Source organism: Glycomyces halotolerans (assembly GCF_054779575.1).
The window spans coordinates 278,595-359,880 of the sequence record NZ_BAAGXZ010000001.1 but is presented as its reverse complement, the minus strand read 5'-3'; the positions used below and the strand labels follow the sequence as shown (position 1 = coordinate 359,880).

The 81,286-nt window shown below is 69.3% G+C and carries 77 protein-coding genes and 1 pseudogene; 53 read left to right on the top strand and 25 right to left on the bottom strand.

The window, feature by feature from the left end:
* Positions 1 to 420: 420 nt before the first annotated feature.
* Together ACYVL2_RS01825 and ACYVL2_RS01820 are read right to left on the bottom strand one after the other, a co-directional pair.
* The gene (locus ACYVL2_RS01825) at positions 421 to 1,845 is read right to left on the bottom strand and encodes a glycoside hydrolase family 6 protein (RefSeq protein ID WP_460539584.1); all 1,425 of its coding nucleotides are present in this window, start codon (positions 1,843 to 1,845) and stop codon (positions 421 to 423) included.
* Between the two features lie 530 nt (positions 1,846 to 2,375).
* The gene (locus tag ACYVL2_RS01820) at positions 2,376 to 2,594 is read right to left on the bottom strand and encodes a BldC family transcriptional regulator (RefSeq protein WP_460539582.1); all 219 of its coding nucleotides are present in this window, start codon (positions 2,592 to 2,594) and stop codon (positions 2,376 to 2,378) included.
* A 227-nt stretch (positions 2,595 to 2,821) separates the two neighbouring features.
* Here ACYVL2_RS01820 and ACYVL2_RS01815 point away from each other — a divergent pair, with 227 nt between their 5' ends.
* The 3 genes from ACYVL2_RS01815 (at position 2,822) to ACYVL2_RS01805 (ending at position 8,273) form a co-directional block, all read left to right on the top strand.
* A complete protein-coding gene (locus ACYVL2_RS01815; protein WP_460539580.1) occupies positions 2,822 to 3,295 on the top strand; it encodes an Lrp/AsnC family transcriptional regulator in 474 nt (157 codons plus the stop codon).
* On the top strand, positions 3,282 to 4,352 hold the full coding sequence (locus tag ACYVL2_RS01810; RefSeq protein ID WP_460539578.1) for a PLP-dependent cysteine synthase family protein: 1,071 nt from the start codon (positions 3,282 to 3,284) through the stop codon (positions 4,350 to 4,352). The genes ACYVL2_RS01815 and ACYVL2_RS01810 overlap by 14 nt, the downstream gene beginning before the upstream one ends.
* 207 nt (positions 4,353 to 4,559) lie before the next feature.
* On the top strand, positions 4,560 to 8,273 hold the full coding sequence (locus tag ACYVL2_RS01805) for a rhamnogalacturonan lyase family protein (protein ID WP_460539576.1): 3,714 nt from the start codon (positions 4,560 to 4,562) through the stop codon (positions 8,271 to 8,273).
* 69 nt (positions 8,274 to 8,342) lie between these two features.
* Here ACYVL2_RS01805 and ACYVL2_RS01800 read toward each other — a convergent pair whose 3' ends face one another.
* Positions 8,343 to 9,263, bottom strand: a complete 921-nt coding sequence (locus tag ACYVL2_RS01800) for a YihY/virulence factor BrkB family protein (RefSeq protein ID WP_460539574.1) — start codon at positions 9,261 to 9,263, stop codon at positions 8,343 to 8,345.
* 78 nt (positions 9,264 to 9,341) lie between these two features.
* Here ACYVL2_RS01800 and ACYVL2_RS01795 point away from each other — a divergent pair, with 78 nt between their 5' ends.
* Together ACYVL2_RS01795 and ACYVL2_RS01790 are read left to right on the top strand one after the other, a co-directional pair.
* Complete coding sequence (locus ACYVL2_RS01795; RefSeq protein ID WP_460539572.1) at positions 9,342 to 9,578, top strand: ribbon-helix-helix domain-containing protein; 237 nt, start codon at positions 9,342 to 9,344, stop codon at positions 9,576 to 9,578.
* A complete protein-coding gene (locus tag ACYVL2_RS01790) occupies positions 9,575 to 10,033 on the top strand; it encodes a type II toxin-antitoxin system VapC family toxin (RefSeq protein ID WP_460539570.1) in 459 nt (152 codons plus the stop codon). Before ACYVL2_RS01795 ends, ACYVL2_RS01790 begins: the two co-directional genes overlap by 4 nt.
* Positions 10,034 to 10,048: 15 nt before the next feature.
* On the opposite strand, the gene ACYVL2_RS01785 is transcribed toward ACYVL2_RS01790, so the two are convergent.
* Complete coding sequence (locus ACYVL2_RS01785) at positions 10,049 to 10,510, bottom strand: RrF2 family transcriptional regulator (RefSeq protein WP_460539568.1); 462 nt, start codon at positions 10,508 to 10,510, stop codon at positions 10,049 to 10,051.
* A 69-nt stretch (positions 10,511 to 10,579) separates the two neighbouring features.
* On the bottom strand, positions 10,580 to 11,248 hold the full coding sequence (locus tag ACYVL2_RS01780; protein ID WP_460539566.1) for a FadR/GntR family transcriptional regulator: 669 nt from the start codon (positions 11,246 to 11,248) through the stop codon (positions 10,580 to 10,582).
* 211 nt (positions 11,249 to 11,459) lie between these two features.
* On the opposite strand from ACYVL2_RS01780, the gene ACYVL2_RS01775 reads away from it, so the two are divergent.
* From ACYVL2_RS01775 to ACYVL2_RS01725, 11 genes are all read left to right on the top strand, one after another.
* Complete coding sequence (locus ACYVL2_RS01775) at positions 11,460 to 12,686, top strand: MFS transporter (RefSeq protein ID WP_460539564.1); 1,227 nt, start codon at positions 11,460 to 11,462, stop codon at positions 12,684 to 12,686.
* Positions 12,687 to 12,754: 68 nt separating this feature from the next.
* Entirely contained in the window at positions 12,755 to 14,674 is a 1,920-nt protein-coding gene (locus ACYVL2_RS01770; RefSeq protein ID WP_460539562.1) for an acetoacetate--CoA ligase, read from the top strand.
* 43 nt (positions 14,675 to 14,717) lie between these two features.
* The gene (locus ACYVL2_RS01765; RefSeq protein ID WP_460539560.1) at positions 14,718 to 15,176 is read left to right on the top strand and encodes a GNAT family N-acetyltransferase; all 459 of its coding nucleotides are present in this window, start codon (positions 14,718 to 14,720) and stop codon (positions 15,174 to 15,176) included.
* Positions 15,177 to 15,220: 44 nt separating this feature from the next.
* Entirely contained in the window at positions 15,221 to 17,497 is a 2,277-nt protein-coding gene (locus ACYVL2_RS01760) for a heavy metal translocating P-type ATPase (protein ID WP_460539558.1), read from the top strand.
* A 171-nt stretch (positions 17,498 to 17,668) separates the two neighbouring features.
* Positions 17,669 to 18,346, top strand: coding sequence for a TrmH family RNA methyltransferase (locus ACYVL2_RS01755; RefSeq protein WP_460539601.1), 678 nt, complete (start codon positions 17,669 to 17,671; stop codon positions 18,344 to 18,346).
* A 319-nt stretch (positions 18,347 to 18,665) separates the two neighbouring features.
* Positions 18,666 to 18,824 (top strand): hypothetical protein, encoded by a 159-nt coding sequence (locus ACYVL2_RS01750; protein WP_460539556.1) that lies wholly within the window; start codon positions 18,666 to 18,668, stop codon positions 18,822 to 18,824.
* 13 nt (positions 18,825 to 18,837) lie between these two features.
* Positions 18,838 to 19,653, top strand: coding sequence for a YdbT family protein (locus ACYVL2_RS01745; protein WP_460539554.1), 816 nt, complete (start codon positions 18,838 to 18,840; stop codon positions 19,651 to 19,653).
* Between the two features lie 155 nt (positions 19,654 to 19,808).
* Positions 19,809 to 20,354: a SigE family RNA polymerase sigma factor gene (locus ACYVL2_RS01740; protein WP_460539552.1), complete on the top strand. Its 546-nt coding sequence runs from the start codon at positions 19,809 to 19,811 to the stop codon at positions 20,352 to 20,354.
* Entirely contained in the window at positions 20,351 to 21,520 is a 1,170-nt protein-coding gene (locus ACYVL2_RS01735) for a hypothetical protein (protein WP_460539550.1), read from the top strand. The genes ACYVL2_RS01740 and ACYVL2_RS01735 overlap by 4 nt, the downstream gene beginning before the upstream one ends.
* 53 nt (positions 21,521 to 21,573) lie before the next feature.
* Entirely contained in the window at positions 21,574 to 22,188 is a 615-nt protein-coding gene (locus ACYVL2_RS01730) for a MarC family protein (RefSeq protein ID WP_460539548.1), read from the top strand.
* A gap of 116 nt (positions 22,189 to 22,304) precedes the next feature.
* Complete coding sequence (locus ACYVL2_RS01725; protein ID WP_460539547.1) at positions 22,305 to 22,850, top strand: flagellar basal body-associated FliL family protein; 546 nt, start codon at positions 22,305 to 22,307, stop codon at positions 22,848 to 22,850.
* A gap of 42 nt (positions 22,851 to 22,892) precedes the next feature.
* Here ACYVL2_RS01725 and ACYVL2_RS01720 read toward each other — a convergent pair whose 3' ends face one another.
* Together ACYVL2_RS01720 and ACYVL2_RS01715 are read right to left on the bottom strand one after the other, a co-directional pair.
* Positions 22,893 to 23,117 carry a hypothetical protein gene (locus ACYVL2_RS01720; protein ID WP_460539545.1) on the bottom strand — a complete coding sequence of 75 codons (225 nt, stop codon included), beginning with the start codon at positions 23,115 to 23,117 and terminating at the stop codon, positions 22,893 to 22,895.
* Between the two features lie 10 nt (positions 23,118 to 23,127).
* A complete protein-coding gene (locus ACYVL2_RS01715; protein ID WP_460539543.1) occupies positions 23,128 to 24,738 on the bottom strand; it encodes a DEAD/DEAH box helicase in 1,611 nt (536 codons plus the stop codon).
* Positions 24,739 to 25,081: 343 nt separating this feature from the next.
* Here ACYVL2_RS01715 and ACYVL2_RS01710 point away from each other — a divergent pair, with 343 nt between their 5' ends.
* From ACYVL2_RS01710 to hpf, 3 genes are all read left to right on the top strand, one after another.
* Complete coding sequence (locus tag ACYVL2_RS01710) at positions 25,082 to 25,777, top strand: ferritin family protein (protein ID WP_460539541.1); 696 nt, start codon at positions 25,082 to 25,084, stop codon at positions 25,775 to 25,777.
* 53 nt (positions 25,778 to 25,830) lie between these two features.
* Complete coding sequence (locus ACYVL2_RS01705) at positions 25,831 to 26,472, top strand: ComF family protein (RefSeq protein ID WP_460539539.1); 642 nt, start codon at positions 25,831 to 25,833, stop codon at positions 26,470 to 26,472.
* Between the two features lie 425 nt (positions 26,473 to 26,897).
* On the top strand, positions 26,898 to 27,629 hold the full coding sequence (hpf, locus tag ACYVL2_RS01700) for a ribosome hibernation promotion factor (protein ID WP_460539537.1): 732 nt from the start codon (positions 26,898 to 26,900) through the stop codon (positions 27,627 to 27,629).
* A gap of 136 nt (positions 27,630 to 27,765) precedes the next feature.
* Here the strand turns inward: hpf and ACYVL2_RS01695 are convergent, their stop codons facing one another.
* The 3 genes from ACYVL2_RS01695 to ACYVL2_RS01685 all read right to left on the bottom strand — a co-directional run bounded on the left by ACYVL2_RS01695 (position 27,766) and on the right by ACYVL2_RS01685 (position 31,089).
* On the bottom strand, positions 27,766 to 28,920 hold the full coding sequence (locus ACYVL2_RS01695) for an Ig-like domain-containing protein (RefSeq protein WP_460539535.1): 1,155 nt from the start codon (positions 28,918 to 28,920) through the stop codon (positions 27,766 to 27,768).
* 76 nt (positions 28,921 to 28,996) lie between these two features.
* Positions 28,997 to 29,968, bottom strand: a complete 972-nt coding sequence (locus tag ACYVL2_RS01690; protein ID WP_460539533.1) for a GNAT family N-acetyltransferase — start codon at positions 29,966 to 29,968, stop codon at positions 28,997 to 28,999.
* A gap of 5 nt (positions 29,969 to 29,973) precedes the next feature.
* Positions 29,974 to 31,089 (bottom strand): GNAT family N-acetyltransferase, encoded by a 1,116-nt coding sequence (locus ACYVL2_RS01685; protein WP_460539531.1) that lies wholly within the window; start codon positions 31,087 to 31,089, stop codon positions 29,974 to 29,976.
* 116 nt (positions 31,090 to 31,205) lie between these two features.
* On the opposite strand from ACYVL2_RS01685, the gene secA reads away from it, so the two are divergent.
* Together secA and ACYVL2_RS01675 are read left to right on the top strand one after the other, a co-directional pair.
* A complete protein-coding gene (gene secA, locus ACYVL2_RS01680) occupies positions 31,206 to 34,127 on the top strand; it encodes a preprotein translocase subunit SecA (RefSeq protein WP_460539529.1) in 2,922 nt (973 codons plus the stop codon).
* A gap of 4 nt (positions 34,128 to 34,131) precedes the next feature.
* Positions 34,132 to 34,635 carry a DUF6912 family protein gene (locus ACYVL2_RS01675; protein WP_460539527.1) on the top strand — a complete coding sequence of 168 codons (504 nt, stop codon included), beginning with the start codon at positions 34,132 to 34,134 and terminating at the stop codon, positions 34,633 to 34,635.
* Here the strand turns inward: ACYVL2_RS01675 and ACYVL2_RS01670 are convergent.
* On the bottom strand, positions 34,563 to 35,498 hold the full coding sequence (locus ACYVL2_RS01670; RefSeq protein ID WP_460539525.1) for a hypothetical protein: 936 nt from the start codon (positions 35,496 to 35,498) through the stop codon (positions 34,563 to 34,565). The genes ACYVL2_RS01675 and ACYVL2_RS01670 overlap by 73 nt on opposite strands.
* 178 nt (positions 35,499 to 35,676) lie before the next feature.
* Here ACYVL2_RS01670 and pruA point away from each other — a divergent pair, with 178 nt between their 5' ends.
* From pruA to ACYVL2_RS01630, 8 genes are all read left to right on the top strand, one after another.
* Complete coding sequence (gene pruA, locus ACYVL2_RS01665) at positions 35,677 to 37,305, top strand: aldehyde dehydrogenase family protein (RefSeq protein ID WP_460539523.1); 1,629 nt, start codon at positions 35,677 to 35,679, stop codon at positions 37,303 to 37,305.
* A gap of 58 nt (positions 37,306 to 37,363) precedes the next feature.
* Positions 37,364 to 37,645 carry a DUF397 domain-containing protein gene (locus ACYVL2_RS01660; RefSeq protein ID WP_460539521.1) on the top strand — a complete coding sequence of 94 codons (282 nt, stop codon included), beginning with the start codon at positions 37,364 to 37,366 and terminating at the stop codon, positions 37,643 to 37,645.
* A gap of 108 nt (positions 37,646 to 37,753) precedes the next feature.
* Positions 37,754 to 38,341, top strand: a complete 588-nt coding sequence (locus ACYVL2_RS01655) for a TetR/AcrR family transcriptional regulator (protein WP_460539519.1) — start codon at positions 37,754 to 37,756, stop codon at positions 38,339 to 38,341.
* On the top strand, positions 38,338 to 39,504 hold the full coding sequence (locus ACYVL2_RS01650; RefSeq protein WP_460539517.1) for a Rossmann-fold NAD(P)-binding domain-containing protein: 1,167 nt from the start codon (positions 38,338 to 38,340) through the stop codon (positions 39,502 to 39,504). Before ACYVL2_RS01655 ends, ACYVL2_RS01650 begins: the two co-directional genes overlap by 4 nt.
* Positions 39,505 to 40,043: 539 nt before the next feature.
* Positions 40,044 to 41,429, top strand: a complete 1,386-nt coding sequence (locus ACYVL2_RS01645) for a S8 family peptidase (RefSeq protein WP_460539515.1) — start codon at positions 40,044 to 40,046, stop codon at positions 41,427 to 41,429.
* A gap of 9 nt (positions 41,430 to 41,438) precedes the next feature.
* Positions 41,439 to 42,053 carry an RNA polymerase sigma factor gene (locus tag ACYVL2_RS01640; protein WP_460539513.1) on the top strand — a complete coding sequence of 205 codons (615 nt, stop codon included), beginning with the start codon at positions 41,439 to 41,441 and terminating at the stop codon, positions 42,051 to 42,053.
* Positions 42,040 to 42,573: a carboxypeptidase regulatory-like domain-containing protein gene (locus tag ACYVL2_RS01635; protein ID WP_460539511.1), complete on the top strand. Its 534-nt coding sequence runs from the start codon at positions 42,040 to 42,042 to the stop codon at positions 42,571 to 42,573. The genes ACYVL2_RS01640 and ACYVL2_RS01635 overlap by 14 nt, the downstream gene beginning before the upstream one ends.
* A gap of 10 nt (positions 42,574 to 42,583) precedes the next feature.
* A complete protein-coding gene (locus ACYVL2_RS01630) occupies positions 42,584 to 45,097 on the top strand; it encodes a CHAT domain-containing protein (RefSeq protein ID WP_460539509.1) in 2,514 nt (837 codons plus the stop codon).
* 100 nt (positions 45,098 to 45,197) lie between these two features.
* Here the strand turns inward: ACYVL2_RS01630 and ACYVL2_RS01625 are convergent, their stop codons facing one another.
* A complete protein-coding gene (locus ACYVL2_RS01625; protein WP_460539507.1) occupies positions 45,198 to 46,121 on the bottom strand; it encodes an aminoglycoside phosphotransferase family protein in 924 nt (307 codons plus the stop codon).
* Positions 46,122 to 46,435: 314 nt separating this feature from the next.
* Between ACYVL2_RS01625 and ACYVL2_RS01620 the strand changes: the two genes are divergently transcribed.
* Positions 46,436 to 47,332 (top strand): hypothetical protein, encoded by an 897-nt coding sequence (locus tag ACYVL2_RS01620; RefSeq protein WP_460539505.1) that lies wholly within the window; start codon positions 46,436 to 46,438, stop codon positions 47,330 to 47,332.
* A 100-nt stretch (positions 47,333 to 47,432) separates the two neighbouring features.
* On the opposite strand, the gene ACYVL2_RS01615 is transcribed toward ACYVL2_RS01620, so the two are convergent.
* Together ACYVL2_RS01615 and ACYVL2_RS01610 are read right to left on the bottom strand one after the other, a co-directional pair.
* Entirely contained in the window at positions 47,433 to 47,684 is a 252-nt protein-coding gene (locus ACYVL2_RS01615; protein ID WP_460539503.1) for a hypothetical protein, read from the bottom strand.
* Entirely contained in the window at positions 47,677 to 48,033 is a 357-nt protein-coding gene (locus ACYVL2_RS01610; protein ID WP_460539501.1) for a hypothetical protein, read from the bottom strand. The genes ACYVL2_RS01615 and ACYVL2_RS01610 overlap by 8 nt, the downstream gene beginning before the upstream one ends.
* 230 nt (positions 48,034 to 48,263) lie before the next feature.
* Between ACYVL2_RS01610 and ACYVL2_RS01605 the strand changes: the two genes are divergently transcribed.
* The 11 genes from ACYVL2_RS01605 (at position 48,264) to ACYVL2_RS01555 (ending at position 59,217) form a co-directional block, all read left to right on the top strand.
* Complete coding sequence (locus ACYVL2_RS01605) at positions 48,264 to 49,121, top strand: helix-turn-helix domain-containing protein (RefSeq protein WP_460539499.1); 858 nt, start codon at positions 48,264 to 48,266, stop codon at positions 49,119 to 49,121.
* On the top strand, positions 49,121 to 49,363 hold the full coding sequence (locus ACYVL2_RS01600; RefSeq protein WP_460539497.1) for a DUF397 domain-containing protein: 243 nt from the start codon (positions 49,121 to 49,123) through the stop codon (positions 49,361 to 49,363). Before ACYVL2_RS01605 ends, ACYVL2_RS01600 begins: the two co-directional genes overlap by 1 nt.
* A gap of 171 nt (positions 49,364 to 49,534) precedes the next feature.
* Entirely contained in the window at positions 49,535 to 50,236 is a 702-nt protein-coding gene (locus tag ACYVL2_RS01595; protein WP_460539495.1) for a DUF4129 domain-containing protein, read from the top strand.
* Positions 50,233 to 50,745 (top strand): hypothetical protein, encoded by a 513-nt coding sequence (locus tag ACYVL2_RS01590; RefSeq protein WP_460539493.1) that lies wholly within the window; start codon positions 50,233 to 50,235, stop codon positions 50,743 to 50,745. Before ACYVL2_RS01595 ends, ACYVL2_RS01590 begins: the two co-directional genes overlap by 4 nt.
* Positions 50,700 to 51,752, top strand: coding sequence for an AAA family ATPase (locus ACYVL2_RS01585; protein WP_460539491.1), 1,053 nt, complete (start codon positions 50,700 to 50,702; stop codon positions 51,750 to 51,752). Before ACYVL2_RS01590 ends, ACYVL2_RS01585 begins: the two co-directional genes overlap by 46 nt.
* Positions 51,749 to 53,104 (top strand): DUF58 domain-containing protein, encoded by a 1,356-nt coding sequence (locus ACYVL2_RS01580; protein ID WP_460539489.1) that lies wholly within the window; start codon positions 51,749 to 51,751, stop codon positions 53,102 to 53,104. Before ACYVL2_RS01585 ends, ACYVL2_RS01580 begins: the two co-directional genes overlap by 4 nt.
* Positions 53,101 to 53,724: a hypothetical protein gene (locus ACYVL2_RS01575; RefSeq protein WP_460539487.1), complete on the top strand. Its 624-nt coding sequence runs from the start codon at positions 53,101 to 53,103 to the stop codon at positions 53,722 to 53,724. Before ACYVL2_RS01580 ends, ACYVL2_RS01575 begins: the two co-directional genes overlap by 4 nt.
* Positions 53,725 to 53,738: 14 nt before the next feature.
* The gene (locus tag ACYVL2_RS01570; RefSeq protein ID WP_460539485.1) at positions 53,739 to 55,115 is read left to right on the top strand and encodes an NAD(P)/FAD-dependent oxidoreductase; all 1,377 of its coding nucleotides are present in this window, start codon (positions 53,739 to 53,741) and stop codon (positions 55,113 to 55,115) included.
* A 73-nt stretch (positions 55,116 to 55,188) separates the two neighbouring features.
* The gene (gene mtrA, locus ACYVL2_RS01565) at positions 55,189 to 55,878 is read left to right on the top strand and encodes an MtrAB system response regulator MtrA (RefSeq protein ID WP_026924637.1); all 690 of its coding nucleotides are present in this window, start codon (positions 55,189 to 55,191) and stop codon (positions 55,876 to 55,878) included.
* Positions 55,878 to 57,476, top strand: a complete 1,599-nt coding sequence (gene mtrB, locus ACYVL2_RS01560; protein WP_460539483.1) for an MtrAB system histidine kinase MtrB — start codon at positions 55,878 to 55,880, stop codon at positions 57,474 to 57,476. The genes mtrA and mtrB overlap by 1 nt, the downstream gene beginning before the upstream one ends.
* The gene (locus ACYVL2_RS01555) at positions 57,463 to 59,217 is read left to right on the top strand and encodes an LpqB family beta-propeller domain-containing protein (protein ID WP_460539481.1); all 1,755 of its coding nucleotides are present in this window, start codon (positions 57,463 to 57,465) and stop codon (positions 59,215 to 59,217) included. Before mtrB ends, ACYVL2_RS01555 begins: the two co-directional genes overlap by 14 nt.
* Before the next feature lie 44 nt (positions 59,218 to 59,261).
* Here the strand turns inward: ACYVL2_RS01555 and ACYVL2_RS01550 are convergent, their stop codons facing one another.
* The gene (locus ACYVL2_RS01550) at positions 59,262 to 59,489 is read right to left on the bottom strand and encodes a DUF3107 domain-containing protein (protein WP_460539479.1); all 228 of its coding nucleotides are present in this window, start codon (positions 59,487 to 59,489) and stop codon (positions 59,262 to 59,264) included.
* Between the two features lie 47 nt (positions 59,490 to 59,536).
* Positions 59,537 to 60,226 carry a TetR/AcrR family transcriptional regulator gene (locus ACYVL2_RS01545; protein ID WP_460539477.1) on the bottom strand — a complete coding sequence of 230 codons (690 nt, stop codon included), beginning with the start codon at positions 60,224 to 60,226 and terminating at the stop codon, positions 59,537 to 59,539.
* 179 nt (positions 60,227 to 60,405) lie between these two features.
* Here ACYVL2_RS01545 and ACYVL2_RS01540 point away from each other — a divergent pair, with 179 nt between their 5' ends.
* From ACYVL2_RS01540 to moeZ, 4 genes are all read left to right on the top strand, one after another.
* Positions 60,406 to 61,851, top strand: a complete 1,446-nt coding sequence (locus tag ACYVL2_RS01540; RefSeq protein WP_460539475.1) for a hypothetical protein — start codon at positions 60,406 to 60,408, stop codon at positions 61,849 to 61,851.
* A 5-nt stretch (positions 61,852 to 61,856) separates the two neighbouring features.
* A complete protein-coding gene (locus ACYVL2_RS01535) occupies positions 61,857 to 62,858 on the top strand; it encodes an alpha/beta fold hydrolase (RefSeq protein WP_460539473.1) in 1,002 nt (333 codons plus the stop codon).
* On the top strand, positions 62,855 to 63,700 hold the full coding sequence (locus ACYVL2_RS01530) for a DUF3152 domain-containing protein (protein WP_460539471.1): 846 nt from the start codon (positions 62,855 to 62,857) through the stop codon (positions 63,698 to 63,700). The genes ACYVL2_RS01535 and ACYVL2_RS01530 overlap by 4 nt, the downstream gene beginning before the upstream one ends.
* Positions 63,701 to 63,771: 71 nt before the next feature.
* Positions 63,772 to 64,950 carry an adenylyltransferase/sulfurtransferase MoeZ gene (moeZ, locus tag ACYVL2_RS01525; RefSeq protein WP_460539469.1) on the top strand — a complete coding sequence of 393 codons (1,179 nt, stop codon included), beginning with the start codon at positions 63,772 to 63,774 and terminating at the stop codon, positions 64,948 to 64,950.
* 167 nt (positions 64,951 to 65,117) lie between these two features.
* Here the strand turns inward: moeZ and ahcY are convergent, their stop codons facing one another.
* Positions 65,118 to 66,590 (bottom strand): adenosylhomocysteinase, encoded by a 1,473-nt coding sequence (ahcY, locus tag ACYVL2_RS01520; RefSeq protein WP_460539467.1) that lies wholly within the window; start codon positions 66,588 to 66,590, stop codon positions 65,118 to 65,120.
* Between the two features lie 573 nt (positions 66,591 to 67,163).
* On the opposite strand from ahcY, the gene mbhE reads away from it, so the two are divergent.
* From mbhE to ACYVL2_RS01485, 7 genes are read left to right on the top strand one after another with little or no spacing between them, the layout of a single operon-like run.
* On the top strand, positions 67,164 to 69,866 hold the full coding sequence (mbhE, locus tag ACYVL2_RS01515) for a hydrogen gas-evolving membrane-bound hydrogenase subunit E (RefSeq protein WP_460539465.1): 2,703 nt from the start codon (positions 67,164 to 67,166) through the stop codon (positions 69,864 to 69,866).
* Positions 69,863 to 70,171, top strand: a complete 309-nt coding sequence (locus ACYVL2_RS01510; RefSeq protein ID WP_460539463.1) for a sodium:proton antiporter — start codon at positions 69,863 to 69,865, stop codon at positions 70,169 to 70,171. The genes mbhE and ACYVL2_RS01510 overlap by 4 nt, the downstream gene beginning before the upstream one ends.
* Positions 70,168 to 71,628, top strand: coding sequence for a proton-conducting transporter membrane subunit (locus ACYVL2_RS01505; RefSeq protein ID WP_460539461.1), 1,461 nt, complete (start codon positions 70,168 to 70,170; stop codon positions 71,626 to 71,628). Before ACYVL2_RS01510 ends, ACYVL2_RS01505 begins: the two co-directional genes overlap by 4 nt.
* A complete protein-coding gene (locus ACYVL2_RS01500) occupies positions 71,625 to 72,023 on the top strand; it encodes a Na+/H+ antiporter subunit E (RefSeq protein WP_460539459.1) in 399 nt (132 codons plus the stop codon). The genes ACYVL2_RS01505 and ACYVL2_RS01500 overlap by 4 nt, the downstream gene beginning before the upstream one ends.
* Positions 72,010 to 72,270 carry a monovalent cation/H+ antiporter complex subunit F gene (locus tag ACYVL2_RS01495; RefSeq protein ID WP_460539457.1) on the top strand — a complete coding sequence of 87 codons (261 nt, stop codon included), beginning with the start codon at positions 72,010 to 72,012 and terminating at the stop codon, positions 72,268 to 72,270. Before ACYVL2_RS01500 ends, ACYVL2_RS01495 begins: the two co-directional genes overlap by 14 nt.
* The gene (gene mnhG / locus ACYVL2_RS01490) at positions 72,267 to 72,677 is read left to right on the top strand and encodes a cation:proton antiporter (protein ID WP_460539455.1); all 411 of its coding nucleotides are present in this window, start codon (positions 72,267 to 72,269) and stop codon (positions 72,675 to 72,677) included. The genes ACYVL2_RS01495 and mnhG overlap by 4 nt, the downstream gene beginning before the upstream one ends.
* 41 nt (positions 72,678 to 72,718) lie before the next feature.
* Positions 72,719 to 73,750, top strand: coding sequence for a GNAT family N-acetyltransferase (locus tag ACYVL2_RS01485; RefSeq protein WP_460539453.1), 1,032 nt, complete (start codon positions 72,719 to 72,721; stop codon positions 73,748 to 73,750).
* 8 nt (positions 73,751 to 73,758) lie between these two features.
* On the opposite strand, the gene manA is transcribed toward ACYVL2_RS01485, so the two are convergent.
* The 5 genes from manA to ACYVL2_RS01460 all read right to left on the bottom strand — a co-directional run bounded on the left by manA (position 73,759) and on the right by ACYVL2_RS01460 (position 78,193).
* The gene (manA, locus tag ACYVL2_RS01480) at positions 73,759 to 74,907 is read right to left on the bottom strand and encodes a class I mannose-6-phosphate isomerase (RefSeq protein WP_460539451.1); all 1,149 of its coding nucleotides are present in this window, start codon (positions 74,905 to 74,907) and stop codon (positions 73,759 to 73,761) included.
* 65 nt (positions 74,908 to 74,972) lie between these two features.
* On the bottom strand, positions 74,973 to 76,166 hold the full coding sequence (locus tag ACYVL2_RS01475; protein ID WP_460539449.1) for a phosphoheptose isomerase family protein: 1,194 nt from the start codon (positions 76,164 to 76,166) through the stop codon (positions 74,973 to 74,975).
* A 2-nt stretch (positions 76,167 to 76,168) separates the two neighbouring features.
* Complete coding sequence (locus ACYVL2_RS01470) at positions 76,169 to 76,348, bottom strand: Trm112 family protein (protein ID WP_460539447.1); 180 nt, start codon at positions 76,346 to 76,348, stop codon at positions 76,169 to 76,171.
* 1 nt (position 76,349) lies between these two features.
* Positions 76,350 to 77,729, bottom strand: a complete 1,380-nt coding sequence (locus ACYVL2_RS01465) for a phosphohexomutase domain-containing protein (RefSeq protein ID WP_460539445.1) — start codon at positions 77,727 to 77,729, stop codon at positions 76,350 to 76,352.
* A gap of 59 nt (positions 77,730 to 77,788) precedes the next feature.
* On the bottom strand, positions 77,789 to 78,193 hold the full coding sequence (locus ACYVL2_RS01460) for a DUF3499 domain-containing protein (RefSeq protein ID WP_460539443.1): 405 nt from the start codon (positions 78,191 to 78,193) through the stop codon (positions 77,789 to 77,791).
* A 141-nt stretch (positions 78,194 to 78,334) separates the two neighbouring features.
* On the opposite strand from ACYVL2_RS01460, the gene ACYVL2_RS01455 reads away from it, so the two are divergent.
* Positions 78,335 to 78,757, top strand: coding sequence for a metallopeptidase family protein (locus ACYVL2_RS01455; protein WP_460539441.1), 423 nt, complete (start codon positions 78,335 to 78,337; stop codon positions 78,755 to 78,757).
* A 251-nt stretch (positions 78,758 to 79,008) separates the two neighbouring features.
* Here the strand turns inward: ACYVL2_RS01455 and ACYVL2_RS01450 are convergent.
* From ACYVL2_RS01450 to ACYVL2_RS01440, 3 genes and pseudogenes are all read right to left on the bottom strand, one after another.
* Positions 79,009 to 79,260: pseudogene (locus ACYVL2_RS01450) on the bottom strand (WhiB family transcriptional regulator); the annotation flags it as partial.
* Positions 79,261 to 79,565: 305 nt separating this feature from the next.
* The gene (locus ACYVL2_RS01445; protein ID WP_460539439.1) at positions 79,566 to 80,075 is read right to left on the bottom strand and encodes a hypothetical protein; all 510 of its coding nucleotides are present in this window, start codon (positions 80,073 to 80,075) and stop codon (positions 79,566 to 79,568) included.
* An 8-nt stretch (positions 80,076 to 80,083) separates the two neighbouring features.
* Positions 80,084 to 81,172: a mannose-1-phosphate guanylyltransferase gene (locus tag ACYVL2_RS01440; RefSeq protein ID WP_460539437.1), complete on the bottom strand. Its 1,089-nt coding sequence runs from the start codon at positions 81,170 to 81,172 to the stop codon at positions 80,084 to 80,086.
* Positions 81,173 to 81,286: the final 114 nt, after the last annotated feature.

Genomic DNA, 81,286 nt, shown 5'->3' with positions numbered 1-81,286 from the left:
CGACGGCCATGCCGGTGACCGCCAGTCTCCTACGCCTTCGATGTACTTGCATAATTCGATGTCCTTCGTTCTTCGTGGCCCCGGCCGCTCCAGCGGCGCTCGAAGGGGTTTTGTCGGGTGTCTTGGCTCGTGCGAAATCGGGTTGATGATCGTTTCGACAAGGGAAGCGCTCCCAAGCGATGTATCGATACTCTCCGATGTTTAGATGGCCTGTCAAGGTTTTGGCGGCAATATTTCCAGAAGGTTTCCACTGGCAAGCGCTTGATGTAGTGAAACCGCTCCCGCGCAAGGGGATTCGGAACACCGTCCGAAACGGACCCGGTGCGGCCGCGAGCTGCGGGAACACTCCGAAGCGAACGGCGGCGGGCCGCCTGAGCGGCCCGCCGCCGGAAACGTGGGGCGGGTGGTTCTCCTGTGTCGCTAGTTGATCGGCGGGTGCGCGTTCGCCAGCAGCTCCTGGAACTGCTCGGAGGACCAGTGGCCGGAGATCGGCATGTCCGGCCTCGCGCCCGACGGGTTGTTGCCGTTGCGCGGGTTGCCGCCGTAGTCGGGGTCGCACATCTCGTCGAAGCCCTTGCCCTCGTCGTTCTCGATGTACTCCGACGAACCGTCGGACTCACCCGGGGGCTTGATCCACACGTAGGCGTCGATGCCGGAGGCCGGCGTGGCCTGCGGGCGCTCGCCGAGGCCGGCGCCGGCCTGGTTGCACCAGTTGCCCTTCTGGATGCGGCGGTCGATGCGCGACTCGTCGACGAAGGTGTCGACGTCAGAGGAGCTCGAGGCCCCGCTCGGCCGGTCCGGTCCGCCCCAGCCGTTGCGCGAGGTGTCGATGAGCATGCCCACGCCCGAGTCGAAGCCGTTGGACACCAGTTCCTCGCGGAATGCCTGGGCGAAGTCCAGCTCGCCGTTGAAGTCGTTCCAGTCGACCCAGGACGAGTTCTCCTTGATCAGCTCGCCGCCGACCGTGTCGTCCACGCTCCAGTAGGGCTCCTCGAGGACCGAGTAGTTCGCGGTGTTGGTGATGAAGCCGTGCACGTCGTCGGCGGTGGCGCCCTCGCGGCCGATGATCGAGGCGATCATCTCGGCCGAGGCGTGGAAGTTGTCGTACTCGGGGTTGTCGTCGCCCCAGCCGATCCAGCCGTGGTGGGCGGCGTCGATGTAGTTGTAGGTGTTCGGGAGCGCTCCAAGTTCGGCGACCGCGTAGGCGACGCCGTTCTGGTAGTTCTCGTTCGCCGCCATCTCGTCGCAGTTGTCGGTCGCCGTCTCGCGCGGCGAGACGTTGGTGACCAGGTTCGGCAGCGAGTCGATCTCGATGACGTTGACGATCCGCAGATCGGCGTACGCAGGATCCGACTGGATCTCCACGATCGGGTCGATGTACTCGTTCTTGTACCGGTCGATCTCGTCCGGGCCGAGCTCACCGTTGGAGGCCAGCGCCGCGCAGTCGCGCCCGGGGAGGTTGTAGATGACGACCTGGATGAGGTCGGCGCCCTGGGCGACGGCCTCGTCGAGGTGGTCGCGCAGGCCCATGCTGCCGGTGGTGGGGGAGTCGTTGCCCTCGATGGCGCCGATGCGGTCCATCCAGACGCCGGTCGGCTGGTCGGCGATGGCCTCGCCGCCCGGCTCGGCGGCGGCGTTGTCCGACCAGATCGGGTTGACGTAGACCTGGGCGCCCTCGTACGGGTTGTCGACCCTCTGCTGCTGCGCCTCGATCGCTTCGGGGTTCTCCTGGGCGCCGGCGGTGCCCGCCGCGACGGCGCCGATGGTTCCGGCCGCCAGTGCGCCGGCGGCGATCGCGCTGACCGCGAGGCGCCTCTGCTTGCTTCGACGGTGTGTCATTTGCATCCCTGATTCCATCGCTGTGACTGGTTTCGCGGGAGCGGTTCGGCGTCTGACCGGTCGAAAACGGAAGCGCTCCCAGCTAGTACATCGAAGTTTGCCGATGTATGGCTGTGAAGTCAAGAGGCTGGCTCCGGATTTCCGGCAAATTTCCGTTTCGTCGCTTCTGTGGTCACTCACGGCATTCATAAGCTTTCATAACGTAGCAATACGCCGCATAGGAGACAGTTTCCTATGAAAGCCGTGAACAGCCTGATACGGCGATGAAGCGGTCGGGCGGCGGGCATGAGAAAAACGCCGGCGACCGCGCGCCTCGCTCCGAGTCGGTCCCTGTGGGGGAGGGCCCGGGAGAGCGGCGCGGTCGCCGGCGTTCGCAGTGTCGGGCGCCACAGGGCGCCAAGTCTGCAATGGAGGCGGAGCTATGGCTCCGCGGTGACGTTCAATAGCCGCGATGCGTCAAATCGGCGATGCCCGGAGAATGGTCCGTCCCGGCGTCGGCACTGATCGAGTCGCGGCGTACCTGGCCTACCCGACTTCTATCGCTGCTGGCTCGAACCGGATTCAAATGCGGCCTGCGCGCCCGCTTCGCCTTCGAGCAGCGCGCGCACCTCCGACTCGCGGAATCGCCGGTGACCGCCCGGTGTACGGATGCTGCCGATCCGACCGGCCGCGGCCCAGCGCGTCACAGTCTTCGGATCGACGCGGAACAGCGAGGCAACTTCGCCAGGTGTGAGTAGGCGGTCCTCGGTCTCCATGATTCCATCCTCCCCGTGATGAATACTCACTTCGTGCGGTTAAACCCATTACATCACTATTCAGTCAAACCTGCCATGAGTTCTTGGACATACTTTCGGTTGGTAGGTTTTGCCTGAAAGTACCAGGCGTATGAGCGGGACGCTCAAAGTCGATTTCTCCCCTCGCGCCTTAAGCGGGCATCGGCCGGGCAGAAGGCTCGGGCGGCGTCTTTGGTTATCCTCGACGAGTGGACGAGATCGACCAGACAATCGTGAACCTGCTGCGCACCGACGGGCGAACCTCCTACGCCGAATTGGCGCGGCGGGTCGGTCTCACCGCCCCGTCGGTCCAGGACCGCGTGACCAAGCTGGAGAAGAACGGCGTCATCACCGGCTATCAGGCCGTGATCGACCCGGAGGCCATCGGACTGGGCATAACGGCCCTCATCGGTATCATCCCCGACTCCAGCGCCGATCACATCGAAATCTGCGACCGGCTCCGCTCGATCCCCCAGATCGAGTCCTGCTACTTCCTCGCCGGCGTCGAGTGCTACCAGCTCAAAGTGCGCGTCCCGAAGATGGCCGATCTCGAGACCCTCATCCACCGCGTCTCGGCGATCCCCGGCGTGGCCCAGACGCGCACCACCATCACCCTCTCGACCAAGTGGGAGGACCGCCCCCAGCCGGTCCCGCCGGCAGAGGTCGACCATGGAGTCGATTGACCGGTCCCGCGACCGCGGCTGGGCCCACTGGGCGGTCACCGCGCTCGCCGCCGACGCCAACCGCTCGGCCGACACCCACCTGCTGCACTTCCCGCTGCCCGAGACGTGGGGCGTCGACCTCTACCTCAAGGACGAATCGGTCCACCCCACCGGTTCGCTCAAGCACCGCCTGGCCCGGTCGCTGTTCCTCTACGCCATCTGCAACGGGTGGATCGACCAGGGCACCCCGGTCATCGAGGCCTCCAGCGGCTCGACCGCGGTCAGCGAGGCCTACTTCGCGCTCATGCTCGGCCTGCCGTTCACCGCCGTCATGCCCGCCACCACCAGTCGCGCCAAGATCGGCCAGATCGAGTTCTACGGCGGCAAGGCGCACCTCGTCGACGACCCCGCCGCCGCGGTGGAGGCCGCCAGGGATCTGGCCGCCGACGTCGGCGGCCACTTCATGGACCAGTTCACCTACGCCGAGCGCGCCACCGACTGGCGGGGCAACAACAACATCGCCGAGTCCGTCTTCGACCAGATGCGGCTGGAGCGCCACCCGGTGCCGGCCTGGATCGTCGTCGGCGCCGGCACCGGCGGGACCTCGGCGACCATCGGCCGCTACGTGCGCTACCGCCGCCACGCCACGCGGCTGTGCGTGGCCGACCCGGAGCACTCGGCGTTCTTCGCCGGCTGGCGGGACGGCGACCCGGCGGCCGAGGCCGACCGCGGCTCGCGCATCGAGGGCATCGGACGGCCCCGCGTGGAGGCCTCCTTCATCCCCGACCTCGTCGACCGCATGGTCAAAGTAGACGACGCCGAGTCGATCGCGTGCATGCGGTGGGCCTCCGAGCGGCTCGGCAGGCGCCTGGGCGGATCCACCGGCACCAACCTGGTCGCCGCGCTCGCCGTCATCGACCAGATGCGCGAGGCCGGGCGGCGCGGCAGCATCGTGACGCTGCTGTGCGACTCCGGCGGGCGCTACGGATCGACCTATTTCGACGACGAGTGGATCGCCGAGCAGGGGATCGATCTGCGCGCGGCCCGCGAGCGGCTGGCGCATCTGCTGCCCGGATAGGGCCGGCGCCTTCATGAATCGATTCATTCCCGATTGCCCGTTGTGGAGCGCTACCAGCGCTCCCGTGTCGCCCAAAGCATCGACATGTGTTGACATTTCAGGGAGCTGCAGGTAGCCTCCCCACGGTAGTAAGCGTTTGCTCTGCAACTCGCTCTTGACATTGAAACGATTCAGAGAAACGCCCGCTCCCTCACTATGGAAGTGAATATGACACCCAGTACTCCTCGACGGGGCCGCCGAGCCCTCGCGGGGCTCGCGGCGGCGGCCACCGCCGGCGGGCTCATGGCCGCGGGCGCGCCGGCGCAAGCCCAAGACGACGGGATCACCGTCTACCTCGCCTCCGACTCCACCGTCCAGACCTACGACCCCTACTGGGAGCCCCAGGCCGGCTGGGGCCAGATGTTCGACCAGTACTTCGACGAGGAGGTGACCGTCGAGAACCACGCGATCGGCGGGCGCTCCTCGCGCTCGTTCATCGAGGAAGGGCGCCTCGACGCCATCCTGGACGAGATCCAGCCCGGCGACTACCTGTTCGTCCAGTTCGGACACAATGACGCGACGCAGAGCCGTCCCGAGCGGTACACCCCGCCCGAGGACTACAAGACCTACCTGCGCGACCACTACATCGCCGGAGCGGTCGAGAAGGGCGCCATCCCGGTCCTCGTGACCCCGGTGCAGCGCCGCGACTTCGATCCCGACACCGGCGAGTTCAACGTCTCCTTCCCCGAGTACGTCCAGAAGGTCTACGAACTGCGCGACGAGACCGGAGTGGCGACGGTCGACCTGTCGGCCTCCTCGCGCGCCTACCTCAACGAGATCGGACCCGAAGAGGCCAAGTCGGTGTTCCTGCACGTCCCGCCGGGCGTCTACCCGAACCGGCCCGACGGCACCACCGACGACACCCACTTCCAGGAGTACGGCGCCATCCAGATGGCCCGCCTGGTCGCCGAGGAGACGGCCACGCTCGGCCTGTCGCTCTCGCCGCACGTGGTCGACATCGAGCCGCCGGCCGACGTCCCGGCCGCGCCCACCGACCTGCGGACCGAGGCGGTCTCCAACGCCAGCGTCACCCTGCTGTGGGACGAGGTCGAGGCCGACATCTACCGGGTCTACGTGCGCGAGGCCGGCGGCGAATGGCGGCTCGGCACCACCTCCACGGTCGGCAAGGGCAAGGTCGGCGCCCTGGCCGAGGACGCCGAATACGACTTCGCCGTCGCCGCGGTCAACGGCAAGGGCGAAGGCGCGCGCTCGGAGGTCCTGAGCGTCACCACCGCCACCGCCGGATGGAAGTACGACTTCGGCCCCGCCGGCCAGACCATGGCCGAGGGCTACACCGAGGTCCACCGCGGCACCGCCTACTCCGCCGAGGCCGGCTACGGCTTCGTCACCGACATGTCCACCGCGATCGACCGCGACCGCGGCCACGCCGACGACCCGGTCGGGACCGACTTCGTGGCCTGGTTCGGCGGCGAGTACACCTTCGCTGCCGACGTGCCGGACGGCAACTACACCGCCAGGGTCTGGGTCGGCGACTACCTCGGCACCGCCCGCTCCGACTTCGCGTTCGAAGGCTACGGCTACGGGGCCGGCAACTCCGGCTCCCGCTCGATCACCACGCACGACTTCGAAGGCATCTTCGTGACCGACGGACGGCTCGACATGACCGTCAGCGGCCAGACCGGCCACCTCAACGGCCTCGAGCTGACCCGCGTCGGCGACGTCCCCGGCGGCAGCGACGAGCCCGACGAACCGTGCACCGACTGCGCGGCACAGGTCGAGAGCATCGACCGCGCGCCCGTGGCCGTCAGCACCGACGACGGGGTCTACCTGTCCTGGCGCGTCCTGCCCGGCGACGCCGAAGGCACCGCCTTCAACGTCTACCGCGACGGCGAGCCGGTCACCGACGAGCCGACGACCGCGACCAACCTGACCGACGCCGAAGGCACCGTCGACTCGACCTACTGGATCGCCACCGTCGAAGACGGCGTCGAGACCGGCTACACCGACGCGGTCGAGGTCTGGTCCGAGCAGTACGTCGACATCGACATGGACCGCCCCGAAGGCGGCACCACCGAAAGCGGCGACTACACCTACCAGCCGAACGACGCCACGGTGGCCGACCTCGACGGCGACGGGACCTACGAACTGATCCAGAAGTGGGACCCGACCAACGCCCAGGACAACTCCCGCAGCGGCTTCACCGGCAACGTCTACATCGACGCCTACACCCTCAGCGGTGAGCAGCTCTGGCGCATCGACCTGGGCGTCAACATCCGAGCCGGGGCGCACTACACCTCGCTGAGCGCCTACGACTTCGACGGCGACGGCAAGGCCGAGGTCGCGCTCAAGACCGCCGACGGCACCGTCGACGGGGCCGGGAACGTCATCGGCGACGCCGACGCCGACCACCGCAACGACGGCGGCTACATCCTCACCGGACCGGAGTACCTCACCGTCTTCGACGGCGAGACCGGCGCGGCGCTGGACACCGTCGACTACCAGCCCGACCGCGACGACATCTGCGACTGGGGCGACTGCTACGGCAACCGCGGCGACCGCATGATGGCCGCCGTGGCGTACCTGGACGGCGACTCGCCGAGCCTGGTCACCAGCCGCGGCATCTACACCAAGTCCGAACTGGCCGCCTGGGACTGGGACGGCGAGAACCTGACCCAGCGCTGGCACTTCCTGTCGACCGACTTCGGTCCGCAGTACGCCGGCCAGGGCAACCACCAGATGTCCGTAGCCGACGTCGACCTCGACGGCCGCGACGAGATCGTATACGGCGCCATGACCCTCAACGACGACGGCACGCCGCTGTACAGCTCCGAGCTGGGCCACGGCGACGCGCTGCACGTGTCCGACCTGGACCCGTCCAATGAGGGCCAGGAGATCTTCTCCCCGTTCGAGTGCATGAGCTGCTCGGGCGGCATCGGCGCCGCGATGCGCGACGGCGAGACCGGCGAGGTCATCTGGTCGATGCCCGGCGACAGCGACATCGGCCGCGCCACCTGCGGCGACATCGACCCCGGCTACGCCGGCGCCGAATGCTGGGCCGTGAGCGCCGACGGCGCCTGGAACTCCAAGGAAGGGGAGCTGCGCGCCGCCGACGGCACGCTGATCTCGAACTCGATCCCCTCGGCCAACCACATGATCTGGTGGGACGGGGACCTGGGCCGCGAGATCTTCGACCACGAGTTCAACGAGCCGGACTACGTCCCGGTCTACCCGTACATCGCCGAATGGGACTACGAGACCCACTCGCAAGAGGAGGTCTTCACTCCCGAGGGCGTGCACACCAACAACGGCACCAAGGGCAACCCGGTGCTGACCGCCGACCTGCTGGGCGACTGGCGCGAGGAGCTGATCCTGCGCAAGGAGTCCAATGACGGCGTGCGGCTGTACACGACCGTGATCGAGACCGAGCACTCGATCCCGACGATGATGCAGGACCCGCAGTACCGCCTGGCGATCGCCTGGCAGAACGAGTCCTACAACCAGCCGCCGTGGCCGAGCTTCTTCGTCGGCTGGGACATGGCCGAGCCGGAGTGGAAGCCCATCGCCGGGGCCGACGCCCGCGAACGGGCCGAAGCGCCGTACGCGTTCGCATCCTGCCAGGTCGAGTACAACGTGCTGGCGGACAACAACGGCGGCTTCACCGTCCGGGTGGAGGTCACCAACACCGGTGATGCGGCCATCGAGGACTGGCAGCTGGTGTGGAAGGACTCCGGGATCGAGACCACCTCGATCTCCTGGGGCGGCTCGGTGACCGCCGAGGGCGGCACGCTGACGGCCGACCCGGCGTTCTGGAACGGGACGATCGGAGCCGGGAAGACCAAGCAGTTCGGCTTCCGCGGCACCGGCGAGCCGGACGACCCGGGCATGTTCCTGCTGAACGGCGGGATCTGCTCGGCGGCCTGACCCTCACACTCCAATTGAACAGTGGATGACGCGGCGGCCCGGACTCGGCGAGTCCGGGCCGCCCGGCGTTCAGGGCATCGGCTCCTCGGTCCGGAAGCCGTCGGCGCCGCGGATGCGGGTCCGCTCGTAGAGGTCGATCGCGGTCCCGCGAGAGGAGGTCGCGGTCCAGGCCGCGGCGACCATCAACAGGAGATTGAAGATGTAGAGGAACAGGAGCAGACCGACGGCGGTGGTGACCGCCTGGTAGGCCGGCCGGTCGGAGACGTTGAGGATGTAGATCCTCCCGACGGTCTTGAGCAGCTCCAGGCCCACCGCGACGAACAGCGAGGCGGCGAAGACCCGCTTGAACGGCATCGCCAGGCGCGGGAGCGCCTGCAGCAGCACCGCCGCCAGCAGCCCGTTGGCCAGCAGGCCCAGCAGGATCGAACCGGCGTGGATCACCGGCCGCAGCGGTCCGCCGGTGTCGTCGAGATCGAACCACGCGAACACGGCCTCGGCGCCGGCGGTCGTGCCGATCGTGAGCAGCAGCAGGACCGAGACGCCGACGAGGACGAACAGGTCGATCACCCAGCGCAGGATCGGGTTGCCGGGCTGGGCGTCCAGGCCCCAGACCGTGCGGATCGCCGTCCGCACCGACTGGACCCACGCGACTCCGGCGACGACCAGCACGATGCCGGCGAAGATCGTGACCGACTCGCGCGACTCCTCCAGGACGCCGATGTCGATGACCGGGAGGTTCGTCTCGAGCCAGGATTCGACGGTCGCGTACACCTCGGGCACGTTGAGCAGGTAGCCGAAGATCGCCAAGGCCAGCAGCGACATCGAGAAGGCCGCGAAGAACGCGTAGTAGGAGATCGCCGCGGCCAGCTGCCCGGCGTGGACCTCGCCGAACCGCTCCTGGGCGCGCCAGCCGTGGTCGACGAAGCGCCAGCGCCTGCGGGAGGAGGCCACGACACGGTCCCACCACGCGCCCAGATCAGGGAATTTCACGGCCCGATTCTGTCAAACCCGCGTCTGCGATGGTGTCGTGTCTGGCAGCGCAATGTGGTAGTTGGTACCATACATACTATGAAGCAGGCCTCTACGTATCTCACGGCGGAAGAGCTCGCGCAGCTCGATCGATTCGCGCGAGCGCGCGGTATTTCTCGCGCGGCGATGATTCACGAGCTGATCAGCGATTACCTGAAGTCTCACGGTGTGCGGCCCCGGCGAGTCTCGACGTTCGATTTCGGCGAGCCCGTCTCGTCTGAGGAACGTCGCCGTATCGTCGATGAGGCATACGAAGAGCGGGCGCGACGCCGGTGATCATCGTCGCAGACACCTCGGCTCTGCTGGCGGTCTTCAATCCGCGTGATCCCGACCATGAGCGGTGCAGCGGCCTGTTCAACTCCACGGGCGGATTCGTGTACTCGCCGCTCGTCTTCACTGAACTGGATCATCTCATCCGGCGGCGTGTGAACTACCAGGCGGCGCGGCAGGCATATGAAGATCTGCTGGAGCGCGTTGCGGGCCCGGAGGCGACCGACTATGTCGGTCAACTTTCGGTCGAGGACTACCTGGCGGTCCGCGAGTTGCGGGACAAGTACGACGACATGGAGCTCGATCTGGCCGACTGCTTCGCGGTGGCGCTTGCCCGAGACTGGGGTACCAACCTGATCTTCACACTCGACGAGACGGATTTCCGGCGATTGACTCCGCTGTCGGATGGGCGGCCCGGCTTTGATTGCTTCAGGATCCTTCCCGCGGATCCTCAGAGCTGAACTCCGCCTGAGGTGCTATGCACCGCGGATGGCCCAGGCGTCGGGGTCTTCGAGGAGCTTGGTGACCGGGTCGGGGAGGCGGTCGGTGGCCACGTCGGTCAGTGACACCGACTCCAGGATGTTGCGTTCGTTGACCCGCAGGGCCACCCAGACGTTGGTCAGCGCCCGGGCCGAACCCGTGTAGGGCACCGCTTCGGGCCGTTCGCCGCGTACGCCGACCAGCGGGCCGTCGACGGCGCGGATGACGTCGGCGAGGCTGATGTCGGTGCCGGGGCGCGCCAGCTGGTGGCCGCCTTCGGGGCCGCGTTTGGAGGCGGCGATGCCGCCGCGCCGCAGCTGCAGCAGGATCGATTCGAGGAACTTGCGCGGGATGCCCTGGTCCTCGGCGATCTGCTCGGCCGAGACCCACCGGTCGCCGTATCCGGCGAGCGCCACGGCGGCCCGGAGGGCGTAGTCGACGCGGGCGGACAGGCGCATGCGGGACTCCTCTCGGCGGTACTGCGGTCAGGGCGCGTTAAGACTGTATCTCTGCGGGCCGGGATCCGGTCAGTCCTCGATCAGCTCGCGCAGGTAGGCGGCGGTCTCGGCGGCGGCGAGGTCGGGGTCGCCGGCGATGATGGCCTCGATCGCGCGGGTGTGGTCGATGTGCGGGTCGCCGCCGAGGCTGTCGCCGACGCCGGCTTTGACGATCTCGCGCAGTGACTCCGACAGGTCGATGTAGAGCTCGTGGAGCAGCTTGTTGTGGCTGGCCTCGGCCACGGCCTGGTGGAGGGCGATGTCGGCTTCGATGAAGGCCTCGGTGTCGCGGACTTCGAAGGTGGCCTCGCGTTCGGCCAGGAGGATGCGGAGCCGTTTGACGTCGCCGTCGTCGCGGCGGGCGGCGGCGAGCCTGGCGGCTTCGATCTCGAGGCCCCGGCGGACCTCCATGGCGTCGGCGGCGCTGCTGGAGGCGATGCGGCGCCGCACGGCGGCGGTGACTTCGGAGCGGCCGACGACGAAGGTGCCGGCGCCTTGGCGGATCTCGAGGAGTCCGGCGTGGGCGAGGGCGCGGACTCCCTCGCGGATGGTGTTGCGGCCGACGCCGAGGAGCTCGGCCAGTTCGCTCTCGGTGGGGATGCGGGAGCCGACGGGCCATTCGCCGTCGCTGATCTGCCGCCTGAGCTGGTCGATCACTTGATCGACCAGCGCGGACTTGCGTGTCGACTGCAATGCCACTGACGGTCCCGACCTCTCCAGAAAGGGGTTCGCGTGTTTCCCAACACTAGGAGGATTAAAGCAGACGGCCGCCGGGATACGGTTGACAGCCTGTTAATTCATCCTATGAATCAGCTCGACTGTAACCGCCTGCCCGCGGCGGCCCCCGCCTCGTTCCGGCAGGTGGGACCGCGCTTGCACCACTCGGCCGCGTTAGGAGGGGGACGCCCGCGTGAGAGCCGCCGTCGAACGCCCGCCCGGCACCCGGGCGGCGATCCTGGGCATCTGGATGCTCGCCGCCGGCGTCGTCCTCGCGGCCTTCAACTTCCGCACGGCCGTCACCAGCGTCGGAGCGCTCCTCGGCGAGATCAGGGGCGGCCTGGGCATGTCCGAGACCGTCGCCGGCCTGCTGACGACACTGCCGGTCCTGGTCTTCGCCTCGCTCGGCGCGCTCGCTCCGCGGCTCACCCGGCGCTTCGGCGCTCGCGGCGTCATCACCGTCTCGCTGCTGGCCATGAGCATCGGGCTCGTCGCCCGCGCGTACTCCGGCCACCAGGCCCTGTTCCTGCTGTTCAGCCTGCTCGCGCTGGCGGGAGGCGCGATCGGGAACGTCGCCGTGCCGGTCATCGTCAAGGAGTACTTCCCCAACTCGATCGGCCGCATGACGACCGCGTACTCGGCGATGCTGGCGATCGGCACGAGCGTGCCGGCGTTCACGGCCGTGCCGCTGGCGGGCCTGATGGGGGACTGGCGTGCGGCCCTGGCGGTCTGGGCCGTCCCCGCGCTGCTGTCGATCGTGCCGTGGCTGCTGTGGCGCGACGGCGACGGCGCCGTCGCCGCGTCGGAGCGCCCGCACCTGCGCGGCGTCTGGCGGTCGCCGCTGGCGTGGTCGATGCTGGTGGCCTTCGGCACGCAGTCGGCGCTCGCCTACATCATCATCGGCTGGGTCGCGGAGTTCCTGCGGGCCCGCGGCATGGACGCCGCGGCGGCCGGCGCGATGCTCGGCCTGTTCACGTTCGTCCAGATCCCGATGTTCATGCTCGTGCCGATCCTCGGAGCCCGCCCCGGCGCGCCGCGCCGGGTCTTCTTCGCGCTGGTGGCCTGCTATCCGGTGGGCATAGCGGGGCTGTGGTTCCTCGGCGGCGGCTGGTCGACGTGGATCTGGGTGACGCTGGCGGGCATCGCCTCGGCGGTGTTCCCGCTCCTGCTGACCCTGTTCGGGCTGCGGGCGCGCACCTCGGCGGGCACCGCCGCGCTGTCGGGATTCACGCAGTCCGGCGGCTACCTGCTGGCCGGGATCGGTCCGCTCGCGGTCGGCTGGCTCCACGGGCTGACCGGCGGCTGGACGCTGCCGTTCGCTCTGCTGGTCGTACTCATAGGAGCGCTGGCGGCGGTGGGGCTCTATGTCACCGAGGAACGGTACATAGAAGACCAATTGCCGCATAGCAACCCCCGGTAACTCCCTTTCCCCGCGCCGTGCCACGATGGTGCCGTGGGCCACAAGGGTGTGGAGGTTGGGAGGCGACCGTGACGAACGAGGTCCTGTGGCTGCCGCGCCCCGACGCGGTGGAGACGACGAACATCGGGCGGTTCAGCCAGTGGCTGTCGCGCCGAGAGGAACGCGACCTCACCTCGTATCCGGCGCTGTGGCAGTACTCCGTGGAGCACCTGAGGCCCTTCTGGGGCTCGGTCTGGGAGTACTTCGGCCTCGGCAAGACCGTGCCCGAGCACCGCGTGCTCGCCGACGAGACGATGCCGGAGACGGTGTGGTTCCCCGATGAGCCGTTCAACTACGCCCGCGCGGTGCTGACCGCCCCGGGCGTCGACGGCGACGAGATCCTCGTGCGCGGCTACTCCGACACCCGAGCCCCGGTCGAATGGACCGTCGAGGACCTGCGCGAGGCGGTCGCCCGCGCCAGGGCCGGCCTGGTCGGCCACGGCGTCGGCCGCGGCGACCGCGTCGCCGCCTGGATGCCGAACATCCCCGAGACGTTCGCGCTCATGCTCGCCTCGGCGAGCCTGGGCGCGGTGTTCTCCAGCTGCGCGCCCGAGTTCGGGTCCAAGGCCGTGCTCGACCGGTTCTCGCAGATCGAGCCGAAGGTCCTGGTCGCGGTCGACGGCTACCGCTACGGCAAGAAGGAGATCGACCGGACCGCCGAGGTCCGGCGCGTCGCCGCCGGGCTGCCGGGCCTGGAGAAGGTCGTGACCCTGCAGTACCTGGGAGCCTCCGACCCCGACGGGGAGACCTGGGACCGCTTCTGCGCCTATGACGACGGCATCGAGTTCGAGCCGGTCAACTTCGACCACCCGCTGTACGTCCTGTACTCCTCGGGCACGACCGGGCTGCCGAAGGCGATCGTCCACGGCCACGGCGGCATGGCGCTCGAGCACGCCAAGATGCACTCGCTGCACCACGACCTCGGGCCCGGCGACCGGTTCTTCTGGTACTCGACGACCGGCTGGATGATGTGGAACTACCTGGTCTCGGCCCCGATCGTGGGGGCCGGGGTGGTGCTGTTCGACGGCGCGCCCGACCCGGTGGGCATGTGGCGCCTGGCCGAGGAGTCGGGGACCACGTACTTCGGCACCTCCGCGCCGTTCCTCATGGCCTGCCGCGGCCGCGGCATCACGCCCTCGCGCGAGGCCGACCTGTCCAAGGTCCGCGGCATCGGCTCGACCGGCGCGCCGCTGCCGGCGGTCGGCTTCGACTACGTCTACGAGCACGTCGCTCCGGAGGCGCAGCTCCAGTCCCTGTCGGGCGGCACCGACGTGTGCACCGGGTTCCTCGGCGGGGCGCCGACGGTCCCGGTCTGGCGCGGCGAGCTGTCCTGCCGGTGCCTGGGCGCCAACGTGCAGTCCTTCGACTCCCAGGGCAATCACGAGATCGGCCGCGAGGGCGAGCTGGTGATCGTCTCGCCGATGCCGTCGATGCCGGTCGGGCTGTGGGGCGACCCGCTGCGCCAGCGCTACCGCGACACCTATCTGACGGACTTCCCGGGGATCTGGCGCCACGGCGACTGGATCACCATCACCGACCGCGGCTCGGCGGTCATCTCCGGGCGCAGCGACGCGACGCTGAACCGCGGCGGGGTCCGCATGGGCACCGCGGAGTTCTACGCGGTGGTCGAGGCGATCGAGGGCGTGGCCGATTCGCTGGTGGTGCACCTCGACGACGAGGACGAGGACCGGCTGCTGCTGTACGTGGCCTGCCAGGACGGGGTCGCGTTGGACGAGGAGCTGCGGGGCCGGATCCTGCGGACGCTTCGCGAGCAGCTCTCGCCCCGGCACCTGCCGGACTCGGTCATAGAGGTCCCGGCCGTGCCGAGGACGCTCAGCGGCAAGAAGGTCGAGATCCCGGTCAAGAAGATCCTCAAGGGCGCCAAGCCCGAGGAGGCCATTTCCAAGGACGCGCTGGCCAATCCGGAGGCGCTGCGCGCCTTCATGTGATCGCGCGGGCCGGAACGTCGCAGGCGGTCGGTACGTTTCGGGGATGACCGAAGCTCTCCGACTCGAGGCCATCACTCCCGACAACGTCGACGCGGCATGCCGCATCGAGGTCGCTCCCGCGCAGAAGGCGTTCGTGGCCCCGGTCGCCGTCTCGCTGGCCGAGGCCTACGCCTCGCCCGATACCGCCTGGCCGCGACTGGTGTACGCCGGCGGCGATCCGGTGGCGTTCGTCATGGGCGGATTCGACCCGGACGCGCGGATCGAGTACTTCCGGTGCGGGATCTGGCGGCTCAACGTCAGCGCCTCCCGTCAAGGAGCCGGTTACGGGCGCTTCGCCGCCGAGGCCGTCCTCGAGGAGGCGCGGCGGCGGGGCGCGGACCGGGCCACGGTCATGTGGAAGCGCGGCGAAGGCGGGCCCGAGGGCTTCTACCGCAGGCTGGGGTTCGAGCCGACCGGTGCGGAGTTCGCCGACCAGACGGTGGGGGCGATGGCGCTGGACTGACGCCGGCCTTGCGATTGATACCCCTAGGGGGTATGATTCGGGGCATGGCGAACATCATCGACCTCGATATCACCGGGATGACCTGCTCCTCGTGCGCCGCCCGGATCGAGAAGAAACTCAACCGCGTCGACGGCGCCGAGGCCACGGTCAACTTCGCGACCGAGCGCGCCCGCGTGACCGTCGCCGACGGCCTCACCCCCGCCGACCTGGTCGCGGTCGTCGAGAAGACCGGCTACGGCGCCACCCCGGTCGAACCCGAGGAGTCCGGCGCCGAGGCCGAGACCGACCACGACGACGAGGACCCCGAACTCGCGTCCCTCCGGCAGCGCGCCATCGGCTCCCTCCTCCTCGCCGCCCCCGTCATCGTCCTGGCCATGGTCCCGGCCCTCCAGTTCGACTACTGGCAGTGGCTGTCGCTGACCCTCGCCGCGCCCGTGGTCGTCTGGGGCGGCTGGCCGTTCCACCGGGTGGCCGCGATCAACCTGCGGCACCGCGCCGCGAACATGGACACCCTGGTGTCGATGGGCACCCTGGCGGCGTTCCTGTGGTCGGTGTGGGCCCTGTTCCTCGGCGACGCCGGCATGCCGGGCATGACCCACCCGTTCAGCCTCACCGGCTCGGCCGGCGAGGCCGCGTCGAACATCTACCTCGAGGCGGCCGCGGGCGTCACCGCGTTCGTGCTGCTGGGCCGGTACCTCGAACACCGCTCCAAGCGCCAGGCCGGCGCGGCCCTGCGGGCGCTGATGGAACTGGGCGCCAAGGACGTGGCCGTCCTGCGCGACGGGCGCGAAGTCCGCGTCCCCGTCAAGGACCTGGCCGTCGGCGACGAGTTCGTCGTGCGCCCCGGCGAGAAGATCGCGACCGACGGCGAGGTCGTCTCCGGAGCATCGGCCGTTGACGAGTCCATGCTCACCGGTGAATCGGTCCCCGTCGAGGTCGGCGAGGGCGACACCGTCACCGGCGCCACCGTCAACGCCTCCGGGCGCCTGGTCGTCCGCGCCACCAGGGTCGGCGGCGACACCCAGCTGGCTCAAATGGCCCGCATGGTCGAGGACGCCCAAGCCTCCAAGGCCGCCGTCCAGCGCCTTGCCGACCGCATCTCGGCGGTCTTCGTTCCGGTCGTCGTCGGCATCGCCGTGGTCGTGCTGGCGGCCTGGGCCGCGCTCGGGTCGCTCGGCGTGGCCGTCACCGCCGCCGTGGCCGTCCTGGTCATCGCCTGCCCGTGCGCGCTCGGCCTGGCCACGCCCATGGCACTGATGATCGGCACGTCCCGCGCCGCGAAGGAGGGCATCCTCATCTCCGGCCCGGAGGTGCTCGAATCGACCCGTCGGATCGACACCATCGTCCTGGACAAGACCGGGACCGTCACCACCGGCGAGATGAGCGTCGTGGACTACTCCAGTGAGGAGGTCCTGCGCCTCGCCGGCGCGGTCGAGGACGCCTCCGAGCACCCGATCGCCCGCGCCGTCACCGCCGCCGCGCGCGAGCGGCTCGGCGAGCTGCCGGCGGTCACCGATTTCGTGAATCGACCCGGCGTCGGCGTCACCGGGACCGTCGAAGGACGGCGCGTCGAGATCGGGCGCGCCGGCGGCCCCGGCCGCGAGGGCCGGACCGCCACGGTCGTCGAGGTCATCGCCGACGGCGAGCAACTCGGCACCGTCGCGGTGGCCGACACCGTCAAGCCCACCAGCCGGCGCGCCGTGGCCGAACTGCGCCGCCTCGGCCTCACCCCGGTCCTGCTGACCGGCGACTCCGCCTCGGTCGCCGAGGCCGTCGCCGCCGAAGTCGGCATCGATCAGGTCATCGCCGAAGTCAGCCCCGAGGACAAGCTCGAGCGCATCGGCCGCCTCCAGGCCGAAGGCAAGGTCGTGGCCATGGTCGGCGACGGGGTCAACGACGCCGCGGCACTGGCCGCCGCCGACCTCGGCATCGCGATGGGCACCGGCACGGACGTGGCCATCGCGGCCGGCGACATGACGCTCGTGCGCGGCGATCTGCTCGTCGCGGTCGACGCGATCCGCCTGTCGAGGCGCACCCTGCGCACCATCCGCCAGAACCTGGTGTGGGCCTTCGGGTACAACACCGCCGCGATCCCGTTGGCGGCCTTCGGCATGCTCGCGCCGATGGTGGCCGGACTGGCGATGGCGTTCTCGAGCGTGTCGGTGGTCGCCAACTCGCAGCGGCTGCGGTCGTTCCGCGCCGAATCGGCGACTGCCGGGGCCGGTGTGGCCGCAGGGGGGCATGGTGCTCGTATGACCCCGACTTCCTTACGTTGCAAGGGAATTCAATTAGGTGTGTGCCTGGTCGCAGGCACCCGGTAGTTAGTATGTTTCGTGTCGCCCCGGTCGGTTTCCCCCGTAGCCGCCGGGGCGGCGCTATTCGCGTCCACCGGCGAGCGGACGACGCAAATCGGCCGGCTTTATCGCTGCCCGGTGTCGAGTGCGCAATTGCGACCGCGAACGCCACGGCTGCGATTACACCGTTGTGCTCCAATAGTCGTCGTGAATGTTGAGGACACACGCCCGGCCGAGCCCGGGGTCGGCGTCGGCCCCTGGGACGGCCCCTGGCCCGAGGACCCCCGCTACGACCCTGAGCTGCTCGCCGCCGGTGACCGGCGCAATGTCGTCGACGCCTACCGCTACTGGCGGCGCGAGGCCATCGTCGCCGACCTCGACGAGCGCCGCCACGACTTCCACGTCGCCATCGAGAACTGGCAGCACGATTTCAACATCGGGACCGTAGTCCGAAATGCCAACGCATTCGCCGCCAAAGCGGTCCACATCATCGGAAAGCGACGCTGGAATCGGCGCGGAGCCATGGTCACCGACCGATACCAGCATATCGAGCATCACTCAACAGTGGAGGACTTCATCGCCTGGTCGAGCGACCGGGAATTGCAAGTGATCGGCATCGACAATCTTCCCGGATCGGTGCCGATAGAGACGACCGCGCTGCCGAGGAACACCGTGCTCGTATTCGGGCAAGAGGGCCCCGGACTGTCCGAGCCGGTGCGTCGGGCCTGCTCGGCGGTCTGCTCGATCAGCCAGTTCGGATCGACGCGGTCGATCAACGCCGGCGTGGCGAGCGGCATCGCCATGCACGCCTGGATACGCGAGCACGTGTTCGAACAGCGCCCCGGCCGCGGCGGCTCGCGGGGCGCACCCGGATGAGGCGGCGGAGCCGATCGTGGAGTGTCGGATACCTGACCCTTCCCTAGGGTCGCTTCGGCCTTTGCGCTTACATTGGGCCAGCGGTGCGTCACTTGATGTAGGCTCCCCGATGGAACAACTGGATCTGGTTGCTCCGCAGGTAGACCGGCGGAGACGAGCAGAAGCGGAACGAAGGCGTTACGCTGTGCGTGAGGCCGATTCGCCCGGTTCGCTCCGGGCGGCCGGCGGAAAGCCGAAGGTCGGCGCATATCCGTACGATAAACTGGACGAGCCTGCGCGGGACGAACGTTTGGCCAGGTCCCCTGATGGGAGGGTAACGATGATCAAGAAGATTCTAACCTGGGGCGGACTGGCGTTCCTGGTGTTCTTTATCGCTTACAGGCCCGACGATGCCGGCAGCGTGGTGAGTACGATCGCGAACGCGATCGGCGACGTCGGCAGCGGCTTCGCCGCGTTCCTCACCGGCCTGGTGACCTGAGGACGCCCGCGAGATGACCGACACCGGTGGAGGCGGCTCGGCAGACAAGAAGGACACCGAGCCGCTAGAGCCGCCCGCCCCGCGCACCCCTTCCGACGCCCCCGCCCCCGGCGCCGACGACTCCACGCGAGAGCTGCCGACCGAGGCCGGCTCCGCCCCCGCCGCGGCCGCCGCCGACATCGACGGCGTGCGCTTCGACGACAGCCCCGCCGGCGGGCTCTTCGCGGGCATCAAGTCACCCGCGGTCCCCGACGTCCCCTCGCCGATCTCCGCCCGCTACCTCTTCCCCACCGAGAAGTACCGCGGCGAATGGCGGCGGCACTGGATCCACCTCATGCCGTGGTACATCGTAGGGACCCTCGCCACGTTCATCATGGGATTCGCCTCCGGGCTGTTCATGAAGTGGGAGTCGACCTCCCGGGACACCGGCCTGACCATCACGATCATCGTCTGGCTGGTCATCCTCGGCTTCGTCGGCTGGAAGATCCTCGACTGGTACATGGACCGCTTCATCCTCACCAACAAGCGGATCATGCTCATCCAAGGGGTCATCACCCGTTCGGTCGCCATGATGCCGCTCGGCCGCGTCACCGACATGAAGTACGCCCAGACCCCGATGGGCCGGATGCTCAACTACGGCGAGTTCATCATCGAGTCCGCCGGCCAGGACCAGGCCCTGCGCAACATCCCGCACCTGCCGAACCCCAACGAGCTCTACCTGCAGATGTGCGAGGAGATGTACGAGCCCGAGGCGGTCGACGAGCGCGAATCCGACGAAGAGGAAGAACTGCTGCCCGAAGGAGCCGGTGAGACCGGAGGCGACGCCTGACCCGGGCGACCCTACCGGTCGGCAGTTACTGGGTATACTGCAGCTTGAAGCACCCTCGGCCGTCCCATGCACCCATTGTTTGGCAGAATTCTCGCCTGCGAAGCAACTCTCCACCGGGGGTACGTCGTCTGTAGTTCGACCCCCCAGGGAGACGCGTGAGCGAGTCCAGACCGTCCCAGGACGAGGAGTTCCGCGAGTACGTGGCGGCGCGTTCGGCCTCGCTGCACCGTGCGGCGTATCTCCTCACGGGGAACTGGGCGACAGCGGAGGACTTGGTGCAAACGACGTTGACGAAGACCTACCTGGCGTGGGGGCGGATCCGCGCCACCGACTCGGTGGACGCCTACGCCCGTCGCATCCTCTACAACACCAACGCCTCCTGGTGGCGCAAACGCTCCAACCGGGAACGGCCCGTCGAGATACTCGACGACCGCCCCGACTCCTCCCGCGACTTCGCCGAGGCCGGCGCCATGCGCGACGCCATGTGGCGCCACGTCGCCGGCCTCCCCAAGCGCCAGCGGGCCGTGCTGGTCCTGCGCTACTACGAGCACCGCACCGACGCCCAGATCGCCGACATCCTCGGCATCTCCACCGGCACCGTCAAGAGCCAAGCCTCCCGCGCGCTGGCCGGCCTGCGCAAGCGCCTCGGCGACCCCGCGACCGCCTTGGGCCTGAACCCCCGCGAGCGGGAGGTCTCGTGAGCGACGACATCGAGGACCTGCTGCGCGCCGAGTTCGCCTCCCGCGCCGAGTCCTCGCCCGCGGCGTACGACGGCCTCGCCGAGGCCGCGATCGGCGGAGCCCGGCGCATCCGGCGGCGTCGCCGCGCGACCGCGGCGGGCGGCGGGCTGGCCGTGATCGCGCTCGCGGCCGTGACCGCGGTCTGGACGCCGTGGGACGGTGAGGCTCCAGGGGACCCGCCGCCGGCGGCGACCACCAGCACCGACGAGGCGCAGACCGAACTGGACATCGAGTTCGTCGTCGAACGCGACGGCGCCATCGGCGTGGTGGGCGGCGGCGGCGAGTTCGTTCCCCTGCCGGTGGATCAGCGGCCGACCAGGGTCGAGCGCCTCGAGGACGCCTACCTCGTGAGCTCCGACGGGCGGATGGACGTGGTCGCGGCCGACGGCTCGGCGGCCGCGGGCTTCGACCTTCCCGCCGCCACCGGAGAGATCACCACCGAGGTCAGCGGCGACGCCACCGAGTTCGCGGTCGGCTTCTTCTTCGTCGACAGCGTGCTGCAGCGCTACGAGCTCTATCCGACCGAGGTCGAGCGGCTGAGCCTGCCGCCGCGGGTCCTGGAGTTCGACGCCGCGGTGTCGCTCGAGGACTGGAACGAGGACCTGGTGGTTCTCAGCGCGAACCTCACCGGCACCAGCGGCGGCGCCGCGGGCACCTACCTGTTCAACGAGGATTACCGCTGGGGCATCGACACTGCCGCCGTCGCCGGATTCGAGTCGGCGGTCATCGTCGACGCCTTCGATCCCCAATACGTGTGCGTCTCCGACCTGGAACCGGGCGGGAGCGCCTCCGAGACCGAGGAGTGCGGCTACCTCGACACGCCGGCGACCGAAGCGGTCATCGCCGAGTCCGCGCGGGACGAGAGCGCCGTCGAGTTCGTCGCCGAGTACAGCGACTCGGCCGGGTTCACCGAAGGCCTAGAGGACCCGATCGAAGGGGACGAGGCGCTCAAAGAGCAGCTGTTCGCGGCCGAGCAGTTCTTCACCGACCCCGGAGGGCGGTGGCAGATCGGCTTCTCGTCGCGCGATGAGACGTGGGCGCTGCTCAACATCGACGGCCAGGACGCCGAGGTCTCCGAACTGACCGTCCCCGACGGCGCCCTCATGCCGGTCGAGAGCCACATCTAACACCGGCGGGCGAGCGGTCCGGCCCCTCGCGGGAGCCTTGACATACTCACCTCGTGGGGGAACTCGAATACATCATCACCGTCGGGGTGACGCTCTTCGTCATCATGGACCCGCCGGGCATCGTCCCGATCTACCTCGCCCTCACCGGGGCGATGGACAAGCGCGAACGGAACCGCGCCGCCCTCCAGGCCACGTGCCTGTCGCTCGGCGTCATCACCCTGTTCGCGCTGCTGGGCCAGCAGATCATCAACTACCTGGGCATCGACCTGGCCGCGCTCCAAGGCGCCGGCGGCCTCCTGCTGCTCCTGGTCAGCCTCCAGCTGCTGACCGGACAGGCCGACGAGGACCACAGCCACGCGACCTCGAACATCGCCCTGGTCCCGTTGGGCACGCCGCTGCTGGCCGGTCCCGGCGCGATCGTCGCGGTGATCCTGTTCGTGCAGCAGGCCCCGAGCCAGGCCGACTACCTGTGGGTGGCGTTCGCGATCGTCCTCATCCACATCGTGATCTACCTGGTGATGCGGTTCTCGGGCGTGCTGGTGAAGGTCCTCAGGAGAGGCGGCATCGAAGTGCTCACGCGGATCTCGGGCGTCCTGCTGGCCGCGATCGCGGTGCAGCTCATCGCCGACGCCGTCATGGGCTACGTCGAGGTGTTCCAAGGCGCCTGAGGCGAACCCCCGCGAAGACGCGTACCGGTCTGTTCGCTTCCAGCGGGTGAGCATGGCCGAGCTCTGGTTGAGGCCCGAAGCGGCCCTCATTCCTCGAAAGGATATAGATGTAACCCATGACCACGTTTCTGGACTTGCCCATACACCCCTTGGCCGTGCACGCGCCGGTCGTCCTCGTGCCGCTGCTCGTGCTCTTCGGACTGATCTACCTCTTCGTGCCGCCGCTGCGGCGCCGGATCGGCTGGATCGTCGCGGCGCTGACGCTCGTCGCCCCCGCCGCGGCCTTCGCCTCGATCTGGAGCGGCGAGCAGCTCGCCGACCACCTCTATCCGGCGGCCTGGCCCGATGCGGTCAACGACCACCACGACTACGGGGTGCGCCTGGCGTGGATCCTCGTCGGACTCATTCCGGTCTGGTGGCTGTTCGCGGCCCTGGAACGGGGCCGGCGCGCCGCCGCGCTCCGAGACGGCGGCACCGCCCCGGCCGACGACGGCGAGGAGACCGAGACCGGCGGGGACGACCCGGCCGCTCGCGGCCGCAAGATCGCCATGCTGGTGCTCGGCCTGATCGCACTCGTGCTGCTCGGCCTGGCCGGCTGGATGGTCTTCGAGGCCGGCCACTCCGGCTCCGAGATGCGATGGGGCTCGGTCACCGGCTCATGAGACGACAATGATCGCCCGCGCGGTGCGCGGGCGATCGGCGTCTCAGAGCCGGACGATGCCGACGATCACCATGGCGAACATCGCCACGACCGCCAGCAGCGCCGTCCACTGGGTGACCAGTCGGGCGCTCTGCTCGGCGGCGTCGATGCCCGCGTGGTCCTGCGCGGGCATGCGCCTGGGCTCGCTGGGGAGCGCCACCGCCTCGACCCGCCACCCGGGAGGCGGCGGGACGTTCTCGGGCGGGCCCTCGTAGTCTCCGCTGTCCATGCGGGCGGGCCTAGTCGTTGCCGCCTTCGGCGGCCGCACCGCCGGAACGGCGGCGACGACGCCGGCGCCGGGCCGGAGCCGCGACATCGGAGTCGGACGAGGTCGTCGACTCGACCGCGCGCTGCGGCCGCTCCGACTTCGCCTCGGCCGGGGCGCCGCCGCGAGTGCGGCGCCGCTTGCGGTCGCGACCGCCCTCGGACCGCTTCCGGCCCTCGGGCTGGCGGCGCTGCCCGCCGCCTCCGCCGCTGCGTCGACCGCGGCCGCGTCCCGAACCGGAGCCCTCGACATCGTCCTCACGCTCGGCGTTCAGACCGTCGCGGCTGCGCTGCTCGCTCGGCAGGGCCGCCGGCGCGTCCTTGGGGATGTCGAGATCCGTGTAGAGGTGGTCCGAGGTGTGGTAGGTCTCGACCGGGTCGCCCAAGTCGAGGCCGTTGGCCTTGACGATGATCTTCCAACGCGCCAGGTCCTCCCAGGTCAGGAAGGTGACCGCGGTGCCGGAGGCGCCGGCGCGGCCGGTGCGGCCGATCCGGTGCACGTACGACTCGGCGTCCTCGGGGGAGTCGTAGTTGATCACGTGCGTGATGTCGGGGACGTCGATGCCGCGCGCGGCGACGTCGGTGGCGACCAGCACGTCGATCTTCCCCGAACGGAACGCGCGCAGCGCCCGCTCACGGGCGTTCTGACCCAGGTCGCCGTGGACCGAGCCGACCGCGAAACCGCGGAAGTCGAGCTCGTCGGAGAGTTTCTGGGCCGCCCGCTTGGTGCGGCAGAACATGATCGTCAGGCCCCGGCCCCGCGCCTGGAGGATGCGGGAGGCGACCTCGACCTTGTTGAGGGCGTGCGTCATGTAGACCAGCTGCCTGGTCTTGGACATCGCCTCGTCGTCGGGACCGGTCACGTCGGCGGTGACGGTGATCGGCCGGTTCATGTGCCGGCGCGACAGACCCATGATCGTGTCGGGCATCGTGGCGCTGAACAGCATCGTCTGGCGCTGCTCGGGCAGCATGCCGAGGATGCGCTCGACGTCGTCGGAGAAGCCGAGGTCGAGCATGCGGTCGGCCTCGTCGAGGACGCAGTGGGCCACCGCGTCCAGCTTCAGGTGCTTGGACTTGTACAGGTCGAGCAGGCGGCCGGGGGTGCCGACGATGATGTCGACTCCCGAGCGCAGCGACTCGATCTGGGGCTCGTAGGCGCGGCCGCCGTAGATCGGCAGCACGCGGATCGAGCGGGTCTTGCCGGCGTCCTCGAGGTCGCGGGCGACCTGGAGGCCCAGCTCTCGGGTGGGCACGAGGATCAGCGCCTGCGGTCTGCCGTCGGCGCCCTCCTCGGGGGACTTGATCCTGTCGATGATCGGAAGGCCGAACCCGAAGGTCTTCCCCGTTCCCGTGGGCGCGCGTCCGACGATGTCGACGCCGCGCAGACCGATCGGGATCGCGTACTCCTGGATGGCGAAGGCCCGTTCGATTCCCAGCGCTGCGAGCGCTTCGACGGTCTCCTCGCGAACTCCCAGTTCGGCGAAAGTCGGTCCGTTGTTGACGGACCGTTCGTTGTTCACTTCGTTCACTCTGTTCACCTCATGGCGGAGGACTTTCTTAGAGATCCGGGGAACTCGGCGCCACATTCTGTCTCGTCTACACAGCGGCGACGACCCCCGGACCCGGTGTGTCGCCGCTTCACAATCGCGGTGCGACGCTCAGGCGTCGCACTCGCGTGAGGACTGCGCTTGTCAGGGATTGCCACGAAAGGGCCGCAGTCGCTCCTCACCATCGTACGCGCTCGCTCGGCGGGCGTCTCGGAGCGACGTTCACCGCCCCCGCCCGGAGTGGGACGATTCACCTCGAATGCCGCCTCTGTGACCAGGTTCGACTCGGGCGGGCCGGATCTCCGCGGTCGCTCTGAGGCCGGGCCGGCCCGCGCGGACTTCGCCGAACCGGCTCGGGCGCGGCCGGTGGTAACCTGCCGTCGTGTCCGAACCCACTGAAACCGCCCCCGAACCGAGCGAGCACCCCGTCGGCGGAGGAGGGCCGAGCCGCGAGGCGCTCGTCGAGCTCCTCGGACTGCTCGCCCTCGGCGAGCTGCTGGCATTCGAACGCATGGCCCTCGACGCGCGACTGGCCCCCGATCTGGGGCGCCGCGCCCGCCTCTCCGAGGCCGCGGTCGGTGAGATCCGAAACTACCGGCTCCTGGCCGACCGGCTCACCGAACTGGAGGCCGACCCGGCCGAGGCGATGACACCGTTCAGGGAGGCCTTCCGCGCCTTCGACGCCTCCACCGCCCCGCGCGACTGGCTCGAGGCCCTGGTCAAGGTCTACGTCGGCGACGCGGTCGCCGACGACTTCTTCCGCGCCGTCGCCGCCGGCCTCGAGACCCCCGATCGCGAGCTGATCGAACGGGTCCTCGCCGAGGACTCGGCCGCGGGGTTCGCCGCCGCCGAGATCCGCGCCGCCGTCGAAGCCGACCCGTCCGTCGCCGGCAGGCTCTCACTGTGGGCCAGGCGCCTGGTCGGGGAGGCCATCAACCGCGCACAGGCGGTCGCGGCCGGCCACGAGGGCCTGACCGAGATCATCGCCGGCCACGAGGACGGCTCGTTCGACGAACTGCTGCGCGCGCTCACCCGCGCCCACCAGGACCGCATGCGTGCCGTCGGCCTCAACAACTGAGCCGGCTCCGCCACCGGCCACGACCGTGCGCACCCGGGCCTCGTTAGACCCGCGTGAGGATCACCGAGGCCCTGACCGAACTGTTCCTTCCAGCCGCATGCGCCGCCTGCCGGGAAGCGCCCGCGGCGGGCCGCGGCCTGTGCGAGGCGTGCGCCGCCGGCCTGGCCGCCGGACCGCCGATACTCGCCGCCCCGCGCGACCGCGACGCGCCGCCGGTCGTGGTCGCCGGAGCCTACGACGGCGCCTTGGCCGAGACGCTCAACGAATACAAAGAGCGGCGGCGGCGCGAACTCGCGCCCGTGCTCGCACGGCTCCTGATCGGCGCCCTCGCGGTCGTCGCCGAGACCGTGCCGGATGCGGTGCTCGTACCGGTCCCGGCCACCCGGGCCGCCCGCCGCGAGCGCGGCTTCGACCACGTCGCCGCGCTGTGCCGGCCGGCGGGGGAGACGCGGCACTGCCTCAAGGCCCGGCCGCGGCCCGACTCGGTCGGGCTGACGCCCGCGCAGCGCCGGCGGGAGGCGCGCCGGAGCCTGGCGGTGGTGCCGAGGAAGGCCGCCGCGCTGGCGGCCACCGGCCGTCCGGCGATCCTGGTCGACGACATCGTGACGACCGGCGCGACCCTCAGTGCCGCCGCTGCGGCACTGAGGCGGGCGGGGGTGGTGGTTCCGGCGGCGGTGGCGGTCGCCGCGAGTTAGGTCCGACACCCGAGGTCCGGGGTTAGCCCCGGGGCGGCCGGGGGTACCACTCATGGCATCGACGCTATGACCGAGCGGTCGCGCACAGTTTGCACACATCTGCGAAAAGTTACCTTCGGTCCGCCGAAATTCACGCGCGGAGCCGCGCGATCGTTGGAGAATTCCAGTAACCAAGGGTCGACTTTCAGTCGACCAAGGGATAGTCTCAAAATCTCAGATCGGTAACGGGACGTCGAGGAGCAGGTGGAATACCGCTTGCCCGAAGGTGAACTCGCCCAAGGTGAGCGCACCGGGGGCCACTTGTCGTCCCCGTCGAGAGGAGGTTTCTTCCTTCCGCCGTACCGGACATACCGGCTCCGGACCCAGCTAGCAAAACTTCGTCTGCATCGCCGGATCCGAACGCGATGCACCTGGGAGGTTCAAAGGTGGAAATCGTCGTCAAGGGCCGTAACGTGGAAGTACCCGACCACTTTCGCGAGCTCGTCGAAGGCAAGATCGAATCGAAGATCGCCAAGTACCTCGCCCGGTACGACGGCGAGGCGATCGACATCGACGTAGAGCTCCAGCACGAGCCCAACCCCCGTCAGAACGGCCACGCGCAGCGCGTCGAGATCACTTGCCGGCCCAAGGGAACGGTAATCCGCGCCGAGGCGAACGCCGCCGACTTCCGCTCCGCCTTCGAGCTGGCCTGCTCCAAGCTCGACCGCCAGCTCCGGAAGTGCTCCGACCGCAAGCGCATCCACCGCGGCGGGCAGTCGCGACCGCTCTCGGTCGCCGAGGCCACCGCCGCCGCGCAGCTCGAGCACGGCGGGTACACGCGGGGCCGCGCCGGGCGCGCGAAGCCGATGAGCTCGGGCTCGACCCTCACCGAGCCGCGCGGCGTGGGAGCCGGCCCCGAGCGGGAGGACTACGCGGCCGCGCACTTCATCTCCGAGGACGTCGACCACTTCGACGGTCTCGTCGAAGAGCACCTGCCGGGCCGGATCGTCCGCGAGAAGCTCCACCCCGGCGAGCCGATGACCGTCGACGACGCGCTGCAGAACATGGAGCTCGTCGGCCACGACTTCTACCTGTTCCACGACAAGGAGAGCGGCAAGCCGTCGGTCGTGTACCGGCGCCGCGCCTACGACTACGGTCTGCTGCGGCTCGACATGTGACCGGCGTCGCCGCCCGCTCGCTTACAGAGGACCTTGCCTCCAGGGTCCGGATGCTTTGAGGGGTGGCATCCGGATCGGCCGAGAGGCCCCGAGCCGAGCTCGGGGCCTCCGGTGCGTTTCGGGGTCTTTCAGGCTGCTACTGCAGCGCCGAGCCCTGCTGCCATTCCTCCCATGACAGGACCCAGTAGCCCCAGCCGTTGGTCCAGGGCATGTCGCGGGGCGAGCCGACGACCTCGACCGGGTCGCCGCGCTGGGAGATCTCGTAGAACCACTTCGCGTGCTCGTCGGTGGCGTTGAGGCAGCCGTGCGAGACGTTGGTGTTGCCCTGGGCCCACTCGGACCACGGGGCTCCGTGGACGAACTCGCCGGAGGCGTTGATGCGGGTGGCCCAGTTGACCGGGGTCTCGTAGTAGTCCGGGTCGTCCTTGTCCTTGCCGGGCGCGATCATCACCTTGTGCTCGAACTTCTCCATCACCAGGTGGACGCCCGAGGCGGTGTGGTACTCCCACTCCGAGCCGGAGCCGTAGCTGATGGGGATGTCGCGGGCGACCTCGCCGTCGATCTCGACGATCATGTTGTGGGCGTTCACGTCCGCGTACGAGATGTTGGAGGGGCCGATGACCATTTCGGCGGTGTGGTCCTCGGAGCCCCACACGCCGTCGCCGAGCAGCACGCCGTCGAACCGGGCGGTGAAGGTCACCGTCTGATACGGCTCCCAGTACTCCTTGGTCCGGTAGATCACCTGCGTGTCGCTGATCCAGCGCCAGGCGCCCTCGTGGCCCTTCTCGGACTCCACGATGAGGTTCTTCTCGACCTCCGCGCGGTCGGGCGCCGCTTCGCTGAAGGTCACGATGATCGGGGCGCCCACGCCGACGGTCTCGCCCTCGATGACGGGGGTCACGTCGATGACCGAGAAGCCGGAGCCTTCGCGGCCCTCGGTGGCGAACTGCTCCTCGAACTCGGTGACGGTGCCGTCGGAGCTGACGGCCATGGCCGTGACGGTGTGCGTGGCTCCGGCGTCCATCACCGTTTCAGAGGTCCAGCTGGTCAGGTCCTCGCTGAACCGGCCTTCGACCGTCTTGGCGCGGTCGGAGGTGACGGTGACCTGTTCGAGGATCCCGTCGGTGGCCGTCAGCGTGAACGGCTCGGTCGGGTCTTGCGGATCGCCGACTTCCAGGGCGATCTCGGGGACGATCGGGGCCGGCGTGAACGCTCCCTGCTGAGGAGCGCCGCAGGCCCCCACGAGCAGCAATGAAGCCACCGCGAGAACACGGGCGGGCAAAAACTTCAAGGGGGTTCCTCCACAGTGCGAGTGCGACCTGTTCACTATATATTCGACGCGCGGTCCTGCCAGGTCGGTTGCATTCCTAGTCACAGGAAAGTGCGGACCAGAGCAGCGTGTCGCGCCTGGTGCCGTCGAGCGCCGGCAGGCCGCCGCGTTCGATCCCCTCGAGTGTGAAGCCGGCGCGCCGCAGCACGGCCTGCGAGGCGGCGTTGTGGACGTCGGTGCCCGCCCAGATGCGGTCGATGCCGACCTCCTCGAACGCCCACCGGCACACCAGCCTCACCGACCGGGTCGCGTACCCCTTGCCGCGGAACTCGGCGCCGAGGTCGTAGCCGATCATGGCCGATCCGACCACCCGCGCGACCTCGTAGAGCCCGATGGTGCCGCGGTATCCCTCGCCGTCGTCGATGACCATCAGCGCCGCGCGGCCGCGCAGCCAGTCCACCGCCGCCCGCCACTCGCACATGTCGGTGACCTCGCCCACGCTCGGCGGCAGCGGCAGCGCCGCGCCCGCATAGACGTCGGGACTGGTCCGATGCCGCAGATGCGCCTCGGTGTCCTCCGGACGCAGCGGCCGCAGCGACACCGTTCCGTCGGTCAGCTCCCCGCCGGGCAGGTCCGGGAGCACTCGCGGGGCCGGCCCGTGCCCGTCGCTCGGCAGCAGCCCGAGCGCGAGCGCGTCGGTCCCGTCCGCGGCGGCCTCCCGCAGCACGCCGCCGTCGGGTCGGAACCCGGCCCGCATGGCGGCCCGGATCGCCGGCAGCGCCCGCACCGGGGGCCGGCACTCGATTCGTCTGGCACCTGAGTCGAAGACCGGGCCGGCGGCGGCTCGGAGCATCGCGGCGGCGAGCTTCCGGCCGCGCCGCTCGGGCGCGACCCAGAACCGGACCGAGGCGACGCCGTCGGTTTCGACCAGGCTCATCGCCCCCCACGGCTCGTCGCCGTCCGGTGCGCAGGCGACCAGGTCGGGATCGAAACCGCAGTCGAGTTTCAGGTCCTCCGGCGCGGTGCGCAGTGTGAACGTCGAGGTGGTGACGGGCTCGATGAGATGCACGCCCTTCAGCCAAGCAGGGAGCCGACCCAGCAGTCAACCCTTTCGCCCGGCCTGTGCAGGATCTGCCTTCTCGTCCCTTCCACGAGGAAACCGGCCTTCTCGGCCACGCGCCGGGAGGCGTCGTTGCCGGTGACCGCCCGCCAGTCGATCTTCTCGAGGCCGAGTTCCTCGAATCCGAGGCGGCACAGCCGCTTGACCGCGGCGGTCATCCAGCCTCGGCCTCTCGCCCACGGGGCGCACATGTAGCCGATCTCGGCCTCGTCGGGCTCGCCCCGGTCGAGCATGAGTTCCACGGCGCCGCTGTAGCGGTCGTCGGCGTCGGCCAGGGCGTAGTAGACCGCGGTGCCGCGGTCCCATTTGGAGCGGACCATGCCGGCGAACGACTCGGCGTGATCGCGGGTGTAGCCGTGCGGCACGGTGGTCCACCGCTGGCAGTCGGGGTCGGCGCAGGTCGAGGCCAGGTCGTCGAGGTCGGTCTCGCGCAGGGGCCGCAGGCGCAGTCCGGGCACGTCGGTGGCCAGTTCGGGCTGGTCTCCCATGAAGAACCCGGCTTGGGCCTTGAGGGCCCGGTAGCCGTCGGGCGGGTCGTCGTCCTCGCGGACGTCGCCGGGCACGATCCCGCCGATCCAGCAGTCGCGGGCCTCGCCGCGCTGGTTGACGCCGTTTCGGGCGACGCCTTCGATGGTGAAGCCGGCGCGGATCGCGGCCAGCCGGGAGGCGTGGTTGCCGACGATCGCGTCCCAGCCGACCCGCTGCATCACCATCTCGTCGAAGGCGAAGCGGACGGCGGCGCGGATGGCGCGCTGGGCGACGCCGCGGCCTCGGGCCCACGGCGCGGTCAGGTAGGTGATGGCGACTTCGCGGGAGAACGAGCGTGTGAGCGCCGCCAGCCCCAGCAGCGCGTCGTCGGCGTCGACGACGGCCCAGCGGGCGTTGCCGGCCCGCCAGTGCCGGTCGCACAGTTCCAGGAACCGGTCGCGGTCTTCGCCGGTCCACGGCAGCGGCATCACCATGAACCGCTCGATCAGCGGATCGGTGTAGATGCGCTGCAGGTCCGGCAGGTGGTGTTCCCGCCAGGGGACGAGCCGCAGTCCTTCGGCTTCAAGGGTGACCGGTTCCATAAGAGGAGATTGTGCCCCAGCGGCCGCAGCGGGGGCGAGCAGGTTTCAACGCGTAGTATTGGACGCGATATTCACCCGTATACGGGCCAAGAGACGTTGCTGGGAGCTGACTTTCCGTGTCGTTGTTCGAGAGGGTACTGCGAGCCGGCGAAGGGCGCGCGCTCAAGCGGCTCAACGCCATTGCCGACGCCGTCGACTCGCTGGAGAGCGAGTACGAGTCGATGACCGACGCCGAGCTGCGCGGCCTCACCGACGAGTACAAGCAGCGCCTCGCCGACGGCGAGACGCTCGACGACCTGCTTCCCGAGGCGTTCGCCACGGTCCGCGAAGCCGCCAAGCGGGTGCGCGGCATGCGGCACTACCACGTGCAGATCATGGGCGGCGCGGCGCTCCACCAGGGCAATATCGCCGAGATGAAGACCGGTGAGGGCAAGACGCTCGTCTCCACGCTGCCGGTCTACCTCAACGCGCTCACCGGCAAGGGCGTCCACCAGGTCACGGTCAACGACTATCTGGTGCGCCGCGACGCCGAGTGGATGGGCGAGATCCACCGGTTCCTGGGACTGACCGTCGGCGTGGTGCTCCCCGGCGAGGGCTCGGAGAAGCACCGCGAGGCCTACAACTGCGACGTCACCTACTCGACGAACAACGAGCTGGCCTTCGACTACCTGCGCGACAACATGGCCTCCTCCATCGACGGCCTGGTCCAGCGCGGCCACAACTTCGTGCTCGTCGACGAGGTCGACTCCATCCTCATCGACGAGGCCCGCACCCCGATCATCATCTCCGGCCCCGCCGAGCACCAGCAGCGCTGGTACACCGAGTTCGCCAAGATCGTGGCCGGGATGCGGCGCGACGAGCACTACGAGGTCGACGAGGGCAAGCGGACCATCGCGATCACCGAGGCCGGGGTCGCCCGCGTCGAGGACCGCCTCGGCATCGACAACCTCTACGACTCGGTCAACACCCCGCTGGTCGGCTACCTCAACAACGCCATCAAGGCCCAGGAGCTGTTCGAGCGCAACCGCGAGTACATCGTCTCCGAGGCCGGCGAGGTCCTCATCGTCGACGAGTTCACCGGCCGCGTCCTGGCCGGCCGGCGCTTCAACGAGGGCATCCACCAGGCCATCGAGGCGAAGGAGGGGGTGGAGATCAAGCAGGAGAACCAGACCTTCGCGACCACCACCCTGCAGAACTACTTCCGCCTCTACGACAAGCTCGCCGGCACCACCGGCACCGCCCAGACCGAGGCCGCCGAGTTCCACCGGGTCTACGGCGCCGGGGTCATCCCCGTGCCCACCAACGAGCCGATGATCCGCGCCGACCGCGCCGACGTCATCTACAAGACCGAGGAAGCGAAGTTCAACGCCGTCGTCGACGACATCGTCGAACGCCACGAGACCGGCCAGCCGGTCCTGGTCGGCACCGTCTCGGTGGAGAAGTCCGAGGCACTGTCGCGGGCGCTGAAGAAGCGCGGCATTCCGCACAACGTCCTCAACGCCAAGAACCACGCCCGTGAGGCCGACATCATCGCCCAGGCCGGTCGCAAGGGCGCGGTGACGGTCGCGACCAACATGGCCGGCCGCGGCACCGACATCATGCTCGGCGGCAACCCCGAGCACATGGCCGCCGCCGAACTGCGCGCCCGCGGGGTCGACGAGGCCGACGAGGAGACCTACGCCGCCGCCTGGGAGGAGACCCTCAAGAAGTTCGAGGAGTCCTGCAAGGCCGAAGGCGACGAGGTCCGCGAAGTCGGCGGACTGTACGTCCTCGGCACCGAGCGGCACGAGTCGCGGCGCATCGACAACCAGCTGCGCGGCCGCTCCGGCCGCCAGGGCGACCCGGGCGAGTCCCGGTTCTACCTGTCGCTGTCGGACGACCTGATGAAGCGGTTCAACGCCGACGCCGTTCGCGCCATGATGAACCGGCTGCGGGTCCCCGACGACGTGCCGATCGAGTCGAAGCTCGTCACCAAGCAGATCGAGTCGGCCCAGTCGCAGATCGAAGGCCACAACGCCGAGATCCGCAAGAACGTCCTCAAATACGACGAGGTCATGAACAACCAGCGCACCGTCATCTACGACGAGCGCCTCAAGGTCCTGCGCGGCGACGACGTCTCCGAACAGGTCGGGCACATGATCGACGACGTCATCGAGGCCTATGTCGCCGGCGCGACCGCCGACGGCTACGCCGAGGACTGGGACCTCGACGAGCTCTGGAGCGCCTTCAAGCAGCTCTACCCGATCCAGTTGACCCAAGAGGAGCTGCTCGAGCGGGTCGGCGGCATCGACAGCCTCGAACCGGACAACCTGCTCGAGGCCGTCCGCGAGGACGCGCACGCCGTCTACGCCTCCCGCGAAGAGGAGTTCGGCGCCGACGTCCTGCGCAAGCTCGAACGCCGCGTCATGCTGCAGACGATCGACCGCAAGTGGCGCGAGCACCTCTACGAGGTCGACTACCTCAAGCAGGGCATCAGCCTCCGCGCCTACGCGCAGCGCGACCCGGTCATCGAGTACCAGCGCGAGGCCTACGACATGTTCCAGACCATGCTCGACGGCATCAAGGAGGACACCGTCCGGTTCCTCATGAACGCCGAGCTCAAGGCCCGGCCCGAGTCCGGTGAGGGCGGGAAGGCCGCCGAGCCGGAGGCCCAGATCCGCGGCCTGGAGCCGCTCAAGCGGCCCGAGCAGCTGCGGCTGTCGGCGCCGGCGATCGACGGCGCGGCCGGCACCGGCGCGGCGCTCGTCCGCGAGACCGACGCCTCCGGCGAAGCGGCCGTGAAACCGCCGAAGGCCCTGCAGGGCAAACGGAACGTCAAGCGCACCCCGGGCGTCGGCTCCAAGGGCAGCGCGAAGGTCGCTCCGAAGAGCACCCGGTCGGCCGGTCCGCGCTCGGCGACCACGAAGCCGCCCGCGCAGCAGGCGAATCCGCAGCAGCGGCAGTCCGCCGGCGAGCCGTCGCGGAACGCGCCGTGCCCGTGCGGATCGGGCAAGAAGTACAAGCGCTGCCACGGGGCTCCCGGCGGGGCCGCACAATAAGGGCATGGCTCAGCAGCAACACGGCTCGCAGGCGTCGGTGCGGAGGATCTACGTCCCCGCGAACCTCGCGATCCTCGGGGGCCTGGCCGAGACCGGTGAGTGGAAGCCGGCCGAGCCGGTCCATATGGTGACCGCCGCGCTGCGGCGGGCCTTTCCCGAGGCCGACGTCGAGGACCTCGAGTACACCGCGTTCGCCGACGCCGCGCTGGCGTCGGTGGCGCTCCTGGTCGGGGAGGTCCCCCGGCGGGTGGTGATCTCGGCCGACGTGCCCGCCAGGATATTGACCGAGCACGCGGACGGGACCGCGGCGGACCTGGACGGCAGCGTCAAGCGCAAGAAGGTCGCGGCCGTCCACATCGATGACGCCGACGCGGCCGAGGACATCGCCGAGGCGCTCGCCTCACCCGAGGGCGCGGACCTGGAGGCGGTCGAGGCTCACGTGCTGGACTGGTACGACCCCTCGGAGCTCGACGAGGTCGTGTCGGCCTTGGGCAGCAGCAGGCCGTAGGCCAGCACGGCGCAGACCGCGCCGGCGAACAGGACGGTGATGGCGCCGTTGTACTGCCACTGGAACATCAGCGTCAGGTAGGCGTCGTCGAGCGAGGACACGTTGCCGACGCCGAGGGCGAGGACGACTTCGACGCCGGCCTGGGCGATGACGGTCGAGGCCAGCCAGATCGCGCCGGGGAGCGCGCCGGCCAGCAGGTGGCCGTAGAGCCGCGAGGTGGTCTTGGCGGCGCGCAGGAACACGAACGCGGTGAATCCGCACAGGAGCCCGACGACGAAGGGCGCGGCGGAGCCGAGGGCGCCGTACTGGTCGAGCGGGTCGCTGAACAGGCTGATCGAGTTCGCCTCCAGCAGTCCCCGTATGAACATGAACAGCAGCAGCACGAGCGTGCCGGTCAGCCCCGCGGCGACCGGGATCCGGCTCCGGGGCAGCGAGAACATGCCGCCGACGAGCGCGGAGCCGAACAGGATCACCGCGAGCGCCAAGGCGATCGAGGCGTCGACGCTGAACAGGCCGTAGGCCACCGCGCCGGCGGCGATGCCGACGGTGAGGAACCCGGCCGGCGTGAGGCCGATACGGGGCCCGGGGAGGCGCCCGGCGGCCCATCCGCCGACGGCGCCGGCGAACACGGCGACGATGATGGGGCTGAACAGGCTCAACGCCAGCAGCATCGCGCCGGTCTGGTCGAGCCCGTCGGCCATGCCGGTGAGCGAGTAGAGCGAGTACAGCACTCCGGCGAGCGAGGCGAGGGCGAAGACGGCGAGGACCGCGGTGACGGCCGGGTGCTCGCGCTCGATGTCGGGGCCGGGCCGCCGGTCGGTCTCCTCGTCGCGGTCGACGGGCGAATCCTGTGTATCGGTCACCTCACCAGGGTACGTACGGGCTGCTCGGCGCCTACATCACACCGGGGCCGCATTTGTTCATCTCGCACCGGGCCGACCGGCCTGAACTGTGCGAAGATGGCGATAAGGGAGCTCGTAGGGTAGCCTGTGAAACACAGAACTTCACCCAAATAAGCCATCGAATCCATGGGAGTGTGCGATGGACGCCTTGTTTACCGTTCCAACCCCGCAGAACGAGCCGGTGCAGCAGTACGCGCCCGGCAGCCTGGAGCGAGAGAGCCTCCAAAAGAAGCTCGGCGAGCTCGCGGGCATGCAGATCGACCTCGACATGAACATCGGCGGCCAGTGGCGACGCGGCACCGGTGCGGAGATCAAGGTCGTCCAGCCGCACAAGCACGCCCATGTCCTCGGCGTCACCCGCGAGGCCGGCGACGCCGAAGTCGCCGACGCCGTCGCCGCCGCCAAGGCCGCCCGCGAAGCGTGGTCCCGCACCAGCTTCGCCGACCGCGCCTCGATCTTCCTGCGCGCCGCCGAACTGCTGTCGGGACCGTACCGCGACACGATCAACGGCGCGACGATGCTCGGCCAGTCCAAGACCGCCGCCCAGGCCGAGATCGACTCGGCGTGCGAGCTGATCGACTTCCTGCGCTTCAACGTGGCCTTCGCCGAGGACATCTACCGCAGGCAGCCGCAGTCCAGCAAGGGCATGTGGAACCGCACCGACCACCGGCCGCTCGACGGCTTCATCCTGGCCATCACGCCGTTCAACTTCACCGCGATCGCCGGGAACCTGCCGACCGCGCCGGCGATCATGGGCAACACCGTCGTGTGGAAGCCCTCGCCGACCCAGCAGTTCGCCGCGCACTTCATCATGCGCGTGCTCCAGGAGGCAGGACTGCCGCCGGGCGTGATCAACATGATCACCGGCTACGGCGAATCGGTCTCCAACGTGGCGCTCACCGACCCCGACCTGGCCGGACTGCACTTCACCGGCTCGGTGAGGACCTTCCAGCACCTGTGGCGGACGATCGGGGAGAACATCTCCGGCTACCGGGCCTACCCCCGCATCATCGGCGAGACCGGCGGCAAGGACTTCATCGTCGCCCACCCGAGCGCCGAACCGCAGCAGCTGGCCGTCGCCATGGTCCGCGGCGCCTACGAGTACCAGGGCCAGAAGTGCTCGGCGGTCTCGCGCACGTACGTGCCCGCGTCGCTGTGGAACAAGGGCCTGCGGGACATCGTGGTGGGCATGACCGAGGAGATCACCTACGGCGACGTCAGCGACTTCGCCAACTTCGGCGGCGCGGTGATCGACGACCGCGCCTTCGCCAAGCACACCGCGCTGTTCGACCGGCTCCAGAACGACGAGAGCATCCGGGTCGTCACCGGCGGGACCGCCGACGCCTCCGAGGGCTACTTCGTGCAGCCGACGCTCATCGAGGCGGACGACCCGGAGCACGAGCTGTTCACCGAGGAGTACTTCGGTCCGATCTGCGCCGTCTACGTCTACGAGGACGAGGAGTTCGAGACGGTCGTGCGGCAGGCCGCGAACGTCGCGCCGTTCGCGCTGACCGGCGCGCTGTTCGCGACCGACCGGAACGCGATCGCTTGGGCCAGTGAAGAACTGCGCTTCTCCGCCGGGAACTACTACATCAACGACAAGCCGACCGGCGCGGTGGTCAACCAGCAGCCGTTCGGGGGCTCGCGCGGCTCGGGCACCAACGACAAGGCCGGTTCGTGGCAGAACCTCGTGCGCTGGGTCAGCCCGCGCTCGATCAAGGAGAACTTCGTGCCGCCGACCGACTACAAGTACCCGCACCAGGGCTGACACGCGATGCGAAAAGGGGGCTCGGACTCGGTCGTCCGAGCCCTCTTATGCTGTGGTGATGACGAAGCGTGAGCATCCACTCAAAGGCGAGTTCGACACCGCGGCGGCCCGCTGGGAGCGGACGATGCGGGAGGACGGGACGCCGGCCGCGCTGGAGATCGGCTACGCCGACAACGGCATGGTCGCGCTGCGCATGGCCGAGGAGCCGGACGGCGACATCCTGATCTACACGCCGTCGGAGTGGCAGGCCTTCGTCGAAGGCGTCCGCGACGGCGAGTTCGACATCGACACCTGGGACGACGAGCCCGTCGTCGAGGTCATCGAAGACGACAGGCGCTAAGCACTCCCGAGCGATTCGAGGCGCACCGCTCTGCAGCGGAGCCGTGCGCCCGTGGCCGCGCGTGCTACATTTGGTCAATCGTCCAATACGAACGACCAAGGAGATCGCATGCCCGGCCAGACCAACGCCGAACGCGGCCGCGCCGTACGCGACCGCCTGCTGGCGGCGGCTGCGGAACTCATCGGAGAAGTCGGCTGGAGCGCCGTGAGCACCCGCACCCTCGCCGAGCGAGCCGGCGTACGCCCGGGACTGGTCCACTACCACTTCGAATCCCTGCAGGCCCTGCTGCGCCAAGCCGCGATAGCGGCGATGAGCCGCGTGCTCGACGACACCGCGGCGGTCCTCACCGACGCGGCGAGCCCGGCCGACGCCGCCGAAGCGATGCTGCTCGAACTCGACCGGTACGACGGCACCGATCCGACCTCCCTGCTCTTCACCGAGGCATACCTCGCGGCCACGCGAGACCCCGAACTGCGCGACCGCATGAACGAACTCATGACCGGATTCCGTCGCGACTTCGCAGCGACACTGGCCGAAGCCGGACACCCGACTCCCGAAGCGGCCGCCTGCCTCGTCCTGGCCGCCTTCGACGGCTTCATACTCCACAAAGGCCTCGACCCGGCGCTGTCGGCGGCCCACCTCGCTCCCGCCATACGACAGATCACCGCCACCGGACAAGAAGGAAACCGCCCATGAGAGCCGTCATCTGCGGCGCCGGCATCGCCGGCCTGGCCCTGGCCAACCGCCTGCACCACCACGGATGGGAAGTCCACGTCGTCGAACGCGCGCCGGGCCCCCGCGAGCAGGGCTACATGATGGACTTCTTCGGGCCGGGATTCGAGGCGATAGACCAGATGGGCCTGCGGTCCGAGCTGCTGGAGTACGCCAGCGACGTCGACGAGTTCAGGTACATCGACACCCGGGGCCGCACCACTGTCAGCGTCGACTACGGGCTCTTCTCGAAAGCCCTGGACGGCGACGTCGCCAGCATCATGCGGCCCGAACTCGAACGGCTCCTCCGCGAATCCCTCGCCGACGACATCGACATCCGCTACGGCACGACCATCGACCGCATCGGCGAGGGCGAAGTCGAACTCTCCGACGGCACGGTCGTGAAGACCGAGCTCACTGTGGGCGCCGACGGCGTACACTCCCGCGTCCGCGAACTCGCCTTCGGCCCCGAACACGAATACCTGCGATACCTCGGCATGCACACCGGCGCGTACGTCTTCACCGATCCCGAAGTGCACGAACAGGTCAGCGGTCAATTCATCCTGACCGAGACCCTCAACCGCCAGCTGGGCCTGTACGGGATCGGCGAGGGCCGCGTCGCCGTCTTCGCCGTGCGCCGCACCGACGACCCCCGGCTCCCCGACGACGCTCGCGAGGAGCTGCGAAGCGAATACGCCGGCATGGGCCCGTTGGCCGACCTGGCACTGGAACGCTGCCCGCACCCGGACGAGATCTACTACGACCAGGTCGCCCAGATCCACGCGCCACATTGGACTGACGGACGAGTGGGCCTGGTCGGCGACGCCGCCCACGCCGTGTCGCTGATCGCCGGGCAGGGCGCTTCGCTCGGCGTGGCAGGGGCGTACGTGATGGCCGAACGGCTGCATGCGGCCGGTTCGGTGCAGGAAGGACTGGCGGACTACGAGCGGCGCTGGCGGCCGATCACCTCCGAGATCCAGCAGGCGGCGAGGGACCGCCTCACCGAGTGGTTCCTCCCGAAGACCTCGACCAAGCTGCTGCTGCGGCGCTGGGGGTTCAAGGCGATGAACCTCCCCGGCCTGGACCGGATCCTGGTGGGGAACCTTCTGCCGAAGAACCGTCCGACCGTGGCCGAGCTGACCACCTGAGAACTACGTCAAGGGGAGTCCGGGGCACTGGCGAGTGCTCCGTGCGGTCGAAGGATCGGAAGGCCGTTCCACCGGAGAACCACCCGGACGGGGGATGCCGTACGCCGATGTCGCATAAGTGACGGTTTGCGACGTCGGGAAGGAGCAGAAAACCGCTCGGGTCCTTGTATCTGGTGGCTGTGAGCGGTCTCTTCATGTGGTGAATGCCGCCGAAACCAGGCCAGTTCGTGATGACAGCCGCAAGTAGGGAACGAGTGCCGCTCGACCCGAACAAGTGATCCGGGACCCACAAGCAGCCGCGAATTGTGGAGAATCAAGCCGGGAGGAGCGACCCCCGCCCCGAACAACTGCATACACCCCCCGAGACGAAATGAGGAGCCCACATGCGCTTGGTATTCGCCAACGAAGAACCCCGCTTGGAGCCCAATCCGAGACGCGACCGAATGAGCGGCGTACCCAACGTTGCGGTGACGTGCCTTGATCGCCACCATGGCCGAGTCCTGCGCCCGGGACAAGCCGTCCGGGCTCCCGGGGCTCCTATGCCGGTCGGCACCCTCTACCGCTACGACCGCCTGCTGGTCGACGAATCGATCATCCTGGACGAAGCTTCACGCCGCCGTCTCGAAGGCGCGGTCAAGCCGATCGGCTTGAAGCTGGACTGCCAGGCGGCAAGCACCATCGTGCCGGGCCAAGGTTCGCATCGCGTCCCCGTCTCACTGACAGGTCAGGGCGACCCCGCTGCCGTGGACGCGTGGGGCATCCTGCAGTCCCTGCGCACGGCCACCAGCGAAGGGCGCTTGGCCCGAGAACTCACGGACAAGGTGCGGCTCGAACACCTGCTGGTGTCGTGCACCAGCCCGAGCATCAGCGGAGCTGAGCCACCCGGTTCCTCGTCCCCTCTCAAGCCGCTCGGCCGCATCCCAGTGGACATGGTCAATCCGATGCCACCCCGTAAGCCGATGGATAGGCGTACACGGATTGCAATCGTCGATACTGGTGTGCCGCAAGCGCACCCCGCCTTCGATGTCGCCGATAAATCGTCCGGCGAAGACGCTTTTGTAATCGTCGACCAGGAATTCCAGCACAAGCTCGCGGCAGAGTCGGACAGCCCGGCGCCCCCCTTGGAGGAGCCGTGGGAAGGGCCGGTCCATGAGGACACCCTCCTCGGGGAGGTCGCGTCACACTACGGTCATGGAACTTTCATGGCGGGCTTGATCCGACAGGTAGCACCGGACTCGCAGGTGTATTCGCTTCGAGTGGTCCACAACGACGGTCTGGCATATGAGCACGAAGTCGTCGGCGCGCTCCACCACATCGCGGACCAAGTGGAGGCCGCTCGGAACGGCGATGCCGACGCCGTCTACGTCGATGTGGTGGTCCTCGCGATCGGGTACGTGGACGAAGATCCAGCGGATCAGCCGGACAACTGGATGGGAAAGGCGATTGAGCGTCTTACCTCGCTTGGAATCACGGTCGTGGCCGCGGCGGGAAACCAGTCGTCCGACCGCCCCTTCTTCCCTGCCGCCTTCGCAGCCTTTCCGCGGCCAGAGGCGTCCGCGCCGGTGCTCAGCGTGGGTGCGCTCAATCCGAACCGCAACGTCGCGATGTTCTCCAACGACGGTCCATGGGTTTCGTGCTTCGCGACGGGCGCCGGATTGGTCAGCACGTTCCCCTGCGAAGCGCGGGGATCGCTGATGCCCGATCGTCGTGCGCGAACCTCGTTCGACGATCGTTCGCGAGAGAGTCATGACCCTGATGACTTTTCCTCGGGCTACGCAGTTTGGGGAGGTACGTCGTTCGCCGCGCCGCTAGCCGCATCGTTCTTGGTAAATGCGATGCCGGGTGCCGGCCAGGCCACCACAGAGGACGCCACTCAGGCGTCGGCCCGTGCGCACGGGGCACTCAAGAGCTTGAAGAACCGCTAGCCTGAAGTCATGAACGCGACTTCAGCTCACTCTGTGGCCGCTGTGGACTACGACCGGCGCGCGCAGCTCTACCTCGCTGCGCGCGCCGGCGATCGAAAGGCACAACGGGCATTGGTCGAAGAGCTCAACGTACTGCTCTGGAGAGCGGCACGGCGGGCGGGCCTCGATCGAGAAAGCGCCTCCGATGCCGTTCAAACGGCGTGGCTTCGACTATGGCGGCCCGGGACTGAACTGGAACACCCTCGCGCGCTGACGAAATGGCTGCTCACCACGGTCAAACGCGAGGCTTGGAGGTTGATCGGCGGCTCGCGCCGCGAGGTCGTGGCCGATCCGATCGATATCCAAGAACCGACCCTAGAAGGCGTTGAGGACGGTCTCATCCGCAGCGCCGAGCATGAGGCCGTACGACGCGCCTTCCTTGCCCAACCTGAACGGTGTCGACGCCTGCTCGCTTATGTGGCGTCGGTAGACCGTCCCGACTACGACGACATCGCAGAGGCGTTGGGGATGAAGAGGGGAAGCATTGGTCCGACGCGGGGCCGATGCTTGAGCAAGTTGAGGAAGACGCTTCTGGCCGATCCCGGCTGGAGCAGAGGTGAGGAGCGGGACCATGACGCGGCGTGACTTCGAGGATCACGATGAGAACCAACCGTTGGACTCTTGCGACCAGCGGATTCTGGCGGTGATCGACGAATTGCACGATCGGGATGATCCGGTCCCGGACGACCTGGACGAACGTGTGCTCTTCGCGCTCGAGCTCGAAGCGGAGCTCGATGCCAGGGTGGCGGGCGTTTCGAGATCGAACGAGTTCACGCTCGTACGCGGAGAAACTGAACTGGCGGTGGAGCGCGGCGATCCTGCATCGATCACCTTCGACTGCGAGATGGTCACGGTGATGGTCACTCCCAGTCCTTCTGCAGCCCGCGAGCTGAGGATCGACGGGTGGATCGGGCCCGAGGGCACGTACGAGGTGGAAATGCGAACACCTGCGGGAGCGCGACGGGCCTCGACCGAAGGGAGCGGGCGCTTTGTCCTAGAAGGACTGCCACAGGGCGAAATGTTCCAGCTGGTTATTCGGCCTAGTGAAATGCTGCAGAGAGAGGGGCTTCCAGCGGTCGTCGTGACGCCTGCGGTGCGGCTGTAGCATATGAAGAATGCTCTCCCGCGCATGGCGCCTTTACTCACGGGGTCAACGACTGCAGCGGCGCGGTCGGATCGCCGAAGCCATCGATGCGCTGGAAGGTGCGCTGACGCTGCTGGATTGGGATCCTCAGCGGCCGCCCCTGCCGGGTACCGCTCGAGCGCGGCTCACCGCACGCGTGCTCGCAACCCGTTCCGCGGGAATGACATACGCGGGCGAGGCCTCTCAGGGCCTGCGTATGCTGGACCAAGCCGAGACCTTTGTGGCTCTTGAGGATCGAGGGATTCTCTATCATCAGCGTGCCTTGATCCTCTGGCAGAACGGCCGTCTCCGGGATGCTCTTAGCTGGTTCGATGAGGCGGAGCCGATCCTCGCCGATCATGGACCCGACTGGATTTACGCGGCCTTGTTCCATAATCGGGCCGGAGTGTGGCGTGATCTCGGTGAGCTCCAGAAGGGGCTGGAGAGCGAGCAGCGAGCGCGGGACTTGTTCGCAGCCGCCGGGCAGTACGTAAACTCAGCCAAAGTGCGTCACATGGAGGCACTTATCTGGCTCGACTTGGGCGAAGTCACCAAAGCCATCGCAGAGCTCGAAGAAGTCCGGCGGCTCTACCGCGAGCACGCTCCCGAGCATGAGGAATTGGTCAACGACTCATACGCCGAGGCCCTCATGAGAGTCGGGATGTTCCGTCAGTCCGGTGATCTATGGGCCGAAGCTATTCAGGTCTTTCGATCACACGGAGACCTGCGGCTAGCGGCGATAACCGAGTACCGCATTGCGGTGGCCGCACATGAGGCGGGGGACCACGACGCGGCGGAACTATGGGCGAGGCGAGCTATGAATTCCCTCTACGAGAAGGGAATCGAGACTTGGTCGTTCTTGGCCAGACTGCTCATGCTGCAGACTCAGTTCGACGCCGGCCGCGACGGGCCCGACTTTGCCACGCGCGTCGACATGCTCTGCTCGGCTCTGGAGAGCCGTGGGTGGACCCTTCGCCTGGAGCATGCACGGATTCTGGCCGCGCGTGCATATATCCGCGTCGGCGAGTTCGCGACAGCCCAAGAGCGCCTTGCGACTTCCGGTGGCATGAGTGGATATGACATGCTCTCGGCGGGATTGGCAAGGCATCTGGCTCTGGCGGAACTGGCTGAAGCTCAGGGACAAGATCCGTTTCCTGAGATCCGTGCAGGGCTCGACATGCTGGATGAATACCGGGTCGGTTTCGGATCTGTAGAATTCCAAGCCGGTGTTTCGGCCTTGGGACGACAATTGGCCAGCAAGGGCCTGATCCGTGCCACGCACAGCGGATCTCCGATGAAGATGCTCTCTTGGGCGGAGCGATGCCGTGGACAGGCGCTGAGGATCCCGCCGGTGAAATCCAGCGCGGATCCGAATGCCCGGGAGGCACTCGGCCGACTGAGGCAGGCGCGGCAGCGATTGTGGGACGCGCAGTTGGACGGCGGCGACCACGACGAAGAGCTATCCCGGGTGCGGAGCCTGGAGAACGAGATTCGGGCATATGACCGGAGCAAGCAGGGACCGCGACGGCAATCCGAGAGGATAGCGCCAGAAGCGATACACGCTCTCGCGAAGGAGCGGCAGACCGTGGTGGTCAACCTGTTCGAGGTCGATGGCATTCTCCGAGCCGTTCTAGCCGGGGCCGACGAGCTCGTGCATGTGTGTTTGATGAAGTTGACCGACGCCGCCGAGACAGGACGTCGGCTCGGAGCGGACCTGGATGCGCTTGGAGCTTCGTTCAAGCTTCCCGCCAGGCTGCGCCAGAGCGTTGAGGGTTCGCTGCGGCGCAACGCCAGTGTGCTCGCGGAGGGTATCTGGGATCCGATCGCGAAGTTCATCGGTGACCGGGAGGTCACGATCATACCCCACAGCAGACTCGCATGGGTCCCATGGCCCTTGCTTCCGCCGCTTCGCGGCCGTCCGGTCACGGTTGCTCCCTCGGCCGAAGCCTGGTGGCGTGCGGTTACACGCCCCAAGGGGCGAGGTCCGGCACTTGCGGCTGCAGGCCCTGGTCTCAGTACGGCAGGTGCGGAGATCAATGCGATCGCAGGCCTTTACCCTGATGCGAATCTCATTTCGGCCGAGCATTCCGACCCGGAGCTGGTGCTCAAGGCTCTCGATGGCGCCTCCGTGGCGCACCTTGCCGCGCACGGGCATCATGAGCCGGACAACGTGCTCTTCTCTCGTCTGGACTTCGGTCAGGGACCGTTGAACGCCTATGAGCTCCTCGGGCTCGACCAGCCTCCAGGACATGTCGTGCTTTCGTCCTGTGACTTGGGCCGCTCGACCGTGGCCGTCGGGAACGAGACGCTTGGTTTCACCGCAGCGCTCCTCCACGCCGGTACCTCCACTGTCGTCTCCAGCCTCGGGCGCGTTCCCGACGATCTCGCCGCCGAGATGATGATCGACTACCATCGCCGCTGCGCCGCCGGCGCGAGCCCGGCCGAGGCGCTCGCCGCGGTGGGGGAGAAGCGCCCGTGGCATCCCTTCGTCTGCTTCGGCGCCTGACGGCTCAGAGTCGAGGACCATTTCGCCCGGCGGTCAAGGACCGCAACGTCGCGAATCCGGTGTTCGGTTCTTCTGGCCTTTCTCGTATCCGGGTGGCGACTCAGGCGTGTTCGAGTGCGTGGAGCACTTCAGCGTAGGCGGCTCTTTCGGCGGCGCTGTCAGTGTCGGCGATCTGCGCGACGGTCCGGAGCATGGCCCAGGCCCGGACTCGCTCGAGGTCTGCACCGAGTCCTTCGGCCACGGCCTTAAGGAGTTCGGTGCCGCGCAGGGGGCCGTGCAACTGCTGCTTGAACAGGAAGTAGCCCGCGTCGAAAGCGCGTTCAGCCAGCACCGGTTTGGGGTCGATCAGGAGCCAGGGCTCGCGTTCCGCTGCGACGACATTGCTCAAGTGGTTGTCGCGGTTGCCGATGCCGATCTGGTCGGCATCGGCCAGCGCGATGCAGAGCTCCACGCCGATCGCGAGGTCTCTCCTCACGTCAGCCTGCGATCGCTCCGCGGCCGTGGCGAACTGTTCCGCCCAGCCCTTGAGCAGGTCGTCGGCGGTCGGGATTTCGGGAAGCTCGGCGAAGATGGCCGGGGAGCGCCAGAGGCGCCGGAATAGTTCGCAGGCTATCGTGCAGCGCTCTCGCGCGGCCGCTTGTTCGCTCAGTCCTGGGAAGTCGTGATTGAGGAGCGCGGTGCCGGGGCGGGCGCGTTCGAGGAGCATCGCGCCGGAGTCCGGGTCGTATTCGAGGAGGCGCACCGCGCCGTCGCCGTCATAGGCTCGCAGGGCGGTCGGCTCAGGCCGAGTCTCCTCGTCGACGACGTCGACCTTGAGGACGGCCGGGGTCCCGTCGGCGCGGTCGACCGGCAGTGCGTAGGCAGTGGTGCCGCCGTCGAAGGGAGCTCCGGCGGGTTGCAGCTTCCAGGCCGTGGTCAGGCGTGCGACCGTGGTGGGGAGGGCGTCGAGCCAGTGGCTGCCCGGGTCGCCGTACCAGGCTCGGATGTTCTGACGGGCGGACTCGGGGAGCGGTGCGAACGACATCGTTTCAGTGTCGGTGCGGGTTCGAATCCGCGCCAGTGTTTTTTCGACATCGCCGGCCTGCGGCGAGGATCGTCATGAATTATCTGGACATTCGCTGCTTTCGCGGAGTGACTACACTGAGCCGATCTTGCATGGAAGGATCCGCATGTCAGACGACACCGGAACTGACAAGGCCAGGGCTCAGCAGCAGAGCAGCGATAGTCCGCAAACCAGAGCCATCTGGCGAATGAGGAAACTGAGCAAGTTGTTTCGAGGGAGCCGACTGAGACCACTCCTTTTCCAAGAAAGCAAAGGTCCTCAGTGCCGTCGTCGCAGTGGTGATCGGCGCTGCGGCCTTCGCCAACGATGTGTTCGACCTCGCCGACACCGTCTCCGAGGTCGGCGCGGAAGAGCCGTCGATCGATGCCATATACCGGACCGCGCACCCGTCTGAGTCTACTGGGGCGGAGCCCGACGGGCCGAGTGCTGACGGACCGAGCTCAGCCGCTCCGGAGGCGGAGGGCGCCGGGCTCGCGCAGCCGCCGTCCTGCAGTGGTCCGTCGGGTGCTGGAAGCGGAGGAGACGAGTCTGGAACCCTCGGTCCGGCGATCGACTACGACAGCGAGGTATCCGGGATGCCCGTGCATCCGGAGGTCGTCGATGCGGATCCGATTGCGATGAGCGCTGCGTCGCTCACGTACGTCGGTGGTTACACGACCGGGCCGGTTGACCTGATGATGGTGGTCACCAATCCGACTGATCAGATGATGACGGTCTTTGGCGTGGCCGTGGACGTCGAGCGTCATCAAGTCCCGAGCGGCACCATCTGGACCGAGGTGGGCGGCGGTGGATTGGGGCACGGGACCGGCATCGTTTCCTTGTCGTTCGACTTGTCCGAGGAGGAACCGGAAGCCACTACAATGGAGAACGGTTGTGTTCTCTCCGACCTGTACTTCGAGTCCCAGCAGATTCCCATCGAACCGGGAGCCAACGAGCTGATCAAGGTCCGTCTCTGGCCGGGAGCGTGTCGCTGCCTGGTTCGTACGGTCATTCAATACGCTCATGCCGGGAAGTGGGCGACGCTTACGGTTCCCGGTCCGTCCGAGGATCCTGTGACGGTGGTCGGGTTCGCCGAGGACGGCTACCAGCTGGTCTATCACGATACGGGCTTCGGTGTGGTGAAGTACGACTGCCAGACGCTCGTTCATGAGTACTGCGCCGGGGCGAACTGACGGCACTCCTGTCCTCACCGATGAGCGATCAACGAGTTCTCGATCCGGACAGGACTGGGAGTGTGGCAGCGGCGGTGGTGCCGCTGCCACACGGATGTCTCTAGTGTTCGGACTGCTCGACGAGTTTGCAGGCTTCGGCTTCGATCCAGGCGCACCACTCGTCGCCGTTCCAGGGGCCGTGCCACTTCGGTCCGGAGTTCGGGCCCTCGGTGAAGACGCAGACCTCGCTGGGGCCGTTGCCATCGTTGCAGTCGACGCGGTAGCCGGCCGGCTCGGTGCCGGTCTGGTGCACCGTGAAGATCGCCGGGCCTCTCCGGAACTCGCCGAGATAGCGGTCGATGCTGTTAACCACTGCAGACGCGCACCTTTCCGATCGCCGGGCGGTCACCATTGTAGAAGACCATGAATGCGTTGGCCTCCAGCCACTCACGCCACTCGTCTGAGCCGCGGTTCCAGACCGCGCCCCAGGTTGCCTTGAGTTCCTTGGAGATCAGGCCGGATATGACCAGCACGATGTCGGCGGGGTCGCCGTTGGCGTAGACCTGGAAGGAGTCGGGCGTCTCGGCGCTGGAGGCCCGGACGGTGTAGCGGTGCACGCCGTCGCTGAAGCTGCCTCGTACCAGCGGGCGTACGTTTGCTGGCGGCGCGGCCGCATGCGAGTTGGATCTGGCCGCCCGATGGGCGACAATGTGCTTGGACACGGTGGAAACCTCCGTTGTCTCAAGACCGGGGCGGGCTCAGGTTGGTAGCCGCGTTCCCGCCCCGGTCGGCTTCTCTGGAGGGCGTGAATCAGCCACTCTCAAGGCTTCCGTCACCGAAATCCCGTCAAGGACCTTTCACGCCTGATTGGTATGATTGCATGCAGTCCTGCTTTATGCAAGTCTGCATAAATCTGATTCTGCTCAATCTCCGGAAGCTTGTGGAGGCGACCATGGCACCAGCACGCCCTCAGGCGAACCTGCGTTCGCAGTGGCTCGGAGAAAGGATGCGTCACCTGCGGAAGCAGTGCGGAATTTCCCAGGCGGACGCCGCCGACTACATCCAGCGCGACGCCACGATGCTCGGGCGGTACGAGAGCGGTCTGTTCCCGTTCCGGCGTGTCGATGTCATCGGACTCCTCACGCTCTACGGAGTCGAGGACGAGCGGACCCGCAACGGCATCCTCCAAATCTGCGACGAAGCCTGGCAGCGGAACTGGTGGGACGACCATCAGCGTGAACTTGGAGCCGACTTCGTGAACGTTCCATGGCTGGAGAGCCGCGCCGAACGCATCTGCGCTTACCAGCACTTCCTGGTGTACGGGCTGTTCCAGACCCGCGAGTATGCGCATGCGGTGATCAATCGGCTGGAGCAAGGCAGCCCTTCGGCAGAGCAGATCGACCGGTGGGTCGAGCTGCGCATGGAGCGGCAGCAGGTATTGGACGCCGACGACGCACCGCGGATCGATGCGGTTCTCGAGGAGGCGGTGCTCCGCCGCCCGGCCGGGTCGGCACCGGTCATGCGACAGCAGCTCCAACGCCTACTCGACCTCGGTGAGCGCAGCGAGTTCACGATCCGGATCATGCCGACCGATGCCGGACCGCATGCGGGCCTCAACGGCAGCTTCAACCTCTATGAGATGCCGGAACCGTACCCCGCGGTCGCATACGTGGAGACCACTGCCGGCGCACTGTACGTCGAAGAGCCGAAGGTGAGTAATTTTGAAGCCGTATGGCAGGATGTTGATCGGTCGGCGCTCGCCCCGAAGCGGTCGGCCGATCTGATCGCGAAGCGGTTGAAGGAGACTTGATGAGCACCCCGCAGCGGCTCTCAGCTGAAGAGCTGTCTGGCATTCGTTGGCACATCAGCACCCGCAGCGACAGCGGTGGCGGGCAGTGTGTCGAGGCCGGGCCGCTGTCGGACGGTTCGGGCCGGGTCGCGGTGCGCCACTCCCACCACCCCGACGGCACGGTCATCGTCTACACCCGCGCCGAGTGGGACGCGTTCCTCGCCGGAGCCAAGGACGGCGAGTTCGACTTCCCCGACTCATAGCGACCGACCGCCCCGGCCGGGCACGTGTGTGCGGTTGCCGACCGCAGGCGTTATGGTGGTGCTCACGTAACGCTGGTCGATGTCATCCCCTTGAGGTTTCCACATGCTGCAGGCTGTCGGTGAGGACGTGCCGCAAGCGCATTCTCCGGTCGGTCCCGAGCGGGGCGCGCGGTGACGCGGCGCCGCTGGGCGCCGGTCTTCCTGGTCGTCGCCGCCCTGGTCGTCGTCGGGCTCGCCGCCCAGGGAGCCGGCGTGCAATGGGGCGAACGCGAGTCCGGATGGCAGTTCGACGGCGGCGACCCCGAACCGCTGTTCTCCCAGGACCCCATCACCGAGACCTCCGAGGAACCCCAGCCCCTCCCGGAACCGACCGGTGATTCCTCACTGCCGGACTGGGTCACCTGGGTCGCCCTCGCCGTCCTCATCGGCGTTCCGGCCCTCTTGCTGCTGTTCTTCTTGGCCCGCCGCGTCCTGTGGTGGCTCGTCGACGCCCGGTCCGACCCCTCGCTCCGGCAGGAGGAAATCCAGCGCGTCCACCGCGACGTCGCCCTGGTCGAACAGGCCGTCGAGGCCGGCCTGACCGAGATCGACCTCGGAACCGATCCGCGCAGCGCGATCATCGCGTGCTGGGTCCACTTCGAAAGCGCCAGTGAAGCGGTCGGCATAACCCGGGATCCCTCCGACACCCCGTCCGACCTCGTACGCAAGCTGCTCGAACACCATGAACTCGAAGGATCGTCGCTGCTCCGCCTGTCGGAGGCCTATCTGCGGGCCCGCTACTCACCGCACGAGGTCGACGAGGCCGATCGCGACTCGGCACGCGACTCGCTGATCGACCTGCAACGGCAGCTCGGCGTGCGGGAGGGCCGATGAAGGCGTTCCTCACCCCGTTCGGCAAGCTCCGCCCCTGGACGGCCGTCGGCATCGTCGCCGCGGTCACGGCGTTCTGGGGCCTCGGCCGGCTCTCCGGAGTCGACCTCCTGCTCTGGCAGCTCCTCCTCGTCTCACTGGCCGCGCTCGCCGTCTCCGCGATCGTCTCGGCACTGCGGGCCGACACCGAGCCGCCGCCCCCGCTGACCACCCGCACCGTCAACGCCCCCACCTGGCGGCCGTTCGTCGACGTCAACCGCTGGGAGGACCGGCTGATCTTCGCCGAGACCAAACCCGGCCGGTTCGAGGAGAGCACCGCCAAGAAGGCCCTGGTCGAGCTCGTCGAAGAGCGCCTTCGCCTGCGCCACGGGATCTCACTGCACGGCGAGCCCGGACGGTGCCGCGAGCTGCTCGGCGAGAACACCTACGAGTTCCTGACCCGGCCGGTCGCCGACTGCCCGACCCAATGGCAGCTCGACGCACACCTACGAAACATCGAGGAGATCCAGTGACCGATCCCGACAACCCGCCGATCAGTCTCGACGAGGTCGCCGACCACTCCCAGGCCGTCCTGAAATCCGTTCAGTCGGTCATCGTCGGCAAGGAGGAGTCGCTCAAGCTCGTGCTGGCGGGCATCCTCGCCGGCGGGCACATCCTGCTCGAGGACCTGCCGGGCCTCGGCAAGACCCTCACCGCCCGCTGCTTCGCCCAGAGCCTCGGGCTCGACTTCCGGCGGCTCCAGTTCACGCCAGACCTGCTGCCGGCCGACGTCACCGGATCGTTCCTCTACAACCAGAAGACCGGCGAGTTCGTCTACCGCAAGGGCCCGGTCCACACCAACCTCCTGCTGGCCGACGAGATCAACCGGACGCCGCCGAAGACCCAGTCGGCGCTCCTGGAGGCCATGCAGGAGCGCCAGGTGTCCGTCGAAGGCGAGACCTACCGCCTCCCGCAGCCGTTCACGGTGCTGGCCACCTCCAACCCCGTCGAATTCGAAGGCACCTACCAGCTTCCCGAGGCCCAGCTCGACCGCTTCCTCCTCCGCGTCTCGTTCGGCTACCCCGACCAGGAACAGGAGTGGGAGGTGCTCCAGCGGCGCATCGGGCGTCGCCAAGAGGACGTCGAGCTGTCGCCGGTCATCGACGCCGACACGCTCGTGAAGATGCAGCGGGCCCTCGAACACGTCACCGTCGAGGACTCGGTCGGCCGCTACATGGTCGCCATCGTCGCCGCCTCCCGCAACCACTCGCAGCTCCAGGTCGGCGCGTCCCCGCGCGGCTCCCTCGCGCTGCTGCTGGCCTCCCGAGCGCTCGCCGTCCTCGCCGGCCGCGACTTCGTCACCCCCGACGACGTCAAAGGCGTCGCCTCCTCCGCGCTCGCGCACCGCATCACGCTGCGCCCGGAGCTGTGGATGCGCCGAATCGACCCGGCGACGGTCGTGGAGGACATCTGCCGCGCCGTCCAGGCCCCGCAGAGCGCCCAGGAGCCCAGCCACACCGGGATGTCCGCCGCGCAATGAGCATCGCCGTCGACCCCGTCCTGAACCTGCGCACGGACAACGCCCGCGTGCACCGGCGGGCCGCTCCCGAGCGTCCCGTCGAGTGGCGGCGCACCGCCTCGCTGACGCGCGCGCTCGCGGTCCCGGCGTTCTGCCTGCTGGCCGCCATCGCCCTCGGACGGGTCGACCTGGTCCTCATCGCGGCCCCCTTCGCCATCGGGACCGCGCTGCTGCTGCGCGACCGCCCGGTGGGGACGCCCCAAGCCGACATCGACGCGGGCGACCGGACCTGCGCCGAAGGCGGCACCGCCTCGGCGGTCCTCACCGTGGCGAACCCGGAGACGGCCGCGGTCACCACGCTCGTCACCGCCACCGCCGACCCGTGGATCGACCTCCACACCGGCCGCGGCGACTTCGTCGAGCAGATCGGGCCGAAGACCGCCCGCGAGCTGACCATCGCCGGGCGCGCCAGGCGCTGGGGCGGACACCAGCTCGGCCCCGTCCACCTCCAGTCGTTCGCCTGCCTCGGACTGCTGGAGACGACCGTGCAGACGATGCGCGGCGCACGAGTGTGGGTCCTGCCGGTCCCCGACTGGTTCGAATCGGCCGAGTCGCTGCCGTTCGCCGACGGCGTCGCCGGCGTCCACCGCTCCCGGCGCCTCGGCGACTCCGGCGAACTGGCCGAAGTCCGGCTCTACCAGCCCGGCGACCGCCTCCGCCGCATCGACTGGCGCACGTCGGCGCGGTCCCAGGAGCTGTACGTGAACGCGACGCTCTCCGAACGCGACACCGACGTCACCTTGATCCTCGACCTGCAACTGGAGGCCGGCGAGTCCGGAGGCGTCGAAGGCACCGCATCGGTCGCCGACCTCACCGTCAGGTCCGCGGGCGCGATCGCGGCCCACTACGCGATCCAGGGCGACCGGGTCGGCTGCATCGAGTTCGGCGCCAGAGGCCGCCGCATGCGCGCCGGCGCCGGACGGCGGCACAACGTCGCACTGCTGCGCTGGCTGGCGTCGGTCGACATCCCGCCCGACCCGCTGCCGCCGTCGGTCGACATGCTCCGCCGCCAGCTCGACAACCACCGCAGCCTCCACGTGGTCTTCACGCCGCTGCTCAACGAGCGGTCCATCGGCCTGGTCGCCGAGCTGGCCCGCGCCGGCCGGCCCGTGCTGTGCGTCGACACGCTCCCGGAGTACGTCAGCCCGCCCGGCCGCACGCACTGGACGCCCTACGCCGAGCGGCTCTGGCGGCTCGGCCGCGACAACACCGTCATGGAACTTCGCGAACTCGGCGTCGCCGTCAAACCATGGAAGGGCTCGGCCTCGCTCGACGCCGTCCTCGCGGAGATGACCAGGAGGCGATACCGGTGAGCGACACCCCCCGCGGGCTGCTGCGAGCGGTCACCGAAGGCGCCCGAGACCGCGCCGTCAACGGACGGCGGCGCCTCGGCACCTGGCTGCGCCGGATCGCCCCGGCCTCGGTGCTGCTCCGGCTCACCGTCGGCGTGGCGTTCTTCATCGCCGCCGAACTGGCCGTGCCGAGCGCCTGGGCCGCCTCCGCCCTCTACCTGTTCCTCGCCGGGACCGTGGCCCTCACCGCCGCGCTCTTGCCGGGAAGCCGCGCGCCCTTGATCGCCGCCGGCGTGACCGTGGGCGCCTGGCTCGTGTCCACGGCGCTCTACGACGGCCACGACCCGGCCTTGTGGTTGGCCGCGCCCATCGGCCTGCTCCTCTACACCGGGCACACCGCGGCCTCGATCGCGCAGCGTTTCCGAACGACCACCGCCGTGGACGGTGAGATCATCCTCACCTGGGCTCGTCATCTGGGAATAATCGCCGCCTCGACGGTGTCCTTCGCCGTGCTTCTGGCGCTGTTCACCTCCTATTTCGCGGCGATCCCGCCGACCGTCGCCGTCGGTGTCGGCGTGGTGGCTGCAGTCACCGTGATCTACGTCCTCGCCCGTTCCCTACACAAGCCCAGCCCACGGTAGTCAGAATTGAACGCGTGAAACGTATTGTCGTGATAGGTGCCGGTCACGTCGGTTTTTACGTTGCCGAACGCTTGAGCAAGAAGCTGCGAAGCGACATCAAGCGCGGTCTAGTGGAACTGATGGTCATCGACCCCAACCAGCACATGACCTACCAGCCGTTCCTGCCCGAGGCGGCTGCCGGGAACATCTCTCCGCGCCACGGCGTCGTGCCCCTGCGCCAAGCGCTCAAGCACTGCACGATCCTCACCGGCGGCGTCACGGAGATCCACCACGCCGAGCGCCGACTCGTCGTCCAGCCCATCGCCGGCCCCACGCGCGAGGTCGAATACGACGAGATCGTCATCGCCCCCGGCTCCGTCTCCCGGCCCCTGCCCATCCCCGGCCTGGCCGACGTCGCCATCGGCATCAAGTCCATGGGCGAGGCCATCTGGCTGCGCAACCACGTCCTGCAGCGCTTCGACGTCGCCGCGGCCACCTCCGACCCCGACATCCGCCGCGCCGCGCTCACCTTCGTGACCGTCGGCGGCGGCTTCGCCGGCGCCGAGACCCTCGGCGAGCTCGAGGACCTGACCGCCACGATCGTCAAGAACTACCCGGAGATCGACCCCGACGAGATCAAGTGGTACCTCGTCGAGTACGCCGACAAGATCCTGCCCGAGGTCGGCCCCCAGATGGGCGCGTACGCGGCCCGCCAGCTCACCAAGCGCGGCGTCGACGTCCGCCTCGGCACCACGCTCAAGTCCTGCGAAGGCGGCCACGTCGTCCTCACCGACGGCGAGGAGTTCGACTCCCACACCGTCATCTGGACCGCAGGGGTCATGCCGAACCCGCTGCTCAAGAAGTCCGACCTCCCGCTCGGCCCCAAGGGCCACCTCGAGTGCAACACCCGCCTCCAGGTCGCCACCGGCGTCGAGCCGGCCAGTCCGCAGATCGGCGACGTCGTCGAGGACGCGTGGGGCGCGGGCGACTCCGCCCAGGTCCCCGACACCTCCGACTTCCAGGCCCCGTACTGCACCCCCTCGGCCCAGCACGCCGTCCGCCAGGCCAAGATCCTCGCCGACAACGTCTACGCCAAGCACGTCGGCGCCGCGCTCAAGCCGTACGAGCACAAGTACATCGGCTCGGTCGCCGGCCTCGGCCTGTACAAGGGCGTCGCCAACACCTACGGCTTCAAGGCCAAGGGCCTGCTCGCCTGGCTCATGCACCGCGGCTACCACCTGTCGCGGGTCCCGGGCACCGGCCGCAAGGGCCGCATCCTCGCCGACTGGATCGTCGGCTTCTTCACCAAGCGCGAGATGGTCCAGCTCGGCGAGATCAGCCTCGGCCGCGAGCCGTTCGAGGCCATCGCCGCCGGAGCCGACCCGGTACGCGCGAGTAAGCCGAGCGACTAATCGATACAGTTGGAGCACCACGGGTGACCACCCGTGGTGCTCTCGGCTTTTGTGAGGTGGAAAACTGGTGTCCATGAGAGCACGTGTACTCGTCGTCGACGACGATCCGGCGCTGGCGGAGATGCTCGGCATCATCCTCCGGACCGAAGGATTCACCCCCACTTTCGTCACCGACGGTGAAAAGGCCCTCGCCGCGTTCAAGGAGCACCGGCCCGACATCGTCCTGCTCGACCTCATGCTGCCCGGCATGAGCGGCATCGACGTGGCCAAGGCCATCCGGGGCGAGTCCGGCGTGCCGATCGTGATGCTCACCGCCAAATCGGACACCGTGGACGTCGTGCTGGGCCTCGAATCCGGCGCCGACGACTACATAGTCAAACCCTTCAAGCCCAAAGAGCTCGTCGCCCGCATCCGCGCCCGCCTCCGCCGCGGCGACGACGTCACGCCCGAGCGCCTGGAGATCGGCAAGCCCGGCCTCCAGGTCCAGATCGACGTGCCCGCCCACCAGGTGACCCTCAACGGCGCCGAGGTGAAACTGACCCCGCTCGAGTTCGACCTGCTGGTGGCCCTCGCCCGCAAGCCCCGCCAGGTCTTCACCCGCCAGGTGCTCTTGGAGCAGGTCTGGGGCTACCGTCACTCGGCCGACACGCGCCTGGTCAACGTCCACGTCCAGCGCCTGCGCGCCAAGATCGAACCCGACCCCGAGCGTCCGCAGCTCATCCAGACCGTTCGCGGCGTCGGTTACAAAGCCGGATTGGGCTAGTGTCCAGGACCGTCTCCTGGCTGCGCGGCATCGGCGGGCGGTTGCGGAGCCGTGCCGCGCGCGCCGCGGTCCCGGTCGTCGACCGGTTCCGCGCCTCGCTCCAGCTCCGAGTCGTCGCCTCCACCCTCGTGGCCTCCACCGTCCTGGTGGTGACCTTCTCCTTCGTCGTCGCCGGTACCTTCACCTCCGGACTCCTGGCCGACCGCCAGGACACCGCCGTCGAGGAGACCGTCAACGCCGTCGAGCGCGCCGCCGAGGAACTGAACGCCTACAACTCGCCGGCCGACCCGGCACTGAGCCCGGTCATGCAGCGGGTCGTCAACGACCTGGCCGACGACCCGGTGTTCGCGCCGTTCATCATGATCCGCACCTCCGAGGGCGACATCGTCAAATCGAACCCGATCGGCCAGATCGCCACCCCGTCGGCCGAGCTGCGGGAGCTGGTGCTGAGCGGATCGGTCGCCAGCCAGTACGGCACCTACGACTTCGAAGGCTCCGAGGTGATGCCGTACCTGGTGGTCGGCGCGCCGGTGGACCTGACCGTCGACTTCGAGCTGTACGCGTTCTATCCGCTCTCCTCGCAGCAGGACGCCGTGGGGCTGCTGCGCACCAACCTCGTCCTCGCCGGCGTGGCGCTGGTGCTCCTGCTCGGCGTCATCGCCGCCCTGGTCACCCGCCTGGTCGTCACGCCCGTGCGCGAAGCCGCCCGCACCTCGCAGCGGCTGGCCGCCGGGCTCCTCCACGAGCGCATGGAGGTCCGCGGCTCCGACGACCTGGCCCGGCTCGCCGGCTCGTTCAACCTCATGGCCGAGAACCTCCAGAGCCAGATCAGGCGCCTCGAGGAGATGTCCATGATGCAGCGCCGCTTCACCTCCGACGTCTCGCACGAGCTGCGCACGCCCCTGGCGACCATGCGCATGGCCGCCGACCTGCTCTACTACACGCGCGACGATTTCGACGAGACGTCCAAGCGGTCCACCGAGCTGCTCCAAGCCGAGATCGACCGGTTCGAAGAGCTCCTGCAGGAACTGCTGGAGGTCTCCCGGTTCGACTCCGGCTTCGCCTCGCTCGAGGTCGACGCCGTCGACCTGTGCCCGCTGGTCGACGACGTCGTCGAATCGTTCTCCGGGCTGGCCGCCGACTGCGGCGTCACCATCTCGGTCGACAAGCCCGGCCACCGGGTCGTCGCCGAGATCGACTCCCGCCGGGTCCAGCGGATCCTGCGCAACCTCGTGGCCAACGCCGTCGAGCACGCCGAGGGCAAGCCCGTCGAAGTGACCGTCGCCGAGTCCGACACCGCCGTCGCCGTAGCCGTCCGCGACCACGGGGTGGGGCTCAAACCCGGCCACGCCGAACGCGTCTTCGACCGGTTCTGGCGCGCCGACCCCTCGCGCACCCGCAAGACCGGCGGCACCGGCCTGGGCCTGGCCATCAGCCTCGAGGACGCCAAGCTGCACTCCGGGACGCTGCAGGCCGCCGGCGAGCCGGGCCGCGGCACCCTCTTCGTCCTCACCCTGCCCCTGCAGTCCGGCAACCGGGTCATCACCTCGCCGATCCCGCTCAGCATCGATCAGGAGGCCGACGATGAGCAGCAGTAGAGCCCTGATCGGAGGCGTCGCGGCGCCGCTCCTGGCGGCGCTCGTCCTCTCCTCCTGCGGCATCCCCGACGAGTCCGCGCCCGAGGCCGCCACGCCGGCCCCGACCGACTTCGAGCCCGGCTCCGCGATCGAGGCCGAGGAGTTCGCTCCCAGCACCGACGCCGAGACGACCGTCCAGAACTTCCTCAAGGCGGCGACCGGCGACTCGACCGGTCTGGACGCGCGGCTCAACGAGTTCACCGAGACCGACCAGGAGTACTCCGACCGCAACGAGGGCATCGACCTGCTCGACGACGTCACCTACTCGCAGGTCGACGAGGGCGAGAGCGAGGACTTCAACACCGTCACCATCGAGGTCACCGGCTCGGTGACCGGCACTTACCAGCCCGACGGGCAGGTCCTGGTGCACTCGACGCCCCCCGAGTACGACGAGCAGTTCGTCCTCCACCGCGAACGGCCCGGTGAAGAGTGGCTCATGAACGAGGTCCCCACGCAGGTCACGCTGCTGGCCGACCAGTTCGAGGCCTCCTACGACCAGGCGCCGCTGTACTTCCGCGCCTCCGGCTACGACCTGCTCGTCCCCGACCTGCGGTGGATCTACGGCCGCCTGGACCAGGAGACCGAGCACGAGACGCGCCTCGACTGGGTCTTCAACGGACCGTCCGAGTGGGCGAAGGCCTCGGCGGCCTCGGCCATCCCGGCGGGCACCAGCGGACAGATCACCGAAGAGGACGACCTCATCGTCATCGACCTCACCCTGGGCGACTCCTCCGACGCCGGAAACAGGGCCGGCGGCGCGATCGCCGCCGAACTCGCCTGGAGCCTCGGCCTGACCGAGGAGTTCGAGCTGCGCGTCAACGGCGAACCGGTCGTCACCGGGTCGCTCCACGACTGGCGCGACTGGAACGCCATCCCGGCAGCCCAGACCGGCGAGGAGATCGGCTACTTCATCGCCGACGACACCGTCTGGCAGTTCGCCAACGAAGAGGTCACCGCCGCCTCCGCCCAGCATCCGTGGGTCGGATTCCAGGTGCCGGGCCTGCGGCAGGTGGCCGTGTCCCGCAACGCCCAGATCGCCGCGGTAGTCGCCGAGGAGACCGGAACCAGGCTCCGAGTGGGCCCCGACGAAGACCGGATGGAAACCGTCGAGGACCTCTCGGGCTCCCTGCGGGACCCGCAGTGGCTCGTCGACGGCACCGTGCTCATCCTCGACGGCGGGGTCCTCACCGCCGTCGACCCCGACGACGGATCCACGCAGGCGCTGACCGGGGAATCGGTCACCGCACTGGAGGTCGCTCCCGACGGGCACCGCCTGGCCTACGTCGAGGACGGCCGGGCCTGGGCGCTGCCGCTCAAGCACGACGCCGACGGCAACCTCCGCATCGGCGAGCGGCGGCGCATCGGCCCGGAGATCACCGGCGTGGCCGACGTGGCCTGGAGCTCGGAGAACTTCCTATGGGTCGCGGGGGAGCGGCGCGGCGAGGACCAACTGTTCCGGGTCGCGATCGACAACTCGCAGTTCGAGACCCAGGCGGGCACCTCGGTGTACCCGCGGATCGACGAGATCGCCGCCAGCCCGGCCGACCCGCAGGCGCCGGTGCGGAACCGCGGAGAGCCGGTCGTCGTGGTGATCGACTCCGAGCTCGTCCGCGTCCACACCACCAGCCTCCAGCCGATCGACGACGACGGCGACGGCCAGCCGGTGCGGGGCTCGTCCCCGTTCACCGTCCTCGACCGATGACAACGGCCCGGACCTGGGGTCCGGGCCGTTCACGAGACTGGTCCTCAAGAGTCGACGGTGAATCCAACCGGCCGCGGCGACTGGGCGGCGATCTCGACGTACGCGATCCTGTCGACCGGGACCATCACCTGACGGCCCTTGTCGTCCTCCAGGCGGAGGATGCCGCCTTCACTGACGGCCTTGTCGATGGTCGCAGCCACGTCCTTCGACGACAGCTTGCTCTCGAGCACCAGTTCACGCGGGGCGTGCTGGACACCGATCTTGACCTCCACGGGCCCTCCTCAAACAGAATCCTCTGACGTCTTCAGACGAGGCAAGGTTACTCGGGCGGCCCACTGCAGGACGTCAGCGCTTGTGCGCTGGGAGCGAACGCACCTAACGCCGACGAGCTCTCGTCTTCTCCCTCGCGCGGGAAGTGCGAGATGCCCCGCCAGGCGAGCGCGGCCATCAGCGACACGGCCTCGTCCTTGGGGACGACGCGGCCGGTGGCGATCCATTTGCGCGCGGCGACCTCGGCGGCACCCACCAGGCCGGTGGCCAGCAGTTCGGCGCGGGCCTTGTCGACCCGCGTGTCGGCCATGATGGTGTCGGCCAGGGCCGCGACGCACTCGGCCTCCATCCGCAGCACCCGTTCGGCCACGGCCGGGTCGTTGCGCTGGTCGGATTCGAAGACCAGCCGGAAGGCCTCGCCTTGGGCGTCGACGAAGTCGAAGTAGGCGCGCATGGCCTCGTTGACGCGCTCCTTGTTGTCCTCGGAGCGGTCCATGGCCTCGCGGATGCGGTCGACCAGTTCCGAGGCGCGCCCGTCGAGCAGCGCCAGGTACAGCTCGAGTTTCGAGGTGAAGTGCTGGTAGAGGACCGGCTTCGACACGCCTGCGCGTTCGGCGATGTCGTCCATCGAGGTGGCGTGGTAGCCGTGAGAGACGAACACCTCCTGGGCGGCTTGGAGCAGCTGTGCCCGGCGTTCGCTCCTGGGCAGTCGGACTCTGCCCTCTCCAGCGCTGTTCACCACGGCACCCCTCCTCGCGTCGTGTCGCCCATCCGTCAACGGCCGACTCTTGCGACCTGGGCGCAGTTTACGGAAAGCTGAGCTTGGCTTCTCAGCGTACGGGCTCGTCAAACGCGCCGACAGACCGCTCGTCGCACCAGGGTACCTTCGGGTCGGGAAGATGAAGGAGTTGCTAAGTCGTGTATGACCAGAACCGACCGGAGGAACCTCAGCGTCCGCCCGGAGACGAGAAGCCGGCACGTCGCCGCATAGGTCGTTCCTGGGGACCGAAGGAGGACACCGCCGAGGCCGAGGACGCCGGCCAAGTCGGGCAGACGCCGCAGGCCATGCAGGCGCCGGAACAGTACCGGTTCGACCCTGACCGCGGCAGGCGCCACCGCTACAGCGAGGAGCCGACCGGGCAGATGCCCGGCGTGCCGGTCGAGATAGCCGAGACCGGTCCGACTATGCCGGCCACCAGACGCCCTTCCCCGGGCGAGCAGTTCGAGCCGATGCCCCCCGCCCCGCAGCGCGCGCAAGGACCGCAGCAGGAGTCGCCGTTCGCCCCGCCGCCGGGAGCGAACCACGCGCCCAGCGCGCCGCCGGGCATGGGGAGCGGACCCGGCGCGAACAACGCGCAGAGCGGACCGCGGAACGCCGGCGGCACGCCCCCGGCCGCCGACCACGCGCCCAGCGCGCCGCAGCAGGAGGCGAGCCGGCAGCAGTACAGCGCCCCGCCGAGCCCGGTGCGCCACGCCAACCCGCAGCAGCATCAGACGCCCGTGCAACCGCCGCAAGGGGAGGTCGAACACGGGCCGCAGCCGGTGACCGAGGTGAGCCCGCCGGCCGTTCCGAGCCCGCAGCCGGCCGGCGACCCGACCCCCGCCGGCCTGCCGTCGCCGCCGGTGACCGAGCAGGGACCGCCGCGCACCCCGCCGGCGCCGCGTCAGCCGGTGCTCGAACCGACTCCGCCGGTCTCGGCCGACGACGAAGCGAACGACCCCGGCCAGCGCCAGCTCCTCGAACGGGTCCGCCAGGTCCCGGGCGTGCGCGACGCGTTCCACGTGACGGCTCCGGACGGCAGCCCGAGCCTGCGCCTCGAGCTCGAAGAAGGCGTCGACCCCGACGAGGTCCACGCCGCCGTGTCCGCCGTCGTCGCCGAGCAGCGCGCGATCGAGCCGGGCCCGCAGACCGTCGACGAGCCCGGTGAGGAACCGCAGGTCGAGCTCGAGCCTGCCGTGGCGGCCGAGGCCGAGCTTCCGGCCGTCGGCCACGTGCGGCTCCATCGCGTGGAGATCGACTCCTCAGGGCTCGACGCCGAAGTCGCCGTCACCGTCGCCGTGGGCGAGTCAGAGTCGTCGGGCTCGGTGACCGTGCCGCCGGTCGACTGGCACGTCCAGCACGCCGCCGCGGCTGCCACTGTGGAGGCGCTGCGTCCGTTCCTCGGCGCGTCCGACAGCCGGGTCGAGGTCGAGCACGCCTCGGTCGTCCCGACCGGACCGGTCAAGACGGCCGTGGTCGTGATCCTGTGGATGGACGGTACCGCCGTCCGCCGGCTCTCGGGGGCGGCCGTGGTCACCGCCGAGCGGTCACGCGCAGTCGTTTCGGCGACATTGTCCGCATTGGCGGCTGAAGTGGCACACTAGCTTTCATGAGACGGGCACGGCTGGTCGAGGCGAGCAGGGTTCGAGTCCCCACCCGACCTCACCCGCCGTGGCCCGGCATCGAACATCAGTTGAGCCGCCGCCGCCTGTTCATCCGGCACACCCCCGCGACGAGCTCGGAGGCCGAGCCGGGGGTGTGCGTCCACGGGCTCGGCGGCTCGGCCCAGAACTGGACCGACCTGGCCGACGCGCTCTCCGACCACGTCGCCGTCGACGCGATCGACCTGCCCGGCTTCGGGCACTCCGAGCCGATCCGGAGGGTCACCGTCCCCTCGCTGGCGCAGGACGTCGCGGCCTGGATCGTCGAGTCCGGGCGCGGTCCGGTCCACCTGGTGGGGCACTCCCTGGGCGGTGCGGTCTCGGTGTACCTGGCGGCCACCCGCCCGCACTTGATCAGGACCCTCACGCTCATCTCCCCGGCGATGCCGTTCGGGAACCCGCGCCGTTCCCACCAGGCCAAGTACGTCCCGATGCTCATGCTCCCGCACTTGGCCCGCCTCGCCGACCGGGCGCTGCGTTCGCGGACTCCGCAGCAGGTGGTCGACGAGATCATCCTCGGGACCTGGGCCGATCCGGAGCTCATCCATCCGCAGCGCCGCCGCGAGGCGATCGCCGAGGCGCGTCGGCGTCTGGCCGTCCCGTGGCACTCGAGCGCTTACGTCGCGACCTATCGGGGCCTGATGGCCTCGTTCCTGCAGTCCTTCGTTCCCGGCTCGCACTCGCTGTGGCGGCTGGCCCGCAAGATCGAGGTGCCGACGCTGATCGTCTGGGGCAAGCAGGACCGCGTCATCGACGTCCGCCAGGCCCCCGGGACGGGCGCGGCCATCCCGGACTCGCGGCTGCTCATCCTCAACCGGGTCGGGCACGTGGCGATGATGGAGCGGCCCGCGGCGGTGGCGCGAGCGATGGTCGCGATGATCGAAGAAACCCACGAATCCCACGGGCCCCAGGCGGAAAGGGCCCCATCTGTCCTAGACTCGCGGGTGTGACTGAGGGACGATTGGCTCGCCGCCGCCGATTCCGCAGGCGCCGCCGCATCGCGCTGGTGGCGGTCCTGATCCTCATGGCGGCGGCCGGCACCGGGCTCGCGTTGGCCGGCCGTTCCGGGGACGGCGCACCGCGGGCTCTGGAGACCGGACTGCCGACCAGTGGCCCGGTGGGAGCCACGGCGCTCACCGAAGACCTCGTTCCCGACGTGCCGACCGGCACTCCCGAGGCGCCGCCGCCGCTCTACTTCTCGGGGACCGGCACGTGGACCTACGCCGAAGCTCGTCCCGGCGAGCGCCTCGGCGCCTCGGGCACGCTGCTGCGGTACAACGTCGCGGTCGAGGACGGACTCCGGCTCGACCCGGAGGAGGTCAGCGACTTCGTGCACGACACGCTCGCCGACTCGCGGTCGTGGATCGCCGGCGGGGCCTGGCGTTTCGAGCAGGTCGGCAAGGGCGGCGCGGACTTCACGATCTACCTGGCCAGCCCGGAGCAGCGGTCGGTCCTGTGCGAGCACCCCAACACCACCGTGTCGTGCCGCAACGGCGACCGGGTGGTCATCAACTCGGCCCGGTGGATAGCGGGGGTCGACCACTGGGACGGCACGCTGGAGACCTATCGGCAGTACGTGGTCAACCACGAGGTGGGGCACCGGCTCGGCCACCCGCACGAGGTGTGCCCGGACGAGGGCGAGCTGTCGCCGGTGATGGCCCAGCAGACCTACAAGCTGGCCGGCTGCGTCGGCAACGCCTGGCCGTACCCGGACGGCGAGACCTACTTCGAGGGCCCGCCCGGTGAGTACGGCGGCCCGGAGCTGCCTCCCGACGAGTACGCCGACCACTGACGTCGGGTGAGGCCCCGCACACCGGTCTTCCCGGTGGAATATCCACAGAGTGGATATGCATTACTTGTTATATGAGTTTGCCGCCGCTAGTCGAGCCAGCCGCCGACCTCTCGGTCGACGAGGTCAGGCGCTATTCGCGCCACCTCATCATCCCGGATGTCGGGATGGACGGCCAGAAACGCCTGAAGAACGCCCGCGTGCTCTGCGTAGGCGCCGGTGGACTTGGTTCGCCGGCGCTGATGTACCTCGCCGCGGCCGGGGTGGGAACCCTCGGCATCGTCGACTTCGACACGGTCGACGAGTCCAACCTCCAGCGCCAGATCATCCACGGCCAGTCCGACATCGGCCGCCCGAAGTCGGAGTCCGCCGCCGCCACGATCCGCGAGATCAACCCGAACGTCGACGTCGTCATCCACAACACCGTGCTGGACAACGACAACGTCATGGACATCTTCGCGCAGTACGACCTCATCGTCGACGGCACGGACAACTTCGCCACCCGCTACATGGTCAACGACGCGGCTGTGCTGCTGGGCAAGCCGTACGTGTGGGGCTCGATCTTCCGCTTCGACGGCCAGGCCAGCGTGTTCTGGGCCGAGCAGGGCCCGTGCTACCGCTGCCTGTACCCGGAGCCTCCGCCGCCGGGCATGGTCCCCAGCTGCGCCGAAGGCGGCGTGCTGGGCGTCCTGTGCGCCTCGATCGGCTCGATCCAGGTCAACGAGGCCATCAAGGTCATCACCGGCATCGGCGATCCGCTCGTCGGCAAGCTGATGGTCTACGACGGCCTCGAGATGGAGTACCGCAAGATCAACGTCCGCAAGGACCCGAACTGCGCGGTCTGCGGCGAGAACCCGACGGTCACCGAGCTGATCGACTACGAGGACTTCTGCGGTTCGGTCACCGCCGAGGCCGCCGAGGCGGTCGTCGGCTCCACGATCACGCCGCGTGAACTGGAGTCCTGGCTCAAGGAAGGCCGCGAGATCGACCTGATCGACGTTCGCGAGCCGGCCGAGTACGAGATCGTCAAGATCCCGGGCTCGCGCCTGATCCCGAAGGGCGACATCGTCTCCGGCGCCGCGCTGAAGGACCTGCCGACCGAGCGCCAGGCGGTTTTCTACTGCAAGGCCGGGGTGCGCTCGGCCGAAGCGCTGGCCGCGGCCAAGGCCGCCGGGCTCGGCAACGCCGTCCACGTCCAGGGCGGGGTGCTCGGCTGGATCAACCAGGTCGACCCGAGTCTGCCGACCTACTGAGCCGTCCCGAACGAAGGAACGGGCGCGGAGCTCTCGGCTCCGCGCCCGTTCCTATATCCTATAGGATATTTCCTACAGGAATGAGACCTTTTCGCCTCAATGTCGGCTGACTGTTCCGCGGCTGCCGTCGCTGCGCCTCAGTGCCGGCCGGGCTACCGCCACTCCGCTCAGTACCGGTAGTGGTCGGCCTTGTAAGGCCCGTCGACGTCCACGCCGATGTAGTCGGCCTGGGTCTTGGTCAGGCGCGTCAGCTTGACGCCCAGGGCGTCAAGGTGGAGCCGGGCCACGTCCTCGTCGAGGTGCTTGGGCAGCGTGTAGACGCCGATCGGGTAGTGCTCGCTCTTGGTGTGCAGCTCGATCTGGGCCAGCACCTGGTTGGTGAAGCTGTTGCTCATCACGAAACTCGGGTGGCCGGTGGCGTTGCCGAGGTTGAGCAGGCGCCCCTCGCTGAGCACGAGGACCGAGTGGCCCTCGGCGCGCTGCCCGTTGCCCTGGTCCGCGGGGAACTGCCACTCGTGCACCTGCGGCTTGACCTCGAGCTTCTTGATGCCGGGCACGGCGGCCAGTCCGGCCATGTCGATCTCGTTGTCGAAGTGGCCGATGTTGCCGACGATCGCCTGGTGCTTCATCCGCCGCATGTCGTCGACCGAGATGATGTCGCGGTTGCCGGTGGCGGTGATGAAGATGTCGGCGGTCTCGACGACGTCCTCGAGCGTGAGCACCTGGTAGCCGTCCATCGCCGCCTGCAGGGCGCAGATCGGGTCGGCCTCGGTGACGATCACCCGGGCGCCCTGGCCGCGCAGCGCCTCGGCGCCGCCCTTGCCGACGTCGCCGTAGCCGCAGACCACCGCGGTCTTGCCGCCGATGAGCACGTCGGTGGCGCGCATGATGCCGTCGGGCAGGGAGTGGCGCACCCCGTACTTGTTGTCGAACTTCGACTTGGTCACCGAGTCGTTCACGTTGATCGCCGGGAACGGCAGCCGGCCGTCGCGCTCCATCTCGTAGAGGCGGTGGACGCCGGTGGTGGTCTCCTCGGTGACGCCCATGATCGAGCGGGACTTGCGCGTGAAGCGGTCCGGGTCCTGCTCGAGCGACCGCGCCAGCAGCGACAGGACGACGGCCTCCTCCTCGTTCTCGGCGGTCGCCGCGTCGGGCACGGCGCCCGCGGACTCGAACTTCGCGCCCTGGACCACCAGCAGCGTGGCGTCGCCGCCGTCGTCGAGGATCATCGTGGGCTCCTCGTCGCCCCAGTCGAAGGCCCGGTCGGTGCACCACCAGTACTCCTCGAGCGTCTCGCCCTTCCAGGCGAACACCGGCACGCCCTGCGGCTCGTCGGGGGTTCCGGCGCCGACCGCGACCGCGGCGGCCGCGTGGTCCTGCGTCGAGTAGATGTTGCACGAGGCCCAGCGGACGCGCGCGCCGAGCGCGACGAGCGTCTCGATGAGCACGGCGGTCTGGATCGTCATGTGGAGCGACCCGGTGATGCGGGCACCCTCCAAGGGCCGGGACTCGCCGTAGCGCTCGCGCAGCGCCATGAGGCCGGGCATCTCGTGCTCGGCGAGGCGGATTTCGTGGCGGCCGTAGTCGGCCAGCTTGAGGTCGGCAACCTTGTAGTCGTCGGCTCGCAGCGTGTTCGTCATGCTTGAAATGCTACGCGCCGCACGCCGATCGGCCCTCCAGCGCCGTCGTGGCACGGGACACGCAAAAAATTATCCGTGTCAACCGCCGTTTCTGCTTGACACTCGTGAGGCCGTGGGTAATATTGCAGATACGCAGCGTCACAGCGACTGGAGGGCCCACAGGGTCGCAGAAGGTCGCAGGTGGCGCGCGGGGGAACCAAACCGGGGGGAGTGCCGGGCGGTCTGGGGTGGCCGCCCGGCACATTTTTGTGCCACGGGACCCCGTTTCCCCCTACAGCCGCGCGAAGGCGTCCCCCTCTCGTCGGCGGCACCGCCCCCACTTCCTCGTCTTCCTCATCCTCTCGCCCTCCGCGTCCGAGTCGACGCCGACACTCCATGGTTCCCGCGCGCCAAACCGGGTACGCGTACCCGACGGATCGGCGATGCGATCTCGATCGGTCAAGGTGGCTCGCGAATTCGTGCGCCCGATGGTCCAACGCCGCAGACGAGACCGACGCGTGAAGGGAGTGAGGAACCGTCGCAGCGCTAGCCACCGCTCCGATCACGCTCGCGGTCCTCGCCGCACTCGTCCCGGTGCTGCACCGCCGCCTCGGCCGCGACACCGGCTGGGTGCTCGCCGTCGGCTTCCTCGTGCTCGCCGCCATGTTCGCGGCCACTGCGCCCGCGGTCGTCCACGGCGAGGTCATCGAGGCCGCCTGGCCGTGGCTGCCCTCGATCGACGCCTCCCTGCGACTGCGGCTCGACGGCCTGTCGCTGCTGTTCGCGCTCGTCATCCTCGGCGTCGGCGCCCTCGTCATGGCCTACTGCGCCCGCTACCTCGGCCGCGGGAGCCACGTCTGGCTCTACACGCTGATGACCCTCTTCGGGCTTTCGATGCTGCTGCTGGTCCTGGCCGACGACGTCCTGCTGCTGTTCGCGGCCTGGGAGCTGACGACGCTGTGCTCGTTCCTCCTGATCGGCGGGACCCACGCCCGAGCGGCGCCGGCGGCGATGCGGGCGCTGTTCACCACCGCCCTCGGCGGACTCGCGCTCCTGGCCGGCCTGGTGCTGCTGTCGGTCCACACCGGCACCACGAGACTGAGCGCCATCCTGTCCGACCCGACCGCCGCCGACGGCTCCGCGGTCACGACCACCGCGCTGGTCCTGGTGATCGCCGCGGCGGCCACCAAGTCAGCCCAACTGCCGTTCCACTTCTGGCTGCCGGACGCCATGGTCGCGGCGACGCCGGTGAGCGCCTACCTCCACGCGGCCGCGATGGTCAAGGCCGGCATCTACCTGCTCATGCGCTTCAGCGACGCCTACGGGGACGACCCGCTGTGGAGCGGGACGCTCATCGCCCTCGGCCTGGTCACCGCGATCGTCGGCGCCGTGCTGGCCCTCAAGCAGCACGACCTGAAGGCCCTGCTCGCCTACTCCACGATCAGCCAACTGGGTCTGCTGGTGGCGCTCACCGGCGTGGGCACCGCCGTCGCTCTGGCGGCCGCCGCGGTCCACGTGCTCGCCCACGCCCTGTTCAAGGCGACGCTGTTCATGCTCGTGGGCATCATCGACCACCAGGTGGGCAGCCGCGACATCCGGGAGCTGACCGGCCTGCGCCGCGTCATGCCGGTCACCGCTGCCCTGACCGGGCTGTCGGCGCTGTCGCTCGCCGGCATCCCGCCGCTGCTGGGATACGTCAGCAAGGAGGAGATGTACAAGGCGTTCGTCGAATCGCCCGGGCCGGGGTGGGCCGTCGCCGCGGGCATCGCCGGGGTGGTCGCGGCGGCGGCGCTCACCTTCGCCTACGGCTTCCGGATCTTCGTCGGGGCCTTCGGCGGTACGACCGAGCAGTGGCGGCTGCGCGAACCGAGCCCGGCGTTCCTCGCCCCCGCCGCCGTCGCCGCGGCGGCGGGACTCGTCCTCGGCGTCGCCGCGAGTTCGCTGAGCCCTTTGATCGAGGGCGCCGCGGTCACCGCGAGCGGTCACGGCACCGAGACCCACCTCAAGCTGTGGCCCGGTCTGTCACCCGAGCTGGGCATGACGCTGGCGACCTTCGCGATCGGTGCGGCGCTGTTCCTCGGACGGGACCCGGTGGACCGGTTCCTGCAGCGGCTTCGAGCTCCGGTCGAAGGCCGGACCGCGTTCGACCGGAGCCGCGACGCCGCCGTCTCGGCGGGGAGCCGGATCGCGGCGCTCACCGAGCGCGGCCGTCCCGTCCGGCACCTGCCGGTGCCGCTGCTCGCGCTCGTGGCGATCGCCGCGGCCTACGCGGTCACCGGCGCGGACGTCTCGCCGCCGCCCGAATCGTCGCGCGGCGCCGACTGGATACTGGTCGCCGTTCTCGCCGTGACGGTCGCGGCCGCGGTGAGCCGCCGCTCCCGACTCGGCGCCGTCGTCGCCGTCGGACTGTCGGGTTTCACCGTGGCCATGTGGTACCTGAACGCGGGCGCGCCCGACCTCGCGGTCACGCAGGCGCTCTTCGAGATCATGATCGTCGTCGTCGCCGTCATCGTCCTGCGCGCCCTGCCGCGCCGGTTCCACCGTGTCGGCCGCGGCCGGGTCGCCGGCTCGGCCGCCCTGGCCGTCGGTGTCGGCGTCGCCGCAGGTGCGGCCGTCTACCAGCTCACCGGCCACCGCGACCGCTCCGCGGTCGCCGATTACCTGCTGGAGCACACGAAACCGGAGACCGGCGGCGTCAACGCCGTGAACGCCATCCTCGTCGACTTCCGTGCGCTCGACACGCTCGGCGAGATCACCGTGCTCGCCGCCGCGGCGCTGGGCGTGATCGCCCTCGGCGACCGGACCCGACCGCGGTCCCCGCGCGCGGGGGAGCCCGACACCGCCGACACGCTCCTGGTCCTGGACGCCCTCCGGCGGGTGCTCATGCCGGTCTTCGCGGTCGTCTCGATCTTCCTGCTGCTGCGCGGACACTACGGGCCCGGCGGCGGCTTCATCGGCGGTCTGGTCGCAGGCGGCGCTCTGGCGCTCGCTCGCCTGGCGCAGCCGCCGACGGGCGAACCCGCGCTGCCGCCCGTCGAACGGAGGCTGCTGTCGAGCGGTCTCATCGTCGCAGTCGGGGCCGGCCTGTCGGCGCTGGCCGCCGCCGAGCCGTTCCTCAAGCCGCTGCACGCCGCGCTGGACGTCGCCGGCCTGCACCTGTCACTGTCGACCTCGCTCGTGTTCGACCTGGGCGTCTACCTGATCGTGCTGGGCGTGGTCGCCGCCGCGCTCAACCGGCTCGCGCACCACGAGGTCGACCTGCCCGAGCGCGACCGAGCCGTGGAGCCGGCCCGATGAGCGCCGCGGTCGCCGTCGCCGTCCTGGTCGCGGGCGGCGTGTTCCTGCTGCTCCAACGGGGCCTGGTGCGAGTGACGCTCGGGTTCGTGCTGCTCAGCAACGCGGCCAACCTCGTCCTGGTCGCCTCCGGCGGCATGTCCCGCCGCGTCGCGCCCTTGATCGGCACCGGCCCCACCGAGGACATGGCCGACCCGCTCCCCCAGGCGTTCGTGCTCACCGCGATCGTGATCTCGTTCGGGATCACCGTCTACCTGTTCTCGCTGGCGCGCTCCGGCCGCGACGACGATACGGAGGACGACCCGTGATCGCGCAGGCCATTCCGCTCGCGGTCGCCGTGCCGCTCATCGCCGCTGCCGCGCTGATCCTCGTGCGCGGGCGGGTCCCGCGGCGCATCGTCCTGCTCGGCGTCCTGGCGGCGCTCACGGCCTTCTACGCCGTCCTCGTGGCGGCCGTCGCCGACGGCACGGTCCTGTCCGTGCACGTCGGCGGCCTGCCCGGCGGGGTCGCCATCTCCTTCGCCGTCGACGCGTTCAGCGCGCTCATGCTCTCGGCCACGTCCCTGGTGACGTTCCTGTGCGCGGTGTTCGCGGTCGCCGCCGGGGACGCCGACCGCCGAGGCTTCGCCTCGCTCGTGCTCATCCTGACCGCCGGCGTCGCCGGGGTACTGTCCACCGCCGACCTGTTCAACCTCTTCGTCTTCCTGGAAGTCACGCTCGTCCCGTCCTATGTGCTCATAATGATGTCGGATGAGCGCCGCCGCCGCGCCGCCGCGCACGTCTACATCACCGCCGGACTGCTCGCCTCGACCGTCTTCGTCGCCGGAGTCGCCCTCGCCTACGGAACGGCCGGCACCACCAACCTCGCGGTGCTCACCTTCGCCGAAGTCCAAGCGGCCGGAACGGTGTTGCTCCTCGCACTCGCCGTCAAGAGCGCCCTCGCCCCGGTCCACGGCTGGCTCGCCGAGAGCTACCCGTACGCCTCGCCCGCCGTGGCCGCCATGTTCTCGGCGCTCCACACCAAGCTCGGGCTGTACGCGATCTACCGCCTCTACACGCTCATGTTCGACGGCACCCCCGCCGTCGCATCGGTCGCCGTCGCCGTGTGCGTGTTCTCCATCGTCGTCGGCGCCCTGGCGGCGATCGCGCAGAGCCGGATGCGGCGGACACTGTCGTTCAGCATGGTCTCCACCAACGGCTACATCGCCCTCGGCGCGGCCCTGGCCGGACCCGCCGGACTCGCCGCCGGAATCTTCTACCTGCTCAACGACATGGCGATCAAGGCCGGCCTGTTCCTGTCGGTCGGCGCCGTGGAGCACCGCTACGGCACCGGAAGCCTCGCCCGCCTCAGCGGCCTGGTCCGACGCGAGCCGCTCCTGGCCCTCGCGTTCATCGTCCCCGCCCTGTCCCTCGCCGGGATGCCGCCGTTCTCCGGCTTCGTCGCCAAGTACGCGCTGGTCCACGCGGCGATGGGCGACGGATGGCACTACGCGGCCGCCGTGGTCGTGGCCGCCAGCCTGCTGACCCTCGCCGCGATGATGCTGATCTGGCGGCGCGCCTACGTCGCCGATTTCGAGAAGACCCCCGCCGCGGCCCGCCCGATCGCCGACGCACCGCTCACCCTGGTGACCCCGGCGCTGATTCTCGCCGGCGTGACGGTGGTACTCGGCATCGGAGGCGAATGGCTGCTGGCCCTGTGCGACGTCGCCGGACGGGGACTGGCCGACCCGAGCGCATACGTGGAGGCGGTGATCGGACCGTCATGAACCGACAATCCGTGCTAGCGGCGCTGGACCAGGGGAGGCGCCTCGCCGGTTTCGCCGCCTTCTACGCCTGGGAACTGGTCGCCTCCAACGCGGCGCTGACCTGGGACATCGTCACCCCCAGTACGCGGGTCGCCCCCGGCGTGGTCCGCTTCCCGATGCGATGCCGCACCGAGTTCGAGATCGCGCTCCTGGTCAACCTCTTGTCGCTGACGCCCGGCACGCTGGTGCTCGAGGTGCGTCGCGACCCGCCCGAGGCGTTCGTCCACGGCATGTACGCCCCCGACGCCGAGCGGTACCGGGACCACCTGCGCGGGCTCGAGCACCGGATGCTCGCGGCCGTCCGCCGTGACGGCGACGTCGCCACACCGGAAGGAGACCGTGATGGAACCGCTTGACATCGCGCTGGCGGTGGTCGGCGCCGCTTTCGCGCTCGCCGCCTTCCGGGTCGTCGCCGGGCCCGGCGACGCCGACCGCGTGGTGGCCGCCGACCTGGCCTTCTACGCCTTCCTCGCGACCGCCGTCGTCATAGGCGTACGGCTGCCGGGGACTTGGTACTTGACGCTGGTGGTCGTGGCGGCCCTCATCGGCTTCCTCTCCTCGCTCTCGCTGGCACGCCTGATCGACCGGGAGGAGGAGCGTTGAGCGTCCTCACCGTCCTTTCCGGAATCCTCCTCGGCATCGGCGTGCTGCTCATCGCCATCGCCGCGGTCGGGCTGGTGCGCCTGCCGGACCCGTATTCGCGCCTCAACGCGGTCACCAAGGCCGCGACCCTGGCTCTCGCCTTCGTGATCGCCGGCGCCTGGCTGGCCGATCCCGGCTGGCTCGAGGCCGTCGAGGCGCTGCTGGCCGTCTGGCTCCTGGTGGTGACGGCCCCGGTCGCGGGGCACGCGATCGGCCGGGCCCTCCACCGCTCGGGGGTGCCCCTCGGCGAGCGCGCCCGCTACGACGAACGCGACGAGCCGCCCGCCCCGCCTCCCGGCGTCGACGAGGCCGCCGGCTCGGAGACCGGCCCCGAACGGGACCTCGACGCCGGTGAGCCGGACCATTAATTCGATTGCGGGCCGTCCCGGATTGCGGAATCGTCTCCGGTGTGAGCAACCCTGAAGTTTCCATCGTTCCGATCGACCCGGCCGACGACGAGCTCGTCGGCTCCTGGATCGACACGCAGGTCGCCGCCGTCCGCCACGACCTGCCCGGATTCCCGGTCCCCAACCGAGCGCTCCAGCGCCTGCGGCTCTACGTTCCGCAGGCCGCCTACAAGATCGAGCGCTGGGCCGCCGTGGTCGACCGGACCGTCGTCGGCTACATCGGCCTTGAGATGCCCACCAGCGACAACCTCCACATGGCCGAGGTCGACCTGGAGGTCCATCCCGACTGGCGCCGCCGTGGCATCGGCACCCGCCTCCTGGAGTTCCTCGAGGACCGTGCCAGAGCCAACGACCGCGACACCGTCATCGGCTACGCCGTCGACGAGGTGTTCGACGGCCCCGACGCCGACACGCCCGGCAAGTTCTTCGCCGAGAAGCTCGGCTACCAGGTGGCCGACCTCGAGATCTGCCGCCGCAACGACCTGACGCGGGTCGACGAGGACGAGCTCGGCCGGCGCTACGCCGAGGCATGGAGGCACGCCGAAGGCTACGAACTGATCGAATGGACCCGCTCGGCGCCCGACGAACTGGCCGAGGGCGTCGCCCGCATGGAAGCGCGCATGTGGACCGACCCGCCGATGGGGCAGCTCGACATCCGACCGGCCGTCTACGACGTCGACCGGCTGCGCGCGGAGGAGCGCTCCGCAGCCGACCGCGGCTGGCTCACCGTCGCCGCCGCCGTGCGGCACGTCGAATCCGGTGAGGTCGCCGGCTACACGGCCATCAAGGTCGAGCCCGGCGGCGAGGAGTCGGCCTGGCAGGACGACACGATCGTCGACCCCGCCCACCGCGGCAAGCGGCTCGGGACCGTCCTCAAGATCGCCAACCAGCGCCAGCTGCGGCGATACCGGCCGATGATTCGGTACGTCGTCACCTACAACGCCGAAGTGAACGGCCCCATGATCGACATCAACGAGGCCGTCGGCTACCGGAAGTTCCTCCGGGAGCAGGCCGTCCAGAAGAAGTTCGGCTGACGCGCCGCTCAGGCGGAGGCGACGAAGAGCTCGCCTTCGCCTGCGGCGCGCACCGGCCCGGCCGAGGCCGCAGAGAAGGCGGCGCGCCCCGGAGCGAGCACGACCTCTCCGTCGTCGTCGGCGACCGTGACCGACCCGCCCGTGCACAGGCAGATCCGCGGCCCTTCGAGGTCGAACGACTGGGGCTCGCCGCCGACGGTGACCCGGCGAAGCGCGAAATCGTCGATCGGCACCGGCCAGGTCCGCACCGGGCCGGAGTCCTCGGCCGACGCGCGCGGCTCGGCCATCGTCCGGAAGTCCAGGACCCGCAGCAGTTCGGCCACGTCGACGCGCTTGCCGGTCAGACCCCCGCGCAGCACGTTGTCGCTGGCGGCCATGATCTCGACGCCGAAGCCGTTGAGATAGGCGTGGAGGTTCCCCGCGGGCATGTAGACCGCCTCGCCCGGCCGCAGCGTGAGGTGGTTGAGCAGCAGGCTCACCAGGACGCCGGGGTCGTCGGGGTAGTGGCGCGCCAGCACGGTCAGGACCTCGGCCTCGTCGCTGTCGGCCTCGGTGGCGGCCTTGACGGCCTGGTCGATGAGCTCGCGGCATTCGTCGCGGCCGGTCCCCAGCAGATCGGTGACGGCCGCGCGCAGGCCGCGCCGCCGGTTCCGCAGGATCGCGGCCAGCGGCGCCAGGCCCGGCACGCCGAGCGCTTCGATCCGATCGGCGGTCTCCAGCGGGTCGCGGAAGCCGCACAGCGCCCGGAACTCGGTGAGCGCGACGATCAGCTCGGGCTTGTGGTTGCCGTCGACGTAGTTGCGGTAGGCCGCGTCGATGCCGATGCGCAGTTCGCGCTGGTGGCCGGAGCTGGCCTGCCGCGAGTTCGGGTGAGCCTGGAGTGACAGCGGCTTGTCGGCCGCCAGGAGCTTGAGCAGGAACGGCAGCCGCGGCCCGAAGGCGTCGACGATCCGCCGCCCGAGCAGGTGCTCGGGCTCGGAGGAGACGGCGTCGTCGAGCGGGCGGCCGTCGTCGAGGATCGAGGGGGCCGTCGGGTGGGCGCCGAACCACTCCTCGGCCTCGGGCAGCTCGGCCGGATACGGCCTTCCCTGGAGCCTCGCGATGTCGACCTGTGATCCCCACGCGTAGTTGCGGATGACGCCGTCAAGGCCCTGCACGACCGCTCCTCACACACCGCTGTTCGATCCCGGAGTGTCCAACTGTATCCGCTCCGGGCGGGCCGCTACTCGCCGCCGACGGCCTCGTCTTTCATCTCCGAGACGGCCGGGACCCGCATGGGGTCGAGGCCGTGGGCGAGCGCCAGGTACACCGACGCGAAGTCGGGCACGGCGATCAAGGAGGCGAGGCGCTCGAGCGCGCAGCCGCCTTCGGCGGGCATGACGTCGCAGCGGACGCCGCGCCGCTCGGCGAGCTTCGCGACCGCGTCGGCGCGGCGCGTGTCGGGCTTGGGCGAGGTGTCGTCCCCGTCGAGGCCGTCGTCCCGCATGAGGATGATGCGCAGGCGCGTCGCGGACGCCTCGTCCTCGTCGGCGAAGATGTCGCGCCCGCCTTCGGCGAGTGAGCCGAAGACGCCGTCGAGCAGGCCGACGCGTCCGCGGCCGACCTCGCCGAGCTCTCCGGAGACGACCGGGTAGCGGGCGTTGGCCGCGAGCGTGTCGCCGAAGCGGCGGGCGGCGACCCCGGCCAGCGGGCTCGAACCCCAGATGACGGGGATGGACCCGGCGAGGTTCATCGCCAGTTCCTTGGCGGGGTTGACCCAGGCGTCGGCCTCGGCCCGGCAGCGTTCGGCGTCCTCGTCGAGCCGCCGAGCGGTCTCGGCGATGTCCGCTTCGGTGACGGCCACCAGCCCGAGCTCGCGGGCCGCGAGCAGGACCGGGATCGTCAACGCCCACAGCGACAGCCGCGCGGGGGCCCGGCGCGGGACGGCGACGTAGGGCTCGCGGGCGCGCTCGGCCACATCCGGGAGTTCGGAGTCGGGGGCGCCGACGGCGACCAGTCGGGCGCCGCGCCGGGCGGCGGCTTCGGCCGCGGCCAGCGCCTCGGGGCTGCGGCCGGAGGCGGAGACTGCGAGGACGACGTCGGCGGCGCCGACCCAGCCGGGCACGCCGGCGGACCGGTGGCCCAGGACGGGGACGGGGCAGCGGGGACCGGCCACGGTGGCGAGAACGTCGCCGGTGCGGGCGGCGGTGCCGACGCCGGCGACGACGACGGCTCTGGGCCGGCCTTCGTCGGCGAGGACCCCGAGTCCGGCGTCGGCCGCGAGTGCGGCCGATTCGCGCAGCTGGGGGCCGGCCGAGGCGAGCGCCCAGAGCGCGCCGCCGGGGTTCGTGGAGTCGCTGAGGTCGCCTTGGATGCGGCTCTCGTCGGCCTGCCGGTCGCCGGTGATGCCTGCGACGCCGTCGTCGTCTGGGCCCATCTCTATTCCTCCTTGACGGAGTCCAGGAGCATCACGGGGATGCCGTCCTCGACTCGGAACACCTTGTCGCATGCAGAGCAGATGAGGCAGCCCGCCTCGCGGTCGTAGGCGAGCGGCGCGTGGTGGGGCTCGGGGCATCGCAGCAGTTCGAGGAGCACGGGAGCGGGGGAGGAGGCGGGCATGTCAGTTCCTTACGATGCGGAGGATGTCGTCGCGGAGCCGCTCCATCGAGGCCTGGTCGGGGCCTTCGGCGTTGAGCCGCAGGAGCGGTTCGGTGTTGGACGGGCGCAGGTTGGCCCAGGAGCCGTCGGGGAGGTCCACGGTGAGCCCGTCGAGGCGGTCGGTGGACACGCCGTCCTGGGCTCCGTAGTGGGCCGCGACTTCGTCGATCTTGGCGGAGGCGTCGATCACCTTGGAGTTGATCTCGCCGGAGGGGACGTAGCGGACGAACTCGTCGGCCAGCTCGGTGAGGGTCTTGTCGGAGCCGCCGACGGCGGCGAGGACGTGCATGGCCGCCAGCATCCCCGTGTCGGCGAACCAGAATTCGCGGAAGTAGTAGTGGCCGGAGTGCTCGCCGCCGAAGACTGCGTTCTCCGCGGCCATGACGGCCTTGATATAGGAGTGGCCGACGCGGGTGCGCAGGGGCCGGCCGCCGTGCTCGGCGACGATCTCGGGGACGGCCTTGGAGCAGATGAGGTTGTGGCAGATGGCGTCGCCGGGGTGCTTGGCGAGCTCCCGGGTGGCGATGAGCGAGGTGATCGTCGAGGGGGTGACCGGGTCGCCGTTCGCGTCGACGACGAAGCAGCGGTCGGCGTCGCCGTCGAAGGCGAGTCCGAGGTCGGCGCCGGTCTCGCGGACGCGGGCCTGGAGGTCGCGGAGGTTCTCCGGCTCGATCGGGTTGGCCTCGTGGTTGGGGAAGGTGCCGTCGAGTTCGAAGTAGAGCGGGTCGATCTCGATCGGGAGCGCCTCGAGGAGCTGGTCGCCCAGGACCGCGGGGACGGTGTGGCCGCCCATGCCGTTGCCGGCGTCGACGACGACGTGCAGGGGGCGGATCCGTCGCAGGTCCACCAGTCCGCGCATGTAGGCGGCGTAGCCGGCGAGGAAGTCCTCGCGGGTGACCGTGCCGGGCGTCTCGGCCTCGGGCAGGGGTTCGCCGTCGAGGATGGCCTGGGCGCGGTCGCGGATGTCGGCCAGGCCGGAGTCGAGGCCGATGGGACGCGCGGCGGGCAGGCACATCTTCAGGCCGTTGTATTCGGCCGGGTTGTGGCTGGCGGTGAACATCGCTCCGGCGACCTCGCGGGCGCCGGCGATGTAGTAGAGCATGTCGGTCGAGCACAGGCCCGCTTCGATGACGTCCGCGCCGGCGGCGGTGGCGCCGCGGGCGAAGGCGGCGGCGAACTCGGGGCCGGAGTCGCGCATGTCGTGGCCGACGGCCCATGTCCGCTCGCCGGTGACGGCGACGGCTGCCGCGCCGATCGCCTCCATGACCGCTGCTGTCAATTGCGTGCCGACGAGTCCTCGGACGTCGTAGGCTTTCACGAATTCGCTGAGCTGGGGAGCCACTGGAGTGTGTCCGCCTTTCGGATGAAGGTCGTTGCGCTGACCGGTGAACTACGTCGAGACTATCGCTGGACGTCCTCGTCTCCGGAGACCACCCGTAGGTGACGCCGGGCACTCACATGCGGGGCGGCGGCGCCCCGGTAGCCGTGGCGGGGCGGGGTGTCCGGCGCGGGCGGCTCGGGCTCGATCCGCTCTCCGGAGGCCGCTTCGCGCACGGCGTTGGCGAGGGCCACCAGGTCGTCGTCGGTGGGCATGGGCGCGGTGTAGTCGCCCTGATGACGGACCAGTTCCCAGCCGTGGGGCACGGTGAGCCGACGCGCGTGCGCATCGCACAGGTCGTAGCTGTGGGGCTCGCGCGTCGTGGCGAGCGGGCCGACCACAGCCGTGGAATCCGAGTAGATGTATGTCAAAGTGGCCACCGCGGGCTGGCGGCAGCCGTTCCGGGAGCAACGCCGATCCGACCTCACTCCACGAAACTACCACTCGCGGTGTCGGACTCGGTGGCGCTGAGCAGTGGGACGGGCCGAATCGCGGCCGGTGCGCACGGTCGGTGATGCCTCCGTGCCGCAAACGGGATTCGAGCCGGCTCGGCGGCTAAGGTGGGGCGCATGCGGAGAGATCGTCACGGGCGGGGCATGCGCGGACCACTGGCCCCGAGCGCGCTGCCGATGCGACGTACTCCGGTGGAGGAGTTCAACGCGCTGGTGCTGCAGTCGGTGAACGCCATCGAGCGGCGGCTGGGCGAGTCGATGGGGGCGAACCTGCGGCACATCGAGTTCGCGGTGGAAGAGGTGCCGCCGCCGACGCAGGCCTATGACGCCGACATCGTCGAGGACCGCGGGGTGCCGTTGGCGAAGCTGTATCCGGCCCAGCCGGGGACGATCGCCGCGGCTCCTCGGATCGTGCTGTACCGCAGGCCCATCGAACTGCGTGCCGACGGGCGGCTGGAGTTGGAGCTGCTGGTGTCCGGCGTCCTCACCGAGCAGCTCGCGACGCTGCTGCACCTGCCGCCGGAGGACTTGGAGCCGTGAGCGGCCGATGCCGCCGGAGGAGAGCGCGAGGGGGTGGGACGACGCTGTCCCACCCCTCACGTACTCGCGGACCCTCAGGCCGCCACTGGAACGCGCTCGCGCTCGGTCTCGACCTCGTCGTCGAGGACCGATCCCGCGGGCACCGGCTCCGGGATCGCCGGCTGCGGTTCCAGGTCGGGGTTGATCATCGGGGTCGGCATGCACACCACGACCGGCATCGTGCGTTCGGCGCGACGCCGCGCGGCTTCGCGGGCCTGCCGTTTGATCTTGCGCCGTTCTCGTTCGGACAGCCCACCCCAGATGCCGAACCGTTCATCGTGTTCGAGTGCGTATTGCAGACAGTTCTCTTTGACCTCGCATCGCGCGCAGATGCGCTTGGCATCCCGCGTCGATCCCCCTTTCTCGGGGAAGAACGCCTCCGGGTCGGTCTGCGCGCACAATGCGCGAGCCTGCCACTCCGGAACGTTGCCCAATAGGTCGGCCAGGTAGTCACGGCCGTCCATATACGTCCGCCTCCTCGTATGCGCACCGGCCGTGCCGGTGCTCCCCCCTTGCAGTCACTTGCACGGCACCGGATGTCAGACCCGAGGCCGGACGCGCCCCTCCCCAGCTGCGCGTACGACCTTCGGTGCGGTGCCGTCGGCTGCCCGCACTCGACCCGGTCCTCGGTGCCCGCGGGCGGCCTGAACTTGGGGCCGCTCCGCTGTCACTCATCTCTTTGGACGATGAGCTTTCGTCGCTATTCGGTAACGTTTCGATATCAGACGATAGCGCACAGTGATCGGGGCGATGGAAGGACCCCTCGGACTCACTCCTTCGGGGGCTCCGGCTTCTGGCCGGTCACTGTGGAGGTTTTCTCGCATACCCGGTTCCACCGGACGGCAAACCACCCCGCGCCCGCCAGAATCAGCCACACTCCATCGAGGAGCAGTCGCTCGACCGCGGCCCGCGCGTCGATGAACACCTGGCCCTCCGCGGCCAGCTGCGTCGCCTCGTCGAATCCGTATTTCGCCGCCGACAGCGCCAGCAGTACACCGATAACGAGGTAGACGACGTAGAGGACCCGGGCCAGGCGGCGAATCACCCGACCGGGGCACAGCCACGCCGCCAGCAAGGGGGCGGCCACCGGCACGACCGAGAACAGGGTCCGGCGGGCCTCGTCGGTGAAGCCCATGCCGGCGGCGCGGCGCAGGGAGTCGTCGCGGGGGTCCAGGCCGGCGCCGAACTGCCACTGGGAGACGGCGACGGCGATGACGATCGCGGCGCAGGCCAAGAGGACGGCCGCGAGGATGGCGCGCTGGCGTTGCGGAGACGGCATGGCCGGTATTAGACCAGATCGCTCCTCGGGGACTGCTTGAGTTCCTCGACCACGGACTTGACCTCCTGGGCGCGGTCGCGCGGACAGACCAGCAGCGCGTCGGGCGTGTCGACGATGATGAGGTCGTCGACGCCGACGGTGGCGATGAGGCGCCCCGAGGCCGGAACGACGACGTTGCGCTTGGACTCGGCCAGGACCGCCTCGCCGGAGCCCGAGTGCTCGACGATGACGTTGCCGACCCGGTCTGCGGCCTTGAGGACCCTGCCGAGGGTGTCGTAGTCGCCCACGTCGTGCCAGTCGAAGTCGCCGGGCACGACGCCGACCTTGCCGGAGGCCGCGGCCGGCTCCATGACCGCGTAGTCGACCGAGATCTTCTCCAGGGTCGGCCACAGCTCGGCGAACAGGGCGTCGCGTCCGGTCGAGTCCCAGGCGGCGGCGAGGGTGCGGACGGCCTCGTGCAGCGCCGGACGGTGGCGGGCGAGCTCGTCGAGGAAGACGTCGACGCGCCAGACGAACATGCCGGCGTTCCACAGGTAGTTGCCCGAAGAGACGTATTCGACCGCCGAGACCTGGTCGGGCTTCTCGACGAAGGAGGCGAGCTGGTACCCGGGGCCGACGGCGTCGCCGAGCCGCAGGTACCCGTAGCCGGTCTCGGGGCCGGTGGGAGTGATGCCGATGGTCATGAGCAGGCCGGTCTCGGCGAGCTCCATGGCGTGCTCGACGGTCTGGGCGAAGGCCTTCCCGTCGGGCACCAGGTGGTCGGCGGCGAAGGCGCCCATGACGGCGTCCGGGTCCCGTTCGGCGATGACGGCGGCGGCGAGGCTGATGGCCGCGGCCGAGTCGCGCGGGGAAGGCTCGACGAGGATGTTGTCGCCGGGCACGTCGGGCAGCTGCCGGGCGACGTCGACGGCGTGGGCGGTGCCGGTCACGACGTAGACGTGGTCGGGCCTCGAGAGCAGCCGCACCCGCTCGACCGTCGATTGGAGGAGCGAGGACTGTGAACCGGTCAGGGGCAGGAGGAACTTGGGCCGCTGAGCGCGAGACAGGGGCCAGAGTCGGGTTCCGGAACCACCTGCGGGAACCACCGCGTGAAGCATGCCAATAGTCTCGCACGCCGTGCCCGCGTGCCGGTTCACCCGGTCCGCGGGGCAGTTCCGGCCATCACCGCGGACACCGCTTTCGTAGACGCCAGGGCCCGTTCGAACCCCGAA

Bases quoted from the DNA above. Each gene is read 5' to 3' on its own strand.
- ACYVL2_RS01825 (WP_460539584.1), bottom strand. From the start codon at position 1,845: ATGCAAATGACACACCGTCGAAGCAAGCAGAGGCGCCTCGCGGTCAGC.
- ACYVL2_RS01820 (WP_460539582.1), bottom strand. From the start codon at position 2,594: ATGGAGACCGAGGACCGCCTACTCACACCTGGCGAAGTTGCCTCGCTG.
- ACYVL2_RS01810 (WP_460539578.1), top strand. From the start codon at position 3,282: ATGGAGTCGATTGACCGGTCCCGCGACCGCGGCTGGGCCCACTGGGCG.
- ACYVL2_RS01805 (WP_460539576.1), top strand. From the start codon at position 4,560: ATGACACCCAGTACTCCTCGACGGGGCCGCCGAGCCCTCGCGGGGCTC.
- ACYVL2_RS01795 (WP_460539572.1), top strand. From the start codon at position 9,342: ATGAAGCAGGCCTCTACGTATCTCACGGCGGAAGAGCTCGCGCAGCTC.
- ACYVL2_RS01785 (WP_460539568.1), bottom strand. From the start codon at position 10,510: ATGCGCCTGTCCGCCCGCGTCGACTACGCCCTCCGGGCCGCCGTGGCG.
- ACYVL2_RS01765 (WP_460539560.1), top strand. From the start codon at position 14,718: ATGACCGAAGCTCTCCGACTCGAGGCCATCACTCCCGACAACGTCGAC.
- ACYVL2_RS01760 (WP_460539558.1), top strand. From the start codon at position 15,221: ATGGCGAACATCATCGACCTCGATATCACCGGGATGACCTGCTCCTCG.
- ACYVL2_RS01750 (WP_460539556.1), top strand. From the start codon at position 18,666: ATGATCAAGAAGATTCTAACCTGGGGCGGACTGGCGTTCCTGGTGTTC.
- ACYVL2_RS01745 (WP_460539554.1), top strand. From the start codon at position 18,838: ATGACCGACACCGGTGGAGGCGGCTCGGCAGACAAGAAGGACACCGAG.
- ACYVL2_RS01725 (WP_460539547.1), top strand. From the start codon at position 22,305: ATGACCACGTTTCTGGACTTGCCCATACACCCCTTGGCCGTGCACGCG.
- ACYVL2_RS01720 (WP_460539545.1), bottom strand. From the start codon at position 23,117: ATGGACAGCGGAGACTACGAGGGCCCGCCCGAGAACGTCCCGCCGCCT.
- ACYVL2_RS01715 (WP_460539543.1), bottom strand. From the start codon at position 24,738: ATGTGGCGCCGAGTTCCCCGGATCTCTAAGAAAGTCCTCCGCCATGAG.
- ACYVL2_RS01685 (WP_460539531.1), bottom strand. From the start codon at position 31,089: ATGGAACCGGTCACCCTTGAAGCCGAAGGACTGCGGCTCGTCCCCTGG.
- ACYVL2_RS01675 (WP_460539527.1), top strand. From the start codon at position 34,132: ATGGCTCAGCAGCAACACGGCTCGCAGGCGTCGGTGCGGAGGATCTAC.
- pruA (WP_460539523.1), top strand. From the start codon at position 35,677: ATGGACGCCTTGTTTACCGTTCCAACCCCGCAGAACGAGCCGGTGCAG.
- ACYVL2_RS01660 (WP_460539521.1), top strand. From the start codon at position 37,364: ATGACGAAGCGTGAGCATCCACTCAAAGGCGAGTTCGACACCGCGGCG.
- ACYVL2_RS01655 (WP_460539519.1), top strand. From the start codon at position 37,754: ATGCCCGGCCAGACCAACGCCGAACGCGGCCGCGCCGTACGCGACCGC.
- ACYVL2_RS01650 (WP_460539517.1), top strand. From the start codon at position 38,338: ATGAGAGCCGTCATCTGCGGCGCCGGCATCGCCGGCCTGGCCCTGGCC.
- ACYVL2_RS01645 (WP_460539515.1), top strand. From the start codon at position 40,044: ATGCCGGTCGGCACCCTCTACCGCTACGACCGCCTGCTGGTCGACGAA.
- ACYVL2_RS01640 (WP_460539513.1), top strand. From the start codon at position 41,439: ATGAACGCGACTTCAGCTCACTCTGTGGCCGCTGTGGACTACGACCGG.
- ACYVL2_RS01635 (WP_460539511.1), top strand. From the start codon at position 42,040: ATGACGCGGCGTGACTTCGAGGATCACGATGAGAACCAACCGTTGGAC.
- ACYVL2_RS01630 (WP_460539509.1), top strand. From the start codon at position 42,584: ATGCTCTCCCGCGCATGGCGCCTTTACTCACGGGGTCAACGACTGCAG.
- ACYVL2_RS01625 (WP_460539507.1), bottom strand. From the start codon at position 46,121: ATGTCGTTCGCACCGCTCCCCGAGTCCGCCCGTCAGAACATCCGAGCC.
- ACYVL2_RS01605 (WP_460539499.1), top strand. From the start codon at position 48,264: ATGGCACCAGCACGCCCTCAGGCGAACCTGCGTTCGCAGTGGCTCGGA.
- ACYVL2_RS01600 (WP_460539497.1), top strand. From the start codon at position 49,121: ATGAGCACCCCGCAGCGGCTCTCAGCTGAAGAGCTGTCTGGCATTCGT.
- ACYVL2_RS01590 (WP_460539493.1), top strand. From the start codon at position 50,233: ATGAAGGCGTTCCTCACCCCGTTCGGCAAGCTCCGCCCCTGGACGGCC.
- ACYVL2_RS01585 (WP_460539491.1), top strand. From the start codon at position 50,700: ATGGCAGCTCGACGCACACCTACGAAACATCGAGGAGATCCAGTGACC.
- ACYVL2_RS01580 (WP_460539489.1), top strand. From the start codon at position 51,749: ATGAGCATCGCCGTCGACCCCGTCCTGAACCTGCGCACGGACAACGCC.
- mtrA (WP_026924637.1), top strand. From the start codon at position 55,189: ATGAGAGCACGTGTACTCGTCGTCGACGACGATCCGGCGCTGGCGGAG.
- ACYVL2_RS01555 (WP_460539481.1), top strand. From the start codon at position 57,463: ATGAGCAGCAGTAGAGCCCTGATCGGAGGCGTCGCGGCGCCGCTCCTG.
- ACYVL2_RS01535 (WP_460539473.1), top strand. From the start codon at position 61,857: ATGAGACGGGCACGGCTGGTCGAGGCGAGCAGGGTTCGAGTCCCCACC.
- moeZ (WP_460539469.1), top strand. From the start codon at position 63,772: ATGAGTTTGCCGCCGCTAGTCGAGCCAGCCGCCGACCTCTCGGTCGAC.
- ahcY (WP_460539467.1), bottom strand. From the start codon at position 66,590: ATGACGAACACGCTGCGAGCCGACGACTACAAGGTTGCCGACCTCAAG.
- ACYVL2_RS01510 (WP_460539463.1), top strand. From the start codon at position 69,863: ATGAGCGCCGCGGTCGCCGTCGCCGTCCTGGTCGCGGGCGGCGTGTTC.
- ACYVL2_RS01500 (WP_460539459.1), top strand. From the start codon at position 71,625: ATGAACCGACAATCCGTGCTAGCGGCGCTGGACCAGGGGAGGCGCCTC.
- ACYVL2_RS01495 (WP_460539457.1), top strand. From the start codon at position 72,010: ATGGAACCGCTTGACATCGCGCTGGCGGTGGTCGGCGCCGCTTTCGCG.
- ACYVL2_RS01475 (WP_460539449.1), bottom strand. From the start codon at position 76,166: ATGGGCCCAGACGACGACGGCGTCGCAGGCATCACCGGCGACCGGCAG.
- ACYVL2_RS01470 (WP_460539447.1), bottom strand. From the start codon at position 76,348: ATGCCCGCCTCCTCCCCCGCTCCCGTGCTCCTCGAACTGCTGCGATGC.
- ACYVL2_RS01455 (WP_460539441.1), top strand. From the start codon at position 78,335: ATGCGGAGAGATCGTCACGGGCGGGGCATGCGCGGACCACTGGCCCCG.
- ACYVL2_RS01445 (WP_460539439.1), bottom strand. From the start codon at position 80,075: ATGCCGTCTCCGCAACGCCAGCGCGCCATCCTCGCGGCCGTCCTCTTG.
- ACYVL2_RS01440 (WP_460539437.1), bottom strand. From the start codon at position 81,172: ATGCTTCACGCGGTGGTTCCCGCAGGTGGTTCCGGAACCCGACTCTGG.